This is a genomic window from Polaromonas sp. Polasp52, from assembly GCF_059491565.1.
The window spans coordinates 4,288,866-4,400,136 of sequence record NZ_CP168513.1; the positions used below are offsets into that span (position 1 = coordinate 4,288,866).

Annotated in this window: 105 protein-coding genes and 2 tRNA genes (2 of these 107 only partly in view); 67 read left to right on the forward strand and 40 right to left on the reverse strand. The window is 64.0% G+C overall.

The features are described 5' to 3' along the window. The 4 genes from ACEN9P_RS20135 to ACEN9P_RS20150 form a co-directional block, all read left to right on the forward strand. A protein-coding gene (locus tag ACEN9P_RS20135) for a malonyl-CoA decarboxylase domain-containing protein (protein ID WP_495620282.1) crosses the window boundary here: on the forward strand, positions 1–433 show its final stretch. Its footprint begins 1,037 nt before the window's first position; only the last 433 of its 1,470 coding nucleotides appear in the window; the start codon falls outside the window, past its left edge; it ends in the stop codon at positions 431–433. A gap of 112 nt (positions 434–545) precedes the next feature. After that, positions 546–1,544: a Bug family tripartite tricarboxylate transporter substrate binding protein gene (locus tag ACEN9P_RS20140; RefSeq protein ID WP_477663754.1), complete on the forward strand. Its 999-nt coding sequence runs from the start codon at positions 546–548 to the stop codon at positions 1,542–1,544. 7 nt (positions 1,545–1,551) lie between these two features. Then, positions 1,552–2,382 (forward strand): enoyl-CoA hydratase/isomerase family protein, encoded by an 831-nt coding sequence (locus ACEN9P_RS20145; RefSeq protein ID WP_495620283.1) that lies wholly within the window; start codon positions 1,552–1,554, stop codon positions 2,380–2,382. Further along, on the forward strand, positions 2,369–3,889 hold the full coding sequence (locus tag ACEN9P_RS20150; RefSeq protein ID WP_495620284.1) for a malonate--CoA ligase: 1,521 nt from the start codon (positions 2,369–2,371) through the stop codon (positions 3,887–3,889). The genes ACEN9P_RS20145 and ACEN9P_RS20150 overlap by 14 nt, the downstream gene beginning before the upstream one ends. Positions 3,890–3,895: 6 nt before the next feature. Here ACEN9P_RS20150 and ACEN9P_RS20155 read toward each other — a convergent pair whose 3' ends face one another. Then, entirely contained in the window at positions 3,896–6,031 is a 2,136-nt protein-coding gene (locus tag ACEN9P_RS20155) for an acyl-CoA dehydrogenase (protein WP_495620285.1), read from the reverse strand. 243 nt (positions 6,032–6,274) lie between these two features. On the opposite strand from ACEN9P_RS20155, the gene ACEN9P_RS20160 reads away from it, so the two are divergent. From ACEN9P_RS20160 to ACEN9P_RS20175, 4 genes are all read left to right on the forward strand, one after another. Beyond that, entirely contained in the window at positions 6,275–7,438 is a 1,164-nt protein-coding gene (locus tag ACEN9P_RS20160) for an extracellular solute-binding protein (RefSeq protein ID WP_495620286.1), read from the forward strand. 110 nt (positions 7,439–7,548) lie between these two features. Further along, entirely contained in the window at positions 7,549–8,655 is a 1,107-nt protein-coding gene (locus ACEN9P_RS20165) for an ABC transporter ATP-binding protein (protein WP_413328430.1), read from the forward strand. 36 nt (positions 8,656–8,691) lie between these two features. Next, positions 8,692–9,636 (forward strand): ABC transporter permease, encoded by a 945-nt coding sequence (locus ACEN9P_RS20170; protein ID WP_477663749.1) that lies wholly within the window; start codon positions 8,692–8,694, stop codon positions 9,634–9,636. Position 9,637: 1 nt separating this feature from the next. Further along, a complete protein-coding gene (locus tag ACEN9P_RS20175) occupies positions 9,638–10,528 on the forward strand; it encodes an ABC transporter permease (protein WP_495620287.1) in 891 nt (296 codons plus the stop codon). Here ACEN9P_RS20175 and ACEN9P_RS20180 read toward each other — a convergent pair. Beyond that, positions 10,473–11,420 carry a DMT family transporter gene (locus tag ACEN9P_RS20180; RefSeq protein ID WP_477663747.1) on the reverse strand — a complete coding sequence of 316 codons (948 nt, stop codon included), beginning with the start codon at positions 11,418–11,420 and terminating at the stop codon, positions 10,473–10,475. The genes ACEN9P_RS20175 and ACEN9P_RS20180 overlap by 56 nt on opposite strands. A gap of 140 nt (positions 11,421–11,560) precedes the next feature. On the opposite strand from ACEN9P_RS20180, the gene ACEN9P_RS20185 reads away from it, so the two are divergent. The 12 genes from ACEN9P_RS20185 (at position 11,561) to ACEN9P_RS20240 (ending at position 22,596) form a co-directional block, all read left to right on the forward strand. Further along, entirely contained in the window at positions 11,561–11,974 is a 414-nt protein-coding gene (locus ACEN9P_RS20185; RefSeq protein WP_477663746.1) for a gamma-glutamylcyclotransferase family protein, read from the forward strand. 350 nt (positions 11,975–12,324) lie between these two features. Then, positions 12,325–13,644 (forward strand): isocitrate lyase, encoded by a 1,320-nt coding sequence (aceA, locus tag ACEN9P_RS20190; protein ID WP_007870714.1) that lies wholly within the window; start codon positions 12,325–12,327, stop codon positions 13,642–13,644. 167 nt (positions 13,645–13,811) lie between these two features. Then, positions 13,812–13,991 (forward strand): hypothetical protein, encoded by a 180-nt coding sequence (locus tag ACEN9P_RS20195; protein ID WP_139200899.1) that lies wholly within the window; start codon positions 13,812–13,814, stop codon positions 13,989–13,991. A 280-nt stretch (positions 13,992–14,271) separates the two neighbouring features. Next, the gene (gene thrS / locus ACEN9P_RS20200) at positions 14,272–16,179 is read left to right on the forward strand and encodes a threonine--tRNA ligase (protein WP_495620288.1); all 1,908 of its coding nucleotides are present in this window, start codon (positions 14,272–14,274) and stop codon (positions 16,177–16,179) included. 170 nt (positions 16,180–16,349) lie between these two features. Further along, the gene (gene infC / locus ACEN9P_RS20205) at positions 16,350–16,889 is read left to right on the forward strand and encodes a translation initiation factor IF-3 (protein ID WP_495622203.1); all 540 of its coding nucleotides are present in this window, start codon (positions 16,350–16,352) and stop codon (positions 16,887–16,889) included. A 261-nt stretch (positions 16,890–17,150) separates the two neighbouring features. Further along, entirely contained in the window at positions 17,151–17,354 is a 204-nt protein-coding gene (gene rpmI / locus ACEN9P_RS20210) for a 50S ribosomal protein L35 (protein ID WP_007870723.1), read from the forward strand. Between the two features lie 25 nt (positions 17,355–17,379). Continuing rightward, positions 17,380–17,739, forward strand: coding sequence for a 50S ribosomal protein L20 (rplT, locus tag ACEN9P_RS20215; protein ID WP_007870727.1), 360 nt, complete (start codon positions 17,380–17,382; stop codon positions 17,737–17,739). A gap of 181 nt (positions 17,740–17,920) precedes the next feature. Continuing rightward, positions 17,921–18,985 (forward strand): phenylalanine--tRNA ligase subunit alpha, encoded by a 1,065-nt coding sequence (gene pheS, locus ACEN9P_RS20220; RefSeq protein ID WP_413328439.1) that lies wholly within the window; start codon positions 17,921–17,923, stop codon positions 18,983–18,985. 31 nt (positions 18,986–19,016) lie between these two features. Then, on the forward strand, positions 19,017–21,443 hold the full coding sequence (gene pheT, locus ACEN9P_RS20225) for a phenylalanine--tRNA ligase subunit beta (RefSeq protein WP_495620289.1): 2,427 nt from the start codon (positions 19,017–19,019) through the stop codon (positions 21,441–21,443). 47 nt (positions 21,444–21,490) lie between these two features. Then, a complete protein-coding gene (locus tag ACEN9P_RS20230) occupies positions 21,491–21,817 on the forward strand; it encodes an integration host factor subunit alpha (RefSeq protein WP_074575303.1) in 327 nt (108 codons plus the stop codon). Positions 21,818–21,994: 177 nt separating this feature from the next. Further along, on the forward strand, positions 21,995–22,483 hold the full coding sequence (locus tag ACEN9P_RS20235) for a MerR family transcriptional regulator (RefSeq protein ID WP_074575302.1): 489 nt from the start codon (positions 21,995–21,997) through the stop codon (positions 22,481–22,483). A 36-nt stretch (positions 22,484–22,519) separates the two neighbouring features. Further along, positions 22,520–22,596 (forward strand) — tRNA-Pro (locus tag ACEN9P_RS20240). A gap of 60 nt (positions 22,597–22,656) precedes the next feature. Here the strand turns inward: ACEN9P_RS20240 and ACEN9P_RS20245 are convergent. Together ACEN9P_RS20245 and ACEN9P_RS20250 are read right to left on the reverse strand one after the other, a co-directional pair. Next, entirely contained in the window at positions 22,657–23,379 is a 723-nt protein-coding gene (locus ACEN9P_RS20245) for an aspartate/glutamate racemase family protein (protein WP_495620290.1), read from the reverse strand. A gap of 121 nt (positions 23,380–23,500) precedes the next feature. After that, complete coding sequence (locus ACEN9P_RS20250; RefSeq protein WP_495620291.1) at positions 23,501–24,349, reverse strand: LysR family transcriptional regulator; 849 nt, start codon at positions 24,347–24,349, stop codon at positions 23,501–23,503. 82 nt (positions 24,350–24,431) lie between these two features. Between ACEN9P_RS20250 and ACEN9P_RS20255 the strand changes: the two genes are divergently transcribed. Continuing rightward, a complete protein-coding gene (locus ACEN9P_RS20255; RefSeq protein ID WP_477701000.1) occupies positions 24,432–25,133 on the forward strand; it encodes an HAD-IA family hydrolase in 702 nt (233 codons plus the stop codon). 19 nt (positions 25,134–25,152) lie between these two features. Further along, complete coding sequence (locus tag ACEN9P_RS20260) at positions 25,153–25,935, forward strand: aldolase (RefSeq protein WP_495620292.1); 783 nt, start codon at positions 25,153–25,155, stop codon at positions 25,933–25,935. On the opposite strand, the gene ACEN9P_RS20265 is transcribed toward ACEN9P_RS20260, so the two are convergent. From ACEN9P_RS20265 to ACEN9P_RS20315, 11 genes are all read right to left on the reverse strand, one after another. Then, positions 25,932–26,912, reverse strand: a complete 981-nt coding sequence (locus tag ACEN9P_RS20265) for a recombination-associated protein RdgC (protein WP_477663739.1) — start codon at positions 26,910–26,912, stop codon at positions 25,932–25,934. The two genes, ACEN9P_RS20260 and ACEN9P_RS20265, sit on opposite strands and share 4 nt — an antisense overlap. Before the next feature lie 141 nt (positions 26,913–27,053). Beyond that, positions 27,054–27,608, reverse strand: coding sequence for an NUDIX hydrolase (locus ACEN9P_RS20270; RefSeq protein WP_477663738.1), 555 nt, complete (start codon positions 27,606–27,608; stop codon positions 27,054–27,056). A 67-nt stretch (positions 27,609–27,675) separates the two neighbouring features. Beyond that, complete coding sequence (locus ACEN9P_RS20275) at positions 27,676–28,638, reverse strand: MBL fold metallo-hydrolase (protein WP_495620293.1); 963 nt, start codon at positions 28,636–28,638, stop codon at positions 27,676–27,678. Between the two features lie 203 nt (positions 28,639–28,841). Next, a complete protein-coding gene (locus ACEN9P_RS20280) occupies positions 28,842–29,894 on the reverse strand; it encodes a TRAP transporter substrate-binding protein (RefSeq protein ID WP_495620294.1) in 1,053 nt (350 codons plus the stop codon). 68 nt (positions 29,895–29,962) lie between these two features. Further along, positions 29,963–31,282 (reverse strand): TRAP transporter large permease, encoded by a 1,320-nt coding sequence (locus tag ACEN9P_RS20285; RefSeq protein ID WP_495620295.1) that lies wholly within the window; start codon positions 31,280–31,282, stop codon positions 29,963–29,965. Next, positions 31,279–31,788 (reverse strand): TRAP transporter small permease, encoded by a 510-nt coding sequence (locus ACEN9P_RS20290; protein ID WP_477662944.1) that lies wholly within the window; start codon positions 31,786–31,788, stop codon positions 31,279–31,281. Before ACEN9P_RS20290 ends, ACEN9P_RS20285 begins: the two co-directional genes overlap by 4 nt. A 246-nt stretch (positions 31,789–32,034) precedes the next feature. Next, positions 32,035–32,730 (reverse strand): fumarylacetoacetate hydrolase family protein, encoded by a 696-nt coding sequence (locus tag ACEN9P_RS20295; RefSeq protein WP_495620296.1) that lies wholly within the window; start codon positions 32,728–32,730, stop codon positions 32,035–32,037. Further along, positions 32,727–33,821 carry a gentisate 1,2-dioxygenase gene (gene gtdA / locus ACEN9P_RS20300; protein ID WP_477662946.1) on the reverse strand — a complete coding sequence of 365 codons (1,095 nt, stop codon included), beginning with the start codon at positions 33,819–33,821 and terminating at the stop codon, positions 32,727–32,729. The genes ACEN9P_RS20295 and gtdA overlap by 4 nt, the downstream gene beginning before the upstream one ends. 18 nt (positions 33,822–33,839) lie before the next feature. Then, complete coding sequence (locus tag ACEN9P_RS20305; protein ID WP_495620297.1) at positions 33,840–35,210, reverse strand: FAD-dependent oxidoreductase; 1,371 nt, start codon at positions 35,208–35,210, stop codon at positions 33,840–33,842. Positions 35,211–35,226: 16 nt separating this feature from the next. Then, entirely contained in the window at positions 35,227–36,207 is a 981-nt protein-coding gene (locus ACEN9P_RS20310) for a Bug family tripartite tricarboxylate transporter substrate binding protein (protein ID WP_477662948.1), read from the reverse strand. Between the two features lie 28 nt (positions 36,208–36,235). After that, positions 36,236–37,435 carry a 3-hydroxybenzoate 6-monooxygenase gene (locus ACEN9P_RS20315; protein ID WP_495620298.1) on the reverse strand — a complete coding sequence of 400 codons (1,200 nt, stop codon included), beginning with the start codon at positions 37,433–37,435 and terminating at the stop codon, positions 36,236–36,238. Between the two features lie 136 nt (positions 37,436–37,571). Between ACEN9P_RS20315 and ACEN9P_RS20320 the strand changes: the two genes are divergently transcribed. Then, entirely contained in the window at positions 37,572–38,015 is a 444-nt protein-coding gene (locus tag ACEN9P_RS20320) for a MarR family winged helix-turn-helix transcriptional regulator (RefSeq protein WP_007870786.1), read from the forward strand. Positions 38,016–38,077: 62 nt separating this feature from the next. On the opposite strand, the gene ACEN9P_RS20325 is transcribed toward ACEN9P_RS20320, so the two are convergent. The 4 genes from ACEN9P_RS20325 to ACEN9P_RS20340 are packed head-to-tail and all read right to left on the reverse strand — an operon-like array spanning position 38,078 to position 41,656. Then, the gene (locus ACEN9P_RS20325) at positions 38,078–38,380 is read right to left on the reverse strand and encodes an antibiotic biosynthesis monooxygenase family protein (RefSeq protein ID WP_495620299.1); all 303 of its coding nucleotides are present in this window, start codon (positions 38,378–38,380) and stop codon (positions 38,078–38,080) included. Between the two features lie 38 nt (positions 38,381–38,418). Then, a complete protein-coding gene (locus ACEN9P_RS20330) occupies positions 38,419–38,742 on the reverse strand; it encodes a 2Fe-2S iron-sulfur cluster-binding protein (protein ID WP_477662951.1) in 324 nt (107 codons plus the stop codon). Positions 38,743–38,759: 17 nt separating this feature from the next. Beyond that, entirely contained in the window at positions 38,760–40,244 is a 1,485-nt protein-coding gene (locus tag ACEN9P_RS20335; RefSeq protein ID WP_495620300.1) for a glutamine synthetase family protein, read from the reverse strand. Continuing rightward, positions 40,241–41,656: a Rieske 2Fe-2S domain-containing protein gene (locus ACEN9P_RS20340; protein WP_477662953.1), complete on the reverse strand. Its 1,416-nt coding sequence runs from the start codon at positions 41,654–41,656 to the stop codon at positions 40,241–40,243. Before ACEN9P_RS20340 ends, ACEN9P_RS20335 begins: the two co-directional genes overlap by 4 nt. 73 nt (positions 41,657–41,729) lie before the next feature. On the opposite strand from ACEN9P_RS20340, the gene ACEN9P_RS20345 reads away from it, so the two are divergent. Then, the gene (locus ACEN9P_RS20345; RefSeq protein WP_477662954.1) at positions 41,730–42,452 is read left to right on the forward strand and encodes a GntR family transcriptional regulator; all 723 of its coding nucleotides are present in this window, start codon (positions 41,730–41,732) and stop codon (positions 42,450–42,452) included. Here the strand turns inward: ACEN9P_RS20345 and ACEN9P_RS20350 are convergent. Together ACEN9P_RS20350 and ACEN9P_RS20355 are read right to left on the reverse strand one after the other, a co-directional pair. Next, positions 42,449–43,702 (reverse strand): SGNH/GDSL hydrolase family protein, encoded by a 1,254-nt coding sequence (locus ACEN9P_RS20350; RefSeq protein WP_495620301.1) that lies wholly within the window; start codon positions 43,700–43,702, stop codon positions 42,449–42,451. The two genes, ACEN9P_RS20345 and ACEN9P_RS20350, sit on opposite strands and share 4 nt — an antisense overlap. A 23-nt stretch (positions 43,703–43,725) precedes the next feature. Continuing rightward, entirely contained in the window at positions 43,726–44,928 is a 1,203-nt protein-coding gene (locus ACEN9P_RS20355) for an MFS transporter (protein ID WP_495620302.1), read from the reverse strand. 123 nt (positions 44,929–45,051) lie between these two features. On the opposite strand from ACEN9P_RS20355, the gene ACEN9P_RS20360 reads away from it, so the two are divergent. Both ACEN9P_RS20360 and ACEN9P_RS20365 read left to right on the forward strand, forming a co-directional pair. Beyond that, the gene (locus tag ACEN9P_RS20360) at positions 45,052–45,996 is read left to right on the forward strand and encodes a LysR substrate-binding domain-containing protein (protein ID WP_495620303.1); all 945 of its coding nucleotides are present in this window, start codon (positions 45,052–45,054) and stop codon (positions 45,994–45,996) included. Positions 45,997–46,132: 136 nt separating this feature from the next. Next, a complete protein-coding gene (locus tag ACEN9P_RS20365) occupies positions 46,133–46,621 on the forward strand; it encodes an Lcl C-terminal domain-containing protein (protein ID WP_477662958.1) in 489 nt (162 codons plus the stop codon). 3 nt (positions 46,622–46,624) lie between these two features. On the opposite strand, the gene ACEN9P_RS20370 is transcribed toward ACEN9P_RS20365, so the two are convergent. Next, positions 46,625–47,659, reverse strand: a complete 1,035-nt coding sequence (locus ACEN9P_RS20370; protein ID WP_074575281.1) for an NADP-dependent oxidoreductase — start codon at positions 47,657–47,659, stop codon at positions 46,625–46,627. Between the two features lie 278 nt (positions 47,660–47,937). On the opposite strand from ACEN9P_RS20370, the gene maiA reads away from it, so the two are divergent. Further along, positions 47,938–48,576, forward strand: coding sequence for a maleylacetoacetate isomerase (gene maiA / locus ACEN9P_RS20375; protein WP_477662959.1), 639 nt, complete (start codon positions 47,938–47,940; stop codon positions 48,574–48,576). A 7-nt stretch (positions 48,577–48,583) separates the two neighbouring features. Next, a complete protein-coding gene (pgeF, locus tag ACEN9P_RS20380) occupies positions 48,584–49,363 on the forward strand; it encodes a peptidoglycan editing factor PgeF (RefSeq protein ID WP_477662960.1) in 780 nt (259 codons plus the stop codon). An 80-nt stretch (positions 49,364–49,443) separates the two neighbouring features. Here the strand turns inward: pgeF and ACEN9P_RS20385 are convergent, their stop codons facing one another. Beyond that, positions 49,444–49,707: a hypothetical protein gene (locus ACEN9P_RS20385; protein ID WP_477662961.1), complete on the reverse strand. Its 264-nt coding sequence runs from the start codon at positions 49,705–49,707 to the stop codon at positions 49,444–49,446. 106 nt (positions 49,708–49,813) lie between these two features. On the opposite strand from ACEN9P_RS20385, the gene phaC reads away from it, so the two are divergent. The 3 genes from phaC (at position 49,814) to phbB (ending at position 53,690) form a co-directional block, all read left to right on the forward strand. Next, positions 49,814–51,562, forward strand: a complete 1,749-nt coding sequence (gene phaC, locus ACEN9P_RS20390) for a class I poly(R)-hydroxyalkanoic acid synthase (RefSeq protein WP_477662962.1) — start codon at positions 49,814–49,816, stop codon at positions 51,560–51,562. A 70-nt stretch (positions 51,563–51,632) separates the two neighbouring features. Next, positions 51,633–52,811 (forward strand): acetyl-CoA C-acetyltransferase, encoded by a 1,179-nt coding sequence (locus tag ACEN9P_RS20395; RefSeq protein ID WP_477662963.1) that lies wholly within the window; start codon positions 51,633–51,635, stop codon positions 52,809–52,811. A gap of 141 nt (positions 52,812–52,952) precedes the next feature. Continuing rightward, on the forward strand, positions 52,953–53,690 hold the full coding sequence (phbB, locus tag ACEN9P_RS20400; protein ID WP_007866947.1) for an acetoacetyl-CoA reductase: 738 nt from the start codon (positions 52,953–52,955) through the stop codon (positions 53,688–53,690). Positions 53,691–53,773: 83 nt separating this feature from the next. Here phbB and ACEN9P_RS20405 read toward each other — a convergent pair whose 3' ends face one another. Then, positions 53,774–54,616, reverse strand: coding sequence for a hypothetical protein (locus ACEN9P_RS20405; RefSeq protein WP_495620304.1), 843 nt, complete (start codon positions 54,614–54,616; stop codon positions 53,774–53,776). A gap of 268 nt (positions 54,617–54,884) precedes the next feature. Between ACEN9P_RS20405 and ACEN9P_RS20410 the strand changes: the two genes are divergently transcribed. Then, on the forward strand, positions 54,885–56,594 hold the full coding sequence (locus ACEN9P_RS20410) for a cation:proton antiporter domain-containing protein (RefSeq protein WP_495620305.1): 1,710 nt from the start codon (positions 54,885–54,887) through the stop codon (positions 56,592–56,594). A gap of 4 nt (positions 56,595–56,598) precedes the next feature. Here the strand turns inward: ACEN9P_RS20410 and ACEN9P_RS20415 are convergent, their stop codons facing one another. Continuing rightward, positions 56,599–57,216 carry a DJ-1/PfpI family protein gene (locus tag ACEN9P_RS20415; protein WP_495620306.1) on the reverse strand — a complete coding sequence of 206 codons (618 nt, stop codon included), beginning with the start codon at positions 57,214–57,216 and terminating at the stop codon, positions 56,599–56,601. Between the two features lie 94 nt (positions 57,217–57,310). Between ACEN9P_RS20415 and ACEN9P_RS20420 the strand changes: the two genes are divergently transcribed. Then, positions 57,311–58,645 carry an aminotransferase-like domain-containing protein gene (locus ACEN9P_RS20420; protein WP_495620307.1) on the forward strand — a complete coding sequence of 445 codons (1,335 nt, stop codon included), beginning with the start codon at positions 57,311–57,313 and terminating at the stop codon, positions 58,643–58,645. A 3-nt stretch (positions 58,646–58,648) separates the two neighbouring features. Here the strand turns inward: ACEN9P_RS20420 and ACEN9P_RS20425 are convergent, their stop codons facing one another. From ACEN9P_RS20425 to ACEN9P_RS20445, 5 genes are all read right to left on the reverse strand, one after another. Next, complete coding sequence (locus ACEN9P_RS20425) at positions 58,649–59,269, reverse strand: 2-hydroxychromene-2-carboxylate isomerase (RefSeq protein ID WP_495620308.1); 621 nt, start codon at positions 59,267–59,269, stop codon at positions 58,649–58,651. Positions 59,270–59,305: 36 nt separating this feature from the next. Continuing rightward, positions 59,306–60,025 carry a glutathione S-transferase N-terminal domain-containing protein gene (locus tag ACEN9P_RS20430; RefSeq protein ID WP_495620309.1) on the reverse strand — a complete coding sequence of 240 codons (720 nt, stop codon included), beginning with the start codon at positions 60,023–60,025 and terminating at the stop codon, positions 59,306–59,308. Positions 60,026–60,049: 24 nt separating this feature from the next. Further along, entirely contained in the window at positions 60,050–60,559 is a 510-nt protein-coding gene (locus ACEN9P_RS20435) for a cupin domain-containing protein (protein WP_495620310.1), read from the reverse strand. A 411-nt stretch (positions 60,560–60,970) separates the two neighbouring features. After that, on the reverse strand, positions 60,971–61,366 hold the full coding sequence (locus ACEN9P_RS20440; protein WP_477715282.1) for an RNA-binding protein: 396 nt from the start codon (positions 61,364–61,366) through the stop codon (positions 60,971–60,973). 239 nt (positions 61,367–61,605) lie between these two features. Then, the gene (locus ACEN9P_RS20445; RefSeq protein WP_495622204.1) at positions 61,606–63,423 is read right to left on the reverse strand and encodes a M14 family metallopeptidase; all 1,818 of its coding nucleotides are present in this window, start codon (positions 63,421–63,423) and stop codon (positions 61,606–61,608) included. A 187-nt stretch (positions 63,424–63,610) separates the two neighbouring features. Between ACEN9P_RS20445 and dusA the strand changes: the two genes are divergently transcribed. The 5 genes from dusA to ACEN9P_RS20470 all read left to right on the forward strand — a co-directional run bounded on the left by dusA (position 63,611) and on the right by ACEN9P_RS20470 (position 70,880). Beyond that, the gene (dusA, locus tag ACEN9P_RS20450) at positions 63,611–64,669 is read left to right on the forward strand and encodes a tRNA dihydrouridine(20/20a) synthase DusA (RefSeq protein ID WP_495620311.1); all 1,059 of its coding nucleotides are present in this window, start codon (positions 63,611–63,613) and stop codon (positions 64,667–64,669) included. Then, positions 64,662–65,609 carry a DMT family transporter gene (locus ACEN9P_RS20455; protein ID WP_495620312.1) on the forward strand — a complete coding sequence of 316 codons (948 nt, stop codon included), beginning with the start codon at positions 64,662–64,664 and terminating at the stop codon, positions 65,607–65,609. The genes dusA and ACEN9P_RS20455 overlap by 8 nt, the downstream gene beginning before the upstream one ends. 452 nt (positions 65,610–66,061) lie before the next feature. Beyond that, positions 66,062–67,984 carry a PrkA family serine protein kinase gene (locus tag ACEN9P_RS20460; protein WP_477662973.1) on the forward strand — a complete coding sequence of 641 codons (1,923 nt, stop codon included), beginning with the start codon at positions 66,062–66,064 and terminating at the stop codon, positions 67,982–67,984. Between the two features lie 53 nt (positions 67,985–68,037). Beyond that, positions 68,038–69,312 (forward strand): YeaH/YhbH family protein, encoded by a 1,275-nt coding sequence (locus ACEN9P_RS20465; RefSeq protein ID WP_477701064.1) that lies wholly within the window; start codon positions 68,038–68,040, stop codon positions 69,310–69,312. After that, positions 69,309–70,880, forward strand: coding sequence for a SpoVR family protein (locus ACEN9P_RS20470; RefSeq protein ID WP_477662974.1), 1,572 nt, complete (start codon positions 69,309–69,311; stop codon positions 70,878–70,880). Before ACEN9P_RS20465 ends, ACEN9P_RS20470 begins: the two co-directional genes overlap by 4 nt. 17 nt (positions 70,881–70,897) lie before the next feature. Here the strand turns inward: ACEN9P_RS20470 and ACEN9P_RS20475 are convergent, their stop codons facing one another. Then, a complete protein-coding gene (locus tag ACEN9P_RS20475; protein ID WP_477663015.1) occupies positions 70,898–71,533 on the reverse strand; it encodes a GntR family transcriptional regulator in 636 nt (211 codons plus the stop codon). Positions 71,534–71,742: 209 nt separating this feature from the next. Between ACEN9P_RS20475 and scpA the strand changes: the two genes are divergently transcribed. Genes scpA through ACEN9P_RS20515 form a run of 8 tightly spaced genes read left to right on the forward strand, consistent with a single transcriptional unit; the run spans position 71,743 to position 81,096 of the window. Further along, positions 71,743–73,908: a methylmalonyl-CoA mutase gene (gene scpA, locus ACEN9P_RS20480; protein ID WP_495620313.1), complete on the forward strand. Its 2,166-nt coding sequence runs from the start codon at positions 71,743–71,745 to the stop codon at positions 73,906–73,908. Next, positions 73,871–74,392: a GNAT family N-acetyltransferase gene (locus ACEN9P_RS20485; RefSeq protein ID WP_495620314.1), complete on the forward strand. Its 522-nt coding sequence runs from the start codon at positions 73,871–73,873 to the stop codon at positions 74,390–74,392. Before scpA ends, ACEN9P_RS20485 begins: the two co-directional genes overlap by 38 nt. Next, positions 74,392–75,420, forward strand: coding sequence for a methylmalonyl Co-A mutase-associated GTPase MeaB (gene meaB, locus ACEN9P_RS20490; protein WP_495622205.1), 1,029 nt, complete (start codon positions 74,392–74,394; stop codon positions 75,418–75,420). Before ACEN9P_RS20485 ends, meaB begins: the two co-directional genes overlap by 1 nt. Next, on the forward strand, positions 75,417–76,289 hold the full coding sequence (locus ACEN9P_RS20495; protein ID WP_495620315.1) for an alpha/beta hydrolase family protein: 873 nt from the start codon (positions 75,417–75,419) through the stop codon (positions 76,287–76,289). The genes meaB and ACEN9P_RS20495 overlap by 4 nt, the downstream gene beginning before the upstream one ends. Before the next feature lie 29 nt (positions 76,290–76,318). Beyond that, on the forward strand, positions 76,319–77,851 hold the full coding sequence (locus ACEN9P_RS20500; protein ID WP_477662978.1) for an acyl-CoA carboxylase subunit beta: 1,533 nt from the start codon (positions 76,319–76,321) through the stop codon (positions 77,849–77,851). Positions 77,852–77,858: 7 nt separating this feature from the next. Next, positions 77,859–78,545, forward strand: coding sequence for a YwqG family protein (locus ACEN9P_RS20505; protein WP_495620316.1), 687 nt, complete (start codon positions 77,859–77,861; stop codon positions 78,543–78,545). Positions 78,546–78,571: 26 nt separating this feature from the next. After that, positions 78,572–80,620, forward strand: coding sequence for an acetyl-CoA carboxylase biotin carboxylase subunit (locus ACEN9P_RS20510; protein WP_495622206.1), 2,049 nt, complete (start codon positions 78,572–78,574; stop codon positions 80,618–80,620). After that, positions 80,620–81,096 (forward strand): VOC family protein, encoded by a 477-nt coding sequence (locus ACEN9P_RS20515; protein ID WP_477662981.1) that lies wholly within the window; start codon positions 80,620–80,622, stop codon positions 81,094–81,096. The genes ACEN9P_RS20510 and ACEN9P_RS20515 overlap by 1 nt, the downstream gene beginning before the upstream one ends. A 9-nt stretch (positions 81,097–81,105) precedes the next feature. Here ACEN9P_RS20515 and rsxB read toward each other — a convergent pair whose 3' ends face one another. Together rsxB and ACEN9P_RS20525 are read right to left on the reverse strand one after the other, a co-directional pair. Further along, positions 81,106–81,771: an electron transport complex subunit RsxB gene (gene rsxB / locus ACEN9P_RS20520; RefSeq protein WP_495620317.1), complete on the reverse strand. Its 666-nt coding sequence runs from the start codon at positions 81,769–81,771 to the stop codon at positions 81,106–81,108. A gap of 53 nt (positions 81,772–81,824) precedes the next feature. Further along, positions 81,825–83,198 carry a polyhydroxyalkanoate depolymerase gene (locus tag ACEN9P_RS20525; RefSeq protein WP_477662983.1) on the reverse strand — a complete coding sequence of 458 codons (1,374 nt, stop codon included), beginning with the start codon at positions 83,196–83,198 and terminating at the stop codon, positions 81,825–81,827. Between the two features lie 283 nt (positions 83,199–83,481). On the opposite strand from ACEN9P_RS20525, the gene ygiD reads away from it, so the two are divergent. Further along, positions 83,482–84,336 carry a 4,5-DOPA-extradiol-dioxygenase gene (ygiD, locus tag ACEN9P_RS20530; RefSeq protein ID WP_477662984.1) on the forward strand — a complete coding sequence of 285 codons (855 nt, stop codon included), beginning with the start codon at positions 83,482–83,484 and terminating at the stop codon, positions 84,334–84,336. A 10-nt stretch (positions 84,337–84,346) separates the two neighbouring features. Here the strand turns inward: ygiD and ACEN9P_RS20535 are convergent, their stop codons facing one another. Both ACEN9P_RS20535 and ACEN9P_RS20540 read right to left on the reverse strand, forming a co-directional pair. Next, positions 84,347–84,931 carry a nucleotidyltransferase family protein gene (locus ACEN9P_RS20535; RefSeq protein ID WP_495622207.1) on the reverse strand — a complete coding sequence of 195 codons (585 nt, stop codon included), beginning with the start codon at positions 84,929–84,931 and terminating at the stop codon, positions 84,347–84,349. Then, positions 84,931–86,127 (reverse strand): amino acid aminotransferase, encoded by a 1,197-nt coding sequence (locus ACEN9P_RS20540; RefSeq protein WP_477662986.1) that lies wholly within the window; start codon positions 86,125–86,127, stop codon positions 84,931–84,933. The genes ACEN9P_RS20535 and ACEN9P_RS20540 overlap by 1 nt, the downstream gene beginning before the upstream one ends. A 197-nt stretch (positions 86,128–86,324) precedes the next feature. On the opposite strand from ACEN9P_RS20540, the gene uvrB reads away from it, so the two are divergent. The 10 genes from uvrB to ACEN9P_RS20590 all read left to right on the forward strand — a co-directional run bounded on the left by uvrB (position 86,325) and on the right by ACEN9P_RS20590 (position 95,111). Continuing rightward, complete coding sequence (gene uvrB, locus ACEN9P_RS20545; RefSeq protein WP_477662987.1) at positions 86,325–88,448, forward strand: excinuclease ABC subunit UvrB; 2,124 nt, start codon at positions 86,325–86,327, stop codon at positions 88,446–88,448. A 260-nt stretch (positions 88,449–88,708) separates the two neighbouring features. Continuing rightward, positions 88,709–89,245, forward strand: coding sequence for a Fe-S cluster assembly transcriptional regulator IscR (gene iscR / locus ACEN9P_RS20550; RefSeq protein ID WP_007867011.1), 537 nt, complete (start codon positions 88,709–88,711; stop codon positions 89,243–89,245). Between the two features lie 102 nt (positions 89,246–89,347). After that, on the forward strand, positions 89,348–90,565 hold the full coding sequence (locus ACEN9P_RS20555; RefSeq protein ID WP_477662988.1) for an IscS subfamily cysteine desulfurase: 1,218 nt from the start codon (positions 89,348–89,350) through the stop codon (positions 90,563–90,565). Positions 90,566–90,599: 34 nt separating this feature from the next. Then, positions 90,600–90,986: a Fe-S cluster assembly scaffold IscU gene (gene iscU / locus ACEN9P_RS20560; RefSeq protein WP_007867013.1), complete on the forward strand. Its 387-nt coding sequence runs from the start codon at positions 90,600–90,602 to the stop codon at positions 90,984–90,986. Between the two features lie 46 nt (positions 90,987–91,032). Next, positions 91,033–91,356 carry an iron-sulfur cluster assembly protein IscA gene (gene iscA, locus ACEN9P_RS20565; protein ID WP_413328515.1) on the forward strand — a complete coding sequence of 108 codons (324 nt, stop codon included), beginning with the start codon at positions 91,033–91,035 and terminating at the stop codon, positions 91,354–91,356. Between the two features lie 76 nt (positions 91,357–91,432). Next, positions 91,433–91,951 (forward strand): Fe-S protein assembly co-chaperone HscB, encoded by a 519-nt coding sequence (hscB, locus tag ACEN9P_RS20570; RefSeq protein WP_477662989.1) that lies wholly within the window; start codon positions 91,433–91,435, stop codon positions 91,949–91,951. Positions 91,952–91,981: 30 nt separating this feature from the next. Then, positions 91,982–93,844, forward strand: coding sequence for a Fe-S protein assembly chaperone HscA (gene hscA / locus ACEN9P_RS20575; protein ID WP_495620318.1), 1,863 nt, complete (start codon positions 91,982–91,984; stop codon positions 93,842–93,844). Between the two features lie 20 nt (positions 93,845–93,864). Continuing rightward, positions 93,865–94,203, forward strand: coding sequence for an ISC system 2Fe-2S type ferredoxin (gene fdx / locus ACEN9P_RS20580; protein ID WP_007867024.1), 339 nt, complete (start codon positions 93,865–93,867; stop codon positions 94,201–94,203). A gap of 54 nt (positions 94,204–94,257) precedes the next feature. Further along, positions 94,258–94,965 (forward strand): DNA polymerase III subunit epsilon, encoded by a 708-nt coding sequence (gene dnaQ / locus ACEN9P_RS20585; protein WP_495620319.1) that lies wholly within the window; start codon positions 94,258–94,260, stop codon positions 94,963–94,965. A gap of 71 nt (positions 94,966–95,036) precedes the next feature. After that, positions 95,037–95,111, forward strand: a tRNA-Val gene (locus tag ACEN9P_RS20590). A gap of 71 nt (positions 95,112–95,182) precedes the next feature. On the opposite strand, the gene ACEN9P_RS20595 is transcribed toward ACEN9P_RS20590, so the two are convergent. The 3 genes from ACEN9P_RS20595 to ACEN9P_RS20605 form a co-directional block, all read right to left on the reverse strand. Beyond that, the gene (locus ACEN9P_RS20595) at positions 95,183–96,964 is read right to left on the reverse strand and encodes a PhoH family protein (RefSeq protein ID WP_495620320.1); all 1,782 of its coding nucleotides are present in this window, start codon (positions 96,962–96,964) and stop codon (positions 95,183–95,185) included. A 65-nt stretch (positions 96,965–97,029) separates the two neighbouring features. Continuing rightward, the gene (locus tag ACEN9P_RS20600; RefSeq protein WP_007867029.1) at positions 97,030–97,506 is read right to left on the reverse strand and encodes a peroxiredoxin; all 477 of its coding nucleotides are present in this window, start codon (positions 97,504–97,506) and stop codon (positions 97,030–97,032) included. 123 nt (positions 97,507–97,629) lie between these two features. After that, the gene (locus ACEN9P_RS20605) at positions 97,630–98,028 is read right to left on the reverse strand and encodes an Mth938-like domain-containing protein (RefSeq protein WP_477662993.1); all 399 of its coding nucleotides are present in this window, start codon (positions 98,026–98,028) and stop codon (positions 97,630–97,632) included. A 200-nt stretch (positions 98,029–98,228) separates the two neighbouring features. On the opposite strand from ACEN9P_RS20605, the gene ACEN9P_RS20610 reads away from it, so the two are divergent. The 6 genes from ACEN9P_RS20610 (at position 98,229) to ACEN9P_RS20635 (ending at position 104,478) form a co-directional block, all read left to right on the forward strand. Next, positions 98,229–99,452, forward strand: a complete 1,224-nt coding sequence (locus ACEN9P_RS20610; protein WP_477662994.1) for a pyridoxal phosphate-dependent aminotransferase — start codon at positions 98,229–98,231, stop codon at positions 99,450–99,452. 98 nt (positions 99,453–99,550) lie between these two features. Beyond that, positions 99,551–100,873 carry a homoserine dehydrogenase gene (locus tag ACEN9P_RS20615; protein ID WP_477663017.1) on the forward strand — a complete coding sequence of 441 codons (1,323 nt, stop codon included), beginning with the start codon at positions 99,551–99,553 and terminating at the stop codon, positions 100,871–100,873. Continuing rightward, a complete protein-coding gene (gene thrC / locus ACEN9P_RS20620; RefSeq protein WP_477662995.1) occupies positions 100,873–102,288 on the forward strand; it encodes a threonine synthase in 1,416 nt (471 codons plus the stop codon). Before ACEN9P_RS20615 ends, thrC begins: the two co-directional genes overlap by 1 nt. A gap of 33 nt (positions 102,289–102,321) precedes the next feature. Next, on the forward strand, positions 102,322–102,870 hold the full coding sequence (gene mobB, locus ACEN9P_RS20625) for a molybdopterin-guanine dinucleotide biosynthesis protein B (protein WP_477662996.1): 549 nt from the start codon (positions 102,322–102,324) through the stop codon (positions 102,868–102,870). Between the two features lie 71 nt (positions 102,871–102,941). Continuing rightward, positions 102,942–104,204, forward strand: coding sequence for a molybdopterin molybdotransferase MoeA (locus tag ACEN9P_RS20630; RefSeq protein ID WP_495620321.1), 1,263 nt, complete (start codon positions 102,942–102,944; stop codon positions 104,202–104,204). 22 nt (positions 104,205–104,226) lie between these two features. After that, positions 104,227–104,478 carry a MoaD/ThiS family protein gene (locus tag ACEN9P_RS20635; protein ID WP_495620322.1) on the forward strand — a complete coding sequence of 84 codons (252 nt, stop codon included), beginning with the start codon at positions 104,227–104,229 and terminating at the stop codon, positions 104,476–104,478. Positions 104,479–104,488: 10 nt separating this feature from the next. On the opposite strand, the gene dapA is transcribed toward ACEN9P_RS20635, so the two are convergent. Beyond that, positions 104,489–105,394 (reverse strand): 4-hydroxy-tetrahydrodipicolinate synthase, encoded by a 906-nt coding sequence (dapA, locus tag ACEN9P_RS20640; protein WP_495620323.1) that lies wholly within the window; start codon positions 105,392–105,394, stop codon positions 104,489–104,491. Positions 105,395–105,679: 285 nt separating this feature from the next. On the opposite strand from dapA, the gene ACEN9P_RS20645 reads away from it, so the two are divergent. Continuing rightward, positions 105,680–106,156 (forward strand): molybdenum cofactor biosynthesis protein MoaE, encoded by a 477-nt coding sequence (locus ACEN9P_RS20645; RefSeq protein WP_495620324.1) that lies wholly within the window; start codon positions 105,680–105,682, stop codon positions 106,154–106,156. A gap of 3 nt (positions 106,157–106,159) precedes the next feature. Here ACEN9P_RS20645 and ACEN9P_RS20650 read toward each other — a convergent pair whose 3' ends face one another. After that, entirely contained in the window at positions 106,160–107,065 is a 906-nt protein-coding gene (locus tag ACEN9P_RS20650; protein ID WP_495620325.1) for an aminotransferase class IV, read from the reverse strand. Between the two features lie 130 nt (positions 107,066–107,195). On the opposite strand from ACEN9P_RS20650, the gene ACEN9P_RS20655 reads away from it, so the two are divergent. The 3 genes from ACEN9P_RS20655 to ACEN9P_RS20665 form a co-directional block, all read left to right on the forward strand. Then, entirely contained in the window at positions 107,196–107,954 is a 759-nt protein-coding gene (locus ACEN9P_RS20655; RefSeq protein WP_495620326.1) for a TetR/AcrR family transcriptional regulator, read from the forward strand. 75 nt (positions 107,955–108,029) lie between these two features. After that, a complete protein-coding gene (gene clpB / locus ACEN9P_RS20660) occupies positions 108,030–110,630 on the forward strand; it encodes an ATP-dependent chaperone ClpB (RefSeq protein ID WP_477663002.1) in 2,601 nt (866 codons plus the stop codon). Between the two features lie 172 nt (positions 110,631–110,802). Continuing rightward, positions 110,803–111,271, forward strand: the 5' portion of a protein-coding gene (locus ACEN9P_RS20665) for a hypothetical protein (RefSeq protein WP_477663003.1). 374 nt of this gene lie beyond the right edge of the window; 469 of the gene's 843 nt are visible here — the first part of the coding sequence; the start codon lies at positions 110,803–110,805; its stop codon lies beyond the right edge, outside the window.

Sequence of the window (111,271 nt, forward strand, 5' to 3'; positions counted from 1 at the left end):
TCGCAATTGGCTGGGCAAGAACGCCGGGGCCATGCTCGAAAAACTGGGCGAAAAAGAACTCACGGCGCTGGGCCGGGCCGTGGGCTTCGAGCCGCCCGGCGCCGGGCATTTGCTCACGGCCATTGAGAACCCGCTCGCGCTAAGCGAAAAATCGCCGGTGCGCAAAATGCTGCTGCACTGCGCCGCCCACTACCTTGGGCGGACCCTGGAAGAGGGCAAGCCGCTGGATCCGGTGGCGCGCTTTCACCTGGGCAATGGCGCGCGCATAGAACGCATCAACTGGGCGGGCGACCCCACACCGAAAGGGCTCAAGCAGTCCTACGGCCTCATGGTGAATTACCTCTACGACCTCAAGCGCCTGGACAGGCACCGCGCGCAGCTCGCACAGGGGGAAATCCCCGTGTCAGGGGACATCGAAGATTTGTACATTTGAATGTGTACTTAAGAACGTGTACTTCAATGGATTGGGGTGGCGGCAAGCCGGGTTCGCTGCACATGAACTCCCGGTTTGCTTTTTCTGATTTCGACAACGACAGGAGACAACAATGACTTTCAGTTTTCATGCCCGGGCTTCCCGGCGCGACATCTTGCGCGCCGCGGCCGCCGGTGCCGCGACACTGTCCTTCGGCAGCCAAGCCCAGTCGGCCTGGCCCACCAAGCCTGTGACGATGATCGTGCCCTTCCCGGCGGGCGGCGGCACTGACGCCTTCGCCCGCCCCCTGTCCGCCCAGTTCGCGAAGCTGACCGGCAAGCAGCTCATCATCGACAACCGCGGCGGCGCCGGCGGCACGCTGGGGGCCAGCATTGCCGCCAGGGCCCAGCCCGACGGCTACACGCTGTTTATGGGCGCGGTGCATCACACCATCGCGCCTTCGATGTATCCCAAGCTCGACTACGACATCGAGAAAGATTTTGTGCCGCTGGCCCTGATGGCCAACGTGCCGCAGGTGCTGGTGGTCAACCCCCGCAACCTGCCGTTCCCCGATTTCAAGGCCTACCTTGAAGCTGTACGCAAGGCACCGGGCAAGTACAACTACGGATCGGCCGGCGCGGGCACCTCGCACCACCTGGCCGGTGAGCTGTTCAAGCAGCAGACCAAGACCTTCATCACCCACATTCCCTATCGCGGCGCGGGCCCTGCGCTGCAGGACTTGATCTCGGGCAATGTCGACATGATGTTTGACGGCCTGGGTTCCTCGGCCAACCACATCAAGGGCGGACGGATCAAAGCGCTTATGGTGTCCGGCACCAAACGCAACCCGGCATTCCCGGATGTGCCCTGCGCCGGCGAACTGGGCCTGCCCGACTACACCGTGACCACCTGGTACGGCATGTGGGCACCCAAAGGCACGCCGGCCGATGTGCAGGCGCGCATCGTCGAGGACCTGCGCAAGGCCGCCACCACCGATGAACTCAAGGCGATCTGGGCCAACAACGGCGCGGACTTCGGCAACCTCACGCCGCAGCAGTTCGGCGCTTTTGTGAGCAGCGAGGTCAAGCGCTGGTCGGCCGTGGTGAAAGCCTCCGGCGCCAAACTCGAATGACCGCTTGATGGCTGGAGCTGTTTTACTCGAGGTGAAGGGCTCCCTGGCCTTTGTGACCCTGTCCCATCCGGGCAAATTTAATGCCATGAGCCGCGCCATGTGGCGCGAGCTGCGCGCGGCCTTCGAAGGCCTGCAGCGGGCCGACTATGTGCGCTGCGTGCTGGTGCGGGGCGAGGGCGGGCATTTTTGCGCGGGAGGCGACATTTCCGAATACGCCGGCTTCCGGTTTGAAGAATCCGCCCTGCGTGAATTTCACGAGTGCGATGTGTGGGGCGGCTTGCGGGCCATGCTTGATTGCGACCTGCCCATGGTTGCGCAGATCGACGGCAACTGCATGGGCGCCGGCCTGGAGATCGCCAGCTGCTGCGATATCCGCATCGCGGGCGACAGCGCGAAGTTCGGCGCGCCCATCGCGAAGCTTGGCTTTCCGATGGCGCCGCGCGAAGCCGCGCTGGTGCTGCGCGCGGCGGGCGAGCTGACCGCGCGCGAAATGCTGCTGTCGGCTGCCGTGCTGGACGCAGCCGAGATGAAGCAGCGTGGTTTCCTCAATCAGGTACTGCCGGCTCACGAAGCGGGCGCCGCAGCCATGGCTTGCGTGGAACGCTGCGCCGCCCTGGCGCCCGGCGCCGCCAGGCTGAACAAGCAGGCTTTGCGGGCGTTGGCCCAGGCCGGCAGCGAGCAAGCCGTGACGGACCTGGCAGCGAGCGCTTACCGCTATGCTGCCTCGCCCGAACACCGGGAAGGCGTGACGGCCTTTACTGAAAAACGCCAGCCCCGGTTTGACGGCCGGGCCGCTGAATCTATGACCACTGACAGCCTGAGCCATGAAAAACCATAACCTGTTCGCGGCACTGCGAGCCGCCTTTCCTTCCTCGCTGGACGACGTCGCCGTCGAAACCGACAACGGCTTGCGCTATTCGTGGCGCGACCTTGAACGCGGCACCGCGATGATGGCCAACCTGCTGGCCTCGCTGGGCTTGCCCGCGGGGGCCAGGGTGGCGGTGCAGGTCGAAAAATCGGTGGAAGCCATGATGCTGTACCTGGCGACCTTGCGCGCCGGTTATGTGTTCCTGCCGCTCAACACCGCCTACCAAAGCGCCGAGATCGAGTACTTCATCGGCAATGCCGAGCCCTCGGTGATGGTATGCAGCAGCAAGAACTTCGGCTGGGTCAGCAAGATCGCCTTCAAGGCTGGCACGCGCAACGTTTTCACGCTGGACGACGACCGCACGGGCTCGCTGCTGGAGCGTGCCGCGCATTGCAGCGACCGGCATGAACCCGTGCAGAGGGAGGCCGACGACCTGGCCGCCATTCTTTACACCAGCGGCACCACGGGCCGCAGCAAGGGCGCCATGCTGACGCACGGCAACATGCTGAGCAACGCGCTGGTGCTCAAGGACTACTGGGGCTGGAAGAAGGGTGACGTGCTGATCCACGCCTTGCCGATTTTTCATGTGCACGGCCTGTTTGTCGCCATCCACGGTGCGCTGATCAACGGCAGCAAGATGATCTGGCTCGCGAAGTTCGACCCCAAGCTGGTGGTCAGCAAGCTGCCCGAGGCCACGGTGTTCATGGGCGTGCCCACGCTCTATGTGCGCCTGCTGGCCGAAGCCGGCCTGACACGTGAGGCCTGCCGTAACATGCGGCTTTTTGTCGCGGGATCGGCCCCCTTGCTGATCGAAACCTTCAACGAATGGAAGGAGCGAACCGGCCACACGATTCTGGAGCGCTATGGCATGTCCGAAACCGTGATGCTGACCTCCAACCCCTACCAGGGCGCTGAGCGGCGCGGCGGCACCGTGGGCTTTGCGCTGCCGGGCGTCAGCCTGCGCGTGCAGGGCGATGACGGGCAGTCCCTGCCGGCCGGCGAGATTGGCGGCATCCAGGTCAAGGGGCCGAATGTCTTCAAGGGCTACTGGCGCATGCCGGAAAAGACCAAAGAAGAGTTCACGGCGGACGGCTATTTTAAGACCGGCGACGTCGGCAAGATCGACGAGCGCGGCTACATCGTCATCGTGGGCCGCAGCAAGGACCTGATCATCAGCGGCGGCTACAACGTCTACCCGGCCGAGATCGAGGGCTATATCAACGACATGCCGGGCGTGGCCGAAAGCGCCCTGGTCGGCGTGCCGCACCCGGATTTCGGCGAAGTGGGTGTTGCCGTCGTGATCGCCAAGCCCGGCGCTTCGCTGGAAGGCGGCCGGATTGTGGGCGAACTCAAGTCCAGGCTGGCCAACTTCAAGATTCCCAAGCAGTGTTTTGTGGTCAGCGAGCTGCCGCGCAACACCATGGGCAAGGTGCAGAAGAATTTGCTGCGTGAGCAGTACAAGGGCCTGTTTGCTTAAAACAGGCTAGGGCGCGAAATCGTCGACCTGGATGACCTTGTCCGCCGCGCGCAGGTAGGCCAAGGCCAGCTCAGGGCGGCTTGAAGCCTGCGCGGCGCGCTGCATCGATGCGCTGCGGCGCACGGCCTTGTTGAGCGACACCGTTTCTCCCCCCAGTTGCTCGGCCAGGGCCAGTGCATCCATTAAATCCCGCAAGCCGCCGCCGGCCGGCGTGGCCAGGTCGGAGCACAGGCGCCGCATGAGCGCGTGCTGGGTGCGCAGCAGCCTGGCCAGGTCCAGCAGCTGGACATCCCGCAGCGGCGCCAGCCGCGTGCTGCGGTTGAGCACCATGGCCCCCACCACGCGGCGCAGCGGCGATGGAAAGTTGGCATAGAGCGCTTCCAGCGCATTACCGGCTTCGTCAAGCTGGACGCGAATCGCGGCCTTGGCCACCGGCAGCATGTCGCCGTCCTTTTCCACCGCGTAGCGCCAGACGCAGGCGCTGGCCATGTAAAGATGGGCCAGCACGTCGCCCAGCCGGGCCGACAGCAATTCCATGCGCTTGAGCTTGCCGCCCAGCAAGCCCATGGCCAGGTCGCAGGTCAGCGCGTACTGGCTGCTCAGGCGGGCGATCAGCCGGGCTTCCTTTTCCAGGCCTGCGGGCGGCGTTCCCCGCAGCGGTGCGCCCGCGATGCTGTACCAGAAGCTGCGCAGCACGTGTCCGACGTGGCCAATCAATGCTTCGCCCAGCGCCTGGGCGTCCTTGTCCCGCACCGCCTGCATTTCCTTCATTACATAAGGGTGGCAGCGCACGGCCCCCTGGCCGAAGATGATCAGCGAGCGGGTCAGGATGTTGGCGCCTTCCACGGTGATGGCAATCGGCGCGCCGCGGTAGGCCACGGACAGCAGGTTGGAAGGGCCCTGGATGATGCCCTTGCCGCCCAGGATGTCCATGCCGTGGTTGACGGCGCGGCGCCCGGCTTCGGTCAAATGCACTTTCAGGATGGCGCTGGCCACACTGGGCTGCTCGCCGTGGTCCAGCACCGCGGCGGTGTAGCGGCGCGCGGCGTCCGTTGCATAAAGCTCGCAGGCCATGCCGGCGATCACGCCGGCGATCGCGTCGAAGCGCCCGATCGGGAGCCCGAACTGCTCGCGCACCTGGCCGTAGCCATTGGCGACGAAGAGCGCGGTCTGTTGCATGGCCGAGCCCAGTGCCGGCAGCGAAATGGCTCGCCCGGCCGCCAGGCATTCCATGAGCATGCGCCAGCCCTGGCCGACCCGGGCCTCACCGCCTATGACCCAGTCCATGGGGATGAAGACCTCGCGGCCTTCGATAGGGCCGTTCATGAATGCCGCGTCCATGGGCCGGTGCCGCCGGCCTATGTTCATGCCGGGCTGCGGCACCGGGATCAGCGCGCAGGTGATGCCCAGCTCGCGCTGGCCCTCGGGCAGGCTTTCGTCGATGGCGTTGAAGGCCAGGCCCACGACGGTGGCCACCGGCGCCAGGGTGATATAGCGCTTGGAGAAGTTCAGGCTGAAGCCGCGTACCACCCGGCCTTCAAACTCCCGCTCGACCAGCAGGCCGCTGTCGGGGATGGAAGCCGCATCGGAGCCCGCATAGGGCGAGGTCAGCCCGAAGCAGGGCAGGTCGCGGCCGTCGGCCAGGCGCGGCAGGTAGTGCTGCTTCTGGGCATCCGTGCCGTAGCGCAGCAGCAGTTCGGCCGGCCCCAGGGAGTTGGGCACCATGACGGTTACGGCCGCGGAGATGTTCAGCGTGGCGATGCGCGTCACCACGGTGGCATGGGCATAGTGGCTGAAGCCCAGCCCGCCATGCGCCTCGGGAATGATCATGCCGAAGAAGCGGTGTTCGCGCAGGTAAGCCCAGACCCCGGCGGGCAGGTCCCCGGCCTGGTCGATGGCAAAGTCATCCAGCATGGCGCACAGGGTGGTGACTTCCTTGTCCAGAAAGGCCTGTTCCGCGGCGCTGAGCACGTTGGGCCCGGCGGCCAGCAGGGCGTCAAAATCGGGCCGTCCGGAGAACAACCGGCCTTCAAAGCCGACAGTACCCGCTTCGAGCGCGGCGCGCTCTGTGTCGCCCATCACAGGCAATGCGTGGGCAAAGGGTTTCATGGCGGCCCGGCCCAGCCAGCTGGAAAATCCCATGGGGGTGTCTTTCGGAAGGGAAGTGAAAGCTTGCCCCCAGCCTACGAGGGGCACGCGGGGTGCCTAGTGCCGTTCACCCCGTGTCGCTGTAGGCGGATTTGCCGGGCAGCCGGCCTTCCCGCAAAGCCCGGGCAAGAAAGGTTCCCGCGCTTGCGGCCCTCTTATACAATTGCTCCGGTCTGATTTTTGCTAGTGTTTCCTGGTTTTTACTTCCAAGTTTTTATAAGAGGAGTTGAGGACATTATGAAAAAGCATCTTGGGTATTGGGCGTTTTCGGCCATGCTGGTTGCGGCACTGACCGCCTGCGGTAAAAAAGACGAAGCGCCTGCCGCCGCCGCCCCGGCCGCCGCCGCGAGCGCGCCGGCCCCCGTGGCCGCCGAGGAAAAGGTACTCAATGTTTACAACTGGCCTGACTACGTCGCCAAGGACATGGTCGCCAACTTCGAAAAGGAAACCGGCATCAAGGTCAACTACCAGACCTTCGAGAACAACGAGGCCCTGCACGCCAAGCTGGTCGCCGGCAACACCGGCTACGACATCGTCGTGCCCGGCGCCGTGTTCGCCAAGCCGCAGATCGACGGCGGCCTGCTCGCCAAGCTCGACAAAACCAAAATCGGCAACTACGGCAACCTGGACCCGGCCATCATGGAAAAGCTGGGCACCATTGACCCGGGCAATGCCTACCTCGTGCCCTGGGCCTGGAGCTTCACCACGGTCGGCATCAACAAGGCCAAGGTCACCAAGGCCCTGGGTTCCACCCCCATGCCGGAAAACGCCTGGGACCTGGTGTTCAACCCGGTCTACACCGCCAAGCTCAAGTCCTGCGGCATCGCCTACCTCGACTCGCCCACCGAAGTGCTGCCGCCGGCCATGCACTACCTGGGCAAGAACGCGTACTCCAACGACCCGGCCGACCACAAGGCGGCGGCCGAGATGCTGGCCAAGGTGCGCCCGCACATCCGCATGTTCTCCAGCACCATGATTGACGACCTGGCCGGCGGCAAGGCCTGCGTGGCCCTGGCCTGGGCCGGCGACATCAACATCGCCCGCGGCCGCGCCCTCGAAAACAAGAGCGGCAACGAAGTCGAGGCCCTGCTGCCCAGCACCGGCGGCCTGATCTTCTTTGATACCCTGGCCATTCCCAAGGATGCCAAGCATCCCAACAATGCGCTGGCTTTCATCAACTACTCGCTGCGCCCTGAAGTGTCCGCCTCCCTGACCAACGAGCTGGGCTACGCCACCGCCAACAAGGCCAGCCTGGCCAACGTCAAGCCCGAAATCGCCAAGGACAAGGCGGTGTTCCCCGATGCCGACAACCTGAAGAAAATGGTGTCACCGGCCAGCTTCAGCAACGAAGCCCGCGAATCCATGAGCAATGTGTTCACCGCCTTCAAAAAAGGCAAGTGACGTTTTACTGATCTCTGGCAAGCGCTGATTTCAGTGTGAACCCGGCTGTGCATGCAATGTGTTGTGTGCACAGCTTTTTTTCATTTTGATGAAGGCAGGAAATCCTGTTCATGAATCTACCTCTCTCGGCCGGCGACGGGTTTTTGCGGACCGACCAGCTGGTCAAGCGCTTTGATGGCGTGGCAGCGGTCGATGATGTCTCGCTGTCCATCCACAAGGGTGAAATCTTCGCACTGCTGGGCAGCTCCGGCTGTGGCAAGTCGACCCTGCTGCGCATGCTGGCGGGTTTTGAAAAACCGACCTCCGGCGCGGTCTTTCTGGACGGCGTGGACATCGCGTCCTTCCCGCCCTACGAGCGGCCCATCAACATGATGTTCCAGTCGTATGCGCTGTTTCCGCACCTGACGGTCTGGGACAACATCGCTTTCGGCCTCAAGCGCGAAGGCATGCCCAAGCCCGAGATCGAGGCCCGCGTGCAGGAGATGCTCAAGCTGGTCCAGCTCGAGGCCTTCGCCAAACGCAAGCCGCACCAGCTTTCGGGCGGCCAGCAGCAGCGTGTGGCCCTGGCGCGCAGCCTGGCCAAGCGCCCCCAGCTGCTTTTGCTCGACGAACCCCTGGGCGCGCTGGACAAAAAGCTGCGCGAACGCACGCAGTTCGAACTCGTCAACATTCTTGAATCGGTGGGCGTGACCTGCGTCATGGTCACGCACGACCAGGAAGAAGCCATGGCCATGGCCTCCCGCATCGCCGTGATGAGCCACGGCCGCGTGCTGCAGGTCGGCACGCCCAAGGAAATCTACGAGCACCCCAATTGCCGCTTTGTGGCCGACTTCATCGGCAACGTCAACATGCTGGAAGGCGAGCTCACGCTGGACGAAGCCGACCGCTGCGAAGTCACCACCGACCAGGGCGTGGTGAGCGTGGGGCACGGCATCAGCGGCACGCTGGGCATGGCGGTGGCCATCGCGGTGCGGCCCGAGAAGATCCATATCGCCAAGGCTCGTCCATCTGGGGTCAGCAGCAACCTGTTTACCGGCAAGGTGCGCGAGATTGCCTATTTCGGCAGCTACAACACCTTCATCGTGGAAGCGGCTGGCGGGCGCACCCTCAAGATCACCGAGACCAACACCACGCGCCACGACAGCGACACCATCACCTGGGACGACCAGGTCTTCTTCTGGTGGGACGGCTCCGCGCCGGTGGTGCTGACGCAGTAGGCGCAGCCCACAGGCCTTAACGATTCAATCCCGGCGATGAACAACATCCCCTCCTGGCTTCAGCTCAACCTCGGGCGGCGCTTCGTGATCGCCGTGCCCTATGTCTGGCTGCTGCTGTTTTTTGTGCTGCCTTTCCTGATCCTGCTGCGCATCAGCGTGACGGACATGGGAGGCGGCGTCGATCCTTTCGCGCCGCTGATAGAGACGGTCAAGGGCTCCTGGCACGTCCTGCTGCGCTACAACAACTACGCGTCCATCTTCATCGACAACGCGCAGGACGCCGTGGGCGGCTTCGGCAACACCATTTACATGGAGGCCTACAAGACCTCGCTGAAGTACGCTTTGCTGACCACGCTGTCCTGCCTGGTCATAGGCTATCCCTTTGCCTACTTCATCGCGCGTTCGCGGCCCTCGATACGCCCGGCCTTGTTGATGCTGGTGATGCTGCCGTTCTGGACCTCCTTCCTGCTGCGTGTCTACGCCTGGAAGGGCATACTGGCCGACCAGGGTGTGCTCAACAACCTGCTGCTGTCGTTGGGCATCATCCAGGAGCCCATGGTGATGCTTTACACCGACGTCTCCATGCTGGTGGGCATGACCTATGTGTACTGCCCCTTCATGATCCTGCCGCTTTACGCCAACCTGGTGAAGATGGATTTCCGCCTGCTGGAGGCTGCGCACGACCTGGGCGCCAGCGCCTGGAAGGCCTTCTGGCTGATCACTGTGCCGCTCAGCAAGTCGGGCATCGTGGCCGGCTCCATGCTGGTGTTCATTCCCAGCGTCGGCGAGTTCGTGATCCCCTCGCTGCTGGGCGGCGCCGAAAACATCATGATCGGCCGCGTGGTTTGGGACGAGATGTTCAGCAGCAACAACTGGCCGCGCGCGTCGGCGCTCGCGGTGGTGATGATTTTGCTGATCCTGGTGCCGCTGGCTTTTTATTACCGCTCCAGCAGCGACCGCGATGCGCGGGGAGGGCACTGAGATGAAGCTCAGCCTGAGGGGTTTTTCGCGCCTGGTGGAAAACAACGTGGGCCGGCTCTGGATGGGGCTGGTCTACCTCTTTCTTTACATCCCGCTGTTTTTCCTCATCGTCTTTTCCTTCAACAGCACGCGGCAGGACGGTGTCTTCACCGGCTTTTCCACGCGCTGGTACGAGGCACTGCTGGCGGACTCGCGGCTGGTCGAAGGTTTCTTCCTGTCGCTCAAGGTGGCGCTGATCACCGGCACGCTGTCGGTGGTTCTGGGAACCTTTGCCGCCTTTGTGCTGGTGCGTTACCTGCGCTTTACCGGGCGCACGCTGTTTTACGGGCTGGTCAACGCGCCCCTGGTCATGCCCGAGGTCATCATCGGACTGTCCCTGCTGCTGCTGATGGTGGCGGTGCAGCGCGCCGTGGGCTGGCCAGACCGCGGCTTCATCACCATCGTGACCGGCCACACCTTGCTGGGCATGGCCTACGCGACCGTTGTGGTCCAGTCGCGCCTGAGCGAAATGGACCGAACCCTCGAAGAGGCCGCGATGGACCTGGGCTGCCGGCCCATGCAGGTGTTTTTCCTGGTGACCCTGCCCAACATCGCGCCGGCCTTGGTGTCGGCCTGGCTGCTGACGTTCACGCTTTCATTCGACGACGTGGTGATTTCGGAGTTTTTATCGGGCCCGGGCGTGACGACCCTGCCGCAGGTGATCTTCAGCTACGCCCGCCGCGGCGTGAACCCGTCGATTTACGCGGCGGCCACGATCCTGATCACGGTGGTGTCGCTGGGCATCATCAGCTACAGCATCTATGTGATGCGCCGGCAAAAGCGGCTGGACCGCGAGATCAGTGCGGCGGCTCGACCGGAGCAGGCTTTTCCAGACCCCGTCCCGGCAAAGTAGCCAGTACCACGCCGGCCAGCGCGATGCCGAAGGCGCCGATCTGGGTGGGGTTCAGTGTTTCGCCCAGCACCATGACGCCGACTGCGGCGGCGCTGATGGGCAGCAGCACGGCAAACACGCCGGCTTCGTTGGCCGGGATGGTTTTGAGGCCCGTCATCCAGAGCCACACCGTCCAGACACTGGCAGCCAGCGAATAGAACACCAGCAACAGCCAGAGGGAGGGCGTGACCCCGCCGAAGTCAAAACGCCAGGCCGCCCACAGGCCCAGCGGCGTGACGAGCGCAAAACCCCACAGGTTGATCAGGGCCGAAATGCGTTTGGGGCTCAGCACGCCGGTCAGCTTCTTGCCGATCACCGCATAGAAGGCCTCGCACAGCACCGCGCCCACCAGCAGCAGGTTGCCCAGCCAGGCGTAACTTGGCGCCAGCTCGGTTTGCGGCCCCGTTGCTGCGTGGCCCGCAGCAGGATTTTTGGCCAGCGACACCAGCGCGATGCCGACCACGGCACAGGCCACCGCACCCCATACCCGCAGGCTGATGCGCTCGCGCAGGAAGAGCCAGCTCATGAGCGCGACGGCGGCCGGGATGGACGCCATGATCACGCCGGCCGCGACCGCGCTGGTCATGCTCACGCCGAACAGCATGCAGAGGGAAAACAGGAAGTTGCCCAGGAAGGACTCCAGGAACAGCAGGCGGGCGGTTTGCCGGCTCATGGGAACCTCTCCAGCCGGTTTTTTAAGCCAGCGCAGCATGGCAGCGCCGCCTATGCCAAAACGCAGCCAGGCGAGCAAAAAGACGGGCAGGGCGGCGACCAGGGGTTTGGACAGCGCCACATAGCTGCCCACCAAGGACATGCTGAGCCCGAGACAGGCGTAAGCCACAATGCGGTTCATTAAACTGGGAGTTCCTGTTGCAGCGGCTCTGCTGCCCGTCGGTTGCACAGGCCGGCAGGGGATGCCGGCGCAGGCCGAAATCATGCCTTAGTTTTTTCGGACCGGATCTCCCTACCTTCCGATACTCAGGATTCCAAGCGATGACCGCTCCCGCCACTCGCCATGTTTTTGTCTACGGCACCCTGCGCAGAGGGGAAGAGCGGGACATCAACCGCCTGCGGCCCGCGCCGCAGTGGGTGGGGCGGGCCCAACTGGCCGGCGTCATGCATCACCTCGGAAGCTACCCGGGCCTTGTGCTGGGCGGGACAGGTGTTGTACACGGCGAAGTCTATGCCGTCAGCCCGGAGCTGGAGCGGGTGCTCGATGAGATCGAGGAGGTCTGGCCGCAGCAAACCGGTGAATACACCAAGCGCGAAGTGATGGTGCAACTGGACACCACGCCGGCGCGCGAACTGCTGTGTGTGCTCTATGAAATTTCGCCGGAGCGCACCCTGGGCAAACCCGTCATTGCCGGTGGCGATTGGGTGCTGCACCGCACCGGCCGCCAGGCCTGAATTTCAGGGCGCCTGCTGCAAGCGCCCAGGCCCTTCTTTGCTCCTGGCTCAAGCGCGCTGCCGCTGCGCCGTTTCCGACCTGCGCGGGCAGCGCCGCATATTTCACGATCCAATAAATTAATTTCACAATACAAAAATCGTAAATGCTGCGCTGCGCAAATATTTCTCAATCCGAGAAATATGATTTTGTATTGCGATATTTTATTAATAGTTCATTGATTTTATTGAATTTTATTTTTGTCTTATATAAGACATAAGAGCTTCACAAAGTCTTGTAGAAGACTTAAAGTGAGTCCATCGCAGTCACCACTTTTTCCCTTCTTCAATTCTTTCAACTCAAGGAGCCCACCATGCCACAAACCCTGACTGAACAACTGAGCCGCGACCAGCAGATTTCCGCCCTCGAAAAAGAATGGGCCACCAACCCCCGCTGGAAGGGCATCAAGCGCGGTTACAGCGCGGCCGACGTGGTTCGCCTGCGCGGCTCCTTTCCGATTGAGCACACGCTGGCACGCCGCGGCGCCGAAAAACTCTGGAACCTGGTCAACAACGAGCCTTATGTGAACTGCCTGGGCGCGCTCACGGGCGGTCAGGCCATGCAGCAGGTCAAGGCCGGCGTCAAAGCGATTTATCTCTCGGGCTGGCAAGTCGCCGCCGACAACAACAGCTATGCCTCCATGTACCCCGACCAGTCTCTGTACCCGGTCGACTCCGTGCCCACCGTGGTTGAGCGCATCAACAACACCTTCCGCCGCGCCGACGAGATCCAGCACTCCAAGGGCATAGACGCCGGCGACAAGGGCTACATCGACAACTTCGCGCCCATCGTGGCCGATGCCGAAGCCGGTTTCGGCGGCGTGCTCAACGCCTTCGAACTGATGAAGGCCATGATCAAGGCCGGCGCCGCCGGTGTGCACTGGGAAGACCAGCTCGCCTCGGTCAAGAAATGCGGCCACATGGGCGGCAAGGTGCTGGTGCCTACCGCTGAAGCCGTGCAAAAGCTGGTGGCTGCCCGCATGGCCGCCGACGTCTGCGGCGTGCCCACGCTGGTGATTGCCCGCACCGACGCCGAAGCGGCCGACCTGCTGACCAGCGACTACGACGAAAACGACAAGCCTTTCATCACCGGCGAGCGCACGTCCGAAGGCTTTTACAAGACGAAAAAAGGCATTGACCAGGCCATCAGCCGCGCCATCGCCTACGCCCACTACGCCGACCTCGTGTGGTGCGAAACCGGCACGCCCGACCTGGAGTTCGCCAGGAAGTTTGCCGAGGCCGTGCACAAGGTGCACCCCGGCAAATTGCTGGCCTACAACTGCTCGCCGTCCTTCAACTGGAAGAAAAACCTCGACGACGCAACCATTGCCAAGTTCCAGAAGGAGCTGGGCGCGATGGGCTACAAATACCAGTTCATCACCCTGGCCGGCATCCATTCGATGTGGTTCAACATGTTCGACCTGGCCCAGGACTACGTCAAACGCGGCATGTCGGCCTATGTCGAGAAGGTTCAGGAGCCCGAATTCGCGGCGCGCGACCGCGGCTACACCTTTGTGTCGCATCAGCAGGAAGTCGGCACCGGCTACTTCGACGAAGTCACCACGGTGATCCAGGGCGGCAAGTCCAGCGTGACCGCGCTGACCGGTTCCACCGAAGAAGAACAGTTCCACTGAACTGCTTTCATTCCAACGATTACCCAGACGCTGGAGCCTTCACGGGCGCAGCTTTCAGCCCGGACAGGAACTTAGGGCCTGTCCGGGCTTTTTTGCAGGTGCTTTTTGGCGTAGAGTGATGTTTGTTACATAAAACACGACTTTGAACATCAACTGGAGGGGCTGCCGTGTCGGACTTAACCGTGGGTTTCAAGCGTATTTCCTGTCCTGATTGCGAGGGTTCCGGTGAACTGCGTATCGAGAGCGAAAACATCAACGAGCACTTCGAGGTCGAGAAACAGACCGTCATCACCGAATGCCCGCGTTGCCTGGGCCTGGGTTTTCTGCCGCCGAGCTCACCGCAATAGCGTTTCGCCACCGCCGGATGCGCGGTGTGGGCGGTGCCCAGCCAACCTGCCGTAAAATACGCGCATGCAATCAATCAAACTGGAAACAGGAAGGATCGTTCGGGTTATGACACCGCGAACTAGGCCCTTGTCCGTTTTCTGGAGTCATCCAGGGCGCTAGTCCGCACCCCTTGGTGATTGTTAGCTACATATTTCATAGCTTAAATCCAAATACCCCTTCATCAAAGCGCGGCATGTTCCGCGCTTTTTTGTTTTCCCATTTCTCCTAAAAACTCATCCCATGATTCAGATCACGCTCCCCGATGCCTCCAAGCGCGAATATCCGCAAGCCGTCACGGTCGCCGAAGTCGCCGCCTCGATAGGCACCGGCCTGGCCAAGGCTGCCCTGGGCGGCAAGGTCGATGGCAAGGTGGTGGACACCAGCTACCTGATCGCCAAGGACAGCGCGGTTTCCATCATCACGGCCAAGGATGCCGACGGGCTGGAGATGATCCGCCACTCCACGGCGCACTTGCTGGCTTATGCCGTGAAGGAGTTGTTCCCCGATGCGCAGGTCACGATTGGCCCGGTGATTGAAAACGGCTTTTTCTACGATTTTTCGTACAAGCGCCCGTTCACGCCGGAAGACCTGGTCGCGATCGAAAAACGCATGACGGAGCTTGCCGCCAAGGACGAGCCAGTGACGCGCCGCGTGCTGCCGCGCGATGAGGCCGTGGCGCACTTCAAGAGCATAGGCGAGCACTACAAGGCAGAGATCATCGCCAGCATTCCGGCCAATGAGGACGTCTCGCTCTACCGCGAGGGCGCTTTTGAAGACCTTTGCCGCGGCCCCCACGTGCCCAGCACGGGCAAGCTGAAATTCTTCAAGCTCATGAAAGTGGCCGGTGCCTACTGGCGCGGCGACCACCGCAACGAGATGCTGCAGCGTGTCTACGGCACGGCCTGGGCCACCAAGGACGAACTCCAGCAGTACCTGACGATGCTGGAGGAGGCCGAAAAGCGCGACCACCGCAAGCTCGGCAAGGAACTGGACCTGTTCCACATCGACGACCATGCGCCCGGCCTGGTGTTCTGGCACCCCAAGGGCTGGACGGTCTGGCAAGGCGTGGAGCAGTACATGCGCAAGGTCTACCAGGACAACGGCTACCAGGAGGTCAAGGGCCCGCAGATCATCGACAAGACGCTGTGGGAAAAAACCGGCCACTGGGACAAATACCGCGACAACATGTTCACGACCGAGAGCGAAAAGCGTGAATACGCGCTCAAGCCCATGAACTGCCCCGGCCACATCCTGATCTTCAAGCAGGGCATCAAGAGCTACCGCGACTTGCCGCTGCGCTACGGTGAATTCGGCCAGTGCCACCGCAACGAGCCTTCGGGCGGGCTGCACGGCATCATGCGCGTGCGCGGCTTCACGCAGGACGACGGCCATATCTTCTGCACCGAGGACCAGATCCTCAAGGAATGCGTGGACTACACGACTCTGCTGCAAAAGGTCTACGCCGATTTCGGCTTCAAGAACATCATCTACAAGGTCGCCACGCGCCCCGAGGCGCGAATCGGCTCAGACGAGAGCTGGGACAGGGCCGAGCACGCGCTGATGGAAAGCCTGCGCGCGTCCGGCTGCGAGTTTGAGATCGCCCCCGGCGACGGTGCGTTTTACGGCCCCAAGATCGAATACACGCTGAAAGACGCCATAGGCCGCCAGTGGCAGTGCGGCACCATGCAGGTCGATTTTTCGATGCCGGAGCGCCTGGATGCCGAATACGTCGGCGAGGACGGAAACCGCCACCGGCCGGTAATGCTGCACCGCGCGATTGTGGGCAGCCTGGAGCGGTTTATCGGGATTTTGATCGAGGAACACGCCGGCGCGCTGCCGACCTGGCTGGCCCCAGAGCAGGTTTCAGTCCTCAATATCACCGATTCCCAGGCCGAATATGCCCGGGAAGTTGCCAAAACGCTGCAAAATCAAGGGCTTAGGGTCAACCTGGACCTGCGCAATGAGAAAATTACGTATAAAATACGGGAGCACTCGATGAAAAAGCTGCCTTACATCCTGGTCGTGGGCGACAAGGAGAAGGAAGCTGGAGCCGTTGCAGTGCGCGCCCGGGGTAACAAAGACCTTGGAGTGATGCCTCTCGATGCGTTTGCCCGGCAAATCGCCTCTGACATCGCACAAAAAGCCTGAATCGCTGACAAACTCACCAGAGTTTGCTGGGATTGAGCTTCTCGTCCTTGTGGGACGGGCGCAAGCCGCTATAGCTTTTATAGCAAGAGTTAGAGGATAGAACCATCGCTACTGAATTTCGTGACCGCCGTCACCGTGAAGAACGCAAGCACCGCTTGAACCGTGAAATCATGGCCCCCGAAGTGCGTCTGACCGGGCCGGACAATGAGCCTTTAGGCATTGTCAGCATCGCGGAGGCCTTGCGCCTGGCAGGTGAAGCCGACGTTGACCTTGTTGAAATCTCCCCCACGGCGGTTCCGCCCGTGTGCAGGTTGATGGATTACGGCAAGTTCAAGTACGCCGAGCAGAAGAAGGCGGCGGAAGCGAAGTCCAAGCAAAAAGTGATCGAGATCAAGGAAGTTAAATTCCGGCCCGGCACTGACGATGGGGACTACAACATCAAATTGCGCAACATCAAGCGCTTTTTGGAAGAGGGCGACAAGTGCAAGATCACCTTGCGCTTTCGCGGCCGCGAAATCACGCACCAGGAACTGGGTTTGGCCCTGCTGGCGCGGATTCGCGACGAATTGGCGGATTTGATTGTGGTGGAGCAGTTCCCCAAGCTTGAAGGCCGGCAGATGGTCATGATGATCGCGCCGGGCCGCAAGAAGCCCGGCGGCAAGCCGGCTGCGGAAACTGCGGCAGCACCAGCGCCCTCGGCGACGGCCTGAGGGTAGCTAGAAGAAATACGGGTTTGCCGGATTGATCCGGCGGACCTTTGAGGGGATGCCGCAAGGCGTTTCCTGTGAGGGTGGGCGACAAGCCTGCTTTCCGAAAGCGGTGGGATCAAACCCGTCGCGACCAGCGGATGTTGCAAAACATCCGCCGGCAGTGGCAAGTGTCATCACTGGCCACTGACAAGTGGCTCGGGGCCATCAAGTCTGCGGAAGGTTCGCAGCGCCTCACGAGCACAAATGAAAAGGAGCATTTACATGCCCAAAATGAAGACCAAGAGCGGCGCGAAAAAGCGTTTCCGCGTTCGTCCGGGTGGTACCGTCAAGCGCGGCCAAGCCTTCAAACGTCACATCCTGACCAAGAAGACCACCAAAAACAAACGCCATCTGCGTGGTGCGGTGACTGTCCATGAGACCAATATGGGTCACATGGCACAGATGCTCCCAGGCCAGGGCATTTAATTAACGACGAACAAGGAGTACACACATGCCTCGCGTCAAACGTGGTGTAACGGCTCGCGCCCGCCACAAAAAAGTTTTAACCCTTGCAAAAGGTTTCCGCGGCCGCCGCGGCAATGTCTTCCGTATCGCCAAAGAAGCGGTAATGAAGGCCGGGCAATATGCCTACCGTGACCGCCGTACCAAGAAGCGCGTGTTCCGCCAGTTGTGGATCGCCCGTATCAATGCTGCAAGCCGTTCATTCGGCCTGACCTACAGCCAGTTCGCCAACGGCCTGAAGAAAGCCGGCATCGAGATCGACCGCAAGGTTCTGTCCGACATGGCCATCAATGACAGCGCTGCTTTCGGCGCCATCGTTGAACAGGTGAAAGCCAAGCTGGCCGCCTGATTTTCAGGCCAGGCAGTATTGACGCTATTCAATCACTGCCTACGCAAGAAAATAAGGGCTGGAGCTTGAAAAGGCTCTGGCCCTTTTTTATGGTTTTTTCCGCAGTGCTTCCTCCTAGCTGGCGTGATGGGAGTACTGCCGAAAGCGCCTTTGCCGTTTTGTATTTCGAACAAGAGAACGTATGACCCAACCTGATGCCCTCCAAGAACTGGTCAGCAGCGCCCAAGCCAGCTTTGCGCAGGCCAACACGCCCGCCGACCTGGAAAACGCCAAAGCGCAGTTCCTGGGCAAGACTGGCCGCGTTACCGAGTTGATGAAGGGCATGGCGGCCCTCAGCGTCGAAGAGAAAAAATCCCGCGGCGCGGCCATCAACCTGGCCAAGCAGGCCATTGAAGCCGCGCTGAACGCGCGCCGCCAGGCGCTGGCTGATGCCGAATTGCAAAAACAGCTCAAAGCCGAAGCGCTCGACGTGAGCCTGCCCGGCCGCCAGCGCGTGCAGGGCGGCCTGCATCCCGTGTCGCTGACGCTGGAGCGCATCGAAGGCATTTTTGGCTCCATGGGCTTCGACGTGGCCCAGGGCCCCGAGATCGAGACCGACTGGTTCAACTTCACCGCGCTCAACACGCCGGAAGACCATCCGGCACGGTCCATGCACGATACCTTTTATGTCGAAGGCGGCACCGAGGCCGCGCCCAACCTGCTGCGCACCCACACCAGCCCCATGCAGATCCGCTATGCGGTGCAGCATGTCAAGAAACACCGTGCCTTGATCGATGCCGGCGGCCGCATGCCCGAGATCCGCGTCATCGCGCCGGGCCGCACCTACCGCGTCGACAGCGATGCCACCCACTCGCCCATGTTCCACCAGTGCGAAGGCCTGTGGATAGGCGAGAACGTGAGCTTCAAGGACCTCAAATTCGTCTTCACCGATTTTTGCCGCACCTTCTTTGAAAGCGACGACCTGGTGCTGCGTTTTCGGCCCAGCTTTTTCCCCTTCACCGAGCCCAGCGCCGAGATCGACATCCAGTTCCAGACCGGCCCGCTCGCCGGCCGCTGGCTGGAAGTGGCCGGCTCCGGCCAGGTGCACCCGAACGTGGTGCGCAACATGGGCCTGGATCCCGAAAAATACATCGGCTTTGCCTTCGGCATGGGCCCGGACCGCCTGACCATGCTGCGCTATGGCGTCAACGACCTGCGCCTGTTCTTCGACGGCGATATCCGTTTTCTCTCGCAGTTCCAGTCATAAGCCACAAGAACAAGAACAACAAGGTCTCACCATGCAATTCCCAGAATCCTGGTTGCGCGAATTCTGCAACCCGCCGCTCAACACCCAGCAGCTCGCCGACACCCTCACCATGGCCGGCCTGGAGGTCGAAGAACTCAAGCCCGTGGCGCCGCCCTTCACCAAGATCGTCGTCGGTGAAATCAAGGAGGCCGTGCAGCATCCTGATGCCGACCGCCTGCGCGTCTGCCAGGTCGACGTGGGGCAGGGCAGCCTGCTCAACATTGTCTGCGGCGCGCCCAACGCCCGCGTCGGCATCAAGGTGCCCTGCGCCCTGGTCGGCGCCGAACTGCCGCCCGGCGAAGACGGCAAACCTTTCCTGATCAAGGTCGGCAAGCTGCGCGGCGTCGAGAGCCAGGGCATGCTGTGCTCGGCGCGCGAACTCAAGCTCTCCGAAGACCACGGCGGCCTGCTCGAACTGGCCGCCGATGCGCCGCTGGGCCAGGACATCCGCGAACACCTGCGGCTGGACGACACCCTGTTCACCCTCAAGCTCACGCCCAACCTCGCGCATTGCCTGAGCGTCTGGGGCGTCGCGCGCGAAGTCGCCGCGCTCACCGGCGCGCCGCTGCACACACCGTCCATCCCGGCCGTGGCCGCGGTCGATGCCACCAAAGTGCAGGTCAAGATCAGTGCCCCCGATCTCTGCGGCCGCTTTTCGGGCCGCGTGGTGCGCAACGTCAACACCAAAGCCGCCACGCCGCAATGGATGGTGGACCGCCTGGCGCGTTGCGGCCAGCGCAGCGTGACCGCGCTGGTCGATATCTCCAACTACGTGATGTTCGAGCTGGGCCGCCCCTCGCATATCTTTGACCTCGACAAGATCCACGGCGCGCTCGACGTCCGCTGGGGCAAGCCCGGCGAGACGCTCAAGCTGCTTAACGGCAATACCGTGACGGTCGACGAAAAGGTTGGCGTGATCGCCGATGATGCCCAGGTTGAGTCCCTGGCCGGCATCATGGGCGGGGACGCCACCGCGGTGTCCGACGACACGAAACATGTTTACGTCGAAGCCGCTTTCTGGTGGCCCAAGTCCATCGCCGGCCGTTCGCGCCGCTACAACTTCTCGACCGATGCAGGCCATCGTTTCGAGCGCGGCGTTGACCCCGGCCAGACCGTGGAGCACATCGAGCGCATCACCCAGCTGATCATCGACATCTGCGGCACGCCACAAACCGTGTGCGGCCCCATGGACGACCAGCAGGTCAATGTGCCCAAGGCGGCGCCCGTCACCCTGCGCGTGGCGCGTGCCGCCAAGGTGATCGGCATGCCGCTGACCCAGGCGCAGTGCCTGGACTCGCTCCAGCGCCTGGGCTTGCCGGTGACGCAAGGCGAGGGCATCCTCACGGTGACGCCGCCCAGCTACCGCTTTGACCTGCAAATCGAGGAAGACCTCATCGAAGAGGTGGTGCGCATGGTGGGCTACCAGCAGTTGCCCGACATGCCGCCGCTGGCGCCCATCACGGCGCGGCTGCGTCTTGAGGCCGAGCGCAGCCCCTTTGCCGTGCGCCGCGCGCTGGCTTCGCTGGGTTACCAGGAAACCATCAACTTCAGCTTTGTGGAAGAGCGCTGGGAGCACGAACTCGCCGGCAACGCTAACCCCATCAAGCTGCTCAACCCGATCGCCAGCCAGATGAGCGTCATGCGCTCTTCGCTGCTGGGCTCGCTGCTGCAGGTGCTCAAGTTCAACCTGGACCGTAAAGCCTCCCGTGTGAACGTGTTTGAGCTGGGCCGTGTTTTTCTGCGTGATGCGCAGGCCCAGAACACCGACACCAGCGTAGCCGGCTTCAACCAGCCCATGCGCGTGGCCGGCCTGGCCTACGGGCCGCGGGCTGCCCTGAATTGGAGCCAGTCCGACAAGGCGGTGGATTTCTTCGACGCCAAGGGCGATGTCGAGGCTTTGCTCGCACCGTTCCAGGCCGTCTTTGCGCCCGCCGCGCATCCCGCCATGCACCCCGGCCGCTGCGCCAGCGTGTCGGTGGGCGGCAAGGCCATAGGCTTTGTGGGCGAGCTGCATCCGCAGTGGCGCCAGGGCTATGACCTGGCCCAGGCGCCGTTGCTGTTCGAGCTCGAACTGGACGCGGTCCTGCAGCGCCCGGTGCCTGAGTTCAAGCCGGTCAGCAAACTGCAGCCCGTGGAGCGCGACATCGCCGTCATCGTGCCGGAGGGCGCCACGCACGCCGCACTCATGGCGGCCATCCACGGCGCGGCCACGCAAGGCCTGCTCAAGGACGCCACCTTGTTTGACGTCTACAGGCCGCAGCAGGCCAGCGCCAGCATGCAACTGGGTGAAAAAAGCCTGGCCGTGCGCTTGGTGCTTTCGAGCGACACCGCTACACTGACCGACGAGGAGATTGAGGCGGCCGTTCAGGCGGTTCTCGCGAATCTGCAAGGTCAACTCGGGGCGCGACTGCGTGCCTGAGGCTTCCACGAACCTTCCAAAATAAAAAACGCCAGGAGCACTGCCGCATGGAATTTTCTGTAGAAAGCCTGGAGACCCCGGCGCTGACCAAGGCGCACCTTGCCGAATTGCTGTTTGAGCAGATCGGGCTCAACAAACGCGAATCGAAAGACATGATCGACGCGTTTTTCGACCTGATTTCAGACAGCCTGGTGGACGGAAATGATGTAAAAATTTCCGGTTTTGGCAATTTCCAGATCCGTACCAAGGCGCCGCGCCCCGGCCGCAACCCCCGCACTGGCGAAGCCATCCCCATCCAGGCCCGCCGCGTGGTCACTTTCCACGCCAGCCACAAGCTCAAAGACCAGATCCAGGGCGAAAACCCGGCCGAATAAGCTGGGCCCGCGCTCCGGTAGCACAGACACCCGTCTTATTGCACCGCAGCGATGAGTTGGTAACTTCGTGTTACTTGTGTGACGGAGCAACAGATTTCAAAAAAGCCAAGCAACTCTTTGCGCTAACTTTCGACTTAGAGTAGATTTGGAGGTTTCCTCCTTAGCGCATTGATTTAATTGGAGAAAACTCTTCCACCCATTCCGGCGAAACGCTATTTCACTATCGGTGAAGTCAGCGATTTGTGCGGCGTCAAACCTCACGTGCTCCGTTATTGGGAGCAGGAGTTCACGCAGCTGCGCCCGATGAAAAGGCGCGGCAACCGGCGCTACTACCAGCACCATGAGGTGCTCATGATCCGGCGCATCCGCGACCTGCTCTACGACCAGGGCTTCACGATCAGCGGTGCGCGCAACAAGCTCCAGGAAATCGTCCAGATCGAACGCGACAAGCGCCGCAACGGGGAGGTCATGCTCGACGGTGTTGAAGTGCTTGAAGGCGGCGATTCGCTGCTCGAGGATTTTGAGGATTCCACCGATCACGCCGACTTTGAAGACAGCGAACCCGAGGGCGCCGACCTGCCCACAGGGGCTGCCGCGCAGCAAAGGTTGCTGCTGGTGCGCCGCGAGTTGTTCGAAATCCGTGATCTCCTGAGCAACAACCACTGAGAAGTGCTTTGCAGCAGGCTATAATCTAAGGCTTGTCGGTGTGTGGCGCAGCCTGGTAGCGCACTTGCATGGGGTGCAAGGGGTCGAAGGTTCGAATCCTTTCACACCGACCATTAAAACCAGCAGAGAGCCGGTTAGCGTTAGCTAACCGGCTTTTTTGTTTCTGCTTGCGATTACGCCGCGGCGACGGCGCCTTGCACCGCCCGGTGAAGCGCGGCCCGCGCCAGCAGGCGTGTCGAGTCCAGGGTCGGCAAGGGCGAGTTCGCGTCGCTCATGATCAGCGGAATCTCGGTGCAGCCCAGCACGACGGCATCGCAGCCAGCGCCTTTCATGCGCGACATGACTTGCTGGAAGCAGGTGATCGCCTCGGGTTTGAACACGCCGTATACCAGCTCATCCATGATGATGCGGTTGATCTCGTCGCGTTCGGCGTCGGTGGGCCGCAGGTAGTCCAGCCCGCGCGCGCGAAGTTTGTCAGGGTAGACCTCGCTGTCCACCAGCCAGCGGGTGCCGGTGATGCCCAGGCGCAAGAATCCGCGCTGCGCGGCCTCCGCGGCGACGACCTCGGCAATGTGCAGCCAGGGCAGGGGCGAGCGCGCTTTCACATGGGCAAAGGCCTGGTGAATCGTGTTGTCGGGGCAGACCAGGAAGTCGGCGCCCGCTGCCTTGAGCTTATGGGCCGAGGCCAGCATGATGTCGCCCACACCGCGCCAGTCATTTTGGTAAATGCAGGCCATGTAGTCGGAGAGCGAGGGCGTGTGCAGCGATACCTCGGGATGGGCATGCGGGCCCAGCAGCTTGGTGCCTTCGGTGCAGATGGTCTGGTAACAAAGCGCCGCGCCTTCCGCGGAGCAGCCGACGATGCCGATGTGTTGGGGTTTGGTGCTGGGGTTCATGGGCTTGGGTGGGTGTTGATGTGCGAAGGCCTGTTTGCTGGCGCCAGTTTGATCAGCTAGCGCCGCTGCTGCGTGTTTTCAATCCCCCGGAAAACCCTGAGCGCGCGGTTGCCTGTTTTGTTTATTTTCCGATGGAGTCGGCAAGAAATGCGACCAGCTGGCGTTGCGCAGTGTTCAGGGGCATGGGCGAAGAGACCAAGGCCAGCTCGGTGGCCGGCAACGGCGGGAACCCGTCCGCCTCGCCCAGCGCGCGATGCCCCGGCAGGACGGCCGTCGTCGGCAGCACACTGATGCCCAGGCCCGACGCGACGGCGGCCTGTATGCCGGTGAGGCTGTGGCTGCCAAATACCACGCGCCAGCGTTTGCCGATCTTGTCCAGCGCCCGGACGGCGCGCTGCCGGTAAACGCAGCCTTGCGGGAACACGGCCAGCTGCACTTCTTCGTTGTTGGGCATGGCAGTCTTTCCCGCGACCCACACGAGGGATTCGGGCCAGGATGCGATGCATTCCCCGCTGCCGGGTTCCCGCTTGACCAGCGCGATGTCGATCTCGCCCAAATGCAGCTTGTGGTGCAGGTCGGTGCTCATGCCGCTCACGGTGTCCAGTCGTGCGCCCGGGTTGAGGGCCAGGAAGTCCGACAGCATCGCCGACATGCGCTGCGCGTTGAAGTCCTCGGGCACGCCCACGCGCACCGGCGCCAGCACCGTGGGGGCTGACAGCATGTCTTCGGCCTCCTGGGCGATAGTAAGCAGGCGGCGCGCATAGGCCGCGAGGATCTCGCCATGCTCGGTGGGGTTGACGCGCTTGCCTGTCCTGTCACGCACCAGCAGGGCGCGGCCGACGTTGTCTTCCAGCTTGCTGATTTGCTGGCTCACGGTGGACTGGGTGCGGTGCACGCGCTCAGCGGCCCGCGTGAAGCTGCGCTCGTCGACGACGCAGACCAGGGTTTTGAGGAGTTCGAGATCCAGCATGGATTACTTATTTATAAATCAACTGATACTAAGATAGTAATTTAATTTGCAAATATCATGCTGGGATCGCATAGTTCCCGACATGACACTTGAAAACACACCCCGGCCGGACTGGCTCACTTTTGATTGCTATGGAACCCTGATCCAGTGGGACGAAGGCCTGCGAGCGGCAGTCGGGAAAATCCTGCGGTTCAAGGGCGCGCCCGATGTCGATCCCGCAAGCCTGATCTCGCTACACGACCGCTACGAGCACCAGCTTGAGCAGGAAAAGCCGCACCGTTCGTTCCGCGAGGTCTCCGGCCAGTCGCTGCGCATGGCACTCGAGGCGCTGGGCCTGCGCAGCGGCGCGGACGACGGCCGCATCCTGACGGACGGCATAGGCGCGATGCCGCCTTTTCCCGAGGTCGTCGCCACGCTGAAGCGGCTCAAGGCGCTTGGCTTCAGGCTCTGCATCGTTTCCAACACGGACGACGACATCATCGCCGGCAATGTGGCGCAACTGGGCGGGACCATAGATCGCGTCATCACGGCCCAGCAGGCCGGCGCCTACAAGCCGGCCCGGCGCTTGTTCGACTACGCCCATGCCGAACTCGGGGTCGGCAAGGACGACGTCGTGCACATCTGCGCGAGCCCGCACCTCGACCACGCGGCGGCGCGCGACATCGGGTTTCGATGCGTGTGGATAGACCGCGGCGTCAGGGCCCCCTTGCCGGACTATACGCCCGATGCAACACTGTCCACGCTGGACCAGGTGCCGGGCCTGTTGCAGAAGCTCGGCTGGTAAATACCAAGGAGATTTTCAGATGGCCCATACCCTTTCAGTGGCGGCGCCTGCGGCAAAGAGCCGGTGTCTGGACCTGTCTTCAGCCGCCGTCCGGCAAACCCGCATGGAGCTGGCCGCCTGCTTCCAGCTCGCGGCCAGGTTCGGCCTGGAAGAAGGTATCTGCAACCATTTCTCCGCGCTCGTGCCGGGCCATGAAGGCCTGTTCTTCGTGAACCCTTACGGTTATGCCTTCCGGGAAATCACCGCGTCGCGCCTGCTGGTCTGTGACTTTGACGGCAATGTGCTGGACGGCGAGGGCCAGCCCGAGGCGACCGCGTTTTTCATCCATGCGCGCCTGCACCGCCTGCAGCCGCGCGTGCGCGTCGCCTTTCATACCCACATGCCCAACGCCACGGCGCTCAGCATGCTGGAAGGCCCGCCGCTGCTGTGGCTGGGCCAGACCGCGCTGAAGTTCTACGGGCGCGTCGCGGTTGACGAGCACTACAACGGCCTGGCGCTCGACAACTCCGAGGGCGACCGCATCAGCGCCACGCTGGGCGACGCCGACGTGGTGTTTCTCAAGAACCACGGCGTGATCGTGACCGGTCCCACGGTGGCCGAAGCCTGGGATGACCTGTATTACCTGGAGCGCGCCGCCGAAGTCCAGCTCAAGGCCATGAGCACAGGGCGGCCGCTGCGCGGCATTCCGCATGAGGTGGCGCAGCGCGCCTACGAGCAGATGCGGGTGGGCGACCCCGCGAGTGCGCGGGCGCACCTGGACAGCATGCTGCGCCTCCTGGAGGAAGACGGCGTGCGGTTTTAGGCCGGCTCGGGCACCGGTTCGGCCGCCGTGGCCTGCCCGGGAGCGGCCTCGCCTTCGCCCAGTTCACCACCCAGCGCATCCAGCAGGTCGGGGATCAGCGAGGACAGCTCGCCGGTGATGATGGCCGCATCGGTGTCAAAACCGTCGTCGTCCTTGCCGCTTTCCTGCACACCGTCCAGCACCACGTCGAGCAGCTTGAGTTTTTTGAGCTGCGCGGTTTCGGTGAGCACAAAGGACACGCGCTCGTTCCAGGTCATGGCCAGCTGTGTGGGCAGCTTGCCGGCGGCGATGTGCTGGGCTACCTCGTCGATGTCCAGGGTGTGGCGCGAATAGCGCACCGTGGCTTTCTGGTCGTCGGGCGTCTTGAGTTCGCAGTCGCGGTCCACGGTGAAGTTGTAGGGCGCTTCGCGCGTCGACAGCCAGTGCGACATCGCGGCGGCGGCCGACATCTGCGTCTGTATGGGGCTGGCCTTGAGGCCGGGCAGGGCGCCGGGGATTTCGCTGAGCGCCTCCACCAGGTAGCTGATCACTTTGTCGGCGCCCGTGAGATTGCCGGAATCGACCACCAGGAATTTGTTCACCGGGTCTATCCACAGCGTGGTGGTGGATCGTTTGGTGAAGGCGCGCGGCAACAGGTCCAGCATGGCTTCCTGCTTGAACTCTTTTTTGATCTTGGCGCCCACGCGCTCGCGGCCGGTTTCTTCCTTGTACTTCTCAATGCGTTCGTCCACCGCGGCCTTGACGGCCGAGGAGGGCACGGGCCGGCGCTCGGTGCACAGCCGCGCGATCACCGAGCGGCCTACGCTCTCGAGCAGCACGGTGCTTTTGTTGCCGCGCGGCGGCACCCAGCCGCTGGACTCCGGCTCGGTCGCGCCGCAGGGCACAAAGCGGTGGGACTGGAAAATTTCTTCCAGTGCCTCCAGGGGCGGCAACACAAAATCATCGGCAATGCGGAAAAAGATCGCGGTATTGAACATGGATTCCGGGGAGGGTGTGGGAGACAGGGAAAAGAGCCTGGCCGCGGGGCCGGGTGAAAGCGAAGGCCTTGTGGGGGATTCGCGGGTATGCGGGAAATTCTACCGGGTCTGCCGGCACGGGCTTGCGCGCTCCGCCGGCGCTCAGGCGATGTCGGCGGTATGAACGCCAAAGGCGCCCTTGCGCCTGTCTTCAAAATAACGTTCCAGCGTTTCCTTGACCGTCTTGAAGGCGATTTCATCCCAGGGAATTTCGGCTTCGGTGAACAGCCGCGCCTCTATGGTTTCGTGGCCGGGATTGAACTCGGTGCTCAAAAGCCGCGCCCGGTAAAACAGATGGACCTGGCCGACGCGCACCACGTTCATCACGGTGAAAAGGCCCAGCATTTCAAACTGCGCCCCGGCCTCTTCATCGGTCTCGCGGGCCGCGCCCTCGGCGGTGGTTTCCCCCAGCTCCATAAAACCGGCGGGCAAGGTCCACTTGCCCCAGCGCGGTTCGATGTTGCGCTTGCAGAGCAGCACCTGCGCGCCGTCCTCGCCCCAGGTGGGCACGGTGCCGACCACATTCAGCGGGTTTTCATAGTGGACGGTATTGCAGGCCGGGCAGACCGCGCGCTCCTTGGTGTCGCCGTCATCCGGCAGCCTGTAGGCCACGGCGGTGCCGCAGACGCGGCAGTGTTTCAGGGGAAGGCGATGCATCAAATGAGTGTAGCGGCTTCGTGCCCGGCCCAAACCGCCCGGGCACGCGGCCGCCCTCAGGGCTCGCCTATTTGAGCGAGGAGTAGTTGAGCGGTACCCAGGCGTAGGACTTGCCGGCCACCTTGCGCACATGGCCCAGGCCTGGGAAGGCGATGTGGGCCGAGCCGACCAGGTAGCCGCCCTTGGCCGCTGCGGCATAGGCCAGGGCCCGCTCTTTGGCGGCCGGTGCGGAATCGCTGTCGAACTTGATGGTCACGCCGGGATCGTCGAACTGGACAGCCGCCACATGCATCAGGTCGCCCCACAGCACCAGCTTCTCGCCCTTGCTTTCCACCACATACACGCTGTGGCCGGCCGTGTGGCCGTGGGTGGGTTGCGCGCTGATGCCGGGCACGAGCTCGGTGCGGCCCTCGAAAGTCTTGAGCTTGCCGGCCGCCGCGTAGGGCTTGATGGAGGCCATTGCGCCCTGGAAGAAGCCCTGCGACTCCTTGGGCGCCGCGTTCATCTTGGCTTCGTCGAGCCAGAAGTCGGCGTCGGCCTTGTCCACGCGCACGATGGCGTTGGGAAAGGCGACAGCGCCCCCAGCCGCCAGGCCGCCCACATGGTCGGGGTGCATATGGGTGATGTAGATTTCGTCGACTTGCTCGGGCTGGTAGCCGGCCGCCTTGAGGTTGGCCTGCAGGCTGCCCAGCGTGGGGCCGAAGAGGCCCGCGGCACCGGTGTCTATCAACACCAGCTTGCTGCCGGTGTTGATGAGGTAGGCATTGACCGAGGTTTCCACCTTGTCGTCCAGGAAGGCGCGTTTCAGGGCCGCATCGACCTTGGCCGGCGTGGTGCGGGTCAGCAGGTCCTTGACGGGCAGCTTGACAGTGCCGTCGGACAGCGCGGTGACTTCAAAGTCGCCGAGCATGACGCGGTAGTAGCCCGGGGCCTGGGTCTTGACCATGGGACCGGCGGCAATGGCGCTGAGCGCGGCGCCGGCCAGCAGGACGCTGAGGGCGAGATGCTTGAAAGTGAAAGGACGTGGCATGAAATTCCCCTTGAGTTGTTGCTGTGTTGTGGATGTTGTCGAAACGCGTGTGAATGTAGGGGCTGGGCGGATTTTTCGCCCGCTGTTTTCGGCAATCCCCTGCTCGCGGATGGGCGACTCGGTGGACCGGGCGCTCAAGGCCATAAAAAAAACCGGGCTCTTGTCCCGGTTTTTGTGGGTGTGCGCCTAAACGCCGACGGGGCTCAGGCCTTGGTCGTCTTGGTATGCTTTTCGATGAGGCTGCGCGCCGTGTCGAGCAGCTTCTTGCCGTCGAAGCCCTTTTTGTTCATGTCTTCCACCCACTCGACTTCCACCGTGCGCGACTTGCGGCGGAAGTCCTGGGCTTCGGCGGCGCTCACGGTGTAAATCGTGTTGCCGCGGTCGCTGGCGGTCTTGCGGCCGGGCACGTCGTTGCCCTGCTGCACCTTGCCCAGCCAGGCCGAGGTGGCCATGCCGGAATTGTTGTCGATGACCTTTTTAAGGTCGGGTGCCAGCGAGTTGTACTTCGCCTTGTTCATCGCCATCACAAAGGTGGTGGTGTAGAGGCTGCCGCCGGCGGGATCGAACTCGGCATGGAACTTGGTGAGTTCGTTGACCTTGACCGAAGGCACGACCTCCCAGGGAATCACGCAGCCGTTGATGGTGCCCTTGCTCAGCGCATCGGGAATCTGCGGCAGCGGCATGCCGACCGGCGTGGCGCCCAGCACGCCCATGAGTTTGGTCACCTGGCGGGTTGGTGCGCGCAGCTTGAGGCCGCGCATGTCGGCGATCGATTTGACGGGCTTGTCCACCGTGTGGATCACGCCGGGGCCGTGCACCTGCAGCGCCAGCACCTGGGTGTCCTTGAACTCGTCGGGTGCGACGGTCTGCACGTATTCCCAATAGGCCTTGGAGGTGGCTTCGGCATTGGACATGATGAAAGGCAGCTCAAACACCTCGATGCGCGGAAAGCGCCCGGCGGTGTTGCCAGGCAAGGTCCAGACCACGTCGACCACGCCGTCCTTGACCTGGTCATAGAGCTGCACGGGCGTGCCGCCCAGCTGCATGGCCGGGTAGCCTTCAAATTTGATGCGGCCGCCCGATTCCTTTTCGACTTTTTCCATCCAGGGCTTGTGCATGGCCAGCCAGACATTGGAGGAGGGCGACATGAAGGTGTGGAACTTCAGGGTCACGGCCTGCTGGGCCAGGCTGGAGAGGGCTGGTGTGCCCAGGGCCGCGGCGGCGCCGGTTTTAAGAAGGGTTCGTCTTTGAATCATGGCGTGTCTCCTGTGGGCAATGGGAATAACTTAAGGCAAGCGAGCAGGTTTGAGAAGCGGTGAAAGCCCTAGCCGATGTATTTCACCAGCCACAGCGATATGCTGGGGAACAGCAGCAGCACCGTGGTGCGTATCGTGTCGCTGATGAGGAAGGGCATGACACCCTTGTAGCTTTCGCTGATGGGCACGTCTTTCGCCAGCCCGTTGACCACATAGACGTTCAGCCCCACCGGTGGCGCCAGCATGCCGAAGCCCACCGTCATCAGCACCATGATGCCGAACCAGATCGCGGTGGATTCCTTGGCCATGCCGAAGTCCAGGCCCATGACCATGGGGAAAAAGATCGGTATGGTCAGCAGCAGCATGGACAGCTCGTCCATCACCGCGCCCAGCACCACGTAAAACAGCAGGATGGCCGTGACGACCATCAGGGGCGACAGGCCCCAGCCGCCGACCACGCCGGCGAGCTGGTTGGGCACCTGGGTCAAAGCCAGGGCGGAGTTCATCAGGTCGGCGCCTATGAAGATCAGGAAAATCATGGCCGAGCTTTCCGCGGTGGCATAAAAACACAGCTTGAACTTGGCCCAGGTGATCTCGCGCTTGAGCAGGGCGGCCACAAAGGTGGCTGCCGCGCCCACGGCCGCGCCTTCGGTGGGCGTGAACCAGCCGCCATAGATGCCGCCGAAGACGATCATGAAGATGATGGCGATGGGCAGTATGCCCAGCAGGGAGGCCAGCGTCAGCGGTGGCCTGTCGTTGTCTACTTCGGGTGCTTGCCCCGGAACCATTCGCACATAGATGGCAATGGCCACCATGTAGCCGAACATCGCGATGATGCCCGGCACCATGGCCGCGGCAAACAGCTTGGCAATGTTCTGTTCGGTGAGGATGGCGTAAATCACCAGCGGAACGGACGGCGGGATCAAAATGCCCAGGGTGCCGCCGGCCGCCAGCGTGCCCGTGGACAGCCGGCCCGAATAACCGTGGCGCTTCATCTCGGGCAGGGCCACACCGGTGATGGTGGCGGCCGTGGCGACCGAAGACCCGCAGATGGCGCCGAAGGCAGCGCACGCGAGGATGGAGGCCATGGCCAGCCCACCCTTGAAGCGGCCCATCACACCGGCCGCGAAGCTGAACAGCGCGCGGCTGATGCCGCCCTGCGTCGCGAAATGCCCCATCAGGATGAAGAGCGGGATCACCGACAGGTCATAGCTGGCAAAACGCGCGAAGGCCTGGGAGTTGAGGAAACTGGAAAACGGGCCCCAGCCGGTTTGCATCACGTAGCCAATGGCGCCCGCGGCGAACATGGCGACCGCAATGGGCACACGGATGGCCATGAAGACCAGCATGATGCCGAATATGACCAGGGCAAGCGTGATGGAGCTCATATGTGCGCCTCCAGCTCGTCCAGCGCGTCGTGTGCTTCATGGGGGGCGCCGAAGCCGAAAACGGCCTGGTAAAAACCGATCACGCAGGTCAGAACGAAGGGCGGAACCATGGCGGCGTACACCGTCCACTCTGGAAAGCCCAGGATCTGGGTTTCCGAATGTGTCGTGTAGGAGTTGAGGCCCCCCAGCACCGTGCGCCAGGCCAGCAGGCCGAAGAGGATGCCCAGCAGCGCCGCGCCGAAACGGTCCAGCCTGTCGTTGGACGTCTGGCTGAGTTTGGCCGTGAAAAAGTCCACGATGATGTTGCCGCGCTGGATCTGGCAAAACGGCATGAAAAGCGCGATGGCCGCGCCGGTCACCACGCCGGTGAGCTCGAAGTCGCCGACCAGTGTGGCGCCCAGCAGGTTGCGGCCTATCAGGCTGGCACAGGTCATCAAGGTGATGGCCGTGAGCAGCACGCCGGCCAGCACGGCGCAGAGTTTTGCGAGGAACTGCAGGATTTTCAAGAAGGGTCTCCGAAAAGCAGGACAGGATCTCGGGAACGTCCCCGGACCGCATGGGCCGATTATCAGAATTGCGGCGTCATCCGGGCAGGCGGCTTACCCGAAGAGGCCGGGGTATTTGCGCGGTGATTACAACAGATGCGCGTTCATCGCGCAAACCGCCCGCCATGAAAAACGGCCGCGCGAGGCGGCCGTTCATGCTTGTCGCCGCAGCCTGTGGTGTGGGCGCGGACATGGGTAAAAGCGCGCTTATGCGACCTTGATGGTCAGCGTGCCCAGGCCGGCCACGCTGCCGACCATGGTGTCGCCGGAGACCACCGCCGCCACGCCTTCGGGCGTGCCGGTGTAAATCAGATCGCCGGGCTGCAGCTCCCAGGCGGTCGACAGGTGCTCAATGGTTTCGGCGATGTTCCAGATCAGCTTGGACACATTGCTGCGCTGGCGGTCCGTGCCGTTGACCTGGATGTACAGCTCGGCATGATTCACGTCGCCGGCCTGGGCCGCGGGCGTGATCGGGCCTATGGGCGCGGAGTGGTCGTAGGCCTTGCCTATGCACCAGGGACGGCCCTGTTTTTTCATCTCGCCCTGCAGGTCGCGGCGCGTCATGTCCAGGCCCACGGCGTAGCCGTAGATGTGTTTGTGCGCATCGGCGGCCTTGATGTTTTTGCCGCCCGTGCCTATGGCCACGACCAGCTCGATCTCATGGTGCAGATTTTTGGTCAGGCTCGGGTAGGGGATGGTGCCGGTGCCGCCGGCGTCCACCGCGACGATGGCGTCGGCCGGTTTCAGGAAGAAGAAGGGCGGCTCGCGGCCGGTAAAGCCCATTTCCTTGGCGTGCTCTTCGTAGTTGCGGCCCACGCAGTAAATGCGGTGCACGGGAAACCGCTCTTTGCTGCCGACGACGGGGATGGACACCGTGGCCGGTGGGGTGATGACAAAACTCATGACAACCTTTCTTCTCTGTGTATGCCCAGGGCCTGGTGCACCGGGCGGTCTGAAAAACTGAACAGCACACAAGATTGCGCCGAACGCAATTGCGCAGTGTGCCACGACGGAATCACAAAATGGTCGCGCGGGCCGAATTCAAAGGTCCGGGTTTCGCCGCCCTGCGTGATGTCGACCGAGCCCGAGCCCTCGACCACGCTGAACACGGCGCCGTCGGTCTGGCGCCAGGGCTTGCCGGCAAAGCCGGCGGGCAGGCGTTGCATGAAGGTCGCCATGGTGGGCATGGGCGAGCCGCCCGTGGCGGGGTTCACATAACGCAGCTTGACGCCGTCCCAGGCGTCGATGTCGCCATGGGTTTCCAGCTGGTGCAGGGTGTCGCGCGTGCGCTCGTAGGGATAGCTGAAGATGGGCGAGGTCTGGCCGAAGGGCGCGTCGTAGCGTACCGGCAGCATGTTGGCGCCGTAGCGGTGGCTGCTGATGCCCAGGGGCTTGGTGACTTCCTGCTGTTTGGCGCCGCCGTTCTCGGCAAAACCCGCGTCGAAAAAGCGCAGCATGGGAATGTCCAGGCCGTCCAGCCAGACCACCGCTGCGTCGGATTCGACGCGGCCTTCATGGCCGTGGTCGTGCCAGGTCCAACTGGGGGTGATGATGAAATCGCCGGGTTTCATCAGCGTGCGCTCGCCGTCGACGGCGGTGAAAGCACCGTGGCCTTCGACGACAAAACGCAGCGCGCTTTGCGTGTGGCGGTGGCTGGGTGCGATTTCACCGGGCAGGATGACCTGCAGGCCGGCGTAGAGCGACTGCGTGATGCAGGATTGCCCGCGCAGGCCGGGGTTTTCCAGGATCAGCACGCGGCGCACCGCTTCTTCGGCGGTGATCAGTTCGCCGGACTGCATCAGGAAGGGACGCACGTCGGCATATTTCCACAGCGCCGGCCGGCAGGGCGTGTTCGGCGACTGCGGCACCAGCGCATGCAGCACTTCCCAGAGCGGCGTCATGCTGTGCGCCGAAATGGCCTCATAAAAAGCCTTGCGCGCGGCGCCGCCCGGCACTGCGCTCTGGCCGTGGGCGGGAGGGGGCATCATGTCCATGATGGTGTCCTTCTTTGGTTAAAGATCGCCGTCGTTGTCGAAATACACGCCGTCCCTTGTGAGCAACTGCTGCAGCCGCCTCACGTCGGTCTCTGCAAAACTCAGGCCCGCGCCCGCCACGGCCGCCGCCGTGCCGGCCGCCTGGCCCATCACAAAGCAGCCGCCGCTGGCGCGCGCGGCCGACTGGCCCTCGTGCGTCATCGAGGCGCAGCGCCCGGCCACCAGCAGGTTGGCCAGGCCCTGGGGCACCAGCATGCGCCAGGGCAGCTCGTTGTAGGCGCGGCCCTGCGCGGCGTCGACGTTGCGCGGAAACTGCCAGTCGATGCGGCCGTCGGCATGCAGCTCCATGGGCCAGGCGTTGATGCCTATGGCGTCGTCAAAGCGGGCCGAGGAGAGGATGTCTTCGCCGCTCAGCGCATACAGGCCTTGGATGCGGCGCGTCTCGCGTATGCCGACCTGGGGCGCGATGTCCACGATGGCGGAATCCGCGAAGCCCGGTACCTCATTGCGCAGGAAACGGAAGTATTCGGTGATCTGGCGCCGGCCTTCGAGTTCGCCCTCGCTCAGTTGCCGTGCGTCGGTGGCATCCATGGCCGTGCCCTGGGCGTTGCGGATCTGCGTGACGTTGGCGCGCCATTCGGCCGGGTTCTTCTGCGGCCTGAGGATGGCGCCCTCGCGCGGAAACTTGTAGCGGCCCGGTTCGCGCGCCTGGCTCTCGGCCATCAGCGTGTTGATGGCCTTGAACTCGCCCACGGCCGCCAGCGCGCGCGGCGCATCGACATGGCCGACACGGAACATGGTCGAGGGAAACAGCGCGCTGCCGTGGCCGTCGCCGAGCTCGAAAGGCACGCCCGCGAAGTTCGCCACGTCGGCGTCGCCCGAGCAGTCGATAAAGCGCGTGGCGCGTATGGCCTGGCGGCCGGATTTGGTCTCCACCACCAGGGCGCTGATGCGATCACCCTCCATCACCACGGCCGCGGCCCAGGCATGAAAGAGGATGTGCACGCCGGCGGCCACCAGCAGCTGGTCGGCCGCGCATTTGTAGGCCGACACGTCGTAGGATCGCACGCGTATGCGGCCCTGCATGCCGTCCTGCGGCGCGTTCAGGCCGCCCAGCGTGTCTATGCGCTGCAGCAGCTCGTCGGCAACGCCGCGCACCACCTGCCGCATTTCGCCATTCTTGCGGCCATAGAGGCCCGCGAAATTGGTGACACCGCCGGCTGTGCCCATGCCGCCCAGGAAGCCGTAGCGCTCGACCAGCAAGGTGCGCGCACCATGCCGTGCCGCGCTGACACTGGCGGCCAGACCGGCGGGACCGCCACCCACGACAACGACGTCGTACTCCCCGTAAACGGGCAGGGTGCGCGCGGGTTCAGTGATGGAGGACATGGCTGTTTTCGGTGGCTTATTCAAGTTTGATGCCGCGCGACTGGATGATGCCGCCCAGGATGGCGGCCTCGTCCTTCACGCGGCTTTTAAGGCCGTCGGGCGAGGTGCCCACGGCCTGCCAGCCCTGGTTGAACAGTTTTTGCCGGGTGTCGGCGTCGCGGATGATGCGCGGCACTTCCTGTGCCAGCCGCGCTTGCGCGGCTTTGGAGAGGTTGGCCGGGCCTATCAGCGCCGTCCACACTTCAAGGTTGACCTTGGTCACGCCGGCATCGGCCAGCGGCGGCACCTCCGGCACCAGCGAGGAGCGCCCGCCGGCCAGGCCTATGGCCTTGAGCTTGCCCGCGCGCACATGCGGCATGGCCACGCCGGGCGGGATCAGCGCCATCTGGATCTGGCCGCCCAGCATGGCGGTGACCACCTGCGGGTTGCCGGCAAAGGGCACATGCACGGGGGTGAGGCCGGGCACGCGGCTTTTGAGCAGCTCCATGCCCAGGTGGGCGACCGAGCCGTTGCCGACCGAGCCGTAGTTCCACTGGGCGCCGCCCTGGCGCGCGGCGGTGAAGAAGTCGGCCCCGCCGGGCTCGTTCGCGGGCGCCACCAGCACCAGCGGCGCGGTGGCCAGCAGCGAGATGGGCGTGAAATCTTTGGCGGGGTCGTAAGGTAGCTTGGGATACAGCAGTTTGGCCGAGGTCAGGTTGCCGTTGATGACGACGCCCAGCGTGTGGTCGTCCGTGGCCTTGGCGACCTGGTCGGCCGCGATATTGCCCGATGCGCCGGGTTTGTTGTCGATGACCACCGGCTGGCCCAGCGCGCGGCTCAGTGGTTCGGCCAGGGTACGGGCCGCCATGTCGGGTGTGGAGCCGCCGGGAAAGCCCACGATGATGCGCACCGGCTTCGTCGGCCAGGCGGTGGGGGCCGCGGCCGCGGCGGACTGCGCGCAGGCGGCCAGAAACACGGCGGAGAACACGGTGGAATACACGCTGGCGAAAGGCTTCATCACAACAGTCCCTGAAACTTTAAAAGTGTCATTGGAACAGTTTTGACGGCTCGATTCCGTCGTACATCCACTTCAGGCCCGCGAAGCCCGCGCTTTCGGTGCCGCTCTGGAACATCTGGTTGCGAAGTTCACGCTGTACGCCGGCCGCATGGTAGATATCGCCATAAAAACGCGCGGTCAGCTGCACGCGGCCGGTGCGCAGGTAGCGCTTTTGCTGGTACTTCTGGAACGCTTTTTCCACGTCGCCGCGGGTATGGCGCAGCGCTTCGCGCAAGACCACCGCGTCCTCTATGGCCTGGCCGGCGCCCTGGGCCAGGTACTGCAGCATGGGGTGGGCGGCGTCGCCGAGCAGAGTCACGCGCCTGTCGGTCCAGTTCTTGACCGGCTCGCGGTCGCACAGCACCCACATTTTCCAGGTCTCTATCTTGCCCAGCAGTTCCTTGACCTGCGGGCAGGCTCCGGCGAAACGCTCGTTGAGCTCGGCTGTGTCGCCGAAGGTGTTCCAGCCTTCGTCGTATTTGTTGCTGTGGAACACCGCGACCAGGTTGAACAGCTCGCCGCGGCGCAGCGGGTAGTGCACCAGGTGGGTTTTTTCACCGCCCCAGAGCAGCACGTCGTCGCTCCACAAATGGGCCGGGACATCCTCGCGTTTGAGCACTGCGCGGTAGGCGATGTGGCCGGACACACGGGGCTTGCCATCGCCGACCACGGCCTCGCGGATGCGGCTCCACATGCCGTCGGCGCCTATCAGCGCGCTGCCTTCCACGGTTTCGCCGCCTTCGAGCCGCAGCGTCACGCCGTCCGCCGACTGGTCAAAGGACTCCACCTTGGCGCTGGTGCGCAGGGTGATGCCGGGCTGGGCGCGGCAGGCGTCCAGGAAGACCTGGTGCAGGTCGGCGCGGTAAATCACGCCGTAGGGGAAGCCATAAGTCGCGCGGGCCAGGTCGCCCAGCGGCACACGCACGACTTTTTCGCCGGTGCGCACGTCGTTCATGCCCAGGCCGGCGGGGAAGAAGGCCACGCGGTTGATCGCCTCGGTCAGGCCCAGGTAGTCGAACATGCGGAAGATGTTGGGGCCCAGCTGGATTCCCGCGCCGATTTCACCGAAGCTCGCCGCCTGCTCGAACAGAGTCACGCGGTGGCCGTCCTGGGCCAGCACCATGGCCGCGGCCAGCCCGCCGATGCCGCCGCCCGAGACGAGAAGAGGAAGTGCGGATGTGTGTGCCATAGGTCGGAGGATGGGTGGAAGGCTGAACCAGGGAGGGCTTGGGTCGGACGCCTTTATGATAAGTATACTTATCAATAGGGCGTTTGGTGCCTTGGTAGTTACCCTGAATTGCAAAGTGGGCCGTTAAACTCCGCACATGGCAAAAACATTTAATTTCAGCGAAGCTCCCGGGCACCTGATCCGCCGCGCGCAACAGCTCGCGGTGGCGATTTTCATGGAGGAGACGGCCGGTTTTGATGCCACACCGGTGCAGTTTGCCATCCTGAATGCCTTGATGGACGACCCCGGCGAAGACCAGATCACGCTGTCGGGCCGGGTGGCCTTCGACCCCGCCACCTTCGGCTCGGTGATAGGGCGGCTGGAAGCCAAGGGCTGGGTCAAGCGCGAAGCCGACCCCGCCGACAAGCGCCGCAAACTGCTGTGGACCACGCCCGAGGGCGAAAAAATCGCGCTGCAGATGAAACGCGCCGTCAGCAAGACCCAACAGCGCATCCTGGCCCCGCTGGACGAGAACGAGCGGGTCCAGTTCAACCAGCTGCTGGCCAAGCTGGTCACCGGCCACGAGAACGACGGCCGCTAAGCCGGCACGTCAATAAAAAACGGGGCTTTTCAGCCCCGTTTTTTATTGGATTCGGCGAAATCTCAAGCCGACTTGGCGAGCAGGTCGAAATGCTCCACCGTGGGCGGGCCGGCAAAAAACGGCCCGACGATGGCGCGCCAGTCGGCAAAGGCCGCTGACTGGCGGAAGTCGATGGTGTGGTTTTCCAGCGTATCCCAGAATATCTGCAGGATGTAGCGCTCGGGGCTTTCAATGCCTTTGTTGACTTTGAAACCCTGGAAGCCCTTGGACTTGGAAATCACGTCCCGCAGGCCGCGCTGTATGGCTTCGTCAAAAGCGGCCTGCTGGCCGGGGTGGATGCGGATGTCGGCGAGTTCGAGAATCATGAAAAAACACTCCTTTGCTTCGATGTCTCAGTATTGGCTCAGTATTGGGTCAGCGGCAACTGTACCGTCAACCCGTCCAGCGCCGGTGTGAGCTTGATCTGGCAGCTCAGGCGGCTGGCGGCAGTGCGCGGCGCGGCGGTGAATTCCAGCATGCCCAGTTCCTCGCCGTCGGGCGGCGGCAGGCTGGACGCGAAGGGCTCCTGGACATGCACATGGCAGGTGGCGCAGGTCAGCAGGCCGCCGCAGTCGGCGGCGATGCCGTCTATGCCGGCCGCCACGGCAGCCTCCATCAGGCTTTTGCCGGGCTTGCCCTGCGCCGAGGTGGCACGGCCGTCGGCCGCGATGAAATGAATCGTGATCATGGGTGAGTGTGATGCCGTCAGATGCGGCTGAAGTATTCGCGGCGCTGCCAGTCGTCCTTGTCTTCGGCGCTGTCGTGGCGGCTGATTTCCGCCTGTTTGATGTGCGTGAAGCCGTTGACGAAAGTATCGCCAAAACCCGCCACCAGTGTGGCGTCGGCTTTGACCGCCTCCAGGGCTTCGCCCAGGCTGGTGGGGATTTTCTCGGCGCTGCCGCCATAGGGCGCGTCGGTGGCCGGCGGGGCCTTGAGGCGGCGCGTGATGCCGTCCAGCCCGGCGTGGATTTGCGAGGCCAGATAGAGATAGGGGTTGGCGGCGGGCTCGCCCAGGCGGTTTTCGATGCGCGTGCTGTTGTCGTTGCACTGGCCGACCACACGCAGCATGGCGCCGCGGTTGTCGCGGCCCCACAAAATCGCTTGCGGCGCCAGCGCATTGGGCCGGAATCGCCCGAAGCCGTTGAGGGTGGGCGTGCAAAAAGCCGTCATGCCGCGCGCATGCGCCAGCAGCCCGGCCAGGTAGTGCTCGCCGGTTTCCGAGAGTGTGTATTGCGCGTCGGCCGGCGCGCTGCCGGCGGCCGGGCTGGCGCGCTTGAACAGGTTGGCGCCGGTTGTCAGGTCCACCAGCGACTGGTGCAGATGCCAGCCGCTGGACATGATGTTGGGGAAGGGCGGGCGGCACATAAAGGTCGCGTGGTAGCCGGCGCGCCGCAGCGCCTGTTTCACCGCGCTGCGAAACAGCACCATGTTGTCGGCCGCCGCCAGCGCATCGGTCGCCTCGAACACCGCCTCGACCTGGCTGGGGCCGAGCTCGATTTCCAGCGACAGCAGCGGCAGGCCCAGCGCCTGCGCCGTGCGCTGCACGATGCACAGCGGCTCTTCCGCCATGTCTGCCCACTGCTCGGACAGCAGGTGGTAGCCGGGGTGGATCATGCTCACCTGCGGCGGCAGGCCGGGCCAGCCGGCCAGTTCGGGGTCCAGTTGCGGATTCAGCCCGCCCTCGTTGATGCGGTAGATATGGAATTCGATTTCCAGCCCGCACTTCATGCCGTAGCCGGCCTCGGCCAGCTTGGCCAGCGCGCTTTGCAGCACGCGGCGCGTGTCGAGTGCGACCGGCCTGCCGTCGGGAAACCAGGGCTGGCACTGCAGCCAGCCGGTTTTTTCGGCCCAGGGCAGTTGCTGGAGGCTGGCCGGATCGGCCAGCAGCATCACATTGCCGCCGAATTCAAAACCCGGCAGGCCCGCCGCGCCGCCGGCCTCGAACACCTTGTAGGCGGTGCGGTCGGCCGTGTCCTTGAGCAGCAGCGTGCTGACCATGCCCACGCCGTCGGTCAGGGCCTGCGCCGCGGCGGCCGCCACCAAGGTCTTGCCGCGCAGCATGCCGTGCAGGTCGCACCAGGCAAAACGCACCAGCTCCAGGCCGCCGGCCTCGATGCGCCGCAGCGCCTCGGCCTGGGCGGCTTGCCGCGCGGCGTCGTGCACGCCGCATTGCACCGCGAAGCTGCTCATGGCTGTGTGGCAGTGTCGGCCGAAGCGGTCGAGGGCGCTTTTGCGTCCAGCCAGGGCGCGCCCTCGCGTTTGGCGCGGGCATTTTGCTGCCACCACTGGGCCCATTCGCCGGCGGGGGCGATGCCGTCCACCGTGTCCGGGCCTGTGATCATCGCGGCCTGCGCGGGATCGGCGATGCCGGGCGCCACGCCGCCGTTCTGCACGGTCTCAATCGCCTTGAGCAGCACGCGCCGGTTGGCCATGATGACCTTGTCGGAGGTGGCCAGGTGCTCGCGCGTGCGGTCCTGGATCGCGCCCATGCTTTCCACGGCCCACTGGTCGTGCACATTGATGTCTTCCTCGCCCATGCCCAGGTAGGTGGTGCTCATCTGCTCCTCGGCATTAAAACCCCAGTTGTTGTGGCGGCCGGCCTTGGGGATGTAGTCGGGCAGGGCGATGAACTGCTGGCGCTGCGCGCGCATGCTTTCGCGGTCCAGCGGGCCGGCAAAACTCGTGAAGAAGGTGTACCAGTAGGTGTGGGTGTCGTCCACCGGCACATGCATCTGGGTGATGGTCATGGTCTCCGACAGCGGGATCACAAAGGTGGCCGGAAAGATGGCGTTGGTCACGCGCACGTGGGTGAGCTTGTCGGTCATGGCGCGCAGCGCGGTCAGCTGCATGCCCCAGGGTTTGTTCTCGAAGCTGATGTCGGGCTGGGCGAACTCGCGCATGATGCGCGTCATCGGCCACTGCTCGCCGTCCTTGCTGCCGGCGCTGGCGCTGCGAAACTGTTTGCCGGCCGGGTTCTCGCCGATTTGCTCCAGCGGGTCGTCCTGCAAAAAGCGGTGCAAAAAGGATGGGTGCGCCGGGTCTATGCCCACTTCAAAGGCCTGCAGCCAGTTGGCGTTCCACAAGCCCTTGAAGGCAAAGCTGTGCGTGGCCGGCGCGGTAAAGCAGTCAAACGCGGGGAAGGGTGGCGGCGTGCTGCCCTCGTCGCCCAGCCAGGCAAACAGCACGCCGGCCTTTTCCATCACGGGGTAACTGCGCTGGCGTATGCGCTCGCACAGCTTGCTGCCGGTGGGTTCGGCCGGTGTTTCCAGGCAGCGGCCGTCGGTCGCGAACTTCCAGCCGTGAAAAGGGCAGCGCAGGCCACCGCCTTGTTCCAGGCTTTCGCGCCGGCCGAAGGACAGGTCGGCGCCGCGGTGCGCGCAGTCGCGGTCCAGCAGGCCCCAGGCGCCGGAGGCATCCTTGAACAGCACCAGGTCCTGGCCGAAGAGCTTGAGCGCCTTGACCGGGCGGATTGCCATGCGTGGGTCCAGCGCCGGGTTGAACTCGTCGACCAGCGCGGCGGGCTGCCAGTACTGGCGCAGCAGCTTGCCGCAGGGCGTGCCGGCGGTGATGCGGGTCAGCAGTTGGTTTTGTTCAGCGTTCATGGCGGGGCCTTGTCATGCAGGGTAAATCTAAAAACGGTATCCCAAATTTAAAATTCAGTGTACATTCGCTGCCATGAACTTGCAAGAAACCGTTTTGATGCAGTTGCGCGACTTGATCCTGCGCGGCGAGTTCGAGCCCGGCCAGCGGCTGGCCGAGCAGCAACTGGCCGAGCGCCTGGGCGCCTCGCGCACGCCGGTGCGGGCCGCGCTGGTCACGCTGGAGCAGGAGGGGCTGGTCGAGGCCAACGACACCGGCAAATACCTGGTGCGCCAGTTCACGCCGCGCGAAGTGTCCGACGCCATCGCGGTGCGCGGCCACCTTGAGGGCATGGCAGCGCGCCTGGTGGCCGAGCACGGCGTGTCGCGCCAGCTGCAGCTCGATTTGCAGTCCTGCCTGGACGAAGGCGACCGTGCGCTGGCAGCCAACCCGCTGGGTTATGAGAACTACGCGGCCTATGCGGCCATGAACGACCGTTTCCACGCGCTGATCCTGCAGGCCAGCGGCAACCGCGCCTTGCAGCGCGCCGTCGAACTCAACGACAAACTGCCGTTCGCATCAGCCTCGGCCATGCTGCCCATGCAGTCCACGCTGGAGCAGGACCGCGACTGGATGCATTACGCGCACCGGCAGCACCACATGCTGTTCGCGGCGCTCAAGGCCGGCGAGGGCGCGCGTGCCCAGGCCCTGGCCGTGGAACACACCGAGGTGGCGCAAATGAATATGCGCATGGCACTGGAGCGGCGCGCCGAAACCGAAAGTGTGTTGCCGGGTTTGCGCCTTGTGGTCGGCGGTTAATTCCCCAGCAGCAGCTTGAGGTCTACCGAATCGGCGACGGCCTTGTTACCGGCGTCGCCCAGGTGCAGGTGGTCGCCCGAGTCGTAGGCCGGCAATAGCCTGAGCGGGTTTTGCGGGTCGCGCACCACCGCATCAAAGTCCAGCACCGCGTCGAATTCGCCGCTGCCGCGTATCCACGCATTGATACGCTGGCGCAGCGCGTCTTTCTCGGGGCTGTAGTAGTTTGCGATCGGCGAGCCCGGCATGGTCAATGCCCCTTCAAACGGTGTCAGCGTGGCGCCGGCGATGCGCACGCCGCGGCTGCGGGCCCGGGTGATCAGCTGCCGGTAGCCGGCTATCAGCGCATCGGCCTGCGTGGCCGGCTCCGCAGGTTCAAACGTGCTGCCGGGCCAGCTGATGTCGTTGATGCCCATGAGCAGCACCACGCCGGCCACGCCGGGCTGGCCCAGCACGTCGCGCTCAAAACGCGCCAGCGCATTCGGCCCCATGTGGTTCTTGAGCACCCGCCCGCCAGAGATGCCGGCATTGAGTACGGCCACCTTTTGCCCGGCCAGGCGGTGCGCGAGGAAGTCGGGCCAGCGGCTGTCGCTGCCCGGCGTGGAGGCCGCGCCGTCGGTGATGGAATCGCCAAAGGCCACCACGCTGCGCGTGCCGGGCGCAGCCTCCACCAGCACCGCGCTCAGGAAGAGGCGGCTGTTCACCACGCTGTCGGCTTTCACGCTGGCTGCGCCGGCCACATTGCCCGCCGCGATCTGCGCGGGCTGCAGGCCGTCCCAGTGGATGGTCGTGACCGGCGTGGTTTGCGGAAAGTACAGGCTGACGGCCAGGCGCTGCAGCGCTGCGACCTCCATTGCGACCGGATCGCTGACGATGGGCGCGCCTGCCGGCACGGTGGCCGTGGCCTGGCCCCCGAAGGTCAAGGCCAGGCCGGGGCCGCGGGTGCTGCCCGCGGCGTCGCCTGCCGCCGCGATGTAGGCTGCGCCTATCCGCAGGGGCTGCGTGCCGTATTCGTTGGACAGCACAATGCGCACGCGCGAGCCGCCCACGCCGGCGCGCACGACCTGACGCACCGTCTGGTCACCCAGGCTGGCCGGAAGCCCCAGGGGCAGGGCGAAATCGCCGGCCCAGATGGGCTGGGGGCTGGCCGTCCAGCCTGGAAGCCAGGCGCCATCGGCCGCTTGCGCCGGTGGAGCCAGCGCGGCGCACAGCAAGGCGATGGAGAGGGCGGACTTCAAGGTGCGGAGTTTCATCAAGGTACTCATGGCAATGCCGCTCAGCAGGTGGCGGGAATGGCTTGCGGTTCGGCCTTGTCACGCGACAGGCTGTACAGCGTGACGGCGATGCCCGCGAGCGTGATCAACGCGGCCAGCCAGCTGAGGCCGCCCAGGCCGAAGGTACTGCTCACGACCAGGCCGCCCAGCCAGGCGCCCATCGCATTGCCCACGTTGAAAGCGCCTATGTTGAGGCTGGCCGCCAGGTTCTGGCCTGCGCCGTGGGCTTGCTGCAGCACACGCATCTGCAGCGGCGCCACCGTGGCGAAAGAGGCCACGCCCAACAAGCCGACGAAAAGCACCGTGGCCACCGGCGAGTGCAGCACAAAACCCATGGCGCCCAGCACCAGCGCCGTCGCGCCCAGCGTGACCAGCAGGGACATGCGCAGGCCGCGGTCGGCCAGGCGCCCGCCCAGCAGGTTGCCGATAAAGATGCCGCCGCCGAACACCAGCAGGATGGGCGACACCGCGGCTTCGCTGAAGCCGGTGAGCCGGGTCAGGATGGGCTGGATGTAGGTGAAGATCGCGAACACGCCGGCAAAACCGAAGACCGTCATCAACAGGCCCAGCATGACTTGCGGGCGGGCCAGCCCGGCCAGTTCCTGGCGCAGCGAGGCGCCGCCGTTTTGTGCCGCGCTGCGCGGCACAAACACCGCCAGCACCAGGAAGGCCAGCAGGCCTATCAGCGCCACCACCCAGAAGGTGGCGCGCCAGCCATGGTGCAGGCCCAGCCAGGCGCCGGCCGGCACGCCCAGCAGGGTGGCCAGCGACAGGCCGCTGAACATGATGGCAATCGCCGAGGCCTTGCGCTCGGGCGCGACCAGGCCGGTGGCAACGATGGAGCCCACGCCGAAGAAAGTGCCGTGCGCCAGCGAGGTGATCACGCGCGCGGCCATCAGGCTGGCGTAGTCGGGCGCCAGCGCGCAGGCCAGGTTGCCCAGCGTGAAGATGGCCATCAGCGCCAGCAGCACGGTTTTGCGCGGCAGCTTGCGCGTGGCCAGCGTCAGCACCGGCGCGCCCACCGCCACGCCCAGGGCGTAGCCGGAAATCAGCAGCCCGGCCGAAGCGATGCTGACGCCCAGGTCGGCTGAGACCTGCAGCAACAGGCCCATGATGACAAACTCGGTCGTGCCTATGCCGAAGGAGCCGACGGTGAGGGCCAGCAGGCCTAGAGGAAGTGAGGGAGGTGATTTTTGCGCAGCCATGGAAGTCGCCAGAAAAGTGAGGATGCGGCTAGTGTGGAGACGCAGCGGCATCTTGACTAGAATGGCCTGGAGACAATCATTTGTGAATTCAATTCACAATAATCCAGTCAAAATCACCCCACCATGCCCCGTATAGACGTCAACCGCTCCGGCGAAATGGAGGCCTTTGTCCAGGTCGTGGACAAAGGCGGGTTTTCCGCCGCCGCGCGCCAGCTGTGCATGACGCCTTCGGCCGTCAGCAAGCTGGTGACCCGGCTGGAGGCGCGCCTGGGCACGCGCCTGGTCAACCGCTCCACCCGCAAGCTGCAGCTCACGCCCGAGGGCACGACGTTTTACGAACAAAGCACGCGCGTGCTGGCTGACATGGACGAGGCCGAGCGCGGCGCGGCCGCCGGCGCCATGCCGCGCGGGCGGGTCAGCATCAACGCCAGCATGCCGACCGCGCACTGCCTGTTGCTGCCGCTGGTGCCGGCCTTCCACGAGCGCTATCCCGACATCACGCTGGACATCACGCTGACCGACCGCGTGGTCGACCTGCTGGACGAACGCACCGACGTGGCGATACGCTGGGGCGCGCTCGCCTCGTCCCAGCTGGTGGCGCGGCACCTGGGCGATACGGCGCAGCACATCGTCGGCAGCCCGGCCTATCTGGCGCGCCACGGCACGCCGCGCACGCTGCAAGACTTGGAGGCGCACCAGCGCCTGGCCCACACCTTCAAGCGCAATATGCATTACTGGCCGGTGCGCGTGGACGGCCAGATCCAGCAATTGCCCATCACCGGCTACGCACGCGCGAGCGACGGCGAGGCGCTGCGCCACCTGGTGCTCGCCGGCGCGGGCCTGGCCCGCATGTCCCTGTTCCACATACGCCGCGACCTGGACGCGGGCCGCCTGGTGGCCGTGGCCGAGGACCTCAACCCGGGCGAGCGCGAACCCATCCATGCGGTGTTTGTCGGCCGGGGCGGCCGCTTGCCGGCGCGTGTGCGCGTGCTGCTGGATTTCCTGGTGGAGCAAGTCACGCAGGAAGTGCTCGATGCCGGCGGCGTGGGGCCGGATTACCTGCCGTGACTGCCCGTTGCCGCCCCCCGGGCTCCTAGGTAGTACCCGCTAGGTACAAGCCACTAGATAGCTTTCCCTATGGTTGCCGGCCCTGGACTTGCCTAGCATTCCCATATGGGGCCGCTCCCGGCCATGGAGAATGACTATGCACCGCCTTCCGTTCCGCACCCTCGGATTTGCCTTGTTGCTGCTGTCATCGGCCGGCGCCAGTCTGGCGCAGGATCGCTTCACGCCCTCCGCCGACGGCCAGGAAGTCACCGACAGCCGCACCGGCCTGATCTGGAAGCGTTGCGCCGAAGGCATGGTCTTCAAGGGCAAAACCTGCACCGGTCAGGCGGCTTTCCTGAACCAGCCCGATGCGGCCGCGCGCGCCAAGGCGGCTTCCGGACCGGGGGCCGAATGGCGCCTGCCCATCCTCAAGGAACTCTCCAGCATTGTGTCGGCGCGTGAGGCGGAGGAAAACAAGGCCGCGATAGATCCCAATGCCTTTCCCGCCACGCCGGTGGCCCGCTTCTGGACTTCCAGCAGCACCGGCCCCGGCTATTTCACTTTTGTCGGTTTCAGCGACGGCAGCGCCGGCGAAGCCCCGCGCGCCACCTCCGCCGCGGTGCGCCTGGTGCGCGGCGGGAAGTAAGAACTACTCTTTCGCCACCTGCAGCACCAGCTTGCCGAAGTTTTCGCCGTTAAAGAGCTTGAGCAGGGTCTCGGGGAAGGTATCCAGGCCGACGACCACGTCTTCCTTGCTTTTCATGGTGCCGGCCTTGAGGTAGCCTGCCATCTCGGCCACGCCCACGTGGTAGCGGTCGGCATAGTCAAACACCACGATGCCTTCCATGCGGGCGCGGTTCACCAGCAGCGACAGGTAGTTGGCCGGGCCCTTCACCGGCGTGGTGTTGTTGTACTGGCTGATCGCGCCGCAGATGATGATGCGGGCGCCGCGCGCCAGGCGCGCCAGCACCATGTCCAGGATCTCCCCGCCCACGTTGTCGAAGTAGATGTCTATGCCCTTGGGGCAGTGCTCCTTGAGCCCGGCGCGCACGTCGCCGTTTTTGTAGTCTATGCAGGCGTCGAAGCCCAGCTCCTTGACCACCCAGTCGCACTTGGCCTTGCCGCCGGCGATGCCGATCACGCGGCAGCCCTTGAGCTTGGCGATCTGGCCCACGGTCTGGCCCACGGCGCCGGCCGCGCCCGACACCACCACGGTTTCGCCGGCCTTGGGCAGGCCCACTTCCAGCAGGCCGAAGTAGCCCGTCATGCCGGGCAGGCCCAGCACATTGAGCCAGGACGTCAGGCCCAGGCGCGGGTCTATCTTGAACATGCCGCTGCGCTTGACCTGGTCGGCCGGGATCAGGCAGTACTCCTGCACGTCGAGCGCGGCATTCACATAGTCGCCCACGGCAAAAGCCGGGTTTTGCGAGGCGATCACCTTGCCCACGCCGCCGGCGCGCATCACCGCGCCGATTTCCACCGGCGGGATGTAGCTCTTGGCGTCGTTCATCCAGCCGCGCATGGCCGGGTCCAGCGACAGGTACAAAGTCTTGACAAGCACGCCGCCCGGGCCGGGTTCGGCCACGGGTTCGGTGGTGAAGCTCCAGTTGTCGCGTGTGGGCAGGCCGACGGGGCGGCTGGCCAGGCGAATCTGGTGGTTGCTCAGGCTGGTGATGGCGCTCATGGGGTGTCTCCGCTGTATCTGTTGAGAGGGGTTCGCAGGCATGGTAGCGGCGGGGCGGCCCGGCGTCAGTCGCGCAGGCGATTGCCCTGCCCTGCCACAGGGGGCGCTTGAAGCCACACGAGATGTGCGACGGCTAGGAGGTATTCAATCCAGCCGGGGCCGCGGAACCGGCTTTGCCGGGCCGCAGGCGCAGCGCCCCCTTTCGTGATGAAAGGGGCAGCGAGATGCCGCAGGCTCACGAAGTGACGAGCGTGGGGGCCATCGTTTATGCTTTAGAGATGAAACTCCACAACTATTTCCGCTCATCGTCGTCGTTTCGTGTACGCATCGCGATGGAGCTCAAGGGCCTGAGCTACGACTACATTCCCGTGCACATCGCCAAGGGCGAACACAAGCAGCCGCCGTATGCCGCCCTGGCCGCCGACACCCTGGTGCCGCTGCTCGAAGTCGACGGTGAAAAACTCTCGCAGTCCATGGCCATCATCGAATACCTGGACGAAAAACACCCCACGCCGGCCCTGTTGCCGGCCGACGCGCTGGGCCGTGCCAAGGTGCGTGCGCTGGCCCAGTCGATTGCCTGTGAAATCCATCCCGTCAACAATCTGCGCATCCTCAAATACCTGGTCAAGGAGCTCAAGCTTGACGAGGCGGCCAAAAACGCCTGGTATGTGCACTGGTGCCGCGAAGGGCTGGAGGCCTTTGAACGCCAGCTGGCGCAGTTGCCGCCATCGACCTATTGCTACGGCAACACGCCCACCCTGGCCGACTGCTGCCTGGTGCCGCAAATCTTCAATGCCAAGCGCTTTAATGTGAGCTTTGACGGCCTGCCGCGCACCATGGCCGCGTTTGACGCCTGCATGGCGCTGCCGGCCTTCCAGAAGGCCCAGCCTTCGGCTTGCCCCGACAACGAGGCTTGATCTGCCTGTGCATGCGGATTGGCTGATTCCCGACTGGCCGGCACCCGCCGGTGTGCGTGCGGTGTTCACCACCCGGGCGGGCGGCCTGTCGGCCGCGCCTTATGACAGCCTGAACCTGGGCGACCATGTCGGCGACCTGCCGGCCAGGGTCGCGGCCAACCGCGCCTTGTTGCGCCAGGCCCTGGGCGGCCGCGCGGTTTTTCTGCAGCAGGTGCATGGCAATGAAGTGCTGGCGCTCGACGCCGCTACCGACGACGGCTTGCAGGCCGATGCGTGTGTGACGAAAGAAGCCGGCATCGCCTGCACCATCATGGTGGCCGACTGTCTTCCTGTTTTGTTGGCTATTGCGGATGGTGTGACGGTGGCTGCCGCGCATGCGGGCTGGCGTGGACTGGCGGGCGGCAAAAATGGAAGAGGCGTTCTTGAATCGGTGCATACCGCGATGGGCGCCGATGCGGACACCGTGGCATGGCTGGGCCCGTGCATAGGGCCCTCGGCCTTTGAAGTCGGCCCTGAAGTCAAAGCCGCATTTGAAGCCGCGCAATCCGAAGCCGGCCGCCTGTTCAAACCCACCGGTTCGGGCAAATACCTGGCCGACCTGCCTGGCCTGGCGCGGCTGCGTCTCCATGCGCTGGGTATCACCCGGATCTACGGCAATGACGGCAGCGATGCCTGGTGCACCGTGCGCAATCCCTCGCGGTTTTTCTCGCACAGGCGCGATGCCGGCCCCGCCGGCAATGGCTTTGGCACAACGGGACGCATGGCAGCCTGCATCTGGCGCGATTGAAGCGCTGCCTTATCCGCTGTGCGGCCGCATGCGTATGCCACTTTTTGGTGCGATCGACCCGGCGTATGGGCGCGCAGTTCTCAGCCCTTCGGTGCTTCTTCCGCAGCGTTCTCGCGCGGTGAATCCTTTGCTGCAGTTTGCTGCAGGCGTTCCTGCTCCGCGCGTTTTTTGAGCGCCTTGCTGCGCGCGGGAGCGCCCATCAGGTAAACCACCAATGCCACAGGACCCAGTCCATAGAGTACAAAGGTAACCACAGCCCCGAGGACCGTACCGTTGCTGTTTGTCGCTTCGGCAACGCTCATCATGAGCACAACGTAAATCCAGGCGATGACAACCAAATACATAAATACTTGAAACTGGGCGTGCAGTCGGAAATTTTTAAAGCAAATCCTACGATACTGGTGGTGTGCTCAAAAGAGTCACCGAGACTCAACATGATCGGGGATATAAATGGATTCTGACGCAAACCGGGCCCAGGCGGCCCGTCAGATGCAAGAGACTTTTGCCGCGGGCCTGCAACAGGCCATGGGGGCCATGGCAAGCGGCATGCCGGCGGGCTTTGGTTTTCCCAACGGCGTGAGTGGCGCGAACGGTGCTCAGGGCCAGCCCCTGCTGCAGTTCGACCCGGCCAAGCTCCAGGAACTGCAGCAGCGCTACATCGCGGATGCCTCGGCCCTCTGGAACCAGGGCCTGCAGGACGGTGCCGACACCCTGGTGGCCTCGGACCGCCGCTTTTCCAATGAAGCCTGGAAAGCCAACCCGGTCTCGAAATTTTCCGCTTCCACCTATTTGCTCAATGCCCGCACCCTGATGGAACTGGCCGACGCGGTGCAGGCCGACGCCAAGACGCGCGCGCGCGTGCGTTTTGCCGTCGAACAATGGATGGCGGCCACCGCGCCCAGTAATTTCCTGGCGCTCAATGCCGAGGCTCAGCAAAAAGCCATCCAGAGCCAGGGCGAAAGCATTGCCCAGGGCATCACCAACCTGCTGCACGACATGAAGCAGGGCCATGTGTCCATGACCGACGAGCGTGTGTTCGAGGTCGGCAAGAACGTCGCCACCACCGAAGGCGCGGTGGTGTTCGAGAACGAATTCTTCCAGCTGCTCGAATACAAGCCGCTCACGGCCAAGGTCTATGAAAAGCCCTTTTTGCTGGTGCCGCCCTGCATCAACAAGTTCTACATTCTTGATTTGCAGCCCGAGAACTCGCTGATCCGCTACGCGGTCAGCCAGGGCCATCGCACTTTTGTGGTCAGCTGGCGCAACCCCGACGAGTCCATGGCCGGCAAGACCTGGGACGACTACATCGAGCACGCCGCCATCAAGGCCATCGAAGTGGTGCAGGACATCACCGGCGCCAAAACGCTGAACGCCTTGGGCTTTTGTGTGGGCGGCACCATCCTGGGCACGGCGCTGTCGGTGCTGGCCGCGCGCGGCAAAAAACCGGTGGCCAGCGCCACCTTGCTGACTTCCTTCCTGGACTTCACCGACACCGGCATCCTGGACATCTTCATCGACGAAACCTCGGTCAAGTACCGCGAGGCCGAGATGGGGCAGGGCGGTTTGCTCAAGGGCCAGGACCTGGCTTCCACCTTCAGCTTTTTGCGGCCCAACGACCTCGTCTGGAACTATGTGGTGGGCAACTACCTCAAGGGCGAAACGCCGCCGCCCTTTGACCTGCTCTACTGGAACAGCGACTCCACCAACCTGCCCGGGCCTTTTTACGCCTGGTACCTGCGCAACACCTATTTCGAGAACAACCTCGTCAAGCCCGGCAAAGCCGTGGTCTGCGGGCAGAAGGTCGACCTGCGCAAGGTCGACATCCCGGTCTACCTCTACGGCTCGCGCGAAGACCACATCGTGCCCATAGGTGGCGCTTATGCTTCCACCCAGCATTTGCCGGGCCCCAAGCGTTTTGTGATGGGGGCTTCAGGCCACATCGCCGGCGTGATCAACCCGCCGGCCAAGAAAAAACGCAGCTACTGGACCCGTGACAAGCTGCCGCAGGGCAAATTCCCGGCCACCCAGGCCGAATGGCTCAAGGGCGCGACCGAGCACCCCGGCAGCTGGTGGACGGACTGGTCGGACTGGCTCACAGGCCATGCCGGCAAGCAGGTCGCAGCGCCCAAGGCCTACGGCAGCCGCAAATACACCGTCATAGAGCCCGCGCCGGGCCGCTACGTCAAGGCCAAGGCCTGAGCGCCGGCACGCGCGGCCCTGTCATCACAGTTTAAAAACCACTCCAGAAACTTCAAAAAGGGAACACATCATGGAAGACATCGTTATCGTTGCAGCCGGCCGCACCGCGGTGGGCAAATTCGGCGGCTCGCTGGCCAAGATCCCCGCGACCGAACTCGGCGCGGCCGTCATCAAGGGCGTGCTGGAGCGCTCCGGCCTGAGCGCCGAGCAATTGGGTGAAGTCATCATGGGCCAGGTGCTCACGGCCGGCGTCGGCCAGAACCCGGCGCGCCAGTCCGTCATCAAGGCCGGTTTCCCCAACGGCATCCCGGGCCTGACCATCAACGCGGTCTGCGGTTCTGGCCTCAAGTCGGTCATGCTCGCGGCCCAGGCCGTGGCCACGGGCGACAGCGAAATCGTGATCGCCGGCGGCCAGGAAAACATGAGCGCCGCGCCGCACGTGCTCAACGGCTCGCGTGACGGCCAGCGCATGGGCGACTGGAAGATGGTCGACTCCATGATCGTCGACGGCCTGTGGGACGTCTACAACCAGTACCACATGGGCATCACCGCCGAGAACGTCGCCAAAAAATACGGCATTGACCGCGCCGCGCAGGACGCGCTGGCCCTGGCCAGCCAGACCAAGGCCGCGGCCGCGCAGGACGCCGGCAAGTTCAAGGACGAAATCATCCCCGTCACCATTCCCCAGAAGAAGGGCGACCCGGTGGTGTTCGCCGCCGACGAGTTCATCAACCGCAAGACCAGCGCCGAAGGCCTGGCCGGCCTGCGCCCGGCCTTCGACAAGGCCGGCGGCGTGACGGCCGGCAATGCCTCGGGCCTGAACGACGGCGCCGCCGCCGTGATGGTCATGACGGCCAAAAAGGCCGCCGCGCTGGGCCTGAAGCCGCTGGCGCGCATTGCCAGCTACGCCACCACCGGCCTGGACCCGGCCTACATGGGCATGGGCCCGGTGCCGGCCTCGACCAAGGCGCTGCAGCGCGCGGGCTGGAAAGCCCAGGACCTGGACCTGCTCGAAATCAACGAAGCCTTCGCGGCCCAGGCCTGCGCGGTCAACAAGGAAATGGGCTGGGACACCAGCAAGGTCAACGTCAACGGCGGCGCCATCGCCATCGGCCACCCGATTGGTGCGTCCGGTTGCCGCATTCTGGTGACGCTGCTGCACGAGATGGCGCGCCGCGACGCGAAAAAAGGCATCGCCAGCCTGTGCATAGGCGGCGGCATGGGGGTAGCCCTGACCCTGGAGCGCTGAGCCCGGGGTCACAATGCTCCAACCGGCACACATCCTGCATACGCAGTGATCGCAGCCATGGCACGCGTTGGGACATTCAACGGTTTTCAGGCAGTTAAAAAGCGTTAAAGACAGTTCACAAAATCAATCAAGGAGATCGCAATGGCAAAAAAAGTAGCGTACGTCACGGGCGGCATGGGCGGCATTGGAACCGCCATCTGCCAACGCCTGGCTAAAGACGGTTTCACGGTGATCGCGGGCTGCGGCCCCACGCGCGACTATGCCAAGTGGCTCGATGAGCAGAAGGCGCTGGGCCACACCTTTTACGCCTCGGTGGGCAATGTCGGCGACTGGGACTCCACCGTCGCGGCCTTCGACAAGGTCAAGGCCGAGCACGGCCCGGTGTCGGTACTGGTCAACAACGCCGGCATCACGCGCGACGGCCAGTTCCGCAAGATGAGCAAGGCCGACTGGGACGCGGTGATTTCCACCAACCTCAACAGCATGTTCAACGTGACCAAGCAGGTCATCGAGGGCATGATTGAAGCGGGCTTCGGGCGCATCATCAACATCTCCTCGGTCAACGGCCAGAAGGGCCAGTTCGGCCAGGTCAACTACTCCACCGCCAAGGCCGGCCTGCACGGCTTCACCATGGCGCTGGCGCAGGAGGTCGCGGCCAAGGGCGTGACGGTCAACACCGTGAGCCCGGGCTATATCGGCACCGACATGGTGAAAGCCATCCGCCCCGACGTGCTCGAAAAAATCGTCGCGGGTGTGCCGGCCAAGCGCCTGGGCCAGCCCGAAGAAATCGCCTCCATCATTGCGTGGATCGCGTCCGAAGAAGGCGGCTATGCGACCGGCGCGGACTTCTCGCTCAATGGCGGCCTGCACATGGGCTGATCGCCTTCCAGGCGCTTGGTAAAAAACCCGCCTCGGCGGGTTTTTTTTATGGCTCAGCGCAAAGAAGGAGGGACGCGAAAAACTCAGGGCAGAGGCTCGAAAGAAACATAACGTCCCTTCACGTCCAGCACGGTGCCGGGCTTCTCGGCCGCTTCGGCCGCCTGCTGGAATCCCAACGACAGGAAGATGCCGTGTTCCGGCAGCCAGACATAGTCCGAGCGGCGCTCGGCGGCCTGCTCGCTGGCATGGCTGGTGCAATTGACCCTGGCGTAGGAGCCGGTGAAGCCGGTGCCGATCGCTGAACCGTCCACCTGCCCGGAACGCTCGCAGTGCCGGCTGCTCTGGTAGCGCGTGGTCTGCAGCGTCAGGCTCTTGCCGTCGGTGTCGGACAGCCTGTCCATGGTGAGGTCCAGCTTCCATGCGGCTGCGTCGGGCGTTCCGCCTTCCTGCGTGCTTTTGAGGGCTTGCACCGAGTCGTTGTACCAACCGACCCGGCCCATCAGGTCGTGCACCAGCGGCGCGACTTCGCGGCTGCGCGTGTGCACCGAAAACAGGTTGCGAAACAGCACGTAGCGCTCCTGGTAGACCACGCTGCGGCCCCCCAGGTCGAACCAGTCGTCCTGGCGCATGACCAGTCCGTTTCCCATGGGTTGCAGGGTCACGCGAATCTCCACTTCCAGCTGGCCGGACGGCGAGGAATAGCTGCGCCGGGTGGCGTACTTGAATGAGCGCGTGACGGGTTTGCCAAACGAAGGGTCCAGCGCGGCCGCGTTGGCGACCACCTGGGGCGAAAGATCCGAGAGCGCCAGCGGCTGGTAGGGATGCAGGTAGGCGATCACCGCCAGCGCCAGGGCGATCAGCGTCAAGGGCGCCCACCAGTAGCCTATCCACCGATTTCGTTTGACGGAAGACGTGGGGTTCGGCATGCGGCCATTGTAGGCATGGGCCTGCGGCCGGGCCCCTGGTTTTACCCTCAATGCAAGCGCTTCAACGCTGCCGTCCCGGGGCCTGCTGGGGCCAGCCCTCGCAAACATCCCGCGGGTGCGTGGGGATTTGGCAGCTGGGCGCCCAGGCAACTGTAGTAAATTGAACGGACGTGTTCTACGGGGACAGCCCGCCTGCCGGGCTGCGTCGCAGGCCTTCCTTGGAGTCTTGATGGGCTCTTAACCGTTTTCTAAAAGGAATCCCTCCCGCATGCCCCACAGCGTCTCCCTGATCAGCACCATCGCCGCCGGCCTGGGCCTGGCCTTGATCTTTGGCTTTCTTGCCGTGCGGCTGCGTTTGCCCGCGCTGGTGGGTTATCTGCTGGCGGGCGTGATCATCGGGCCCTTCACGCCCGGCTTTGTGGCCGACGCGGAGATCGCCAGCCAGCTCGCTGAAATCGGCGTGATGCTGCTGATGTTCGGCGTGGGCCTGCATTTTTCGCTCGACGACCTGCTGGCGGTGCGCAAGATCGCCGTGCCCGGTGCCGTTGTGCAGATGACGGTGGCCACCGCGCTGGGCATGGGCCTGGCGCACTGGTGGGGCTGGAACCTGGGCGGCGCGCTGGTGTTCGGCCTGTCGCTTTCCGTGGCCAGCACTGTGGTGCTGCTGCGCGCGCTGGAAAGCCGCGGCATCCTCGATTCGGTCAACGGGCGCATCGCCGTGGGCTGGCTGGTCGTCGAAGACCTGGCCATGGTGCTTGTGCTGGTGCTGCTGCCGCCGCTGGGCGGCTGGCTGTCGGGCAAGGTCGATGCCGACGTCAACGCGCTGTGGAAAACGCTGGGCATCACCTTGCTGCAAGTGGGCGGCTTTGTGGCCCTGATGCTGGTGGTGGGGCGGCGCTTTTTCCCCTGGGTGCTGTGGCAGGTACAGCGCACCGGCTCGCGCGAGCTGTTCACGCTGTGCGTGGTGGCCGCCGCCGTGAGCATCGCCTTCGGCGCCACGGCGCTGTTCGGCGTGTCCTTCGCGCTGGGCGCCTTCTTCGCCGGCATGGTGATGCGCGAGTCCGAGTTCAGCCACCGCGCCGCCGAGGAGTCGCTGCCCCTGCGCGACGCTTTCGCCGTGCTGTTTTTTGTGTCGGTGGGCATGCTCTTCGACCCCTGGGTGCTGCTGGAGCGGCCGCTGCAGGTGCTGGCCGTGGTGGCCATCATCATCGTCGGCAAGACACTCGCGGCCGGCGCGCTGGTGCTGGCTTTCCGCTACCCGCTCAACACGGCGCTTACGGTCTCGGCCAGCCTGGCGCAGATCGGCGAGTTCTCCTTCATCCTGGTCGGCCTGGGTGCCTCGCTGGGCCTGCTGCCGCCCGAGGGGCAAAGCCTGGTGCTGGCCGGCGCCCTGATCTCCATCGCGCTCAACCAGCTGGTGTTCAAGGCGGTGCAGCCGCTGCAGCAATGGATACTGGCGAAGTCGCCGCTGGCGCGCAAGCTCGAGGCGCGCGACGACCCGACCGCCGAACTGCCGGCCAGCACCGACGAAAAATATCTGTCCAACCACGTGGTGCTGGTGGGTTATGGGCGGGTGGGGCGGCGCATTGCCGAGGCGCTCAAAGCGCACCACGTCCCCTTTGTGGTGGCCGAGCAGAATCGCGAGGCGGTGGAGCGGCTGCGGGCCGAGGGAACGGCCGCCGTGTCAGGCGACGCCGTGGAAGCCGAAGTGATGGTGCAGGCTCATATCGCGCAGGCGCGCATGCTGGTGATCGCCACGCCCGACACCCTGGACGTGCGGCAGATGGTGGCGACGGCGCGCACGCTCAATCCTGCCATTGAAATCGTGGTGCGTACCCACAACGAGGCCGAAGCACGGCTGCTCGACAGCGAGAAGGCCGGCAAGGTCTTCCTCGGCGAGCAGGAGCTGGCGCAGTCCATGACGCGCCATGTGCTGGAGCGTTCCGGCGCGGCCGCAGCGCCGGACGCAAGCCACTAGTGCCTCAGGCCGTGGCGAGCGGCGTGTCGATGAAAGGCCTGATGTTGCGCATCGCGCGCGCGACGTAGTCTTCCTTCTCGCCCACGGGCGCGACGTAATGCATCGCGCCGTGCGCCTCCGCCAGGCCCACCAGGCGGGCAATGACCCAGGCGGCCAGGTATTGCGAGGCCAGGCAGCCGCCGGCCGTCGCCACATTGCCCTTGGCCACAAAAGGCTGGTTCAGCACGGTGACGCCGGCTTCCTCGACCCAGGGTTTGGTCGTCAGGTCGGTGCAGGCCGGCACGCCGGCAACCAGCCCGAGTTTTGCCAGCACCAGCGTGCCCGAGCACTGCGCGCCCAGCAACTGCCGCGAAGGGTCCAGCCGCAACTGCGCCATCAAGGCCGCATCGGCCACCACCTCGCGCGTACGCATGCCGCTGCCGACGATGACCGCGTCGGCGGCGCTGGCTTCGGCCAGCGATGCCTGCGCTTCAAGCACCACGCCGTTCATGGACTTCACGCGCGCGGTGGGGCTGGCAATCGACACGCGCCATCCCGGCTTCCTGACGCGGTTGAGGATGCCGAGCGCTATCAGCGAGTCGAGTTCATTAAAGCCTTCAAAGGTGAGGATGGCGATGTGCATGGTGGCGGTTTCTCCGTGGTGTATGGATTCAAGTGGAACCATCGTAGACATGCTACGCAATACAATCAAATGATTGTCATGGATACATCGCCCTATGGCCCAGGCCCGCTACAAACAACTGGTTGATACGCTCGCAGCGGACATTCGCGCGGGGCGATTGCCGCCGGGCACGCGCCTGCCCACCCACCGCGGGCTTGCCGAAGAGCATGGCCTGGCGCTGGTGACGGCGACGCGCGTTTATGCGGAGCTCGGGGCCATGGGTCTGGTCAGCGGCGAAACAGGCCGCGGCACCTTTGTGCGGGAGAGCACGCTTGCGCGCGAACTGGGCATAGACCAGCACGTCGTGGCCTCGGGCATGGTGGACCTGAATTTCAACTACCCGTCGCTGCCGGGCCAGGCCGAGCTGCTGCGAGAGGGCTTGCGCCAGCTCGCCGCCTCCGGCGACCTGGAGGCCCTGTTGCGCTATCAGCCGCACGGAGGGCGCCCGCATGAGCGCGCGGCCATGGCGCGCCACCTCGCATCCCGGGGCTTAAGTGTGAGTGCGGACCAGGTGGTGATTGTGAACGGCGCCCAGCAAGGCCTGGCCATCACCGCCATGGCGCTGCTGCAGCCGGGCGATGTGGTCGCGGCCGATGCGCTCAGCTATCCGGGCTTCAAGGTGCTGGCCCAAGCGCATCGCCTGGAGCTCGCGCCGATTCCGGCGGCCGGCAACGGCCCCGACCTGGACGCGCTGGAGCGCCTGTGCCGGCGCCGGCGTGTACGCGCCGTCTATGCGATGCCGACGCTGCACAACCCCCTGGGCTGGGTCATGGGTCCGAGCCGCCGGCGCCAGCTGGTGGCCATTGCCCGGCGGCATGGCCTGCTCATCATCGAGGATGCGGCCTATGCTTTTCTCGCCCAGGACCCGCCAGCCCCGCTGGCGGCGCTGGCCCCCGAAATTACGGTTTATGTGTCGGGGCTTTCCAAGAGTGTGGCAACCGGCTTGCGTGTCGGCTTTGTTGCCGCACCGGCTGGGGACGTTCCCAGGCTGGAGCGCGCGATCAGGGCCAGCACCTGGAATACGCCCGGCGTGATGACGGCGCTGGCCTGCGGCTGGCTGGAAGATGGCACGGTCGCCCGCCTCGAATCGGAAAAACGCAGCGACGCTGAAGCCCGCCAGGCGATTGCCGCCGAGGTCTTCGCGGGGCTGCGCTGTGTGCGCCATCCGTCCTCTTATTTCGTCTGGCTTCCGATGGCGGAGGAACAGCGGGCCGACAAGCTTGCCGCGGCGCTCATGCGCGAGGGGATATCGGTGTCCACGGCCGAAGCCTTCGCCACCACCGCCCAGGTGCCGCATGCCATCCGCCTGGCCCTGGGATCGGTGGGGCTGGAAACGCTGCGTGAGGCGCTGCAAAAAGTCAGGCACGCGATAGACGCGCAAGCCTGGTGAGTCCTAGTTCTTCGCCCTGGCCCGCAGCACGGCCGAGCGCACCAGTGCCAGCCTGTCGTTGCCGAAATACATGTCTTCGCCCACAAAAAAGGTGGGCGAGCCGAAGGCGCCGCGGCGTATGGCTTCGTCGGTGTTGGCCTTGAGTTGCTCCTTGATGTCGGGCCGGGCGATGCCTGCCAGGAAAGCCTCGGCATCAATGCCCACCTGCCGGCAAATCGCGGCCAGCACCTCGTCCTGCGAGATGTCTTCCTCGCGCGTGAAATAGGCCGCGAAAGTGGCTTCGATGAAAGCGAGGTAATGCGGCTGCGCCGCGGCATCCTGCGCAATCCACAGGCAGCCGCGCATGGCCTTGACGCTGTTGACCGGGAATATTTTGGGCGGGAAGGCGATCTTCAGGCCGGCTTCGCGCGCGTTGTCGCGCACGTCCTTGAGCATGTAGCGGTTCTTGGGCGTGTCCATGTCTTCGCGCGACGCGTAAATGCCTTTGTTGACGCTGTTGAAGATGCCGCCCACCAGTACGGGTTTCCAGTTGATGGTCTCCTCGAGTTCGGCCGCCAGCGGCTGGATGTTGCGAAAGGCGATATAGGTCCAGGGGCTGGAGCAGTCGAAGAAAAATTCAATCATGGTGTGTCTCTTGGGGGCTGTTTTTTGTGGGGGAAGTCAGGACATCTTGTGCGCGCCCTCGCGCACGCTTTGCGAAGTTTGGCCGAACAAGGCTTTGCGCGCCTCTTCGGTCAGGGCCGGCGCACGCAGCTCCTTGCCCAGGTCCAGCCCGCGTTTGACGGCCAGCCTCTCGAACAAGGCGTCGTACCAGCGCTGCATATGCGGGAATTTTTGCAGGTCCACCTGCTGCGCCTTGTGGGTGCGTACCCAGGGGAAGATGGCCATGTCGGCAATGGAATAATCGGCGCCGGCCACAAACGCGCCCGTGCGTGCCAGCTGCGCATCGAGCACCCCGTAAAGCCGGTCCACCTCCTTGCCGTAACGGTCTATGGCGTAAGGGATCTTGTCGGGTGCGTATAAAAGAAAGTGGCCGTTTTGCCCGGCCATGGGGCCCAGCCCGCCCATCTGCCACATCAGCCACTGCAGGGCCTGGTAGCGCTCGCGCAGGCCCGTGGGCAGGAAACGGCCGCTTTTTTCGGCCAGGTAAAGCAGGATGGCGCCGCTTTCAAATACCGCCACGGGTGCGCCGCCGCCGGCGGGCGCATGGTCGACGATGGCCGGCATGCGGTTGTTGGGGCTGATCGCCAGGAAGTCCGGCGCGAACTGCTCGCCCTTGCCGATGTTGACGGGGTGCAGGCGGTAGGGCAGGCCGCATTCCTCCAGCATGATGGAGATCTTCCATCCGTTGGGCGTGGGCCAGTAGTGCAGGTCAATCATGGGAATCCTCCAAAGTGAAGTGCGTCAGGTCAGGTACGCCAGCTGCGGGTGGTCGGCGGCGAGACGCCGGGCTTCGCTGCCGCCCGGCGCCATCATGCTGAAGTCCGAAAAATCAAAGCCCGGCCCGACCATGCAGGCCACCAGTGTGTAGCCCGCGGCATCACCGGCCCTGGGCCTGGCGGCCTGCCACAAGCCGGCCGCCACTACATGCTGGGGCAGGGCGGCGGCGCTCACGGGGCCCAGGGCGGCGCTGTGCAGGCGGCTGTCCGCCGCGTCCCAGGTCCAGAGCTCCAGCGGCGCGCCTTCCAGGTGCACCCACACCTCGTCGGACAGCACGCGGTGCCAGCGCGAGTGCTGCGCGGTTTCGAGCAGGAAATAAATCGAGGTCAGGGCGCTGCGCGCGGGCCTGCCGTCCTGCGGCATGACCTGGCCCGCGGAGCGGAACACCTCGCGGTACCAGCCGCCTTCCGGGTGGGGCTGCAGTTGCAGCTGTTCAATCAGTTGCCGGGTGCGGGGCGTCGGTGTCGATGGCATGAGGCGCAGTGTGCCTGAGAACCTGTTTACGGTCTAAACGGGGCCGCGCAAACCCCTTCTCGAGATGGGATGCAAGGCGCGGCGCGACGCCCATAGTTCACCTATGGGCTAGCGCCGCAACGCCGCAGACCGCCCGAGAAAGGGTTTGCCCTCCGGGTTGGGGTGACGCAAACGCGGTCGCGTTTGCATCCCCGTTGGGGCAGCCGCACGACGCCCAGCCGGCCGGCTGGGCGGTCGGGCGATTGAGCCACCCAGGCCCTTGCATGGGCATTAGCCCATGCGGCGTGCCCGGTCGGCCCACTCATCCCGATTGCACCCCAACGCGGTCCCGTTTAGACCGTAAACAGGTTCTTAACCCGCCAGGGCGTTCAATCGGCAAGGATTGCCCCCGCATCTTGCGGGGCAGCCTCTCTATTCGAGGTCTTCGATGGCCAGGCTGTGGTACTTCTGCGCATAAGAGAAAGGCACTTTGCGCACCACCTCCATGATGCGCTCCGTGGCGTCCTTGTTGGGCACGGGAATCATCAGCGCATGGTGGCCCTCGCGGGCCAGGTCCACGTATTTGTGGACCGTGGCGCCTTCGGTGCCGACGCGCGGCAGGCGCACGTCCGAATGGCCGTCGGCGCGGCTGATGTCGGCGATGATGTCTTCGGGCGTCAGCAGCATGACGCCGTCGCTGGCCACTTCCAGCTCATGCGCCACATGTCTGGCGTCGTCGGCGTCCGGGAACATGATGAAGGCGTATCCGGTGGGGTAAAACACACCGCCCATACTGAGCATTTTTTTGGTCAGCTCAAAGTGCTTCATGGCGAGTCCTTTCATGCATTGCGTTGCAACAACGAATCATTAAGGCGCGGAAACTGGGTATTTCCGGTCAGCGCTTACATCCTCTTCCTGTAAGACGCAGTCGTCAAGATGTGCCCAAGGCTTATCTCTTATGCCAGCATGGGCCGCGGAACCGGCTTTGCCGGGCCGCAGGCGCAGCGCCCCCCTTTATGTGAGGAATGGGGCAGCGCGCCGCAGGCTCGAAGTGAAAAGCGTGGGGGCTACAGCTCTTCGAGTTTGATAGTGGGCTCAGCCATCACGCGCACCGTGCTTTGCAACCCTTGCAAAATCTGGTTGGCAAAAAAGCTGCTCTGGGTATCGGGCTCCAGCGCCGCCATCACGAGGTTGGCCATGGGCTGGTTGAGCGGCACGTAATAGCTGCCGCGCGGCACGTCGACCACGCCGCGCGCCAGGCTGACCTGCACCTTGATGATGGCGTTGCCGTCGGCGATGGTACCGCGCACGTCCTGGCGCTCGCCCGAGGTGCTGGCCGTTTCGCGGTAGCTGTCGCCCAGCATGGAACCCTGCTCGGCCACGCGCAGGACCTGCACGCCGTGCAGGCGCAGCCTGTCGACGGCCACGGTGGACGCGGCCGACAGCCAGTAGCCGCAGGGGCGTGCCCGGGCCTTCAGGGTGCGCAGCGCCAGCGCGGAATCCCAGTCCACGCTGACGGCTTTGTCGGCGCCGGTGACCGGGTCCAGCATCAGCAGTTCGTACTGGGCGGCGGTGGGGGCGGCTTCGACGATGGCCTGCTCCTTGCAGGCCTGGGCGCTGACTTCCTTGTCGAGGTAGGGGCGCAGCTGCTGCAATTCATTGGCGCGCTGGGCGGTGCTGGCCAGCACGCTGGAGATGGCCGTGACCTGGGTATGCACTCGCCGCTGGATGTGCAGCCGGCCTATGCCGACGCCGCGCGTCTCGACCAGCAGGCTGATGGCGTTTTTCAGCCCGTTCACGTTGCGGCCGGTGTCGGGCTGGGTGCCGCCCATGGAGATTTTTTTGTCGGCAAGGTCGCCGGAGGTGGTGTAGTACCACTCGCTGCTGAGGTTCTGGCCTTTGAGCGCGGCCAGCAGCGGGCGGCGGTACCACTCTTCGGCGGCCTTGGTCAAAAACTCGGGCAGGTTGGCGGTGGTGGCGTACTGGAACAGCGCGTCGAACTTCTGCACCGCGCCGAATTTCTGCAGGTAGCGGCCCACCACCGTGTATTCATGGGCATCGACCACCACGGTCGGCTTGTAGTCGCGGGCCAGCCGGGCCAGCGCCTGGGCTTCGGGCGTGTTCAGCAGCAGGTGGTCGCGGTTCATGTCCAGCCCGCCGCTGGTGGCGCGCTGGTCGATGGCGGCGCCGTCGGGATTGCCGCGCGGAACGATGACCACATTGATGCGCTCGAGCGCCGGCTGCAGCAGGCCCTGCGCGAGTTCGCGCGCGATCACCAGCAGCGCCTCACTGCCGGCCGGCTCGTCGCCGTGCTGCTGGCCGACCAGCAGCACCGTGGGCTTGCCGGCGGCCTGCATGACGGCCGGGTCCGTGCCACCGGCGCGCGTCAGCACCAGCGCCTCCAGCGCTTCGCCGCGCTGCGAGCGGCCTATCGGCAGCACGCTGGCCCGCAGGCCCGGCGTGCGCGTGGCGGCCGCTGCCTGTTCGCGCAGCCAGGCCTGGATTTCGGCCTGGGTGGTGAAGCTGCTGCGGCCTGCCTGCAGGCCGGGCGTGTTGTAGGTCACCGAAGGCGCCGGGAAGCGGGCGGCAACGGCGGCGCTGTAAGGGGCGGGCGCCTCACCCTGGGCGGCGGGCGGGGAGGGCTGCACGGCCGGGGCTGCCGGTACGGGCGTTACCTGCACGGCAGCCGGCGGGGTCGGGCGCGGCGCGGCGGGAGCCGGAGCGACACCGGCGGGCTGTGCCGAAGGCGGTGTCCATGGCGGCAGCGGAACCGAGGTGCAGGCAGCCAGCAGGGCCAGCGGCGCGAGCAGGGTCAGCGGGCGCAGGCGGTGAAGGTAGGGGGCGGGGCGTTGCGTGGTCCGGGTTCGCGGCATGGTGGTCGTCATGGATTTTTGCGTCTCAAGCATGGCCTGGTGCTACAAAGAATGGAGCGCTCATATTACCCGGCTTGCCGCCCCGGCCGCATGGTGGTTTGATGAAAAATGGCGGTTGCCCGCACATGTAACGGCGCCGCCGGCGCCGGCGCAAAACCCTTGGTGCCGCGGGCCGCGGCCTTTCTGGGAAAATGCGGCCATGCCTCTTGCGGTTTCCACCACTTCTTTCTCGCACCCTCCGGGCGCCGGCCATCCCTGGCGCCTGAGCGTGGCCCCCATGATGGACTGGACCGACAGGCATTGCCGCCACTTCCACCGGCTGCTGTCGCGCCATGCCTTGCTCTACACCGAGATGGTGACCACGGGCGCACTGATCCACGGCGACGTGGAGCGCCATCTGCGCTTCAATGCCGAAGAGCATCCCGTGGCCTTGCAACTGGGCGGCAGCGAACCGGCCGACCTGGCACAGTGCGCCAGGCTGGGCGAGCAATGGGGGTATGACGAAATCAACCTCAACTGCGGCTGCCCCAGTGAGCGCGTGCAGCGCGGCGCCTTCGGCGCCTGCCTGATGGCCGAGCCGCAGCTGGTGGCCGATTGCGTGAAAGCCATGGTCGACGTGGTTGCCGTGCCGGTCACGGTGAAGCACCGCATAGGCATCGACAAGGGCGAGAGCTACGAATTTGTGCGCGACTTTGTGGGCACGGTCAGCGAGGCCGGCTGCAAGGTCTTTATCGTGCATGCCCGCAACGCCTGGCTCAAGGGCCTTTCGCCCAAGGAAAACCGCGAGGTCCCGCCGCTGCGCTATGAACTCGTGCACCGCCTCAAGCGCGAATTTCCGTACCTGGGGATTTGCATCAACGGCGGCATCAACACGCAGGAAGAGGTGGCCGGGCACCTGGCCGCGCTTGACGGCGTGATGATAGGCCGCGAGGCCTATCACAACCCCTGGTGGCTGGCGTCCTGGGACAGCGCATTCTTCGGCGCCGCCGAATCCCCGCTGAGCCGCGAGGCCGTGGAGTCGCAGATGTGCGACTACATGGTGCGCGAGGCCGCCGAGCATGGCACGCCCAGGAGCGCCATCGCGCGCCACATGCTGGGCCTGCGCAACGGCCTGCCCGGCGCGCGGCGCTGGCGCCAGGTCTGGAGCGACCATCGCCTGCGCGACATGTCGCCGCATGCCGTGATGGCGCTGGCGCATGAAATGCCGGCTGTATCGCCATCGGCGCTGGCCGATGCCGCCACCATGGCCCATGCCTGATTCCGCGCAAAAACAGGCGCGCCGGGCGCTGGCCCTGCTCTGGCTGGTGCCGGCGCTATGGACGGTCAACTACATCGTGGCGCGCAAGGCGCCGGGCGTGATAGGCCCTTATCTGCTAGCCTTTGGCCGCTGGGGCCTGGCGGCGCTGCTTCTGCTGTTGCTGACCCGGTCCGAGCTGTGGCGCCAGCGGGCGCACATCGCCAAGGTCTGGTGGCAGTACCTGGTCTTGGGCACCCTGGGCATGGTGATTTGCGGCGCCTGGGTTTACCAGGGGGCGCGTTCCACGGGGGCGATGAACATCGCGCTGATTTATTCGGCCTCGCCGGTGCTGATAGGCCTGGGCGCGGTGGTCTGGCTGGGCGAGCGCCTGAGCCTGCGCCAGGGTCTGGGCGTGGTGCTGGCCATTGCCGGCGTGGTGCATGTGGTGGTCAAAGGCCAGTGGACCGCGCTGGCCGGCGTGCAGTTCTCGGCCGGAGACCTGTGGATCGTGGCCGCCACGGTGTCCTGGGCGGCTTATGCCTTGCTGCAAAAGCAGTGGCCCAGCCCGTTGGGCGCCACGGCCCGCCTGGCCGCCATCTGCATAGGCGGCACCCTGGTGCTGCTTCCCTTGACGGTGTGGGAAATGTCACGGCCGCAAGCCTTGCCGCTGAGCGGCTACGGCCTGTGGCTGATTGTGGTGGCCGCGATTGTGCCGGGGCTGGGCGCCTACTGGATTTACGGCTGGGCGCAAAAAATCCTGGGCGCCAGCCGCGTGGCGGTGTCGCTGTATCTCGGGCCTTTGTATGCGGGGCTGGCCGCCTGGGGTGTGTTGGGCGAACCGTTGGGCTGGCACCACGCGGTGGGCGCTGCATTGATCTTGCCCGGCGTATTTTTTGTAACGGGCGCCGGCAAGGGGCTGACGAAAAAACATTCAAGGCCCATACTGACAGAAGGAACTTGAAATTCCTGACACGCGTTGGCGACTTCGGCTTGCGTCCTGCTGTTTGTTCGCGCAACGTGTGTGCATGAGTTTTGTCTTTTGAATGCGGCCGCATCTTGAAATGGATAGCGGCAAGCAAATCGCGTTCTCAACAAAATCTCCCGGAGCTGTCTGATCATCTGCATGATCAGCTATTGAAAATATAGCAAGCTCAACGACCGGCATGACAAGCGCACACCGCTACCGGCATGTGCACACACGCATACACATCAGTCGCATTCGTTAAAAAATACGCTGTACCTATTCGCGCATTTGGAAAATAATGGAGTCGATAGTTCGTTGGAACTTTCCATTGAAGTCTCGATCTATCAGTCAGCTGGTGTGAGACAAAAGTTCGATGCATAGCGCGGAATCTGGAGCAGGTTTCCATCTCGAGTCGGGGTTCTTCGGTACCCGCGCGCAAAGGAGGATTTATGGATGTCGTCCGTAATTTTCTGACGCGTTATGAACAGACGCGAGAAGAGGAACTGTCCATCGAGGACTACCTCGATGCCTGCAAGCGAGATCCCCTCGTCTATGCCACCGCGGCCGAGCGCATGCTCGCTGCCATCGGCGAGCCGGAGCTGCTGGATACCCGGCACGACCAGCGCCTGTCGCGCGTGTTCGGCAACAAGGTCATCAAGATTTACCCGGCATTCAAGGATTTCTACGGCCTGGAGGATCCCATCGAGCAGGTGGTTTCCTACTTCCGCCATGCCGCGCAGGGCCTGGAAGAGAAAAAACAAATCCTGTACCTGCTGGGCCCCGTGGGCGGCGGCAAGTCGTCGATCGCCGAGCGGCTTAAACAGCTGATGGAGCAGGTGCCCTTTTATGCGCTGAAAGGCTCGCCGGTCAATGAGTCGCCGCTCAGCCTGTTCAACAACACCGAGGACGCCCCCCTGCTCGAAGCGCAGTACGGCATTGCGCCGCGCTACCTGCAGCGGGTGATGTCGCCGTGGGCGGTCAAGCGCCTCGAGGAATACGGCGGCGACATCCGGCGTTTTCGCGTGGTCAAGCGCTTTCCTTCCATCCTGAAGCAATGCGCCATTTCCAAGACCGAGCCCGGGGACGAGAACAACCAGGACATTTCCTCGCTGGTCGGCAAGATCGACATCCGCAAACTGGAAACCTATGCCCAGGACGATCCCGATGCCTACAGCTATTCCGGCGGCCTGTGCCTGGCCAACCAGGGTTTGCTGGAATTTGTCGAGATGTTCAAGGCACCCATCAAGGTGCTGCACCCCTTGCTGACAGCCACCCAGGAGGGCAACTTCAAGGGCACGGAAGGCTTCGGCGCCATTCCCTTCGACGGCATCGTGATGGCGCACTCCAACGAAAGCGAGTGGAAGGCCTTCAAGAACAACCGGAACAATGAGGCTTTCCTGGACCGGATCTACATCGTCAAGATTCCGTACTGCCTGCGCGTGTCGGAAGAAATCCGGATCTATGAAAAACTGATTCACAACTCCTCGCTGCGCGAGGCCATCTGTGCGCCCGGCACCTTGAAGATGATGGCGCAGTTTGCCGTGCTGACGCGCCTGAAGGAACCCGAGAGTTCCAGCATCTTCAGCAAGCTGCAGGTGTATGACGGCGAAAACCTCAAGGACACCGACCCGAAAGCCAAGAGCTACCAGGAGTACCGCGACTACGCGGGCGTCGACGAGGGCATGAACGGCATCTCGACGCGATTTGCCTTCAAGATCCTGTCCAAGGTGTTCAACTTCGACTCCACCGAGATCGCGGCCAACCCGGTGCACCTGATGTATGTGCTGGAGCAGCAGATAGAGCGCGAGCAGTTCCCGCCGGAGACCGAGCAGAAGTACCTGGCCTACATCAAGGAAATCCTGGCCATGCGGTATGCCGAGTTCATCGGCAAGGAAATCCAGACGGCTTACCTGGAGTCCTATTCGGAATACGGCCAGAATATTTTCGACCGCTACGTGACTTATGCCGATTTCTGGATCCAGGACCAGGAATACCGTGACACCGATACCGGGGAAATTTTCGACCGCTCGGCGCTCAATGCCGAGCTCGAAAAAATCGAGAAGCCGGCCGGCATCAGCAACCCGAAAGACTTCCGCAACGAGATTGTCAATTTTGTGCTGCGCGCGCGCGCCAACAATGCCGGCAAGAACCCCTTGTGGACCAGCTATGAAAAGCTGCGGACCGTGATCGAGAAAAAAATGTTCTCGAATACCGAGGACCTGTTGCCGGTGATTTCCTTCAACGCCAAGGCCAGCGCGGACGAGCAGCAAAAACACGAGGACTTCGTAAACCGCATGGTCGCCAAGGGCTATACCACGCGCCAGGTCCGCCTGCTGTGCGACTGGTACCTGCGGGTGCGCAAGAGTTCCTGAGTCCATGGCGCGCCGCGGCGGGTGCGCCATGTGTCATGTGTATCTGACCGGAGATCACCGTGCTCCAGCAAGTCATTGACAGGCGGTTGTCGGGCAAGAACAAGTCCATAGGCAACCGCGAGCGCTTCCTGCGCCGCTTTCGCGAGCAGATACGCGATACCGTGCGCCGCGCCGTCGCCGGCCGCAGCATCCATGACATCGAACAGGGCGAAGACGTCACCCTGCCGCGGCGCGACGTGTACCAGCCGGTGTTTGAGCACACCGGCGGCACGCGCGAGAGCGTGCATCCCGGCAACCGCGAATACGTGCGCGGCGACCGCATCGCCAAGCCGCAGGGTGGCCGCGGCGGCGGCTCGGGCGGCGAGGCCAGCCCCGACGGCGTAGGCGAAGACGACTTTGTCTTTCGCATCACGCGCGAAGAGTTCATGCAGTATTTCTTTGACGACCTCGCGCTGCCCGACCTGATTCGCACCCAGCTTCTGCCCGATGCGCCGGAATGGAAGTCGCGCCGCGCCGGTTTCATCTCGGACGGAACGCCGACCAACCTGCACATCGTGCGTTCGCTGCGGGTGGCGCTGAGCCGGCGCATCGCCATAGGCGGGGAAACCCGGCGGCAATTGCATGAGCTGGAGGCGCAGCTGGCGCTGGCCGAGCGCGGGGCGCCCGCCTTGCCGGGCGAGATTCTGGCCCTGAAAACGCAGATCGACGTGCTTCGCCGGCGGCTCAAGACCATCCCGTTTTTTGACCCCTTCGACCTGCGTTACCGCAATCGGGTCAGGGTACCGCAGCCCAGCGCCAAGGCGGTTATGTTCTGCCTGATGGATGTCTCGGGCTCGATGGATGAAACACGCAAGGACATCGCCAAACGGTTTTTTATCCTGCTGTACCTGTTCCTCAAAAAGCATTACGAGAGGACAGACGTCGTCTTCATCCGCCACCACACCCAGGCGACCGAGGTGTCCGAAGAGGAGTTTTTCCAGTCGACCGAGACCGGCGGTACCGTGGTGTCCAGCGCCCTGGCCTTGATGCACCAGATCATCCAGGAGCGCTACCCGCCCGGCGACTGGAATATTTACGGCGCCCAGGCCTCGGACGGCGACAACTGGCACCAGGATTCGGCCCGCTGCCGCGAACTGCTGGTCGGCAAGCTGCTGCCGGTGTCGCGGTATTTCGCCTATGTCCAGGTCGGTGAAGAAGACCAGAACCTCTGGGAGGAGTACACCCAGGTGCAGGAGGACAACCGGAACTTCGCGATGCGCAAAGTCGCCGCCGCCGACGAGATCTTTCCGGTGTTCAGGGAACTGTTCAAAAAAGGCGTCAAGCCATGACAAAGACCAGTGCGAAAAAGCCTGCCGAAGTCGCGGCCCCGGGCTTGTCCGGTGTATCCGGTACAGGGCGCCGGCGCGCCTGCCTGCCCAGCCCGTCCGACTGGTCCTTCGAGTTGATCGAGCTCTACCACGGCGAGATTGCGCGGACGGCGAAGTCCTTCGGCCTGGACACTTACCCGGTGCAGCTTGAAGTCATCACCGCCGAGCAGATGATTGATGCCTATGCGTCGGTGGGCATGCCGGTCAATTACCGGCACTGGTCCTTCGGCAAGCAGTTCATCTCGACGGAGAAAAATTACCGCCGCGGCCAGATGGGGCTGGCTTACGAGGTCGTGATCAATTCCAACCCTTGCATCGCCTACCTGATGGAAGAAAACACCATGCCCATGCAGGCGCTGGTGATGGCCCATGCCTGCTACGGCCACAACTCCTTCTTCAAGGGCAACTACCTGTTCCAGATGTGGACCGATGCCGCCGCCATCATCGATTACCTGGTCTACGCGCGGGCCTACATCAGCGAGTGCGAGGAGCGCCACGGCTGGGAGCCCGTCGAACAGTTGCTGGACTCCTGCCATGCGCTGATGAGCCATGGCGTGGACCGCTACCAGCGCTCGCAGAAGTTGTCGCTCGCGGAGGAAGAGAGCCGGCGCAAGGACCGCGAGGCCTATTTGCAGCAGCAGCTCAACGACTTGTGGCGTACGGTGCCCAGATCAGCCGACAAGCCGGCAGAAAAGCCCAGTCGCCGTTTTCCGCCGGAGCCGCAGGAAAACATCCTGTATTTCATCGAAAAAAATGCGCCCCTGCTGGAGCCCTGGCAACGCGAGGTGATCCGCATCGTGCGCAAGATAGGCCAGTACTTTTACCCGCAGCGCCAGACCCAGATCATGAACGAGGGCTGGGCCACGTTCTGGCATTACACGCTGCTCAATACCATGTACGAAGAGGGCTTGCTGACCGACGGATTCATGATCGAATGCCTGCGGTCGCACACCAACGTCATTTACCAGCCGCCGGTGACACACCCGGCCTATAGCGGCGTCAACCCCTATGCGCTGGGGTTTGCCATGTTCACCGACCTCAAGCGTATTTGCCAGTCGCCCACGGATGAAGACCGGCTGTGGCTGCCGGATGTTGCGGGCTCGGACTGGCGGGAGACGCTGGATTACGCGATGCGGCATTTCCGCGATGAGAGTTTCATCGGGCAATACCTGTCGCCCCATTTGATACGCGAGTTCCGCCTTTTTTCCGTGGTGGACGATGCCGGCCAGCCTGAGCTGGAGGTGGCGGCCATCCACGACGCCGACGGTTACCGGCATGTGCGCGAGGCGCTGTCGCGCCAGCATGACCTGAACTACCGCGAGCCCAACATCCAGGTCTGGGACGTGGACGTGCGCGGGAACCGCTCACTGACGCTGCGCCACAGCCGCCACAACGACAGGACGCTCACCGACGACGTCCAGGAAGTGATCAAGCATGTTGCGCGCCTCTGGGGTTTTCGCGTGCTGCTTGAAAGCGTGGACAAGCACGGCAAGGTGGTGCAGCACTGGGAGGCGCAGCCGCAGGCCTGACGCCTGCCTTGGGCCTGTCAGGCTGCCGCTTCCAGCCCGTTCCTGAAATGTTCGCGCATGCGCTGCGCGGTGGCCTCGGCGTCGCGCGCGGCCAGGGCCTGCATGATGGCGCGGTGCTCGGCCAGCGACTCTTCGATACGGCCGCTCTTGAGCAGCGAGTTGTGGCGGTTGAGCTTCATCACCTTGCGCAGGTCGGCCACCATCTGGTCGCGCCAGCGGTTGTTGGCGATTTCCAGCAGCCGCATGTGAAAGGCCTCGTTGATCTCGAAAAAGCGCTCGCGGTTGCCGGCGGCTTTTTCAAGTTCCTCGTGCAGGCCCTGCAGTTCCTTGAGCTGGGACGGCGTCGCCTGGGTGGCCACCACGCCGGCCGCGTCGCTTTCGAGCAGGGCGAGCAGGTGGTAGACGTCGGCCAGGTCGCGTTCGGAGACTTCCGTCACATAAGCGCCGCGCCGCACCTTCATCGTGACCAGGCCCTCGGTAGCCAGCACCTTGAGGGCCTCGCGCAGCGGCGTGCGGCTGATGCCGTATTCCTCGGCCAGCTTGAGTTCGTCTATCCAGCTGCCCGGCGCCAGCTCGCGGCTGAAAATGCGCTGGCGCAAAAGCTCGGCGACTTCTTCATAAAGCGCTCGGGGAGTCAGGGACACGGCGGCCATGGACATAGGGGTGTTTTTTGGGTGGGGCAGGAAGCTTCAGCGGGCGCTGCTTCCTGTCAGCGCTGGCGGTATCTTAACTGAAACTGAATTTTGCATCAATAATTATAAATGATGTAAACTTGCCCCCGATTCATGTATTCACCTTGGCTTGAGCCTATGCTGCTGGCATCGCAGCTTCGGCCTCAAGCACTGTACGGTAACAACATCCCATGTCCAAGCCTCATTCCGAACCTGAATTTCCCGCTGCCAGCCTGGAGGCCTGGGCCAAGGCAGCCGCCAAGTCGGCGCCTGGCGGCGATCTGGGCGCGCTCAACTGGCAAACGCCGGACGGCATCAGCGTCAAGCCGCTGTACACCGCCGAGGACGTCAAAGACCTTCCCCATACCAACACGCTGCCGGGCTTTGAGCCCTTTATTCGCGGCCCGCAGGCCACCATGTACGCGGTGCGGCCGTGGACGATTCGCCAGTACGCGGGCTTTTCCACCGCCGAGGAGTCCAACGCCTTTTACCGCAAGGCGCTGGCCGCCGGCGGGCAGGGTGTCTCGGTGGCCTTCGACCTGGCCACGCACCGCGGCTACGACAGCGACCACCCGCGCGTGACCGGCGACGTGGGCAAGGCTGGCGTGGCCATCGATTCGGTCGAGGACATGAAGATACTGTTCGACCAGATCCCGCTGGACAAGGTCAGCGTCTCCATGACCATGAACGGCGCGGTGCTGCCGGTGTTGGCGGGTTATGTGGTGGCGGCCGAAGAGCAGGGCGTGAGCCAGGACAAGCTGAGCGGAACCATACAGAACGACATCCTCAAGGAGTTCATGGTCCGCAACACCTATATCTTTCCGCCCCAGCCCAGCATACGCATCATCGGCGACATCATTGAATACACGGCGCAGAACATGCCCAAGTTCAACTCGATCTCGATCTCGGGCTACCACATGCAGGAAGCCGGCGCCAACCAGGCGCTGGAGCTGGCCTTCACCCTGGCCGACGGGAAAGAGTACGTAAAAACCGCGCTGGGCAAGGGCCTGGACGTGGACGAATTCGCCGGGCGCCTGAGCTTCTTCTGGGCCATAGGCATGAACTTCTACCTGGAAGTCGCCAAGATGCGCGCCGCCCGCCTGCTGTGGTGCCGCATCATGAAGGGCTTCAACGCCAAGAGCCCGAAAAGCCTGATGCTGCGTACGCACTGCCAGACCTCGGGCTGGAGCCTGACCGAGCAGGACCCCTACAACAACGTGGTGCGCACCACCATAGAGGCCATGGCTGCTGTCTTCGGCGGCACGCAAAGCCTGCACACCAATTCCTTCGACGAAGCGATTGCCCTGCCCACAGAGTTCAGCGCCCGCATCGCCCGCAACACCCAGCTCATCATCCAGGAAGAAACCCACATCCCCCAGGTGATAGACCCCTGGGCCGGCAGCTACATGATGGAAAAGCTGACCCAGGACATGGCCGACGCCGCCTGGGCCATCATCGAGGAAGTCGAGGCCATGGGCGGCATGACCAAGGCTGTGGACAGCGGCTGGGCCAAGCTCAAGATCGAGGCCGCGGCGGCTGAAAAGCAGGCGCGCATCGACAGCGGCAAGGACGTCATCGTCGGCGTCAACAAGTACAAGCTCAAGACCGAAGACGCGATCGAATCGCGCGACATCGACAACGTGGCCGTGCGCGAAGGCCAGATCAAGAGGCTCAAGGCCATCAAGGCCGGCCGCGACAATGCGGCGGTTCAGGCCGCACTGGACGCCTTGACCGCGGCCGCCGAGAATAACAACGGCAACCTGCTGGACCTCAGCATCAAGGCCGTGCGCCTGCGCGCCACGGTGGGTGAGGTCAGCGATGCCCTCGAGAAAGTCTACGGGCGCCACCGCGCCGATACACAAAAGGTGACCGGTGTGTACGCTGCCGCTTATGACTCGGCCGAAGGCTGGGAAACCCTCAAGACCGAAATCAATGCCTTTGCCGAAGAGCAGGGCCGCCGCCCGCGCGTGATGATCTCCAAGCTGGGCCAGGACGGCCACGACCGCGGCGCCAAGGTGGTGGCCACGGCTTTCGCCGACCTGGGCTTTGACGTCGACATGGGGCCGCTGTTCCAGACGCCCGAGGAATGCGCCCGCCAGGCGATTGAAAACGACGTGCATGCGGTGGGCGTCTCTACGCTGGCTGCCGGCCACAAGACGCTGGTGCCGGCCATCATCGCCGAGCTCAAGAAGCAGGGCGCTGACGACATCATCGTGTTTGTGGGCGGTGTAATCCCGCGCCAGGACTACGACATGCTTTACGAGGCCGGCGTCAAGGGCATCTACGGCCCGGGCACGCCGATCCCGGCCAGCGCCAAGGATGTGCTGGAACAGATCCGCGCCGCTGTTGCGAAGTGAGTGTGCGGTGACCGACATCAGCATGCGCCTGTCCCTGCAGCCGGTTGTTGCCGCTGACTTCGAGGACATGCTGGCCTTGCGCATAGACGCGATGCGGCCCAGCCTGGAGCGCGTCGGCCGCTTTGACCTGGCACGCTCGCGCGAGCGGCTGGCGGCAGGCTTTTTTCCGGCTTACATGCAGCACATCCTGCTGGACGGCCAGCGCGTGGGGTTTTTCACGCTCAAGCCCGAAGGCGCCGCAGGTGAAATGGCCCTGCGGCTTGACCACCTTTACCTGCGCAGCAGCGCCAGCGGCCAGGGCATAGGTTCGTGGGTGCTGCGCCAGGTGCTGGCCCAGGCGCGCGAGCGCGGCCTGGCCGTCAAGCTGACCGCGCTGAAAGAAAGCGACGCCAACCGTTTCTATCTGCGCCACGGTTTTGTGCTGCGAGGCGAAGAGGGCGTGGACCTGCACTACGAATGGCCCGCAGCGGAGCGCGTGGCGTGATGGCCGCGCCTGATTTCCTCCAGGCCATCCTGGGCCCGGACGCCATGGCCCAGCGCCGTGCGATCGCCAAGGCCATCACGCTGCTCGAATCCACGCGTGCCGACCACCGCGCCCAGGGCGACGAACTGCTCACGGCCCTGCTGCCGCACACCGGCAAAGCCATGCGACTGGGCATCAGCGGCGTACCCGGCGTCGGCAAGTCCACCTTTATCGAGGTGCTGGGCCTGTACCTGATTGCGCAAGGCCATCGCGTCGCGGTGCTCACCGTCGACCCTTCTTCCTCCGTCTCGGGCGGCTCCATCCTGGGTGACAAGACCCGCATGGAAAAGCTCTCGGTGCATGAACGCGCCTACATCCGGCCCAGCCCTTCGAGCGGCAACCTGGGCGGCGTGGCCGAAAAAACGCGCGAAGCCATGCTGGTCTGTGAAGCCGCCGGCTACAACGTGGTGATTGTGGAAACCGTGGGTGTGGGCCAGAGCGAAACCGCCGTTGCCAACATGACCGACATGTTTGTGCTGATGCAGCTGCCCAATGCCGGCGACGACCTGCAGGCCATCAAAAAGGGCGTGATGGAGCTGGCCGACCTGGTCATCATCAACAAGGCCGACATCGACGCCGATGCGGCCATGCGGGCCGAAGCCCAGATCACTTCGGCCATGCGCCTGTTCGGCCTGGTCAACAACGCCATGAGCAGCGAGCAGGCCGCCAATTTCGACAAAAACTGGCACCCGCAGGTGATACAGCTCAGCGCGCTGCACAACAAGGGCGTGGACCTGTTCTGGGCGGCCGTGACGCGGTTCAAGGACTTGCAGGCCGCCAGCGGCCAGTTCGCCGCGCGGCGCCAGCAGCAGTCGCTTTCCTGGATGTGGGAGCGCATAGATGCAGGCCTCAAGCAGGCCTTTCGCCAGGACCCGCAGGTGCGCGAGCGCTTGCCCGGCCTCATCGCCGAGGTGGCGCGCGGCGAAGTCGCGGCATCCACTGCCGCACGCAGCTTGCTGGCCCTGGCGGCCAAAGGAGGGAAAGCATGAAAAAGACACTCGTTCTTTGCGCGCTGCTTCTGCAGGCCTGCATCGCCTGGGCCGGCGGCATGGCGGCCGGCGAGCCGGGCAGCTTTGTCTTCACCGACAAAGGCTTTTTCGCGGACAAGCCTGTCACCGTGTATTACTACAAGGCGCGTAGCGCCGGGCCCGATGCCAGGGTAATGATGGTGATCCACGGCGCCGAGCGCCAAGGCTCGCGCATGCGCGACAACTGGCTGCCTTTTGCCGAGAAAAACAAGCTCATCGTGCTGGCCCCGGAATTCGACGAGGCGCGGTTTTCCTCGCGGCTGTTCAACATGGGCGGCATTGAAAGCCGTGACCGCAGCCAGTGGTCCTTCCAGATCGTCGAGCACCTGTTTGATTTTCTCCGCGCCGATGAGGGGTTGTCGGCCACCGACTACCTGCTGTTCGGCCATTCGGCGGGCGGGCAGTTTGTGCACCGCTTCATGCTGTTGACGGAGGCGCCGCGCGTTTCCGTCGCGGTGGCGGCCAATGCCGGCAGCTACACCATGCCCAGTTACCCCGGCCTTATGGACGACAAGTTTCCTTATGCGCTGAACGAAAGCATCGTCAGCCCGGACAAGCTTAAGCAGGTCTTCGCGCGCAAGCTGGTGGTGCTGCTCGGCGAGGCCGACATCCAGACCGACGCAGCCAACCTGCCCAGGGCCAGGCAGGCCGCGGCCCAGGGCGTGAACCGCTTCGAGCGCGGCAGCAACTTCTTCGCGCAGGCCCAGGCGCAGGCGCAGAAGCTGGGAACGCCGCTGGCCTGGGAGCGCGTCACCGTGCCGGGCGTGGGGCACGATTCGCGCCGCATGAGCCAGGCCGCCGCGCGCCTTTTGTTTGAACCAGCCCGGTAAATTTTTTCGTCCAAATAGCGGAACACACCATGCAAGAAATCCTTGAAGAGCTCGAAAAGAAACGCGCCGCGGCCCGCCTGGGCGGCGGCCAGAAGCGCATAGACGCGCAGCACGGCAAAGGCAAGCTCACGGCGCGCGAGCGGCTGGAGCTGCTGCTGGACGAAGGCACGTTTGAAGAGTGGGACATGTTTGTCGAGCACCGCTGCACCGACTTCGGCATGCAGGACAACAAGATTCCCGGCGACGGCGTGGTCACCGGCTACGGCATGATCAACGGCCGCCTGGTGTTTGTCTTCAGCCAGGACTTCACCGTGTTCGGCGGCGCCTTGAGCGAGGCCCATGCCGAAAAAATCTGCAAGGTCATGGACCAGGCCATGAAGGTGGGCGCGCCCGTCATAGGCCTTAACGATTCGGGTGGCGCCCGCATCCAGGAAGGCGTGGCCTCGCTGGGCGGTTATGCCGATGTGTTCCAGCGCAATGTGATGGCCAGCGGCGTGATTCCGCAGATCAGCATGATCATGGGACCCAGTGCCGGCGGCGCGGTGTATTCGCCGGCCATGACCGACTTCATCTTCATGGTCAAGGACAGCTCCTATATGTTTGTCACGGGCCCCGAGGTCGTCAAGACCGTGACCCATGAAGAAGTCACGGCCGAGGAGCTGGGCGGCGCCACCACCCACACCACCCGCAGCGGCGTGGCCGACCTGGCCTTCGAGAACGACGTCGAGGCGCTGTTGATGCTGCGCCGCCTCTACAACTATCTGCCGCTGAACAACCGCGAAAAAGCCCCGGTGCGTCCCAGCGCCGACCCGGCCGGCCGCATGGACCTGAGCCTGGACACGCTGGTGCCCGAGAACCCGAACAAGCCGTACGACATGAAGGAGCTCATCGTCAAGACGGTGGACGACGGCGACTTCTTCGAAATACAGCCCGAATACGCGAAAAACATCATCATCGGCTTCGCCCGCATGGAAGGGCAGACCGTGGGCATCGTCGCCAACCAGCCGCTGGTGCTGGCCGGCTGCCTGGACATCAAGAGTTCCATCAAGGCCGCGCGCTTTGTGCGCTTTTGCGATGCCTTCAACATCCCGGTGATCACCTTTGTCGACGTGCCCGGCTTCATGCCCGGCACCAGCCAGGAATATGGCGGCATCATCAAGCACGGCGCCAAGCTGCTGTACGCGTACGCCGAATGCACCGTGCCCAAGATCACCGTGATCACACGCAAGGCCTATGGCGGCGCCTACGACGTGATGGCTTCCAAGCATTTGCGCGGCGACGTCAACTTCGCCTGGCCCAACGCCGAGATCGCCGTGATGGGCGCCAAGGGCGCGGTGGAAATCATCTTCCGCGAAGACAAGGGCGATCCGGCCAAGCTGGCCGCCAAGGAAGCCGAATACAAGGCCCGCTTTGCCAACCCCTTTGTGGCCGGCGCGCGCGGTTTTATTGACGATGTGATCCTGCCGCATGAAACGCGCAAGCGCATCTGCCGCTCGCTGGTGATGCTGCGCGACAAGAAGATCGAAAACCCGTGGCGCAAGCACGGCAACATTCCGCTGTGAGCGCGCGGTGATCAGCCACTATCCCCGATTCCGCGAAGGCGCGGCGACCGGCCTGGTGCCCAAGCTGGGCGGCCTGCCCTGGGGGCTGCCCGCGCGCCTTTGGCCCGCCTGCAAGGAGTGCGGGCGGCCCATGAGCCATCTTGCGCAGCTGCCGGCCGCCGTGCCCGAGCTGCCGATCGCGCAAGGCGAAGTGCTGTTTCTGTTCAAGTGCGAGTGGGACAGCGTCTGCAGCTTCTGGGAGCTTGACGCCGGCGCCAACACCGCTTTCACGGTGCCGCAAAGCGCGCTGGGCGCGCTGGCCACTGAGCCGCCCGCCGATGCCAAGGACGGGCCGCCGGCCGTGCTGCCCGAGCTGGGCGTCGTGGGCTGGCGTGCTGACGACGATGGTGCGCCGCCCGAGCTTGAAGAAGCCTTCTACGACAACACCCGCTATTTCGAGTTGCCAGACGAAATCGCACATCCGCACAACTGGGCCAGTGCCTGGCGTACCAAGAGCGGTGGCGTTCCCTATTGGACGGCCAACGGTGTGCAGCAAAGCCCGCCCGGCAGGATGCTGCTGCAAATCGACAACTGGGTGGAACTGGAAGGGGGTGGCACGGCCGAGGTCGCCAACTTCTGCTCGGACGGCACCGCCTATGTGTTCGTTGATCACTCACAGAATCCACCGACTTACTCCATGTTTATCAACCGCTGAAGCGGCCAACAAAAACAGGTTCAATGATGTTTACCAAAATTCTCATAGCCAACCGCGGTGAAATCGCCTGCCGGGTCATCAAGACCGCCCGCAAGATGGGCATCCAGACCGTCGCCGTGTACTCCGACGCCGACAAGGACGCACGCCATGTCGAGCTTGCCGATGAGGCCGTCAACATAGGCCCGGCGCCCAGCCGCGACAGCTATTTGCAGGCCGACAAGATCATCGCGGCCTGCAAGCAGACGGGCGCGCAGGCGGTGCACCCCGGCTACGGCTTTCTGAGCGAGAACGCGGGTTTTGCCAAGCGGGTGGAAGAAGAGGGCATTGTCTTCATAGGCCCCAAGCATTATTCGATTGCCGCCATGGGCGACAAGATCGAGTCCAAAAAGCTGGCCGGCGCGGCGGGCGTCAACTGCATCCCGGGCGTGAACGACGCGATTGAGAGCGCCGAGAAGGCCGTGGAGATCGCCAAGGGCATCGGCTACCCGGTGATGATCAAGGCCAGCGCGGGCGGCGGCGGCAAGGGTTTGCGCGTGGCCTTCAACGACAAGGAGGCCCTGGAAGGTTTTACCTCCTGCCGCAACGAGGCGCGCAACAGCTTTGGCGACGACCGCGTCTTTATCGAGAAGTTTGTCGAGGAACCGCGCCATATCGAAATCCAGCTGCTGGGCGACAGCCACGGCAATGTGGTCTACCTCAACGAGCGCGAATGCTCGATACAGCGGCGCCACCAGAAGGTGATTGAAGAGGCGCCGTCGCCTTTCATCAGCGACGCAACGCGCAAGGCCATGGGCGAGCAGGCGGTGGCATTGGCCAAGGCGGTGAAGTACCAGAGTGCCGGCACGGTGGAGTTTGTGGTCGGCAAGGACCAGAGCTTTTATTTCCTCGAGATGAACACCCGGCTGCAGGTAGAGCACCCGGTGACGGAATGCATCACCGGGCTGGACCTGGTGGAACTGATGATTCGCGTGGCCGCCGGCGAGAAGCTGCCGATTGCGCAGAAAGACGTGCAGCGCAATGGCTGGGCCATCGAATGCCGCATCAATGCCGAAGACCCGTTCCGCAGCTTCCTGCCCTCCACGGGCCGGCTGGTGCGCTTCCAGCCGCCCAAGGAAACCATGTTTGCGGCCGACACCGCGCAGCTGTACGGCGTGCGCGTCGACACCGGCGTGGAGGACGGCGGCGAGATTCCGATGTTTTACGACTCGATGATCGCCAAGCTCATCGTGCACGGCAAGGACCGCAAGGAGGCGATTGCCAAAATGCGCGAGGCGCTCAATGGTTTTGTGATCCGCGGCATCTCCAGCAACATTCCCTTCCAGGCGGCCTTGCTGGCGCATCCCAAGTTTGTTTCGGGCGATTTCAACACCGGCTTTATCGCCGAGAACTATGCCAAGGGTTTCCAGGCCGAAGACGTGCCGCATGAAGACCCGTCCTTCCTGCTGGCGCTGGCGGCCTATGTGAACCGCCGCATGCTGGGCCGCGCGGCCGGCATCAGCGGCCAGTTGCCGGGCCATGGCGTCACGGTGGGCGAGGAGTTCGTCGTCGTCAGCCTGGGTGCGGCGGGGCAGAACACGCCGCACCCGGTGACGGTGGGCAACTACCAGGCGCAAACCGGTTCCGGCACGGTGGAGGTAGGTGCCAGGAGTTATGAGATTTGCAGCAACTGGCACCTGGGCGGCGCGCGCATACGCGGCACCGTCAACGGCCAGCCTTTTGCCGCGCAAGTCGAGCGCGGTGTCGGACGCAATCCGCTGGCGATCCGCGTCGCCCACAACGGTACCCGGCTTGATGCCTTGGTGCTGACGCCGCGCGCGGCGCAGCTCCATGCCCTGATGCCCTACAAGGCACCGCCCGACATGAGCCGCTATGTGCTCTCTCCCATGCCGGGCCTGCTGGTGGACGTGGCGGTGCAGGTGGGCCAGAAAGTGCAGGCCGGCGAGCGTGTGGCGGTGATTGAGGCCATGAAGATGGAAAACGTGTTGTTCGCCGTGGCCGACGGCGTTGTCGGCAAGGTGCTGGCCGCCAAGGGTGAGTCGCTGAGCGTGGACCAACCGATTGTGGAGTTCCAGTAATGAGCCCCGGACGTCCCTTTAAAGTTCTCGGAATCCAGCAGATCGCCATCGGCGCCACAAGTAAAGACCGACTGCGTACGCTGTGGGTCGACATGCTGGGCCTGGAAGTGACCGGCAATTTTGTGAGCGAACGCGAAAACGTTGATGAGGACATCTGCGCGATCGGCAGCGGCCCCTTCAAGGTCGAGGTCGACCTGATGCAGCCGCTGGATGTGGACAAAAAGCCCGCGGTGCACACCACGCCGCTCAACCATGTGGGCCTGTGGATAGACGACCTGCCCAAGGCCGTGGAATGGCTGGCGGCCAAAGGTGTGCGCTTCGCGCCCGGCGGCATACGCAAGGGCGCTGCGGGTTTTGACATCTGCTTTCTGCACCCCAAGGCCAACGAGGAGTTCCCGATCGCGGGTGAGGGTGTGCTGATCGAGCTGGTGCAGGCGCCGCCCGAAGTGGTCAAGGCGTTTTCGGCCCTGGGCTGAAAAGCCGGCTTACTCTTTTGCGCGCTGCGCCCGGGCCCGGGCCAGCGCCGCTTCGATCACGGCGCGTTTGCGGTCCGCCACGGCGGGATCGGACTCGGGGCGTGCGGCGGAGGCCGGGGGCGCGAGGGATGTCGAACCGGTGTCCACGCTGGGAGGCTTGCCTTCCTTCTTGTGCCGGGTCCGATGGCGCTCATAGCGTGCCTTGGCCGTGTCGACCTCCTGCTGCGACCAGGCCTGCCAGCCGGTGCGTGCGCCGGTGACGTTTTCCAGGCTGATGCAATCGACCGGGCACACCGGGATGCACAGCTCGCAGCCCGTGCACCAAGGCTCGATCACGGTGTGCATCATCTTGTTGCTGCCCAGGATGGCGTCGGTCGGGCATGCCTTGAGGCACAGGGTGCAGCCTATGCACCAGTTCTCGTCGATGACGGCCACAGCGCGCGGGCCTTCCTTACCGTTGGCGGGGTTCAGGGGCAGGGCGGGCAGGCCGGTAATGGCCGAAAGGCGCTGCACGCCTTCGGCGCCGCCCGGCGGGCATTGGTTGATGGCGGCCTCGCCCGAGGCCATGGCCTGCGCGTAGGCCGCGCAGTCAGGGTAGCCGCAGCGGGTGCACTGGGTCTGGGGCAGGGCGGCGTTGAGGCGCTCGAAAAGGCGCAAGTCGGTGGGGGAGCTCACCGGCCTATTGTCCTACCAGTCACGGCCTTGGGCCCGGCCGCGCCGTACAGCTTTCAGGCTTGTTTGCCGCGCGCCGTTTTTTTGGCCGCCGGCTTCGCAACGGACTTGGCCGTGGATTTTGCGGTGGTTTTTGCCGCCGCTGCCCGTTTGGCCGGAACCGAAGGCCGGTTGTTCGCCTGGATAAAGGCCTTGACCTGCGGGTAGACGATCTCACGCCAGCGGCGGCCGCTGAAGATGCCGTAATGGCCCGCGCCCTTGACTTCCAGGTGCTTTTGCAAGGCCTTGGGGATGTTGTGGCAAAGGCTGTGGGCCGCCTCGGTCTGGCCTGAGCCGGAGATGTCGTCCAGTTCGCCTTCGACGGTGAAGTGGGCCGTGGTCTTGATGTCCTGGGGCCGCACGCGCTCCAGTTCTCCGTCCACGTTCTTGACGTCCCAGGTGCCGTTGACCAGCTTGAACTCCTGGAACACCGTCTTGATGGTGTCCAGGTAGTAATCGGCGTCCATGTCGAGCACGGCGTTGTATTCGTCGTAGAACTTGCGGTGTGCCTCGGCGCTGGCGTCGTCGCCCTTGATCAGGTCCTTGAAGTAGTCGTAATGGCTGCTGGCGTGGCGGTCGGGGTTCATCGCGACGAAGCCGGTGTGCTGCAAAAAGCCGGGGTAGACGCGGCGCCCGGCGCCCGGGAAGTTGCTGGGCACGCGGTAGATCACATTGTTCTCAAACCACTCGTAGCTCTTGTTCATGGCCAGGTTGTTGACGGCGGTCGGCGACTTGCGCGCGTCGATGGGGCCGCCCATCATGGTCATGCTCAGCGGCGTGGTCTCGCCGCGCGAGGCCATCAGCGACACCGCCGCGAGCACCGGCACGGTGGGCTGGCACACGCTGATGACGTGGCAATTGCCGTAAATGCCCTGGATGTGGCGGATGAATTCCTGCACGTAGTTGACGTAGTCGTCCAGGTGGAAGGAGCCGTCGGACAGCGGCACGGTGCGCGCGTTTTTCCAGTCGGTGATGTAGACCTTGTGGTCTTTCAGCATGGTGCGCACGGTGTCGCGCAGCAAGGTGGCGTAGTGGCCGGACAGCGGCGCCACGATCAGCACCGCGGGTTCGCCCTTCAGGCCCGTCAGCGTGGCCGGGTCGTCGGTGAAACGCTTGAAACGGCGCAGTTCGCAAAAGGGTTTGTCGATTTCCACGCGCTCGTGGATGCTGACCTCGGTGCCGTTGACGTCCACGGTGCGGATGTCAAAAGCCGGTTTTTCGTAGTCCTTGCCCAGCCGGTAGATCAGGCTGTAGCCGGCGGCCACGCGCTGGGCAAAGGGGTTCTGCCCGAGGGGCGACAGGGGGTTGCCGTAGAGCTTGGCGGCGGCCTGCGCGAAGTCGACAAAGGGCTCCATCAAGGTGCGCTGGGTTTCATAGACTTGGTACAGCATCGGGGGTCAACCTTGGGTTATGTCGTGGTGATGTCGTTATGACAGGTAAATCGTAGTATGTTGCAGTGCAATATAACAGGGGCTGGCCGCACTGTTTTGAGGAAAACCACCAATTCCGGGCTCTTTTCACGGCTTTGGTGCCAAAGCACCACGAGGCGGCGGCCGGGCTTGTTTTGGCGATAAACCGCCGCCACCTGCGGAATTGAAGGAACACTTACCATTTTGCCCTCCGGCCGGCGGTTTTGCCCGCCCTGGTGCCGCTCCCCGAACAGGAAACAACACTATGCTCCCCACTATCGACGCCTCCGCGCTGGACCGAATCGCCTCCCTGAAGAAATCCGACAGGATGCCGGTGGTTTTTGTGGGCCACGGCAGTCCCATGAACGCCATAGGCGACAACGAATACCGGCGCAGCTGGCAGGCGCTGGGCGCCGAATTTGGGGCCAAATACCCCAGGCCGCAGCTGATTTTGTGTATTTCCGCCCACTGGCTGACCGAGGGCTGGTGGCTGACCGCTATGGACAAGCCCAAGACCATCCACGATTTCGGGGGCTTTCCGCAGGAGCTGTTCGACCAGCAATACCCGGCGCCCGGCGATCCGGCCGCCGCACAGGCCATCAGCCAGCTGGTGCGCCAGCGGGCCTCGGCGCCGCTGGGCCTGGACGAAAGCGAGTGGGGGCTGGACCATGGCGCCTGGTCGGTGCTCAAGCCCATGTTCCCGGACGCGGACATCCCGGTGATCCAGCTCAGCATGGACTACGGCCGCGCGCCCGAGGACCACTATGCGCTGGCCAAGCAGCTCAAGGCCTTGCGCGAGCGCGGGGTGCTGGTCGTCGCCAGCGGCAACATCGTGCACAACCTGCGCCAGATGCAGCGCGGCGCGACCGGCAGCCAAGCCTATGACTGGGCTCTGGAATTCGACCAGATCACGGGCGGCTATCTGCAGCAGGGCAACCTTGATGCGCTGCAGAACTTCCAGAAGCTGGGCCAGGTCGCCAAAATGGCGCACCCCACTTATGAACACTACCTGCCCTTGCTGTATGCGGCCGGCGCCGCCGACGGCAAGGAGGCCATGCGCTTTTTCAATACCAGCTTCCAGGCCGGTTCGATTTCGATGCGCTCCGCGGTCTGGGGCTGATCAGCCCGGATCAAGCCTGGATTTGCAGCCAGGGCCAGCGCTCCTGGTAGGCGGCGGCTTTTTTCTCAAACAGCGGCCGGTGCGGGCACAGCGGATTCGGGCTGAGCCGGCCCTGGTAGAGCGCGTCCAGGCTGTTCGGCGCGTAAAGCGTCAGGCCTGAAGCGCCGGCTTGCAAGCCCACGCAGGTGCTGGTGACCAGGAAACGGTCTATGCCGTCCCGGGAACTGCGCAGGGCAGGGTAGGGAAAGCCGAAGTAATCCTGGTACCAGGTGTGGACGCGGGCCTGGTTTTTGGCTTCCACCGTGATGCCCAGGCCGGCAAAAGCGGACTGGACCCGCGCATGGACCCGGGCCTCGGCCGCCTCCGAAAGGTCGGCGGGGTCGAAGTAGAACAGGTCATAGTCCTTGATATGGGCTTCGGGCGGATTACCCGAACGCACATTCCAGACCGTCTGGAACAGGCAGCCCGCGACCAGCCAGGCATCCGGCAGGCCCAGGGTGGGCAATTGCTGCAGGATGCGCTGGTTGTGGCGGTTTTGCAGGGCGTCCCGGATGAAACCATCCGGGCTGGGAGGGAGAGAGACCGGCAGGGGAATCAGACGACCTTGGCGATGGACGCGCAGACGTAGTCGATGTTCTTGCTGTTGAGTGCGGCCACGCACATGCGGCCGGTGTCGGTGCCGTAGACGCCGAACTCATTGCGCAGGCGCACCATCTGGTCCTTGCTGAGGCCGGAATAGCTGAACATGCCGATCTGGGCGGTGATGAAGCTCATGTCCTGCTTGACGCCGGCGGCCTTCAGGCCGTCCACGAGCTTTTGGCGCATGGCCTTGATGCGCACGCGCATTTCCGCCAGTTCCTGCTCCCACTGGGCGCGCAGCGCCGGCGTGTTGAGCACCGTGGCCACCACCATGCCGCCGTGGATCTGCGGGTTGCTGTAGTTGGTGCGAATGACCAGCTTGAGCTGCGACAGCACGCGGTCGGCTTCTTCCTTGGACTCGCAGAGCACCGACAGGGCACCCACGCGCTCGCCATAGAGGCTGAAGCTCTTGGAAAACGAGGTCGACACGAAAAAGCTGAGGCCGGCAGCCACAAATTTGCCGATGACGGCGCCGTCTTCGGCAATGCCGTGGCCGAAGCCCTGGTAAGCCATGTCGAGGAAGGGTGTGAGCTTGCGCGCCTTGACGGCGGCGATCACCTGGTCCCACTGGGCCGCGGTGATGTCGTAGCCGGTCGGGTTGTGGCAGCAGGCATGCAGCACGACGATGGTGCCTTCGGCTGCCGCGTTCAGGGCGGCGAGCATGCCGTCGAAGTTGACGCCGCGCTTGGCGGCATCGTAGTAAGGATAGCTTTCAACGGCAAAACCGGCCTGGCTGAACAGCGCGCGGTGGTTTTCCCAGCTCGGGTCGGAAATCAGCACCTTGGCATTGGGGCTGAGCTTTTTGAGGAAGTCGGCTCCCACCTTGAGGCCGCCCGTGCCGCCTATGCCTTGCACGGTGGCGACGCGGCCGCTCTTGACCGGTTCGCTGTCGGCGCCGAAGACCAGGCCTTTGACGGCCGCATCGTAGGCGGCGATGCCGTCAATCGGCAGGTAGCCGCGGGCCTTGGGCGATTCCATCATTTGCTTTTCGGCCGCCTGCACGCATTGCAGCAGGGGGAGCTTGCCGTTGTCGTCGTAGTACACGCCCACGCCCAGGTTGACCTTGTTGGGATTGGTGTCGGCATTGAACTGCTCATTCAGGCCCAGGATGGGGTCACGCGGGGCCATTTCGACAGCGGTAAACAAAGACATGAAATATCCTCAGAAAAAGTGAAAAAAGGCGAAAGCGACGGTACGGGGATTTAGGTCACAAGCTGACCGGAAAAAAGGCTACAAGAGGTATCAACACGGCGGTCGGAGGGCGATGGGGGATTGCAATTCCCATTTTCGGCCGAATGTCGTATTCTGTTTGGTTGCCCCGAATTTTAACGGGGCTTGATCGAGGTTTTATGCCAGAAGCTATTGAAGTCATAACCGAGGTGGCGGATCCGGCCCCGCGCGAGGGTCAGTTTGTCCGTTTCCCGGATTCGCCGTTCGAACTGTTCCAGCCCTATCCGCCGGCGGGCGACCAGCCGGTGGCGATCGAGCAACTGGTCGAGGGCGTCAGGGACGGCGAGGTGTTCCAGACCCTGCTGGGCGTGACCGGCTCCGGGAAGACCTTCACCATGGCCAATGTGATCGCCCGCCTGGGCCGCCCGGCCATCGTGTTCGCCCCCAACAAGACCCTGGCGGCACAGCTGTACAGCGAATTCCGCGAGTTTTTCCCCAAGAACGCGGTCGAGTATTTCGTCAGCTATTACGACTACTACCAACCCGAGGCCTATGTGCCGCAGCGCGACCTTTTCATTGAAAAGGACTCGGCCATCAACGAGCACATCGAGCAGATGCGGCTGTCGGCCACCAAGAGCGTGCTGGAGCGGCGCGACACCATCATCGTCGGCACGGTCAGCGCGATTTACGGCATAGGTGCGCCCGAGGATTACACGCAGATGCGTTTTATCGCCCGCATAGGCGACAAGATGGGCCAGCGCGACGTGATCGCGCGGCTGATCCGCATGCAGTACACGCGCAACGAGCAGGATTTCGCGCGCGGCACCTTCCGGGTGCGCGGCGACGTGATCGACGTCTTCCCGGCCGAGCATTCCGAGCTGGCCATACGCATAGAGCTGTTCGACGACGAGATCGAGTCGCTGCAGCTGTTCGACCCGCTGACCGGCCGCATTCGCCAGAAAATCCCGCGTTTTGTGGTCTACCCCAAAAGCCACTACGTCACGCCGCGCGACAAGGTCATGACGGCGGTGGAGACCATCAAGCTGGAGCTGTCCGAGCGGGTGGCCCAGTTCGTCGCCGACGGCAAGCTGGTGGAGGCCCAGCGCATCGAGCAGCGCACCCGCTTCGATCTGGAGATGCTCAGCGAAATCGGCCACTGCAAGGGCATCGAAAACTACACCCGCCACCTGAGCGGCTCGCCGGCGGGCTCGCCCCCCTCGACGCTGTGCGACTACCTGCCCAAGGACGCACTGATGTTCCTGGATGAAAGCCACGTCATGATCGGCCAGCTCAACGCCATGTACAACGGCGACCGGGCGCGCAAGACCACGCTGGTGGAGTACGGCTTTCGCCTGCCCAGCGCGCTGGACAACCGGCCGCTCAAGTTCGAGGAGTTCGAGTCCAAGATGCGGCAGGCCATCTTCGTGTCGGCCACGCCGGCGGCCTATGAGCAGGAGCATGCCGGCCAGGTGGTGGAGCAGGTGGTCCGGCCCACAGGCCTGGTCGACCCGCAGGTCGAGGTGCGGCCGGCCACCCACCAGGTCGACGACGTGCTGCAGGAAATCCGCATTCGGGTCGAGAAGAACGAACGGGTGCTGATCACCACGCTGACCAAGCGCATGGCCGAACAGCTGACCGACTACCTGAGCGACAACGGCGTCAAGGTGCGTTACCTGCACAGCGATGTGGACACGGTCGAGCGCGTGGAAATCCTGCGCGACCTGCGGCTGGGCGCTTTTGACGTGCTGGTGGGCATTAACTTGCTGCGCGAGGGCCTGGACATTCCCGAGGTCTCGCTGGTGGCCATCCTGGACGCCGACAAAGAGGGCTTTTTGCGCGCCGAGCGCAGCCTGATCCAGACCATAGGCCGGGCGGCCCGCAACCTCAATGGCCGCGCCATCCTGTATGCCGACCGCATCACCGACTCCATGAAAAAGGCCATGGGCGAGACCGAGCGGCGGCGCAACAAGCAGATCGCCTTCAACCTCGAGCACGGCATCACGCCGCGCAGCGTGGTCAAGCGCATCCGCGACCTGATCGACGGCGTCTACAGCGAGAAATCCGGCAAGGAAGCCGAAAAGCTCGAGATGCAAAAGGCGCTGGTCGAGGACATGAGCGAAAAAGACATTGCCCGCGAAATCAAGCGCCTGGAAAAGCAGATGATCGAACACGCCAAGAACCTGGAGTTCGAAAAAGCCGCCCGGGTGCGGGACCAGCTGCACAGCCTCAAGGAACAGGCCTTTGGCGCTCCCGGCGTCGACAATGTGCTGCCTTTGCCCGCTGCGGGCCAAGCCCGGGCTTGAGACGCTCCTCAATCCCCAAATGCACCATATCGGTGCATTTGACGGGTGAGGCTACGGGTTAGTCCTCATGTTTTTGGGGCGCCCAGCGGGAAAACCCCTGTCTGTGTTAAACTTGACGAAAACAGTCAAGAACAATACCAGAACAACAAAAAGCCCCCGCGATACCGGTTGACTGACCTGGGCGGCTGGAGGAAGAGTTCCCTGTAAGCCACAAGTTTGCAGGGTGAAAACGACAGTCAAGCCATTTAAAGGAGCTTGTTATGCGCCTCACAACCAAAGGCCGCTTTGCGGTCACTGCGATGATTGATTTGGGACTGCGCCAGAACAACGGCCCGGTGACCCTGGCCGCTATCAGCCAGCGCCAGCAGATTTCCTTGTCCTATCTCGAACAGCTGTTCGGCAAGCTGCGCCGCCATGAGCTGGTGGAATCCACCCGTGGTCCCGGCGGCGGTTATACCCTGGGCCGCAAGGCTTCGGAGATCACCGTGGCCGACATCATTGTCTCGGTGGACGAGCCGATCGACGCGACCCAGTGCGGCGGCAAGGAAAACTGCCTGGGCGAGGGCGGCCGCTGCATGACGCACGAACTGTGGGCATCGCTGAACAGCCGCATGGTGGAGTTCCTGGATTCCGTGACCCTGCAAAAGCTGGTGGAAGACCAGCTTGCCAAGGGCGTGGTGATCGAAAACACCCCGCAGGTCAAGAAGGCCATCTTCACGGCGCCGGCCGTCAAGCCGGTACGCGTGAATGCGCCCAATTCGGTCTTCGCACTGGGCAACGCGTTCTCCAAATCCTGATGGAGCCGGGCCGGCATTTGCCCGGCCCCATCCCTTTGCGAACTGATTGCATGACCCTGGATCGCGCTGCCAGCCAGCCCGTGAATAAAAAGAGCTAGCCACATGGACACCCCACACTTTCCCATCTACATGGACTACAGCGCCACGAACCCCTGCGACCCGCGGGTGGTGGACGCCATGATCCCCTGGTTGCGCGAACACTTCGGCAACCCCGCTTCGCGCAGCCACGCCTGGGGCTGGGAGGCTGAAGCCGCCGTCGAGAAGGCGCGCGGGCAGATTGCCGACCTGATTGGCGCCGACCCGCGCGAGATCGTCTGGACCAGCGGCGCGACCGAGTCCAACAACCTGGCGCTCAAGGGGGCGGCCCATTTCTACAAGACCAAGGGCAAGCACATCATCACGGTCAAGACCGAGCACAAGGCCGTGCTGGACACCTGCCGCGAACTGGAGCGCCAGGGTTTTGAGGTGACTTATATGGACGTGCAGGCCGACGGCCTGCTGGACCTGGAAGCGCTCAGAGCCGCCATCCGCCCTGACACCATCCTGGTCAGCGTCATGTTCGTCAACAACGAAATCGGCGTGATCCAGGACATCCCGGCCATTGGCGCCCTGTGCCGCGAAAAAGGCATCATCTTCCATGTGGACGCCGCCCAGGCGACCGGCCGCATTGACATCGACCTGGCCACCTTGCCGGTCGACCTGATGAGCTTGACCTCGCACAAGACCTACGGTCCCAAGGGCATAGGCGCCCTGTACGTGCGCCGCAAGCCGCGCGTGCGGCTGGAAGCGCAGATGCACGGCGGCGGCCATGAGCGCGGCATGCGCTCGGGCACGCTGCCCACGCACCAGTGCGTGGGCATGGGTGAGGCCTACCGCATCGCCAAGGCCGAGATGCACGAAGAGAACAAGCGCATACGTGCCCTGCATGAGCGCATGCTCAACGGCCTCAAGGACGTCGAAGAGGTGTTCCTCAACGGCCACGCCGACAAGCGCGTGCCGCACAACCTGAACATGAGCTTCAATTTCGTCGAGGGCGAGTCGCTGATCATGGGCATCAAGGGCCTGGCGGTTTCCAGCGGTTCGGCATGCACCTCGGCCAGCTTGGAACCCAGCTATGTGCTGCGCGCCCTGGGCCGCAGCGACGAACTGGCGCATAGCAGCCTTCGCATGACGATTGGCCGCTGGAGCACCGAAGAAGAAATTGACTACGCGGTCGCCACCATCAAGGAAAACGTGGCGAAACTGCGAGAACTGTCTCCCCTGTGGGAGATGTTCAAGGATGGTGTCGACTTGTCCACCATCCAGTGGGCTGCACACTGAGCAGCGCGCCCGACAGCTTAAAGAGGTAAACAAAATGGCATACAGCGAAAAAGTGGTAGACCACTACGAAAACCCCCGCAACGTCGGCTCCTTTGAAAAGGGCGACGAATCGGTAGGCACCGGCATGGTCGGCGCGCCGGCTTGCGGCGACGTGATGAAGCTGCAGATCAAGGTCAACCCGGTGACGGGCGTGATCGAAGATGCGCGTTTCAAGACTTATGGCTGCGGTTCCGCGATCGCTTCCAGCTCGCTCGTGACCGAATGGGTCAAGGGCAAGACGCTGGACGAAGCGGCCAGCATCAAGAACAGCGCGATTGCCGAAGAACTGGCCTTGCCGCCGGTCAAGATTCACTGCTCCATCCTGGCGGAAGACGCCATCAAGGCCGCCGTGAACGATTACAAGCAAAAGCACGCGCATTGACCAAAACCGCCTTACCCGTCACCTGTTTCATTTCCGAGTGATTTAAATGTCCGTAACCCTCACTGATGCAGCCGCAAGGCACGTGACCCGCTACATGACCAAGCGCGGCAAAGGTGTTGGCGTGCGCCTGGGCGTCAAGACCACCGGCTGCTCCGGCCTGGCCTACAAGCTGGAGTACGCCGACGAGATCGCGCCGGAAGACATCGTGTTTGAAGACAACGGCGTCAAGGTGCTGGTCGACCCGAAAAGTATGGCTTACATCGACGGCACCAAGCTGGACTTTGTGCGTGAAGGCTTGAACGAAGGTTTCAAGTTCATCAACCCCAACGAGCGTGACCGTTGCGGCTGCGGCGAAAGTTTCCGGGTTTGACGGGCCGGCGGTCTTACGCGTGCCGCTCCCCTAACCAAGCCGCCTCCACTGATGGTGCTGGCGGCTTTTTCTCGGCATGAACCTTCAATCCACTGATTTCGAGCTTTTCGGCGTGCCCCAGCGTTTCGCGCAGGACCGCGCCGCGCTGGACGCGCGCTGGAAGGACCTGCAACGCGAGGCGCATCCCGACAAGTTCGCGGCCCAGGGCCCGGCGGCGCAGCGTGTGGCCATGCAGTGGTCGGTGCGCATCAATGAGGCCTACCAGCGCCTGAAGGACCCGCTGAAGCGGGCGAGCTATTTGTGCGAGCTCAATGGCGCACCCATCGATGCCGAGAAAAACACCGCCATGCCGCACGATTTCCTGGTGCAGCAGATGCAGTGGCGTGAAGCGCTGGATGAGGCCGAGACCGCCGAGGATTTTGAGGAAATCGCCTCGCAAGCCATGTCGAGCGGGCGCGAGAAGCTGGCAAAAATAGCGCAATCGCTGGACGTGGACAGGGACTTTCCCGCAGCCGCCCGGCAGGTCAGAAGCCTTATGTTTATTGAGCGCTTTGCCAGCGAGGTCGATGCGCGCATCGACCTGCTGGGACAATAAAGCATTACAGAAAAAGTACGACAAGCACGCATGGCACTCCTGCAAATTTCCGAACCCGGCCAGACGCCCGACCCGCACCAGCGGCGCATCGCGATCGGCATCGACCTGGGCACCACGCACTCGCTGGTCGCCAGCGTGCGCAACGGCGTGTCCGAATGCCTGCCGGACGAGCAGGGAAGGGTGCTGCTGCCCAGCGTGGTGCGCTATCTGGAGGGCGACAAGCGCCAGATCGGCTATGAGGCCCTGGCGGCGCAGGTCGAAGACCCGCGCAACACCATTTCTTCGGTCAAACGCCTGATGGGCCGCGGCATTGACGACATCGGCAGCCGCACCCAGCTGCCTTACGAGCTCAACGACAAGCCGGGCATGGTCACGCTGCAGACCGTCGCCGGCGAAAAAAGCCCGGTCGAGATCAGTGCCGAGATCCTGGCCACGCTGCGCTACCGCGCTGAAGATACCTTCAACGACGACATCTACGGCGCCGTGATCACCGTGCCGGCCTACTTCGACGACGCCCAGCGCCAGGCCACCAAGGACGCCGCGCAACTGGCGGGCCTGAATGTGCTTCGCCTGCTCAACGAACCCACGGCGGCCGCGATTGCCTACGGCCTGGACAACGCCAGCGAAGGCGTTTACGCCGTCTACGACCTGGGCGGCGGCACTTTCGACATTTCCATCCTGCGCCTGACGCAAGGCGTTTTTGAGGTGGTGGCGACCGGCGGTGATTCGGCGCTGGGCGGCGACGACTACGACCGCGCGCTGGTCGACTGGGTGCTGGCCAAGGCGGGCCTGGCGGCCGACACACTCGCGCCGACGGACAAAGCGGCCCTGCTGCGCACCGCGCGAAACTGCAAGGAAGCCCTGTCGGCCGCCGACCTGGTGCCTTTTTCGGTGCAGCTGGCCAAAGCCCTCGTCAATTTCGAGATGAAGGCCGAAGACTTCGAAACCGCGACAGCCCACCTGACCCAGCGCACGCTGGCAGCCGTTCGCAAGGCGCTGCGCGATGCCAAGCTGGCCAAGGAAGACATTCAGGGCGCGGTGCTGGTGGGGGGCTCCACGCGCATGCCGCAGGTGCGCAAGGCGGTGGCCAGTTTCTTCGGCCGTGAGCCGCTGGTCAACCTCAACCCCGACGAAGTGGTCGCGCTGGGCGCGGCCATTTCCGCCAACCAGCTGGCCGGCAACAACACCGGTGATGAGTTGCTGCTGCTGGATGTGATTCCGCTGTCGCTGGGCATAGAGACCATGGGCGGGCTGGTCGAGCGCATCGTGCCGCGCAACCAGACCATTCCCACGGCCATGGCGCAGGACTTCACCACCTACCAGGACGGCCAGACCGCCCTGGCCCTGCATGTGGTGCAGGGCGAGCGCGACCTGGTGGCCGACTGCCGCAGCCTGGCCCGCTTCGAATTGCGCGGCATTCCGCCCATGGTGGCCGGTGCCGCGCGCATCCGCGTGACTTTTACGGTCGATGCCGACGGCCTGCTCAGCGTCAACGCGAAAGAGCAGGTCAGTGGCGTCGAAGCGCGCATTGACGTGAAGCCTTCTTACGGCCTGTCCGACGAAGACATCGCGCGCATGCTGCAGGATAGCTTTTCCACCGCCCAGCAGGACATGAATGCCCGCGCCCTGGCCGAGGCCAAGGTCGATGCGGATCGCATGATCTTGGCCACGCAAAGCGCGCTGGCCGCGGACGCCGATCTGCTGAGTCCCGATGAGCGCGCACAGATCGACAGCCTGATCGCCGGCCTGGCCGACACGCGCGCGCACGGCGACGCGGCCGCGATAGAGGCGGCCACCCAAGCCCTTGCCAAAGGCACGGAGGCCTTCGCCGCCCAGCGCATGAACCGGGGCATCAAACAGGCCCTGGCCGGTAAAAACATCGAGGCGGTTTGAGCCGACTGACTGAGACAACCATGCCCATCATCAAAATACTGCCTCACCCCGAATACTGCCCGCAGGGCGCCGAAATCAGCGCGCCGGCCGGCACCTCGATCTGCGAAGCCTTGCTCGACAACAAGATCAACATCGAGCACGCCTGCGACCTGAGTTGCGCCTGCACCACCTGCCACGTTGTCGTGCGCGAGGGCTTCAACTCGCTCAACGAGCTCGACGAAAGCGAGGAGGACCTGCTGGACCGCGCCTGGGGGCTGGAACCCAATTCGCGCCTGAGCTGCCAGGCCGTGCTGGCCCAGACCGACGTGACGGTGGAAATACCCAAATACTCCATCAACCACGCCAAGGAAAACCACTGAGTTTTCGGGAAAAACCGGGCGAAGGCGGCCCTGCGCGGAGGCGATAATCGAGCCATGCGCCAAATCGTTCTTGACACCGAGACCACTGGTCTTTCCGCCGAAAACGGCGACCGCATCATCGAAATCGGCTGTGTGGAGCTGGTGGCCCGCAAGCTCACCGGCAACAACCGCCACTTCTACCTGAACCCCGAACGCGACAGCCATGAGGACGCGCTCAAGGTCCACGGCATCAGCAACGAGTTCCTGAAAGACAAGCCCAAGTTCGCCGCCGTGGCCGACGAACTGCTGGAATACCTGCGAGACGCCGAGATCATCATCCACAACGCGCCCTTTGACGTGAGCTTCCTCAACAAGGAGCTTGAACTCATAGGCCGCCCGCCCATCAAGCACTGCGTGGCCAAGGTCACCGACAGCCTGATGATGGCCAAGGAGCTGTTCCCGGGCAAGCGCAACTCGCTGGACGCGCTGTGCGACCGGCTGGAGGTCGACAATTCAGGCCGTACCCTGCACGGCGCCTTGCTGGATGCGGAACTGCTGGCCGACGTCTATATCAACCTGACCCGCGGGCAGAACGCGCTGGTCATGGACGTGGGCGACACGGCCCAGGAGGGCGACAACAACGTACCGCAGATAGACCTGAGCGTGTTTGAACTGCCCTTGCTGGCGGCCAATGAGCAGGAAGTCGCCGAACATGAGAAATTGCTGGCCGGGATCGACAAGGCCAGCAAGGGGAAAACAGTCTGGCGCGCCCTGGCGGCCTGAACGGAAACGCAATTCCGGGCATGGGCCGGAAAATCGGCCCAAAACACCATATAATCATAGGCTGACCGATAGGGCGGTTAGCTCAGGGGTAGAGCACTGCATTCACACTGCAGGGGTCGCAAGTTCGAAACTTGCACCGCCCACCAGAATTTGACGAAGAAAAAGGCCAAGTCTTGCGACTTGGCCTTTTTTCATTGGGGCGCTGTTTTTCCTGGGCTCAGAGCACTTCGCTCGCGAAATCAGCCAGGCGCGAACGCTCGCCGCGTGCCAGCGTGATGTGCCCGCCATGCGGCCAGCCTTTGAAGCGGTCGACGGCAAAGGTCATGCCCGAGGAGCCTTCAGTCAGGTAGGGTGTGTCAATCTGCGCCAGGTTGCCCATGCAGATGATCTTGGTGCCCGGGCCGGCCCGTGTGATCAGCGTTTTCATCTGTTTGGGCGTCAGGTTTTGCGCCTCGTCGATGATGACGTACTTGTTCAGGAAGGTGCGGCCGCGCATGAAGTTCATGCTTTTGACCTTGATACGCGAACGGATCAGTTCGTTGGTGGCAGCGCGGCCCCATTCGCCGGAGCCGCTGTCGGTCTTGCCCAGCACTTCGAGGTTGTCGTCCAGCGCGCCCATCCAGGGGCCCATTTTTTCCTCTTCGGTGCCCGGCAGGAAGCCGATGTCCTCGCCAACGCTGACCGTGGCCCGCGTCATGATGATTTCGGTGTAGCGCCGGTCGTCAAGCACCTGCGTGAGGCCGCTGGCCAGCGCCATCAGCGTCTTTCCGGTGCCCGCCGTGCCCGCCAGCGTGACGAAGTCCACTTCCGGGTCCATCAGCAGGTTCATGGCGAAATTCTGCTCGCGGTTGCGCGTGGTGACGCCCCAGACGGCGTTTTTGAGGTGGTTGTAGTCCTTCAGGGTCTTGAGTACCGCGGTTTTGGCCCGGATTTCCGTCACACGGGCATACAGCGGCGGCTCGCCGGGGGCCTCAAAGAACACGAACTGGTTGATCAGCAGGCTTCCCACGATGGGGCCGGTGATGCGGTAGAAGGTGTGACTGCCTTGTTGCCAGCTCTCGATGGTCTTGCTCTGGCGCGTCCAGAAGTCCGCCGGCAGGGCCAGCGAACCGGAATACAGCAGGTCGCCGTCTTCCAGGGTTTTGTCGTTCTGGTAGTCGTCGGTCGCCAGGCCCAGGGCCCGTGCCTTGACACGCATATTGATGTCCTTGGACACCAGGACCACCTCGCGGGGCGCACATTCCTTGCGCAGGGCCTCCACCACGCCCAGGATCTGGTTGTCGGCCTTGCCCTGCGGCAGGCTCATGGGCAGCGTGTAATCCAGCGGTTTGGTCTGGAAAAACAGGCTGCCGCCCGCTTCGGGGTGGCCGGTGGTGTCCAGCTTCAGGCCCTTGCCGATATCGGCGCCCTGGGCGCCCGCCAGCGCGTCCAGCGTGCGGCTGGTCTGGCGGGCATTGCGCGCCACCTCGGTCATGCCCTTTTTGTGGCCATCGAGCTCTTCGAGCACGATCATGGGCAGGAAGATGTCATGTTCCTCGAAGCGGAACAGGCACATCGGGTCGTGCATCAGCACATTGGTGTCCAGCACGAACAGCTTGGCCGGGCCCGTGCGTTTGGGTTTTTTCGGCTTGGCCGGCTCGGGCAGGGCAATGCTCTCTTTTTTTCGGCTGTTCGCGGGGGTTCTGTCCGGGTTGGAAGGTTCTTTGCCTTTGAATGCCACCGGGTGGCTGCCTTCTCCTGCCGCGCGGCTGTCAAACAGGTCCATTACCGGGGGTTTCTGGGCGGATTCGGTGCGCTCCGTTTTCCGGGCGACTTTCGAAGGCGAGCGGGCGGGCGCGTCGAGCGCATCAGGCGAGAGCAGGGCGGCACGTTTGGTCGGGGCGGGGGGAGGGGCATAGTGCTTAAAACTCTCTAAAAAAGAGGGGTTCCAGAAGCGAAAAAGCCGCCTTGAAACCAGGGCGGCTTTTTCTTTTGGCGCAGTTGCGAAGGTCAACAGCATGAGTTCATTATGCACAACTCAAGTGACAGGGCAATCCTTTGTTGCTAACTGGCCTCAGTGGGGTTTCAGGCGGCTTTTTTGAGGGCTTTGACGGCCTTGAGCACGTCGTCCACATGGCCGGGCACTTTCAGGCCGCGCCATTCCTCTTTGAGCAGGCCGTCGGCGCCCACCAGGAAGGTGCTGCGCTCAATGCCTTTGACCTTTTTGCCGTACATGATCTTGTTCTTGACCACGCCGAACATGTGGCACATTTTTTCTTCGGTGTCCGCAATCAGCTCGAACGGCAGTTCAAGCTTGGACTTGAACTCGTCGTGGGATTTCATGTTGTCGCGGGAGACGCCGAAGACCGTCGCGCCGGCCTTCACGAAGTCCTTGTAGCGGTCACGGAACTGCATGGCTTCGGTGGTGCAGCCAGGCGTGTTGTCCTTGGGATAGAAGTACAGCACCACGACTTTGCCGAGGTGGGACTGGTTGGAAACCTTGATGCCGCCGGTGGCGATCGCTTCAAATTCGGGGAGTGGTTTATTGACGACGACTGCCATACTGAGTAGACCCTGACGAAAGTAGTTGTAATTGGCCGCGCCTTTTGACAACCGACCCGGGACGTCATCCCGGGATGTGGTGCCAAGTGCAACCCTAGATTTTACCCTGAAAGAGAGGTCATTTCAGGCTTCTGTTCCTTCTGTTTCAATCAGCAAGGCGGCAATCACCTGGCGGCCTTCACCCGCGAGGATGTTGTAGGTGCGGCAGGCGGCGAGCGTATCCATGGTTTCAACGCCTATGCGTTGCTCCATCAGGGCGCGCAGAAACGCGGGGGGCACAAAGCGCAGGCGGGCGCCGCTGCCGAAAATCACGAGTTCGGGCCGGGTTTCGGCCAGCCGGGCGAAATGCTCGGCGGTGAGCTGCTCAAAGCGTGCGCAGTTCCAGTCGAATTTCTCGCCGCGCGAGCCGATCACGACGCTGTGCTCGATTTTTTCGGCCACACCCTCGCGGCCCAGGCCCACCCAGCCGGGGCCGTAGCCGAGGATGGACTGGACATCGAGGCGGTCTGGCTGAAGTTTCATGCGGAAAGGGTCCGGGCGTTGTGAGGTGTGGCGCGGCTGTGCGCGGAGGGCTTGTGCGCGGCTGTTTTGCCAGCGAAAAGCCTCTTTTATGTGGTCAAATTATAGATTCCGCCCGAATTCCACGCCGCAATGCGCCGTATCGCCCCGGTTGGCGGCAGGGTGAGCGGCGCGGCCTCCGTCCAAAGTCTTCCTAACGTTTCATGAAACCGATCAACAAATCCGCCAAGCTTGCCAATGTGCTGTACGACATCCGCGGCCCGATCATGGACGCCGCCAAGCAGATGGAGGAAGAGGGCCAGAAGCTCATCAAGCTCAATATCGGCAACCTCGCGGTGTTCGGTTTTGACGCGCCCGAGGAAGTCCAGCAGGACATGATCCGCAACCTGCCCGCCTCGGCCGGTTATTCGGACAGCAAGGGCATTTTTGCGGCGCGCAAGGCCGTGATGCACGAAACCCAGAAACAGGGCATCAAGGGCGTCACGCTGGACGACATCTACCTGGGCAACGGCGCGAGCGAGCTGATCTCCATGGCGACCAACGCCTTGCTCGACGACGGCGACGAGCTGCTGTTGCCAGCGCCAGACTACCCGCTGTGGACCGCCTCCACCAGCCTTTCGGGCGGCACGCCGGTGCATTACCGCTGCGATGAAGGCAATGGCTGGATGCCCAACCTGGACGACATCCGCGCCAGGATCACGCCCAAGACCAAGGCCATCGTGGTCATCAACCCCAACAACCCCACGGGCGCGCTGTATTCCGACGAGCTGCTCAAGGGCATCATCGGCATCGCGCGCGAGCACGGCCTGGTCATCCTCGCCGACGAGGTCTACGACAAGGTGCTCTACGACGGCGTCAAGCACACGGCGATTGCCAGCCTGTCGACCGACGTGCTCACGCTGACCTTCAATTCGCTGTCCAAAAGCTACCGCTCCTGCGGCTACCGCGCCGGCTGGCTGGTGGTGTCCGGCCCCAAGAAGCAGGCGCAGGACTACATCGAAGGCCTGAACATGCTGGCCAACATGAAGCTGTGCTCCAACGTGCCGGGCCAGTGGGCCATACAGACCGCGCTGGGCGGCTACCAGAGCATCAACGACCTGACCTGCGAGGGCGGGCGCCTGCGCCGCCAGCGCGACATGGCCTATGAACTCATCACCGCCATTCCCGGCGTCACCTGTGTCAAACCCAGCGCCGCGCTCTACATGTTCCCGCGGCTGGATCCCGAGGTCTACCCGATCAAGGACGATCGCCAGTTCTTCCTGGAACTCCTCAAGGAGACCAAGGTCATGCTGGTGCAGGGCACGGGCTTTAACTGGGCCGAGCCTGACCACTTCCGCATCGTCTTCCTGCCGCATGAGGAAGACCTGCGCGAAGCCATAGGCCGCATTGCGAAGTTCCTCGAGAACTACCGCAACAACCGAATTTGACCCTGTATTCGGCCCCTCTCCTTTTTTCGCACCCCTTGGGGTGCGGGCATCCAAGATCAACGTAAAGCAAGACCCGAGCGACTATGAAACCGACGAATTTGAGCCCCATCCGCGTAGGCCTTCTGGGCATAGGCACCGTGGGCAGCGGCACCTACAACGTATTGCAGCGCAACCAGGAAGAAATCCGCCGCCGTGCCGGCCGGGGCATTGAAATCACCATGGTCGCCGACCTTGACGTGGCGCGCGCCAAGGCGGCCGTCGGCGCGGGTGTGCAGGTGGTGGACGACGCGCGCAAGGTCGTGGCCAGCCCCGACGTCGACATCGTGATCGAGCTCATAGGCGGCTACGGCATTGCCAAACAACTGGTGCTGGAAGCCATTGAGGCCGGCAAGCACGTGGTCACCGCCAACAAGGCGCTGCTGGCCGTGCACGGCACCGAGATTTTCGCGGCGGCCCACCGCAAGGGCGTGATGGTGGCGTTTGAGGCGGCCGTCGCCGGCGGCATCCCCATCATCAAGGCGCTGCGCGAAGGCTTGACCGCCAACAGCATCCAGTGGATCGCCGGCATCATCAACGGCACGACCAATTTCATCCTGTCCGAGATGCGCGACAAGGGCCTGGACTTCGACGCCGTGCTGAAAGAAGCGCAGCGCCTGGGCTACGCCGAGGCCGATCCCACCTTCGACATCGAAGGCGTGGACGCCGGCCACAAGGTCACCCTGATGTCGGCCATCGCCTTCGGCATCCCGGTGCAGTTCGACAAGGCTTACGTCGAAGGCATCACCGGCCTGGCCGCGCAGGACATCCGCTATGCCGAGCAGCTCGGCTACCGCATCAAGCTGCTGGGCATCACCAAGCGCGCCGCCAACGGCATCGAGCTGCGCGTGCATCCCAGCCTGGTGCCGGCCAAACGCCTGATCGCCAACGTCGAAGGCGCGATGAATGCCGTGGTGGTGCAGGGCGACGCCGTCGGCACCACGCTGTACTACGGCAAGGGCGCGGGCAGCGAGCCCACCGCCAGCGCCGTGATCGCCGACCTGGTGGACATCGCCCGCCTGCACACGGCCGACCCCGAGCACCGCGTGCCGCACCTGGCCTTCCAGCCAGACGCCATGAGCGACCTGCCCGTGGTACCCATGTCCGAGGTCGTCACCAGCTACTACCTGCGCCTGAAAGTCGCCGACGAGGCCGGCGTTCTGGCCAAGGTCACTGGCATCCTGGCGAGCGCGGGCATCAGCATAGACGCCGTGCTGCAGCGCGAAGCCGATGAAGTGGGCGGCGAGGGTTCCACCCACACCGACCTCATCATCCTCACGCACGACTGCGTGGAAGCGAAGATGAACAACGCCCTGGCGCAAATGCAGGGGCTGCCCACGGTGCTGGCGCCCATCACGCGCATCCGCAAGGAGGAGCTGGCCTGATGCAGTACCTCTCCACCCGCGGCCACGCCGACCGCAAGCGCTTTTGCGAGATCCTGCTCGAGGGCCTGGCGCCGGACGGTGGTCTCTACCTGCCTGAAAGCTACCCCCAGGTTGACGAGGCGACGCTGGCCGGATGGCGCGGCCTGGCCTATGCCGACCTGGCTTTCGAAATCCTCTCGCTGTATGTCGACGACATTCCCGCCGCCGACCTCCGGGCGATCTGCCGCAAGACCTACACCGAAGAGGTCTTCGGCACAAAAGCCATCGTCCCGCTGAAGAAGCTCGAGGGCGGCCTCTACCTTGAAGCCCTGTCCAACGGCCCCACGCTGGCCTTCAAGGACATGGCCATGCAATTGCTGGGCAACCTGTTCGAATACGAGCTGGTGCGCCGCGGCGAAGAGCTCAACATCCTGGGCGCCACCAGCGGCGATACCGGTAGCGCGGCCGAATACGCGATGCGCGGCAAAAAAGGCGTGCGCGTTTTCATGACCTCGCCGAACGGCCGCATGAGCCCCTTCCAGCAAGCGCAGATGTTCAGCCTGCAGGACGAGAACATCCACAACATCGCGATCGAAGGCGTGTTCGACGACTGCCAGGACATCGTCAAGGCCGTGTCCAACGACCTGGCCTTCAAGCGCCAGTACAAGATCGGCACCGTCAACTCCATCAACTGGGCGCGCCTCATGGCGCAGGTGGTCTACTACTTCGCCGGTTACTTCCAGGCCACGAACAGCAACACCGCCAAGGTCGATTTCACCGTCCCTTCCGGCAACTTCGGCAATGTCTGCGCCGGCCATGTGGCCCGCATGATGGGCCTGCCCATAGGCAAGCTGGTGGTGGCTACCAATGAAAACGACGTGCTCGACGAGTTCTTTCGCACCGGCGTCTACCGCGTGCGCAGCAGCGCCGACACGCACGAGACCTCCAGCCCCTCCATGGACATTTCCAAGGCCTCGAACTTCGAGCGCTTTGTGTTCGACCTGCTGGGCCGCGACGGCGCCAAGACCAGGGCCTTGTTCCACGACCAGCTCGGCAGCCAGGGCCGCTTTGACCTCGGCGCCGAGCCGGCCTTCAAGTCGGCCGCGCAGCGCTACGGCTTTGTGAGCGGCAAGAGCATCCATGCGGACCGGCTCGCGACGATTCGCGACACCCACAAGCGCTTCGCCATCACCATAGACACGCACACCGCCGACGGCGTGAAGGTGGCGCGCGAGCAGCTTCAGCCTGGCGTGCCCATGGTCGTGCTGGAGACCGCGCTGCCCATCAAGTTCGCGGCCACGATTGAAGAGGCGCTGGGCCATGTGCCCGAGCGGCCCGCCAAGTTCGAAGGCATGGAGGACCTGCCCAAGCGCGTCAAGCTGCTGCCCGCCGATGCGGCCGTGATCAAGCGCTACATCGCCGACCATGTGCATTGATCCGGGCCGCGGCCCCGCCTGGAAAGCCCGGCCATGAACGTCATCGGCTTCGCCGGCTACTCCGGTTCGGGCAAGACCACGCTGGTCGAAAAGCTGATCCCCGCGCTCAAGGCGCGCGGCCTGCGCGTGTCGGTGGTCAAGCATGCTCACCACAAATTCGACATCGACCATCCCGGCAAGGACACCTTCCGCCACCGCGTGGCCGGCGCCTTTGAGGTGGTGGTGGCTTCGCAAAATCGGATGGCGCTGATGCGCGAGTTTGAAAAGCCGGCCGAGATGACGGTACACCAGCTGATCGCCGAGCTTTACGGCGGTGTGGACTGGGTGCTGGTCGAAGGCTTCAAGAGCAGCGACCTGCTCAAGATCGAGGTCTGGCGCGGCCCTTCAGCCGAATACGCCGGCAAGCCCTGCCTCTACATGGACGACGATTTCATCGTCGCCATCGCCACCGACGCCCCCGGCCAGTTGCCCCAGGCAACCTTGCGCCCTGTGCTGGATTTGAACGATGGCGATGCCGTGGCCGAGTACCTGGTCAACAATCAGGAACGCTTTGCCTATTCCTTCGAAGACCGCTTCGGCTAGGCCTGGGTAAAGGCCAGCCCCAAGCCAGCCAGCTTTGTTCTGTTCATGCCCTTGTTCCGGACACCCCGACGATGAGTTCTGCCTCCACCGCCACGCCCGCCAACCCTGTGCCCCAGCCCGGCCGCGCGCCCCTGAAGCCGCTGGACCAGGCGCTGGCCGAGCTGCTGGCCCGCGCCGCGCCGCTGCACGGTGTTGAGGCGGTCTCCACTTTTGACGCGGACGGCCGCGTGCTGGCGCAGGACCTGCTCTCCAGCCTCGACGTGCCGGCGCACGACAACAGCTCCATGGACGGTTATGCCGTGCGCGCAGCCGACTGGGCCGAAGGCGCTGTGCTGCGGGTCGGCCAGCGCATTCCGGCCGGCAGCAGCGGCCATGCCCTGGCGCCGGCCTCGGCGGCGCGCATCTTCACCGGCGCACCCATTCCACCCGGCGCCGATGCCGTGGTCATGCAGGAAGACTGCGAGGCCGTGGATGAGGGCGTGCGCATCAAGGCCCAGCCGAAACCCGGCCAATGGATTCGCCGTCGCGGCGAAGACGTAGCCGCCGGCGCGGTGGTGCTGCGCCGCGGTGAACGCCTCTCGCCCGCCTCGCTGGGCCTGGCCGCCAGCATAGGCTTTGACAAACTGCAGGTCGCGCCCCGGGTACGTGTGGCCTTGTTCTCGACCGGCGATGAACTCGTCATGCCTGGTGAGGTTGCGCCGGCCGACATGAAGCCCGGCGCCATCTACAACTCCAACCGGTTCTTTTTGCGCGCCTTGCTGCTGCGCCTGGGCTGCACGGTGACCGACCTCGGCATCGTGCCCGACCGGCTGGACGCCACCATCGCCGCGCTCAAGGGCGCGAGCCAGGCGCACGACCTGATCCTCACCAGCGGCGGCGTGTCCGTCGGCGAGGAAGACCACATCAAGCCGGCCGTGCAGGCGCTGGGCGAACTCGCCCTCTGGCAGATCGCCATGAAGCCCGGCAAGCCCTTCGCCTACGGCAAGCTAGGCGGCGCGCATTTCGTCGGCCTGCCGGGCAACCCGGTGTCCAGCTTTGTGACCTTTCTGATGCTGGTGCGGCCTTTCCTGCTCAAGCTGCAGGGCGCGGCCGAGGTGGCCCCCAGCCCCATCGCATTGCCCGCGCATTTCGACTGGCCCAAAGCCGACAAGCGCCGCGAGTTTTTGCGCGCCAGGCGCAATACCGCCGGTGGGCTGGAGCTGTTCGGCAACCAGAGCTCGGGCGTGCTGACCTCGGCCGTCTGGGGCGACGGCTTGATCGACAACCCGGCCGGCCAGGCGATTGCCCATGGCGACATGGTGCGGTTCATCCCGTTTTCGGCGCTGATGGCCTGACGCGCCACATCAAGGCCTTCCCATGAAAGTCACCGTCAAATACTTTGCCTCCATCCGCGAAGCCATAGGGCAGGGCAGCGAGCTGCGTGATACCCGCGCCACCACGCTGGCGGCCCTGCGCGACGAGCTGCTCGCGGCCACGCCCGCGCATGCCGCTAGCCTGGCGCGCGGCAGGTCGGTGCGCATGGCGCTCAACCAGGTCATGTGCGATGAAGCGGCTGCCCTCAGCGAAGGCTGCGAAGTCGCTTTCTTCCCGCCTGTGACCGGCGGCTGATCCCGCCCCTTCAGGCGGCAAGCAGTGCATCCAGCCCCTGCAGGCGCTCGGCCAGTTCGGCGGAGGCCTGTGTCATCGGGCTGCGCAGCTCATTGCGAAGCAGGCCTTGCCCGGCCAGGACGGCTTTGAGCGGCCCGGGGTTGGGCTCGGCGAACAGGCTCTCAATCAGCGGCTGCAGCGGCGCCCACAAGGCCTGGGCCCCCGCCAGGTCGCCCGCCTGGATGCGCTTCAACACTTGCACAAAACGTTCCGTGTGCAGATGGGCCGCCGCCGCAATCGCGCCCCGTCCGCCCTGCGCAGCGGTCGCGAAAATATTCACATCCTCGCCCGCCAGCACCTGCAGGCGCCCATCGGCAATCAGCGCCCGCGTTTTGGCCGGGTCGCCGCCGCAGTCCTTGAGCGCCTGGATGCGCGGGTGATCGGCCAGCGCCAAAATGGTTTCAAGCTCCAGGCGGCTGCCCGTGCGGTAGGGAATGTCATACAGGATTACCGGCACGGCGCTCACGTCGGCCAGCGCGGTAAACCATTCGATCAGCCCGGCCTGTGAAGGCCGTATATAGCTGGGCGCCGGCAGCAGGATGCCAGCCAGGCCCAGTGTGCCCAGGGCCTTGATGCGATCGGCCGTCTTGCCCAGGTGGTAGCCCGACAGGCCCATGACCACCGGCAGGCCGGGGGCCTCGGCCATCACGGTCTGCAGTGTTGCCAGCTGCTCGTCCTCGTCCAGCGCGGCGGCTTCACCGGTGGAGCCGCAGACCACCAGCCCGGCGATGCCGCTGCCCTTGTAGTGCGCCACGAGGCGCTTGAGTGCGCTATGGTCGACCTTGTCCTGGTCAAACGGGGTGACAAGAGGGATCCAGAGACCCGAGAAATCGGTGTTGGCCTGATCGGCCTGGTTGGCACTGAGCGCTGTTTGCATAAAGACACATCCCAAAAAACTGACCGGCTTGAAAGGCCGCCATCAGAACAAGAGAAGGGTGTCCGCAAAAGACTTGGAAGTAACCGGCGGTTCCATCGCTCATTCGACGACGGAACCGCAGCCCCGGTCAAATGAGCAACGGTTTTTTCGATTTGCTGGCGCACGCCACAAGGCCGCGGGCGCTGTCGTGCGTCCGGGTGGCGAAGCGGTGGGTGTGGCCAGTCATGCGGCAAATCTTACCGTAGGCGGCTGCTTTGCGGGTGGGCGAGTGGCAAAATTGCCACTATGGCTTCACCGCGCGTCCTGATCACCACAGCTGACTTCAACCTCGCCGAGGAGGTGGCCGCACTGCGCGCCGGCGACAAGCGGGTGGGTGCCGTCTGCACCTTCACCGGCACGGTTCGCGACCGCAATGACGGCCTGAGCGTCAGCAGCATGGAGCTGGAGCACTACCCCGGCATGACCGAAAAATCCATAGAGGCCATGATCGACGAGGCCATGGCGCGCTTTGACATCTTCGGCGCGCGTGTGATCCACCGCGTCGGCCTGCTGCAGCCGCTGGACCAAGTGGTGATGGTGGCCGTGACCTCCGCGCACCGCGGCGAAAGCTTCAGGGCCTGCGAGTTCCTGATGGACTACCTCAAGACCCAGGCGCCGTTCTGGAAAAAAGAACAAACGCCAGAGGGCGCGCGCTGGGTCGATGCGCGTGTGGCCGATGACGCGGCCCTGGCCAAATGGGGCATACGCGCATTCAACGCCTGACGCTCAGTAGCTGACCGGGTCCCGGTACGCCGCCTCGTCATGAATCGCCCAGTAGGCCTCATACAGCCGTGTCGTGATGGGGCCGGGGAACTGCGGCAGCGGCACGCCATCGAGCTTGGCGATCGGCAAAATGCCGCCGCCGGTCGAGCTTAAAAACACCTCGTCGGCACTGCGTAGCAGCGCGGCAGGCACCGGTCCGGTCTTCAGCGGGATGCCCAGGCGCGCGCACAGCTCCATCGCGGTGCGCCGCGAAATCCCCTGGAGCACGCCCTGGTCGGCCGTGTACACGGTGCCATCCTTGGCCATGAACACGTTAAAGCCCGGGCCTTCGGTGATGTTGCCGGCAGCGTCCACCACGCAGCTGGTGTCGCGCCCACGGTCGTAGGCATCGAACATGGACTGCACCATGTCCATCCAGTGGTAGTTCTTGACGGTCGGGTCCACCGAGGCCGCCGGAATGCGCTGGCGGTCGCTGATGTGCAGGTCCAGCCCGGCCAGCTGCTTTTCGCGCGAGGCGATCCAGACATAGGGCAGGGCATAGGCGTAAAACCGGTTCTGCGCCAGGCGCGGGTCGCGCGCGCCGCGCGGCGGTACGCCGCGGGTGCAGACCATGGCGACGTAGGCGTCCCGCAGGCCGCCGGCGCGCACGCAGGCGTGCAGGATGTCCCGCAGCTCGCCGCGGCTGTAGGGGATCGCCAGGTGCATTTTTTCCATGCTGTTGAAAAAGCGCTCGATATGGTCGCCCAGCCGGAAAAAAGCGCCTTGCCAGGTGCTGGCCACGTCATAGGTCACGTCCGAGCGGGTGAAACCCCAGTCAAACAGGGAGATCTTGGCTTCCGACAGGGGAACGAATTCGCCTTCAACAAAGGCACATCCGCCCTCGAATTCACCGGTTTTGACCTTGTGCATGGAGATTTCCTTGAGTTAGCTTGGGGGATGAAAGAGGCTGTCGAGAATTAATTGTACGAAGTTCAATATTAATTGAACACTTTTCAATAAGCCATAAAATGGCGCATTATTTCTGCTTCTGGAAACCGCCTTGCCCACCAAACCGCCTCCACCCCGCCGCGCCGGGCGCCCGCCAAAACCCGGGGACGCGGCGGGCGGCGCGGCGCTGAGCCGCGAGTCCATCCTGCAGGCCGCGCTGGCGCTGATAGACCGCCAGGGTCCGCAGGCCTTCAACATCCGCGAACTGGCCCAGGCGCTCAAGGTGTTTCCCTCGGCGATTTACTGGCATGTGCCCAGCCGCAATGAGCTGATTTCGGGGGCGGTGGCCCTGGCCATGAACGGCGTGGCCGACGACCTGGTCACGGGCCGCTGGCAGGACAGGTTGGCCGCCTTGCTGCGCCGCTACCGCGAGGTGCTCAGGCGCCACCCCAGGCTGGCCCCCCTGGTGGCCAGCGAACTGATCTACAACGCGACCTTCGACGCCACCATGCTGGACCACCTGGTGCAGTTGCTCGAAGACGCCGGTTTTGCCGGCGCCGACCTGGTCGATGCCTACAACGTGGTGTTTGCCGCCATGTGTGGTTTCGCCACCATGGAGCTGTCCACCGCGCCGGCCGAAGACGCCCAGGCCTGGGAAAGTGCCTGCCGCGCCCAGATCGCCCGCGTCGATGCCGTCCGCCAGCCCGCGCTTGCGCGGCACCTGGGCGCGATGCAGAACCGGGCGTTTGTGCTGCGCTGGTCCAGCGGAGACGGCCAGCCGCTGGACAGCGGTTTCGAGGCCTGGGTCGACGTGATCGTGCGCGGTGTCGAGTCGCGGGCCAAGGCCCTGCGCCGCGCGGCCACGGCCTAGGGCGGCCCCGGCAGGCCTTGAAAAGGCGCCCATACCCCCAATGTCTGTAGGGATCAACCATTGGGAACACTCTCCATGCGACAAGACAAACTCACGACCAAGTTCCAGGAAGCCCTGAGCGACGCGCAATCCCTCGCGCTGGGCAATGACAACGGCTACATCGAGCCGGTTCACCTGCTGGCCGCCATGCTGCGCCAGGACGATGGCCCGCGCGCGCTGCTGGAAAAGGCTGGCGTCAACGTGGGCGGCCTCACGCAGGCTGCCGACGCCGCCGTCAAAAAGCTGCCCCAGGTGCAGGGCCAGGACCAGATCCAGGTCGGCTCCGAGCTTGCCAAGCTGCTACAGGCCACCGAAAAAGAAGCCATCAAACGCAATGACCAGTTCATCGCCGGTGAGCTCTTTTTGCTGGCCGTGGCCGACAGCAAAAGCGACGTCGGCCGCCTGGCCAAAGAGAACGGCCTGACCCGCAAAGCACTTGAGGCCGCGATTGACGCGGTACGCGGCGGCCAGGGCGTGAACAGCGCCGACGCCGAAGGCCAGCGCGAAGCCCTCAAAAAATACTGCATGGACCTGACCGAGCGCGCCCGCCTGGGCAAGCTGGATCCGGTCATAGGCCGCGACGATGAAATCCGCCGCGCCATCCAGGTGCTGCAGCGCCGCACCAAAAACAACCCCGTGCTGATCGGCGAGCCCGGCGTCGGCAAGACCGCCATCGTCGAAGGCCTGGCCCAGCGCATCGTGGCCGGCGAAGTGCCCGACTCCCTCAAGGGCAAGCGCGTGCTCTCGCTCGACATGGCCGCGCTGCTGGCCGGCGCCAAGTTTCGCGGCGAGTTTGAAGAGCGCCTGAAATCCGTGCTCAATGAACTGGCCAAGGATGAAGGCCAGACCATCGTCTTCATCGACGAGTTGCACACCATGGTGGGCGCCGGCAAGGCCGAAGGCGCGATGGACGCCGGCAATATGCTCAAGCCCGCTCTCGCGCGCGGCGAACTGCACTGCGTGGGCGCCACCACACTCGACGAATACCGCAAGTACATCGAAAAAGACGCCGCGCTGGAGCGCCGCTTCCAGAAAATCCTGGTCGGCGAGCCCACGGTGGAGGCCACCATTGCCATCCTGCGCGGCCTGCAGGAAAAATACGAAGCGCACCACGGCGTGCAGATCACCGACCCGGCCATCGTGGCCGCGGCCGAACTGAGCCACCGCTACATCACCGACCGCTTCCTGCCCGACAAGGCCATAGACCTGATCGACGAAGCCGCGGCCAAGATCAAGATCGAGATGGACTCCAAGCCCGAGGTCATGGACAAGCTCGACCGCCGCCTGATCCAGCTGCAAATCGAGCGCGAAGCCGTGCGCCGCGAAAAAGACGAGGCCTCGCAAAAACGCTTCGAGCTCATCGAAGAGGAAATCGCCAAACTGCAAAAAGAGATCTCCGACCTCGACGAAATCTGGCAGGCCGAAAAAGCCCAGGCGCTGGGTTCCAAGGACGTCATGGAGGAAATCGACCGCATCCGTTTCCAGATCGAGGAATTCACCCGCAAGGGCGACTTCAACAAGGTTGCCGAGCTGCAATACGGCAAGCTGCCCGAACTTGAAAAACGCCTGAAGGAAGCGCAGGACAGCGAAGCCAGCAAGGGCAAGTCCAACGCGCCCACGCTGCTGCGCACCCAGGTCGGCGCTGAAGAGATCGCCGAGGTCGTGGCGCGCGCCACCGGCATCCCGGTCAGCAAACTCATGCAGGGCGAGCGCGACAAGCTGCTGCAGATGGAAGGCAAGCTGCACGAACGCGTGGTCGGCCAGGACGAGGCCATCAGCGCGGTGGCCAATGCCATACGCCGCTCGCGCTCGGGCCTGAGTGACCCGAACCGCCCAACCGGCTCCTTCCTGTTCCTGGGCCCCACGGGCGTGGGCAAGACCGAGCTGTGCAAGGCGCTGGCCGGCTTCCTGTTCGACAGTGAAGACCACCTGATACGCGTCGACATGAGCGAATTCATGGAAAAGCATTCGGTGGCCCGCCTGATAGGCGCGCCTCCGGGTTACGTGGGCTATGAGGAGGGCGGCTACCTGACCGAGGCCGTGCGCCGCAAGCCATACAGCGTGCTGCTGCTCGACGAGGTCGAAAAAGCCCACCCCGACGTGTTCAATGTGCTGCTGCAGGTGCTGGACGACGGGCGCCTGACGGACGGCCAGGGCCGCACGGTGGACTTCAAGAACACCGTGATCGTCATGACCAGCAACATCGGCTCGCCCATCATCCAGTCCATGGTCGGCAAGCCGACGGAAGAGATCAAGGACGCGGTGACCGATGAGCTCAAGAACTATTTCCGGCCGGAGTTCCTGAACCGGATTGACGAGACCGTGGTGTTCCACGCGCTGGATGCGAAGAACATCGAGTCCATCGCCCGCATACAGCTCAAGGTGCTCATCGCCCGGCTGCAGAAGATGGACCTCACGCTGGACGTGTCGGAAGCGGCGATCGCCGAGCTCGCCAAGGTCGGCTTCGACCCGGTGTTCGGCGCCAGGCCGCTCAAGCGCGCCATCCAGCAGCGCATCGAGAACCCGCTGAGCAAGCTGCTGCTGGAAGGGCGTTTCCCGCCCAAGAGCACGATACCGGTGGACGTGGACCCTATCCGCGAGCCGGGTGTGTTCAGGTTTGAATCGACGGTTCACTAGAGGCCTGTTGACAGGCTCCGGGCCACCGTTTTCATGGTGAGCCTCACAACCCGCCCTGGCTCGCGCCGGGGCGGGTTTTTTTACGTCTGTGCCATGGGGGAAATGCTGGAATCGTCCTACAGCTGCGCCGCCCTGCGCGGCCTACCATGGGCGTCTACCCACTGGATACGCCATGCCCAACCGCCTTGCCCGCGCCGCGCTGCGCACCGCCTGCCTGGCGGCGGTCCTGGCTGCGGGCTCGCAGGCCGGTGCCCAGGCCACTGACACCCCGGACCCGGGGGTGCGCACCCTTCGGCCGGTGACGGTCAGCGCCAAGGCCAACAGCGACCCGGTCGAGAAGTCCTACCGGAAAATGATTCGCGGCATGGATCTCTTTGAGCGTGAAAAAAGCCTGGCGCCCAATGCCTCGCTGCGCTTCAAGCTGCTGCCGCGCCGGCGCGAGACCAATATGAACGCGATTGCCATCGAAGTGATAGGCACGACCATGGACTTTCCCGTGGCCATCGCGCCCGACCGGACTTTCAGCCTGCCGCGCGACGCCAAGGCCTTTGCCGAGGATGCGCAGGTCATTCCCAACCGCAAGGCGCAAAGCATGACCTGGCGCACCGAGATCCGCACGCCTGGCCTGCCGCCGGGCACGC

Bases quoted from the DNA above. Each gene is read 5' to 3' on its own strand.
- ACEN9P_RS20350 (WP_495620301.1), bottom strand. From the start codon at position 43,702: ATGAAACTCCGCACCTTGAAGTCCGCCCTCTCCATCGCCTTGCTGTGC.
- ACEN9P_RS20495 (WP_495620315.1), top strand. From the start codon at position 75,417: ATGAAAAAGACACTCGTTCTTTGCGCGCTGCTTCTGCAGGCCTGCATC.
- ACEN9P_RS20340 (WP_477662953.1), bottom strand. From the start codon at position 41,656: ATGAACGCTGAACAAAACCAACTGCTGACCCGCATCACCGCCGGCACG.
- ACEN9P_RS20360 (WP_495620303.1), top strand. From the start codon at position 45,052: ATGCCCCGTATAGACGTCAACCGCTCCGGCGAAATGGAGGCCTTTGTC.
- ACEN9P_RS20445 (WP_495622204.1), bottom strand. From the start codon at position 63,423: ATGACGACCACCATGCCGCGAACCCGGACCACGCAACGCCCCGCCCCC.
- ACEN9P_RS20315 (WP_495620298.1), bottom strand. From the start codon at position 37,435: ATGGCACACACATCCGCACTTCCTCTTCTCGTCTCGGGCGGCGGCATC.
- ACEN9P_RS20405 (WP_495620304.1), bottom strand. From the start codon at position 54,616: ATGCCGAACCCCACGTCTTCCGTCAAACGAAATCGGTGGATAGGCTAC.
- ACEN9P_RS20365 (WP_477662958.1), top strand. From the start codon at position 46,133: ATGCACCGCCTTCCGTTCCGCACCCTCGGATTTGCCTTGTTGCTGCTG.
- ACEN9P_RS20260 (WP_495620292.1), top strand. From the start codon at position 25,153: ATGGCCCATACCCTTTCAGTGGCGGCGCCTGCGGCAAAGAGCCGGTGT.
- ACEN9P_RS20310 (WP_477662948.1), bottom strand. From the start codon at position 36,207: ATGAAGCCTTTCGCCAGCGTGTATTCCACCGTGTTCTCCGCCGTGTTT.
- ACEN9P_RS20165 (WP_413328430.1), top strand. From the start codon at position 7,549: ATGAATCTACCTCTCTCGGCCGGCGACGGGTTTTTGCGGACCGACCAG.
- hscA (WP_495620318.1), top strand. From the start codon at position 91,982: ATGGCACTCCTGCAAATTTCCGAACCCGGCCAGACGCCCGACCCGCAC.
- scpA (WP_495620313.1), top strand. From the start codon at position 71,743: ATGTCCAAGCCTCATTCCGAACCTGAATTTCCCGCTGCCAGCCTGGAG.
- ACEN9P_RS20140 (WP_477663754.1), top strand. From the start codon at position 546: ATGACTTTCAGTTTTCATGCCCGGGCTTCCCGGCGCGACATCTTGCGC.
- mobB (WP_477662996.1), top strand. From the start codon at position 102,322: ATGAACGTCATCGGCTTCGCCGGCTACTCCGGTTCGGGCAAGACCACG.
- ACEN9P_RS20645 (WP_495620324.1), top strand. From the start codon at position 105,680: ATGGCTTCACCGCGCGTCCTGATCACCACAGCTGACTTCAACCTCGCC.
- ACEN9P_RS20285 (WP_495620295.1), bottom strand. From the start codon at position 31,282: ATGAGCTCCATCACGCTTGCCCTGGTCATATTCGGCATCATGCTGGTC.
- ACEN9P_RS20425 (WP_495620308.1), bottom strand. From the start codon at position 59,269: ATGATTGAATTTTTCTTCGACTGCTCCAGCCCCTGGACCTATATCGCC.
- ACEN9P_RS20485 (WP_495620314.1), top strand. From the start codon at position 73,871: ATGTGCTGGAACAGATCCGCGCCGCTGTTGCGAAGTGAGTGTGCGGTG.
- ACEN9P_RS20250 (WP_495620291.1), bottom strand. From the start codon at position 24,349: ATGCTGGATCTCGAACTCCTCAAAACCCTGGTCTGCGTCGTCGACGAG.
- ACEN9P_RS20470 (WP_477662974.1), top strand. From the start codon at position 69,309: ATGACAAAGACCAGTGCGAAAAAGCCTGCCGAAGTCGCGGCCCCGGGC.
- ACEN9P_RS20610 (WP_477662994.1), top strand. From the start codon at position 98,229: ATGAAACCGATCAACAAATCCGCCAAGCTTGCCAATGTGCTGTACGAC.
- ACEN9P_RS20510 (WP_495622206.1), top strand. From the start codon at position 78,572: ATGTTTACCAAAATTCTCATAGCCAACCGCGGTGAAATCGCCTGCCGG.
- clpB (WP_477663002.1), top strand. From the start codon at position 108,030: ATGCGACAAGACAAACTCACGACCAAGTTCCAGGAAGCCCTGAGCGAC.
- ACEN9P_RS20320 (WP_007870786.1), top strand. From the start codon at position 37,572: ATGGCAAAAACATTTAATTTCAGCGAAGCTCCCGGGCACCTGATCCGC.
- ACEN9P_RS20415 (WP_495620306.1), bottom strand. From the start codon at position 57,216: ATGCACATCGCCATCCTCACCTTTGAAGGCTTTAATGAACTCGACTCG.
- ACEN9P_RS20150 (WP_495620284.1), top strand. From the start codon at position 2,369: ATGAAAAACCATAACCTGTTCGCGGCACTGCGAGCCGCCTTTCCTTCC.
- phbB (WP_007866947.1), top strand. From the start codon at position 52,953: ATGGCAAAAAAAGTAGCGTACGTCACGGGCGGCATGGGCGGCATTGGA.
- ACEN9P_RS20430 (WP_495620309.1), bottom strand. From the start codon at position 60,025: ATGATTGACCTGCACTACTGGCCCACGCCCAACGGATGGAAGATCTCC.
- ACEN9P_RS20410 (WP_495620305.1), top strand. From the start codon at position 54,885: ATGCCCCACAGCGTCTCCCTGATCAGCACCATCGCCGCCGGCCTGGGC.
- ACEN9P_RS20245 (WP_495620290.1), bottom strand. From the start codon at position 23,379: ATGAACCCCAGCACCAAACCCCAACACATCGGCATCGTCGGCTGCTCC.
- infC (WP_495622203.1), top strand. From the start codon at position 16,350: ATGGCCCCCGAAGTGCGTCTGACCGGGCCGGACAATGAGCCTTTAGGC.
- ACEN9P_RS20155 (WP_495620285.1), bottom strand. From the start codon at position 6,031: ATGGGATTTTCCAGCTGGCTGGGCCGGGCCGCCATGAAACCCTTTGCC.
- rpmI (WP_007870723.1), top strand. From the start codon at position 17,151: ATGCCCAAAATGAAGACCAAGAGCGGCGCGAAAAAGCGTTTCCGCGTT.
- ACEN9P_RS20605 (WP_477662993.1), bottom strand. From the start codon at position 98,028: ATGAAACTTCAGCCAGACCGCCTCGATGTCCAGTCCATCCTCGGCTAC.
- ACEN9P_RS20635 (WP_495620322.1), top strand. From the start codon at position 104,227: ATGAAAGTCACCGTCAAATACTTTGCCTCCATCCGCGAAGCCATAGGG.
- ACEN9P_RS20440 (WP_477715282.1), bottom strand. From the start codon at position 61,366: ATGAAGCACTTTGAGCTGACCAAAAAAATGCTCAGTATGGGCGGTGTG.
- ACEN9P_RS20475 (WP_477663015.1), bottom strand. From the start codon at position 71,533: ATGGCCGCCGTGTCCCTGACTCCCCGAGCGCTTTATGAAGAAGTCGCC.
- meaB (WP_495622205.1), top strand. From the start codon at position 74,392: ATGGCCGCGCCTGATTTCCTCCAGGCCATCCTGGGCCCGGACGCCATG.
- ACEN9P_RS20145 (WP_495620283.1), top strand. From the start codon at position 1,552: ATGGCTGGAGCTGTTTTACTCGAGGTGAAGGGCTCCCTGGCCTTTGTG.
- ACEN9P_RS20515 (WP_477662981.1), top strand. From the start codon at position 80,620: ATGAGCCCCGGACGTCCCTTTAAAGTTCTCGGAATCCAGCAGATCGCC.
- ACEN9P_RS20265 (WP_477663739.1), bottom strand. From the start codon at position 26,912: ATGTTCAATACCGCGATCTTTTTCCGCATTGCCGATGATTTTGTGTTG.
- ACEN9P_RS20275 (WP_495620293.1), bottom strand. From the start codon at position 28,638: ATGCCACGTCCTTTCACTTTCAAGCATCTCGCCCTCAGCGTCCTGCTG.
- thrC (WP_477662995.1), top strand. From the start codon at position 100,873: ATGCAGTACCTCTCCACCCGCGGCCACGCCGACCGCAAGCGCTTTTGC.
- ACEN9P_RS20345 (WP_477662954.1), top strand. From the start codon at position 41,730: ATGAACTTGCAAGAAACCGTTTTGATGCAGTTGCGCGACTTGATCCTG.
- ACEN9P_RS20595 (WP_495620320.1), bottom strand. From the start codon at position 96,964: ATGCTGTTGACCTTCGCAACTGCGCCAAAAGAAAAAGCCGCCCTGGTT.
- ACEN9P_RS20230 (WP_074575303.1), top strand. From the start codon at position 21,491: ATGGAATTTTCTGTAGAAAGCCTGGAGACCCCGGCGCTGACCAAGGCG.
- dusA (WP_495620311.1), top strand. From the start codon at position 63,611: ATGCCTCTTGCGGTTTCCACCACTTCTTTCTCGCACCCTCCGGGCGCC.
- dapA (WP_495620323.1), bottom strand. From the start codon at position 105,394: ATGCAAACAGCGCTCAGTGCCAACCAGGCCGATCAGGCCAACACCGAT.
- dnaQ (WP_495620319.1), top strand. From the start codon at position 94,258: ATGCGCCAAATCGTTCTTGACACCGAGACCACTGGTCTTTCCGCCGAA.
- ACEN9P_RS20420 (WP_495620307.1), top strand. From the start codon at position 57,311: ATGGCCCAGGCCCGCTACAAACAACTGGTTGATACGCTCGCAGCGGAC.
- iscR (WP_007867011.1), top strand. From the start codon at position 88,709: ATGCGCCTCACAACCAAAGGCCGCTTTGCGGTCACTGCGATGATTGAT.
- ACEN9P_RS20170 (WP_477663749.1), top strand. From the start codon at position 8,692: ATGAACAACATCCCCTCCTGGCTTCAGCTCAACCTCGGGCGGCGCTTC.
- hscB (WP_477662989.1), top strand. From the start codon at position 91,433: ATGAACCTTCAATCCACTGATTTCGAGCTTTTCGGCGTGCCCCAGCGT.
- ACEN9P_RS20385 (WP_477662961.1), bottom strand. From the start codon at position 49,707: ATGTATTTGGTTGTCATCGCCTGGATTTACGTTGTGCTCATGATGAGC.
- ACEN9P_RS20270 (WP_477663738.1), bottom strand. From the start codon at position 27,608: ATGCATCGCCTTCCCCTGAAACACTGCCGCGTCTGCGGCACCGCCGTG.
- ACEN9P_RS20295 (WP_495620296.1), bottom strand. From the start codon at position 32,730: ATGAGTTTTGTCATCACCCCACCGGCCACGGTGTCCATCCCCGTCGTC.
- ACEN9P_RS20435 (WP_495620310.1), bottom strand. From the start codon at position 60,559: ATGCCATCGACACCGACGCCCCGCACCCGGCAACTGATTGAACAGCTG.
- iscU (WP_007867013.1), top strand. From the start codon at position 90,600: ATGGCATACAGCGAAAAAGTGGTAGACCACTACGAAAACCCCCGCAAC.
- ACEN9P_RS20305 (WP_495620297.1), bottom strand. From the start codon at position 35,210: ATGTCCTCCATCACTGAACCCGCGCGCACCCTGCCCGTTTACGGGGAG.
- rplT (WP_007870727.1), top strand. From the start codon at position 17,380: ATGCCTCGCGTCAAACGTGGTGTAACGGCTCGCGCCCGCCACAAAAAA.
- ACEN9P_RS20650 (WP_495620325.1), bottom strand. From the start codon at position 107,065: ATGCACAAGGTCAAAACCGGTGAATTCGAGGGCGGATGTGCCTTTGTT.
- phaC (WP_477662962.1), top strand. From the start codon at position 49,814: ATGGATTCTGACGCAAACCGGGCCCAGGCGGCCCGTCAGATGCAAGAG.
- ACEN9P_RS20455 (WP_495620312.1), top strand. From the start codon at position 64,662: ATGCCTGATTCCGCGCAAAAACAGGCGCGCCGGGCGCTGGCCCTGCTC.
- ACEN9P_RS20540 (WP_477662986.1), bottom strand. From the start codon at position 86,127: ATGTCTTTGTTTACCGCTGTCGAAATGGCCCCGCGTGACCCCATCCTG.
- ACEN9P_RS20325 (WP_495620299.1), bottom strand. From the start codon at position 38,380: ATGATTCTCGAACTCGCCGACATCCGCATCCACCCCGGCCAGCAGGCC.
- thrS (WP_495620288.1), top strand. From the start codon at position 14,272: ATGATTCAGATCACGCTCCCCGATGCCTCCAAGCGCGAATATCCGCAA.
- ACEN9P_RS20600 (WP_007867029.1), bottom strand. From the start codon at position 97,506: ATGGCAGTCGTCGTCAATAAACCACTCCCCGAATTTGAAGCGATCGCC.
- maiA (WP_477662959.1), top strand. From the start codon at position 47,938: ATGAAACTCCACAACTATTTCCGCTCATCGTCGTCGTTTCGTGTACGC.
- ACEN9P_RS20525 (WP_477662983.1), bottom strand. From the start codon at position 83,198: ATGCTGTACCAAGTCTATGAAACCCAGCGCACCTTGATGGAGCCCTTT.
- fdx (WP_007867024.1), top strand. From the start codon at position 93,865: ATGCCCATCATCAAAATACTGCCTCACCCCGAATACTGCCCGCAGGGC.
- uvrB (WP_477662987.1), top strand. From the start codon at position 86,325: ATGCCAGAAGCTATTGAAGTCATAACCGAGGTGGCGGATCCGGCCCCG.
- ACEN9P_RS20160 (WP_495620286.1), top strand. From the start codon at position 6,275: ATGAAAAAGCATCTTGGGTATTGGGCGTTTTCGGCCATGCTGGTTGCG.
- ACEN9P_RS20500 (WP_477662978.1), top strand. From the start codon at position 76,319: ATGCAAGAAATCCTTGAAGAGCTCGAAAAGAAACGCGCCGCGGCCCGC.
- ACEN9P_RS20460 (WP_477662973.1), top strand. From the start codon at position 66,062: ATGGATGTCGTCCGTAATTTTCTGACGCGTTATGAACAGACGCGAGAA.
- ACEN9P_RS20330 (WP_477662951.1), bottom strand. From the start codon at position 38,742: ATGATCACGATTCATTTCATCGCGGCCGACGGCCGTGCCACCTCGGCG.
- ACEN9P_RS20355 (WP_495620302.1), bottom strand. From the start codon at position 44,928: ATGGCTGCGCAAAAATCACCTCCCTCACTTCCTCTAGGCCTGCTGGCC.
- aceA (WP_007870714.1), top strand. From the start codon at position 12,325: ATGCCACAAACCCTGACTGAACAACTGAGCCGCGACCAGCAGATTTCC.
- ACEN9P_RS20255 (WP_477701000.1), top strand. From the start codon at position 24,432: ATGACACTTGAAAACACACCCCGGCCGGACTGGCTCACTTTTGATTGC.
- ACEN9P_RS20395 (WP_477662963.1), top strand. From the start codon at position 51,633: ATGGAAGACATCGTTATCGTTGCAGCCGGCCGCACCGCGGTGGGCAAA.
- ACEN9P_RS20280 (WP_495620294.1), bottom strand. From the start codon at position 29,894: ATGATTCAAAGACGAACCCTTCTTAAAACCGGCGCCGCCGCGGCCCTG.
- ACEN9P_RS20180 (WP_477663747.1), bottom strand. From the start codon at position 11,420: ATGAACCGCATTGTGGCTTACGCCTGTCTCGGGCTCAGCATGTCCTTG.
- ACEN9P_RS20185 (WP_477663746.1), top strand. From the start codon at position 11,561: ATGACCGCTCCCGCCACTCGCCATGTTTTTGTCTACGGCACCCTGCGC.
- pheT (WP_495620289.1), top strand. From the start codon at position 19,017: ATGCAATTCCCAGAATCCTGGTTGCGCGAATTCTGCAACCCGCCGCTC.
- ACEN9P_RS20335 (WP_495620300.1), bottom strand. From the start codon at position 40,244: ATGAGCAGCTTCGCGGTGCAATGCGGCGTGCACGACGCCGCGCGGCAA.
- ygiD (WP_477662984.1), top strand. From the start codon at position 83,482: ATGCTCCCCACTATCGACGCCTCCGCGCTGGACCGAATCGCCTCCCTG.
- iscA (WP_413328515.1), top strand. From the start codon at position 91,033: ATGTCCGTAACCCTCACTGATGCAGCCGCAAGGCACGTGACCCGCTAC.
- ACEN9P_RS20555 (WP_477662988.1), top strand. From the start codon at position 89,348: ATGGACACCCCACACTTTCCCATCTACATGGACTACAGCGCCACGAAC.
- ACEN9P_RS20630 (WP_495620321.1), top strand. From the start codon at position 102,942: ATGAGTTCTGCCTCCACCGCCACGCCCGCCAACCCTGTGCCCCAGCCC.
- ACEN9P_RS20370 (WP_074575281.1), bottom strand. From the start codon at position 47,659: ATGAGCGCCATCACCAGCCTGAGCAACCACCAGATTCGCCTGGCCAGC.
- gtdA (WP_477662946.1), bottom strand. From the start codon at position 33,821: ATGGACATGATGCCCCCTCCCGCCCACGGCCAGAGCGCAGTGCCGGGC.
- ACEN9P_RS20175 (WP_495620287.1), top strand. From the start codon at position 9,638: ATGAAGCTCAGCCTGAGGGGTTTTTCGCGCCTGGTGGAAAACAACGTG.
- pheS (WP_413328439.1), top strand. From the start codon at position 17,921: ATGACCCAACCTGATGCCCTCCAAGAACTGGTCAGCAGCGCCCAAGCC.